This window comes from Plantactinospora solaniradicis, assembly GCF_042658085.1.
GTDB classification, from domain to species: domain Bacteria; phylum Actinomycetota; class Actinomycetes; order Mycobacteriales; family Micromonosporaceae; genus Plantactinospora; species Plantactinospora solaniradicis.
Genome location: NZ_JBHSPR010000001.1, coordinates 876,906 through 992,248 on the forward strand (window position 1 = coordinate 876,906; position 115,343 = coordinate 992,248).

The window sequence follows — 115,343 nt, forward strand, 5'->3', positions numbered from 1 at the left end:
AAGTGGCCGCCCCTTCGTTGTCTTAGATCTGTGTTAAGAAGGGTCCCTTCTTCTACAAAAAGCGATAAGAAGGGGCCCTTCCTTGCTCACAGGCCGATGCGGCCGGTGCCGGCACCGCCGGTCACGATGGACTTGACGTTGCTGGCGTTGTCGAGCTGGTACGAGTACGGGATCCCCGACACGCTTCCGCCGCCGCTCTGAGGTGACCCGGAGCCGACGAAGTAGTTGTTGCGTTGGACGATCGCGCCCGGGTCGGAGCCGGCGTAACCGACCAGGGTCGGCTCGTCGACGTTTTCGAAGTAGTTGCCTTCGACGAGTACGCCGGCGTTCATGGTGGAGGCGACGCCGTACTCGTTGTTGTAGTAGTAGTTGTTGTAGACGTGCACCGGGTTGCCGAACCGGACCCGTGGGTGCCGGGTGCCCGAGCCGTCGAACCAGTTGTGGTGGTACGACACCCGCAGGTGCCCCACGTCCTGGCTGGCGTTGTCGTCGCTGTGCCCGAGCAGCATCGACTTGTCGTGACCGAACACCCGGTTCCAGGAGACGGTCACGAAGTCGGAGCCACGCTTGACGTCGACCGCGCCGTCGTACCCGTCGGTGAAGCTGTTGTGGTCCACCCAGATGTTGGTGGCCCCGGTCTCGACGTTGATCGCGTCGTCGTCCCAGCCACGGAAGTTCAGGTTGCGGATGATGACGTTGCGGTCGCCGTTGACGGTGAAGCCGCAACCCGAGATGGTCGCGTTCGAGCCGACCCCGAGGATGGTCTTGTTGGACCGGACCCGGAGCATGCCGGAGCAGGAGATGGTGCCGGAGACCCTGATCACCGCCGCGCTGCTGGACCCGACCGCGCTGGTCAGCGCCGAGGCGCTGGTCACGGTCGTCGAGCCGGCGCTGCCGCCGCCGGTGGTGCCGCCGTTCTGGGTGGCCCAGCCGACCAGCCCGGTCTGCGGCGGGCTCGGCGGGCCGGTGGTCGTCGGCGGCGGCGTGGTCGGGCCGGGCGGGCCGGTGGTCGAGCCCGGCGGGGTGGTGGGCGGCTGCGAGCCCACGGTGTCCACGCTGACGTCGTCGAAGACCGCGCTCGCGAACACCGTGACCAGGGCGATCCGCCCGGCGCCCTGCGCCGAGTTGCTGCCCGAGCCGACCTGGGTGCCGTTGACGAAGCCCCGGATCGTGCTGCCGTTGGCCTCCAGCCGCAGGGTGTACCAGCTCCCCGTCGAGACCGACACCGACGCGGAGCCGATCACCGTTGTCGCGCTGCCGTTGACCGCCTGCAACTCGGCCCGGTTCGCGTTGAGCAGGGCCAGCCGGTACATCCGGGTCGAACTGTTCGACCGGGCCGCGACCGCGACCAGCCGGTTCGCGCCGTTGAACGACAACGGCTTGACCCTGGCCTGCACCTGGTAGTTGGTCCAGCCGGTGTCCCCGGCGAAGCCGCGGGCGAGTTCGCTGCCCGAGTTGTTCTGCTGGTACGCCGGCGTTCCGTCGGTGACCACCGACCAGTCGCCGCCGGACTTCGACCATCCGTCGGCGTTGCCGTCGTTGAAGTTGTCCGAGTACAGAGTTGCCGCCTGGGCCGGATTGGTCATCACTCCGACGGTGAGCGCGACGGCCAACAGGCCGGCGCCGGTTGCGGCCAACAGGCCGCGGCGGTGGGTCCTGGTGCGCATTTCTGCCTCCAGTTTCCTCTGCGCGCATCGCCTCCGCGATGTGCCGTGGTGGGGCGGCGGTCACCGCTTCGCGGTGTGCCCGACGTCGTGGGTGCCGGCGACCGACCGATGCCGGTCGCCGGCTCCTACCCGCGCGTGATCCGTTGCGAGGTCAGAGCTTGCCCGCGCCCGCACCCGCCGAGACGGATGCCTTGACGGTGCCGACGTTGTCGGCGGTGTAGCCGTACGGGACCGCTGCCACGGAGCCGTTGACCTCACACGGCCCGGAGTTGGTGAGCGAGTTGTTGCGGGCCACCAGCCGTCCGGGATCGGAGTCCGCGTACCCGCTCGCCGACCAGCACGCCTGCTGCACGTTCTCGAAGACGTTCGCTTCGACGAGTACGCCGGCGTTCATGGTGGAGGCGATGGCGTAGGACGCGGTGTCGTTGTTGACGTTGGAGTAGTAGTTGTTGAAGACGTGGACCGTCTCGCCGAAGCGCACCCGGGGGCTGCGTTCGAAGGTCCGGTCGAACCAGTTGTGGTGGTACGTGATCCGCAGGTGACCCACGTCCTCGCCGGAGTTGCCGTCGGAGTGGCCCACCAGTGAGGTCTTCCAGTGGTTGCGGACGACGTTCCACGACACGGTGATGTAGTCACCGGCATGGGTGATGTCGATCATGCCGTCGTAGAAGTCGACGTCGTCCTCGATGGTGCTGGAGAGGGTGTTGTGGTCGATCCAGATGTGGGTGGCGTTCTCGATCTGGATCGCGTCCCCACCGGGTACCCCGCGGATGTTGAGGTTCTGGATGATCACGTTGGCCGGCTGCATGTCCTCGATGTTGAGGGTCGTACCGGAGAAGCCGGAGTTCGCGCCGACGCCCCGGATCGTCTTGTTGGCCGTGACCTCCACGGTGCCCGAGCCGCTGAGCATGCCGTTGACCAGGATGGTCCTGGCTCCGGAGGCCTGGGCCTGCGTCCGGAAGTCGGCGAAGCTGCTCACGGTGACCGTGGAACCGCCGGCCCCGCCGGTGGTGCCACCGGCCTGGGCGGCCCAGCCGACCAGTCCGGTCTGCGGCGGGCCGGTGGTCGGCGGCGGAGTGGTCTGGGTCGGCGGCGGGGTGGTCGGGGTCGGGGTGGTCGGGTTCGGGGTCGGCCCGTTGGGCAGCCCGACCCGGCCGACGCCGGACTGCGCGGTGACCACGGCCTTCATGTCGCAGGCCGTCTGGATGGTGTACGAGTACGACGGGTTGCTGACGCTGCCGCCGGTCTGGCCGGATCCGGAGTTGATCAGGCAGTTGTTCCGGGCCACCAGCCGGCCGTCACCGGAGTCGCCCTCACCGAGGTGGTACGGGTCGTCGACGTTCTCGAAGTAGTTGCCCTCGACGATGACGCCGGCGTTCTCGGTCGACGCGACACCGTAGTTGCCGGTGTTCAGGTAGTAGTTGTTGTAGACGTGCACCTGGTCGCCGAAGCGGATCCGGGGATTGCGCTGGTTGGTGTTGTCGAAGAAGTTGTGGTGGTAGCTGACCTTCAGGTAGCCGACGTCCTGGGCGGCGTTGCCGTCGTCGTGGCCGAGCAGCATGTTCTTGTCGGTGCCGTCGGCGTGGTTGTACGAGACGGTGACGTACGACGACCCGCGCTTGATGTCGACACCGCCGTCGGCGCCGGTCGTCCAGGTGTTGTGGTCGATCCAGATGTGGTGCGAGAACATCTGCACGTTGACCGCGTCGTCGTCCCAGTCGCGGAAGTTGAGGTTCCGCAGGATGACGTTGTGCACGGCGTTCGCGGGCGGCGAGGTGATGTCGTCGTCGATCGCCAGACCGATGTTCAGGCCGCCGCCGGTGAAGCCGGAGTTGGAGCCGATTCCGACGATCGTCTTGTCCGAGCTGACGTCGTGCATCGGGCCGGGCAGGTCGATCATCCCGTTGACCTGGATGATCTTCGCTCCGCTCGAGGCCGCCTCGCTGATGAACTGCGACGCCGAGGTGACCGTGACGGTCGGACCGCCCGCGCCGCCGGTGGTCCCGTTCTGGCCCAGCGCGTTCACCGAGGCCCAGCCGTCGGCCACGTTCGGGCCGGGGTTGCCGGTCGGCGGCGGGGTGGTGGTCGGACCACCGGTCGGTGGCGTGGTCGGCGTCGACACGCTGTCGCTGACCAGTACGTCGTCGAAGTTGGCGGTGGCGTTGAAGGTGGCCACGCCGATCCGGCCGGTGCTGTACTGGCTGTCGGTGCCCTCGGTGAGCAGCGAGCCGTTGACGTACCCGCGCAGCGAGGTGCCCGAGACGTCGAGCCGCAGCGTGTACCAGCTGTTCAGGCTGACCGTCACGCTGGCCGTGTCGAGGGTGGTCGAGGTGCCGCCGGTGAGCCGCTTCAGCTCGACGGTGTTGTTGCTGCGCAGTGCCAGGTAGTAGTAGCTGGTGTTGCTCTGCACCCGGGCCAGCACCGCGACGAACCGGTTCGACCCGTTGAACGCGGTCGGCTTGACCCGCGTCTGTACCGAATAGTTGTTCCAGCTCGTGGTGCCGGCGAGCGCCCGTGCGTCGCTGCTGGTGCCGGCCTGCTGGTAGACCCGGCTTCCGTCGGTGCCGACCGACCAGGTGCCACCGGACGTCGACCAGCCGGTCGAGTTGCCGTCCTCGAAGTCGTCGGAGAAGAGCGTTGCCGCCTGCGCGGCTGCGCCCATCCCGATCGCGAGGGCGACCGCGGTGAGCGCGGCCCCCGTCGCGAGCAGGAGACCGCGGCGATGTCTCCGCCGGGTTTCGGTGATGGTACTCACAAGAACCTCCTCGGTTGTGCGGGTGCCCAGGTCGGGCATTTGCATCGAGAGTTGTCGATCTTTGAACGCCCAGGACTCCCGGGATCGGAAGGACCGGGGGGCTGTGGACGCGGGTCGTACGGCTTCGGGGGGCGGGCGAGGTGGCCGCGCGGGGCGGGAGTCCTCGTCGCGCCCTGGATAGCGCTTTCCTACGAGGGCCGAAAGGGGGCGGGTGCCGCCGGGGCGACGGCGGCACCCGCCGGACTAGAAGGGAAGCTTCCCGGTCCCGCTGCCCGCCATGACCGCCGCCCGGACACCATTCGGATCGGCGACCGTGTACGGGTAGTAGGTGCTCGGCTCGGTCACCGAACCACCGGAGTCACCGGGCTCGCTCGTACCGGCCAGCACGTTGTTGCGGGCGACCAGCCGGCCCCGGGATCCGGCGTAGCTGATCGACCACGGCACCTCGACGTCCTCGAAGTAGTTGCCCTCGACCACACAGCCCGAGTTGAGCTGGCAGGCGACGCCGACGTCGGTGTTGTAGACGAAGTAGTTGTTGAAGACGTGCACCGGGTCGCCGAACCGGACCCGGGGGTTGCGCTGCGGCGTCCGGTCGAACCAGTTGTTGTGGTACGTCACCTTCAGATACCCGGTGTCCTGCGCCGCGTTGCTGTCGTCGTGGCCCAGCAGCATGTTCTTGGTGTGGTGGTGGGTGTGGTTCCACGACACCGTCACGTAGCTGGAGCCGCGCTTGATGTCGATCAGGCCGTCGTAGCCGGTCGACAGGTCGTTGTGGTCGATCCAGATGTGGTGCGAGAACATCTGCACGTTGATCGCGTCGTCCACGGTGTTCCGGAAGTTCAGGTTCCGGACGATCACGTTGTGGACGGCGCCGGCCGGCGGGCTGGTCGCGTCACTGACCGGCAGGCCGATGTTCAGCCCACCGCCGGTGATCCCCGAACTGGCGCCCACTCCGACGATCGTCTTGTCCGACATGACGTCGTGCATCGGGCCGGGCAGCGCGATCATGCCGTTCACCCTGATGTTCAGCGGGCCCGACTGGCTCACCGCGGTGAGGAAGTCGGTGGCGTTGCTGACCGTCACCGTCGGGCCGCCGGCCCCACCGGTGGTGCCGTTCTGGCCGAGCGCGTTCACCGAGGCGAAGCCGATCGGCGGCGCACCGGGGTCGAGCGGCGGCCCGGTCGGCGGCAGCGTCGGCCCGCCGGTCGGCCCACCGGTCGGTGGCGTACCGGTGACGGTCGCGACCTCGATGTCGTCGAACGACCCACTGGCGTACGAGGCGGCCAGACCGACCCGGCCGGACTGCAGGACGGAGTCGGTCGCCTGGACCACGAGGCTGCCGTTGACGTACCCGCGCAGCGAGCTGCCGGTGGCCTCCAGCCGCAGCGTCGCCCAGGTGTTCACCGGCACCGCGCCGGATCCGCTGGCCAGTGCGACCGGCGCCGACCCGTCCCGCTTCACCAGTTGCACCCCGCCGCCGCTGGTCACCACCAGCGCGTAGTAACGGCTGCTGCTCTGCGCCCGGGCAATCACCCCGACGTGCCGGTTGGCGCCGTTGAACCCGGTCGGCTTGACCCGCGCCTGTACCGCGTAGTCGCTCCAGGACGTCGTTCCGGTCAGGGTACGGGCGTCGCTGCTCTGCCCCGACTGCCGGTAGACCCGGCTGCCGTCGGTGGCAACCGACCAGCTTCCGCCGGAGGTCGACCAGCCGGTGGAGTTGCCGTCCTCGAAGTTGTCGGTCAACAGGGTGTCGGCGAAGGCGGCCGGCATCGCGACGGTCAGGGCGCCGGCGGTGAGCATCCCGGCCGCACCCGCGATGGCGAGCAGTCGCCACCGGGGTCGGCTGTGGAGCTGGTTGGCGTGCACAGTGAGCCTCCTTGTGGTGGATGTGTTAAGAAGGGGCCCTTCTTCTACAAAAAGCGATAAGAAGGGGCCCTTCCTTACAGGGGTAGGCGGCCGGCTCCGGCGAGGGTCTGCACCACCAGGGGGACCAGGGGGGCGGGGAGGACCGGTCCGGCGCGCAGGGTCGGGGTCCAGCCGGCGTCCGGAGACAGGTCGGGGTCGTGTTCGGCGTTGTAGGCGGCGAGGAGGTCGACCGGGCGAGGGAGTGAGCGGCCCGCGCGGACCCAGTTGCCGCGTACGGTTATGGCGGTGCCGTCCCAGTCGTAGAGCAGGTCCGCCGCCGTGATGTCGGAGCCGAGCGCGAAGTAGTTGTTCTCGGCGTAGATCGCCGACTGGACGCCGACGCCGAGGGCGTAGCCGAAGCCCGTACCGGAGAGTTGGTAGTGGTTGTTGTAGATGTCGACCTGGCCGAACCGCACTCTCGGCAGGCGTTGCATCGTGCCCTCGAACAGGTTGTGGTGCAGCGTCACGTTCAGCCGGCCGACGTCCGGGCCGACGGTGTTCGACGAACCGATCAGCATCACCTTGTCCCGGGCGACGAACCGGTTGTACGAGGCGGTCACCCGGCTGGCGGTGTGCGTGACGTCGAGTGATCCGTCGTGCACCATGTACGGCCGACCGAAGTGGACCGGCAGCTCGCTGTCCGGGTTGTCGCCGTCGGTGAAGGTGTTGTGGTCGACCCAGACGTTCTCGCTGCGCCGCACCGACACGAGGTCGAACTGCGAGTTCCAGTTGCCGGCGTCGCCGTCGGTCGGCGACCAGGCCGGGAAGCAGTCCCGGGCGTCGGCGAAGTGGAGGTTCCGGACGATCACGTTGTTCGCGGTGTCCACCATCAGGGTCAGTCCGCGCAGCGTTGCCCCGCGCAGCCCGACGATCGTGGTGTTCGGCCCGACGTTGATCTGGGTCTGCCGGGTCTGGTTGGCCACCGACCGTACCCGGGCCTGCTCCAGTGGCCCGGACGGCGCCACCCGGCCCCAGGTCGCCGGGTCGTACGCGGTCAGGTAGGCGTCCAGCGAGTACTCGGGATCGGCGAGGTCGGCGCAGCTCATCAGTCGCCCGTCGGCGTCCTCGTAGCCGTCGACCAGGCCCTTGACGTAGATGATTTTCGGCGTCGCGTTGGCGCGGTTGGTGGCGTTGTCGCCGCCCAGCGCCGCGACCAGCTCGGTCCGGCTCCGGACCACGTGCACCTGTTCCGGCGTCGCCGCCGATCCGCCGGTGGTGCCGGGCCCGGCAGCGGCCCATCCATCGCCCGCCGGCAGCACCTGCCGGCCCAGCAAACGGGCTCCCCAGGACAGTCGGTCGTCGTCTCTACCGGTCGCGCTGGCCGTACCGGGCACCACCAGGGCGGCGCCGGAGACCAGTACGAGAAGACTGCCGACCACGGTGGCGGTCAACCTGCTCGATCGCATCGCACTCTCCGTGTCTGTCTACCGTTTGCCGGATCACGTAACGGGTACGAAATCCTCTTGTTACGAAAGGTAGATAGGAACACTTAAAAGTGTCAATGAGCAGCGTTTGCAGATATGTTGCATAAAATGGGGGCAATGGCGATTACCTCGGCCACCCAATGCCGAGAAGAGGGGTATTCGGTCCGATTTCTAGCTGACAGTTGTCCCCGGGATTTGCAGTCTGTTTTCCGTTGTCGCGCAACGAGCCCGCATGTCACCCATCGCCGTTCTCCCCGTCCACCGCCGCCCGGTGCGGTTTCACCGCCCACGGCACACCCAGCTCCGACAGCAGCGCGCCCTCGGCAGCCGCCCGCCGCAGCACCGCGTTGATCCCCCGGATGGTCAGCACCCGGTCCGGGGCCTCCCCGCTCACCACCACCCGCTCCCCGCCGACCAGCGCCGGTTCGGGAGCGGCCTGGATCACCTGCACCAGGGCGGTGAAGCCCGCGGTACGGGCCAGCGGCACGATCAGCGGCACGGCGGCGGGATCGTCCCGGTGGTCCAGCAGGTTCTCCAGCAGCCCGGTCCGGCCGGACACCTCCCGCGGTCCCGGATCGCCCGGCAGGGTCAACCGGTCCGTCGGGTACTCCAGCACCGCCTGTCCGGCGGTGCCGTGCACGATCACCTCGCCCGCGATGAAGTCCTCACCGGCGAGCGTCACCGCGGCCACGACCGGCAGGCCGCAGCCGAGGGTCACCCGCAGCGACGCGGTGTCGTCCACCTCGATGGGCCGGGTCCGGTACCGCTCCAACTCGGCCTGGACCGGCCAGCCCGGCGCGGCACCGTCGATCCCGTCGTCGACCGGCGCGGCGCCGACCATCGGCGCGGCGACCCCGGCGGTCACCGCCGACTCGGCCACCGCGAGGCACTGCATGACCGCGTGCGCCAGCGGATTGACCAGTACGCCGTCCAGCGCCGGACGCCCGTCCAGGCTGCGCCGACCGGCCCACGGCGAACGGGCGTAGTAGCCGTCGGTGCGTTGCCAGGACGCCACCGTGGAGATCCCGGTGATCCGGCCGAGCCGCCCGTCGACAACCGCCGAGGTCAGTTCGCGCAGCGCCGCCGAGCCGAGCGCCTGGAAGCCGATCTGGGCCACCCGACCGGTCCGGGCCAGCGCGGCGGCCAGGGTGCGGTGCTCGGCCAGCGACAGCACCGGCGGCTTCTCCAGCAGCAGGTCCGCCCCGGCCGCCAGCGCGTCCAGCGCGATCGGCAGGTGGGTGTGCGGCGGCGTACAGATCACCACCACGTCGGGGCGGACCGCTCCGAGCATCTCCCGATGGTCGGTGAAGACCCGCGTTCCGGGCGGGATCGGCGCGTCCGGTGCCGCCTCGACCGGTCGTACGTCGACCAGGGCGACGAGTTCGAGGCGGCCCGCGTCGTGCAGCGGCGCCATCGTCCGGCGGTGCCAGTTCCCGTGCCCGCTCGCGCCGATCAGCGCGACCCTCGGCGGCGCCCCGATCCGGTCCCGTCCGGTCATGCGGCACCTGCCAGGGTCTTCTCCACGCCGTACCGGTCGAGTGCGGTGAGCCACTCGATGACGAGTTCGCGTACCTCGTCGTCGGCGGCGAGTTCGGCCGGGAAGACCTCGGTCAACCCGAACAACGCGTCCACCACGCCGGCCGGGGAGTCCTGGCCGGCGTCCAGCGCCGCCCGGATCCGCGTCGCCAGCGGGTCGTCCAGCGGCAGCGACGTACCGTCGTCGGACCGGCCCATGGTGAAGCGCATCCAGGCCGCGACCACCAGGGCCGCCCACCGGGGCCGGGCGCCGGCCGCGCGCAGGTCCTCGATGGTGTGCAGCACCCGCTGCGGCAGCTTCTGCGATCCGTCCATGGCGATCTGGATGGTGCGGTGCCGGATCACCGGGTTGGCGAACCGCCCCAGCACCTCCTCGCCGTAGTCGACCACCGAGACCCCGTCCGGCGGGGTGAAGCTGGCCGCCACGTCCTCGGCGATCAACCGGCGCATCACGTCCCGCAGGTACGGGATCTCCAGCGCCTCGGCGATGGTCTCCCGGCCGGCCAACGCGCCCAGGTAGGCGATTGCCGAGTGCACCCCGTTCAGGGCCCGCAGCTTCAGCCGTTCCCACGGACCCGCGTCGTCGGTGAGCACCGCACCGGCCTGTTCCCAGGCCGGCCGGCCGCCGGGGAAGTTGTCCTCGATCACCCACTGCCGGTACGGCTCGGCGACCACCGCCGCCAGGTCACTCACCCCGAGCGCCGCCCGCGCGTCCGCCAGGGTCTGCTCCGTGCTCGCCGGAACGATCCGGTCCACCATCGTGCAGGGGAAGCTGACGTTGTCGCGTACCCATTCGGCGGCGTCCGGCGGCACCCGGCGGTCGTCGTACTCCAGGGACTGGGTGACGAGACCGGCCAGCCGGATGCCGTTGGACGGCAGGTTGTCGCAGCTCAGCAGGGTCAGCGGCCCGGCGTCCGCCGCGGCCCGGGCCAGCAGCCCCCGGATCAGCAGGCCGGGCACGGTCAGCGGCGGCCGGTCGGTGGTGAGGTCGGCCACGACCGCCTCGTCCGGACGGAGCCGGCCGGTCGCCGGATCCATCTGGTACGCCTTCTCGGTCACCGTCAGCGTGACCACCCGGATCGTCGGGTCGGCGAGCAGCGCCACTATCGCCGCCGGATCGCTGGCGAAGTGCCGGACCTGTGCGAGCGCCCCGATCACCTGGGTCAGGTTGCCGTCGCCGGAGGTGCTGGTCACGCTGAACAGGCAGTCCTGGGCGGCGAGTTTCGCCACCGTGTCGGTGCTGCGCGGCGCCACCCCCACGATGCCCCAGTCGCCACCGGCCTGCGCGATCGCCGCCTCGGTGTAGACCGCCTGGTGGGCCCGGTGGAACGCGCCCAGCCCGAGATGCACGATCCCGGCCGGTACCGTGCCGGGCCGCACCAGCGGACGACTCGGTTCGGGCAGCCGGCGCAGCGCGCCGAGGCCCAGCCTGGACGCGCCCACCGTCACGCCCATACCGGGCCGTCCGGGAACGAGAACTCGGCGATCGAGGACCGCTTCATCGTCGAGCTGTAGCCGGGCTGGTCGGGCAGCAGGTACCGGCCGCCACGGGTGCGTACCGGGTCGACGAAGTGCTCGTGCAGGTGGTCGACGTACTCGACCATCCGGCCGTCCAGCGAGGCGCCGACCCGCAGGTAGTCGAAGATCGCCAGGTGCTGGACGTACTCGCACAGTCCGACGCCACCGGCGTGCGGGCAGATCGGCACCCCGAACTTGGCCGCCATCAGGATCACCGACAGCACCTCGTTGACCCCGCCGATCCGGCAGGCGTCGATCTGGCAGACGCCGATCGCCTCCGCCTGGAGGAGCTGCTTGAAGATGACCCGGTTCGCCGCCACCTCACCGGTGGCGACCCGACAGCGTCCGCCGGAGAGTCCGGTCACCGCCTCGGCGATCCGGGCGTGCCCGAGGACGTCGTCGGCGTGCGTCGGCTCCTCGATCCAGTACGGGTCGAACTCGACCAGCCGGGACATGTTCCCGATCGCCTCGTCGACGTCCCAGACCTGGTTGGCGTCCATCATCAGCAACGCGTCCGGGCCGATCTCCTCCCGGATGATCCGCGCCCGGCGTACGTCGTCCTCGATCGGCCCGCCGACCTTCATCTTCATCGCCCGCCAGCCCTGGCCGTACGCCTCGCGGGTCAGTGCCCGGACCTTGTCGTCCGGATAGCCGAGCCAGCCGACCGAGGTGGTGTACGACGGAAAGCCGTCCCGTTCCAGTTCGGCCAGCCGGTCCGGCAGGCCGACCTGTCCCTTGTCCAGGATCGCGGCGGCCTCGGCCGGGTTGAGCGCGTCGATGATGTGGTGGAAGTCGACGTTGCGGACCAGTTCCTCGGTCGGCATCTCGGCGAGCAGCCGCCACAACGGCTTGCCCGCCAGCTTGGCCCGCAGGTCCCAGACGGCGTTGACCAGCGCGCCGGTTGCCATGTGGATGACGCCCTTCTCCGGCCCCAGCCAGCGCAGCTGCACGTCCGCGGTGAGCGACCGCCAGAACGTCACCGGCTCCGCGTCGATCTCGTCCATGCTCCGGCCGACGACGTGGTGGGCCAGGGCCCGGACGGCGGCGCAGGTGAGCTCGTTGCCGCGACCGTTGGTGAAGGTGAACCCGGCCCCGAAGGTCCCGTCCGGCGCGTCCGTCCGCAGCTCGACGTAGGTCGCCGAGTAGTCGCCCCGGTTGATCGCGTCCGAGCCGTCCCCGGCGGCGGCCGTCGGAAACCGCACGTCGTGTACGTCGACACCGGTGATGGTGACGGTCACAGGTCTGAACTCCCGATCTTGAAAACCTTCTTGGGCAGGTGGTACGCGAGGTCGACGATCGTCTCCGCCGCCTCGTCCAGTGGCAGCCGGTCCTCGGCCACCAGCCGGGCCAGGAAGCCGGCGTCGATCCGGCGCGAGACGTCGTGCCGGACCGGGATCGAGCAGAAAGCCCGGGTGTCGTCGACGAATCCGGCGGTGTTGTAGAAGCCGGCGGTCTCGGTGACCGCCTCCCGGAACCGGCGCAGCACCTCCGGCGAGTCCAGGAACCACCACGGCGCGCCGAGGTAGAGCGCGGCGTAGCCACCGGCCAGCGGGGCCAGCTCGCGGGTGAAGGTGTACTCGTCCAGGGTGTAGACGACCAGCCGCAACCGGGGATCGTTGCCGTACGCGTCGAGCAGCGGGGTGAGCGCGTGCAGGTACTCGGTGGCCTGCGGGATGTCTCCGCCGACGTCCCGGCCGTGCCGGGCGTACAGCCACCGGTTGTGGTTACGCACCGCGCCGGGGTGCAGCTGCATCACCAGTCCATCCTCGATGGACATCCTGGCGAACTCGACAAGCATGTGTGCCCGGAACGCCTCGGCGTCCTCCGGGGTGGCCTCGCCGCGCAGACCCCGGTCGTACAGGGTCGCCGCCTCGGCCTCGCCCAACCGTAGCGTCAGCGCCGTCGGATGCCCGTGGTCCGTGGAGGTGGCGCCGGCGGCGATGAACGCCTCCCGGCGCTTGCGCAACGCGGCGAGATACCCGGCGTATCGGCCGGTGTCCTCCCCGGTGATCTGGCCGAGCTGCTCGACATTGCCGGCCCAGCCGTCGAACTCCATGTCGACGACGTTGTCCGGCCGGAAGGTGGTGATCACCCGGCCGCCCGGTCCGCCCCAGCCGTCGGCCGCCAGCTTGGCGTGCCGCCCCAGGTCGTCCAGCGGCGACTCGGTGGTGGCCAGCGTCTCGATGTTGAAGCGCTCGAACAGCGCCCGGGGCCGGAACTCGGGCAGCGCGAGCTGTGCCGCGATCGCGTCGTAGATCTCGTCGGCGGTGGCCGGCGACAACCGCGTCCGCACCCCGAACACGTTCGCGAAGGTCTCCTCCAGCCACAGCCGCGACGGCGTGCCCCGGTACAGGTGCCAGTGTGCCGCGAACCGCCGCCAGATGGTCCGCCCGTCGGTCTCCACCGCCGCACCGTCCACCGACGGCACGCCCAGCTCCGCCGGAGGCACGCCCTGGCTGAGCAGCATCCGGGTCAGATAGTGGTCCGGCACGATGATCAGCCGAGCCGGATCCGGAAACGCGACGTCATCCGCGAGCATGCCCGGGTCGACATGCCCGTGCGGCGAGATCAGCGGCCGGTCCCGAACCAGCGCGTACAGCTCGCGGGCGATCGCCCGTTGGCTGGGCTCTGACGGGAAGAGCAAGTCGGGCCGGTCGGACTGGGGAGACACCAGATGCTCCTTGCTGTTCGGAGATGTAAGGAAGGGCCCCTTCTTATCGTTTTCTGTTGTAGCGGGGGCCCTTCCTAACACCCGGGTCAGGGGATGGTGAGCAGGTCGGCTACGCGGACCGACTGGCCGGTCTCGAAGGAACGGTTCGCGGCCAGGCCGGTGAGCAGGGCGAGCGCGCCGTCCCGGGCGGTGGCGGCCCGGTTCATCGGGTCGGTGTGGCCGCCGAGCAGCACCGCGGTCATCCGGGCGTCCGCGCCACCGTGGCCACTGCGGGTGTAGCCGGAGACCGGCACCTCCCGGGGCGGCTCCCAGAACGGCCGTACGGTCAGCTTCGCCCAGCCCTCCTCGACGGCGGCCTGTACGCCGTGCAGCGCGGCGCCCTTCAGCTCGCCGGCGGCCTGTGGGCTGACGAAGTCACTTTCCACCACCTCCAGCTCCAGCCGCCCCCGGCTGCCGTTGAACATCACCCGGTAGCCCTCCCACGGGGCGTACGCGGTGAGGTGGTAACTCATGCTGGCGCCGCTGGAGTACTTGGCCAGCACCGCCATGTCGTCCTCGATGGTCACCCCGGGTCCGAAGACGTTCTGGTCGCGGTGGTAGCCGTCCTCGGCCTCGGCGTCGAGGTATAGCGCCCGCAGTCGCGGATGCTCGGCCAGGTGCAGCGCGAACGGGTCGTCGGTGGCGTCCAGAGCGCCGTGCGCCCGGTCGTAGTCGCGGGCGTAGCCGTGCCGGCGCCCGGTCTCGCCGTAGAAGAAGAGCTGACCGGCGGCGTAGACCTCGACCGGCGTCGCGTCCAGCCACCAGTTGACCAGGTCGAAGTGGTGACTCGCCTTGTGCACCATCAGCCCGCCGGAGTTGGCCTTGTCCCGGTGCCAGCGCCGGAAGTAGTCGGCGCCGTGCCGTACGTCGAGCAGCCACTCGAAGTGGACCGAGCCGATCTCTCCGATGGTGCCCTCGGCGATGACCTCGCGGACCTTCTCATGCAAAGGGTTGTAGCGATAGTTGAAGGCCACCGAAACCTTTCGGCCGGTCTCGGTCACCGCGCGGAGGATCCGCTCGCACCGGGCCGCGTCGGTCGTCATCGGCTTCTCGGTGATCACGTCGCAGCCGGCCCGGAGCGCGGCCACGATGTACTCGTCGTGGGTCCGGTCGACGCTGGTCACCAGGACCACGTCGACGCGCTCCTTCGCCAGCATCTCGCCGAAGTCGGCGGCCGGGTACGTCGACACCGGGTCGAAGCCCAGCTCGGCCAGCCAGTCGTTGTGCGCGTTCATCCGCGCCTGGTTGACGTCGGCGAAGGCGACGAGTTCGGCGGTGTTCGGGTGGTCCAGGACCAGTGCCCGGACGAACATCTCCGCACGCGCGCCCGTACCGACCAGGGCGAAGCGTTGCCTTCCAGGTGATCCCGACATCCCGGCTCGCCTCCGTTGGCTGCAAAGGTTTGCAGGAGAAGTAACCATGTGGGCCAGCCGGCCGTCAACGACTTGTAGCAATCCTGCGGTCTTTATCCGTATTTGTAACTATGGAAGGGCTCCCATGGCTGCGCACCGCAACAAAGCCGTAACCGAGCCCCGTTGACACCTGAGCAACCGTTTGCATTAATTGGCCAACCAAGTGACGGCAGACACACACCGGCGACCACAGAAGGGACTCGCGTGCCAGCCACCATTCGAGACGTCGCGCGAGCCTCCGGTGTGCACATCTCCACTGTGTCTCGTACGTTCTCGGCCCCACACCTGGTCAACCCGGAGACCCGCAACCGCGTACTGGCCTGTGCCGAGCACCTCGGCTACCGACCCAACCGGGCGGCCCGGGCACTCATCACCGGGCGCACCCACAACATCGGTCTGATCATCGCCGACATCGCCAACCCCTTCTTCCCGCCCCTGATCAAGGCAGCGGAGAGCCAGGCCCGGCAACGGGACTACCACATCTTCATCGCCGACACGAACGAGGATCCGGCGGCCGAGGAAGACCTGGTGCACGCCCTGGCCAAGCAGGTCGACGGCGTACTGCTGTGCAGCCCGCGGATGAGCAACAGCCTGATCGAGCAGCTCAGCCGCGAGGTGCCGCTGGTGGTGATCAACCGTCAGGTCACCGGCCTGCCGGCGGTGGTGATGGACGTCGGTCAGGGTGCCCGGCTCGCGGTGGAGCACCTGACCGGGCTCGGGCACCGTGAACTGGCCCTGCTCGGCGGGCCACGCGGCTCCTGGACCAACCGGGAGATCCGCCGGTCGGCGACGGCCGCGGCCCGGACCGCGGACGCGGCGCTTACCGTGCTCGGCCCGAACCCGCCCACCGAGGGCGGCGGCATCGCCATGGCGGAGCAGGTACGCCGAAGTGGCGCCACCGCCGTGCTCGCCTACAACGACCTGATGGCGATCGGCCTGATCGAGGGGCTGGACTCGCTCGGGTTACGGGTGCCCCAGGACATCAGCGTCGTCGGCATCGACGACATCGCGCTGAGCCGACTCACCCGACCCAAATTGACGACGGTGGCCACGCCAACCGCGGCTGCCGGCCGGACGGCCGTCGACATGCTCCTGCAACACGACGGTTCCTTCTCCGCACGCGCCGGACGCGGCGGCGGAAGAACCACCACAGCCGACGACCGTCGTACCACCGCACAGGTAACGCTCCAGACCGAATTGGTCATCCGCGACTCGACGGGCGTCGGTCCGGCGGCTCCGGCCGACCGGCCCGGAACGACGGCAACAGCCGACCGCCCGGGCGCGGCACCCTCCGCTGACCCGGGTTCGCACGGCCATGCGGACCCGGGCGACGCGACCGCGGCCACCCCCGAAGTTGTCGCCTCCTAACGCCAAGGAGTGAGCGCAATGCACCCCGCCACATCCCCGACGGCAAACGCGCCTGCCGCGCGTGGCCACCGTACTCTCCATCGGCGCAGCCTGCTCCGCCGTCTCACCGCCGCAGCGGTGGCCGTCCCCCTCCTGCTCGGCGCCGCGGCCTGCGGCGGCGGCGAGGACGAGGGTGCCGACCCCGACGCCAAGGTCGAACTTTCGATCTTCTGGTGGGGCGGTGAGGCGCGGGCCAAGCTCACCGAGGAGGCCCTCGCCCTCTACACCAGCAAGCACCCCAACGTGACGTTCAAGAAGACCTGGCAGGCCAACCAGGGCTACTTCGACAAGCTCGCCACGTTGACCGCCGGCGGTGACGCGCCGGACATCTTCCAGATCGACGACAACTACCTGACCGAGTACGCGTCCCGGAAGACCACGCTCGACCTGAACGAGTACAAGGACGACGGAAAGCTCGACGTCTCCAAGTTCCCGGAGAGCCTCTGGCAGTACGGCGTGGTCGACGGCAAGCTGTCCGGCGTCGCGTTCGGCGAGAACACCCAGGGTCTGGTCTACAACAAGACGCTGCTGCAGAACAACAAGCTGCCGGAGCCGACCACCGGGATGACCTGGGAGGCGTTCATCGCCTGGGCGGCGAACGTCAGCAAGACCGCCAAGATCCCCGGCACGATGGACCCGAGCGCCGACTACAAGGCGCTCTGGGTCTGGCTGCGCCAGCAGGGCAAGGACCTCTACAAGGGCAAGGAACTCGGCTTCACCGTCGACGACGTGACCAAGTGGTTCGAGCTGTGGAAGGGCGCCCGGGCCCAGGGAGCCACCCCGACCCCGGACGTGATCCACGAGGGCAACGCCACCGACATCACCAAGCAGCTCGTGGTGACCGGCAAGGCGGGCACCTCCTTCGTCTGGGCCAACCAGCTACCGGAGCTGAAGAAGAACACCAAGGACGAACTGGGCGTCATCGCGTACCCCGGTGACCCGAGCGCGCAGTGGGCCCGGGCCTCGATGTACTTCTCGGTCTTCCAGAAGACCAAGCACGCGGACGTCGCGGTGGACGTGATCAACTTCCTGGCCAACGACCCGGAGGCCGGCAAGATCCTCGGTACCGACCGGGGCCTGCCGTCCAACCTGGACGTCCGCAAGGCGGTGAGCGAGTCGGTGACCGACCCGGCGATGAAGCTGTCGATCCAGGTCGAGAACGAGCTCGGGGCCAAGTTCGGCCCGTCCCCGCAGGTGCCGCTCAAGGGGCACAGCAAGATCAGGGCCGAGCTGATCAAGGCGGCCGAGGAGGTCCAGTACGGACGGCAGGACCCGGCCAAGGCCGCGGCCGCCTTCCTGGAGATCTGCAAGTCCGCGATCGCCTAGCTGGTCCGGCCCACACGTTCGGAGAGGAGTTGGCTCGTGGCGTTGACCACGGCGCCGAACCCGACTCCGCCGGCCAAGCCATCCGTCCGGACCCCCGCCAAGTCGCGCGGGTCCGGACGGATGCGGCACGGCGAGGGTCTGGCCGGGTACGTCTTCCTGTCGCCGTGGCTGATCGGCCTGATGGCCATCACGGCGATCCCCATGCTGCTGTCGCTCTACCTCAGCTTCACCAACTACGACATCCTGACCGACCTGTCGGACGTCGAGTGGGTGGGACTGGCGAACTACAAGCGCATGTTCACCGCCGACCCGTCGTACTGGCACTCGGTGCAGGTGACGCTGTCGTTCGCGCTGATCGCCGTACCGCTCAAGCTCGCCGCCGCACTCGGCGTCGCACTGCTGCTCAACCGCGCGTGGCGCGGTGTCGGCCTGTTCCGGGGCCTGTTCTACCTCCCCTCGCTGCTCGGCGGCAGCGTGGCGCTGGCCATCGTCTGGGTCAGCATGTTCAACCGGGACGGGGCGTTCAACTCCTTCCTCTCGCTGTTCGGCGTCGAGGGCAAGCCCTGGGTGAACGACCCGGGCTGGGCGCTGGAAACCCTGATGGTGCTCGCCATCTGGCAGTTCGGCGCGCCCATGGTGATCTTCCTGGCCGGGCTCAAGCAGGTGCCGACCGAGCTGTACGAGGCGGCCTCGGTCGACGGCGCCAGCCGGTTCCGGCAGTTCGTCAGCGTCACCCTGCCGATGCTCTCCCCAGTGATCTTCTTCAACCTGGTGCTGGAGACGATCAACGGATTCCAGGGCTTCACCGCCGCGTTCGTGCTGAGCAACGGCACCGGCGGTCCGGTGGACGCGACGCTGATGTACACGCTGAACCTCTACATCACCGGCTTCACCGAGCTGGAGATGGGCTACGCCTCCGCCATGGCCTGGGTGTTCCTGCTCGCCATCGCCCTGATCACCGCGCTCTTCTTCAGCACCGGCCGGTTCTGGGTGCACTACTCGGACGGAGACGGAAACTGATGGTCGCCCAGACTCCGACCCTTCCCCAGGGCGGCACGGTCACCGGCCGCCGCCGTGGTTCCGGACGACAGCTCGGCCGGCTGCTTCTCCTGATCGCGATCCTCGCGGTGGTCCTCTATCCGCTGTTCTGGATGGTCGGCACCTCGTTCAAGTCGCAGGAAGAGATCGTCAACAACATCGGGCTGCTGCCCCGGGAGTTCACCCCGGGCAACTTCAGCGACGGTTGGGGCAACTTCGACGTCAGCTTCGGCCGGTTCTTCCTGAACAGCGCGGTGGTGAGCCTGCTCACCGTGGTCGGCAACGCCGTCTCCTGCCTGCTCGCCGCGTACGCCTTCGCCCGGCTGCGGTTCCGGCTGCGCGGCTTCTGGTTCGCCATCATGATCGGGACGCTGCTGCTGCCCGGACACGTGCTGATCGTGCCGCAGTACATCCTGTTCCAGAAGACACAGATGGTCGGGGCGGCCTGGCCGTACCTGCCACTGGTGGTGCCGCAGTTCCTCGCCACCGAGGCGTTCTTCGTCTTCCTGATGGTGCAGTTCATGCGGGGCATCCCGCGCGAACTGGACGAGGCGGCCAAGATCGACGGCGCCAGCTCGTACGGTATCTTCCGGCATGTGATCCTGCCGCTGAGCCGACCGGCGCTGGTCACGACGGCCATCTTCTCGTTCATCTGGACCTGGAACGACTTCTTCCGACAGTTGGTCTACCTCTCCGACCTGGAGGACTACACGGTGCCGGTGGCGCTGACCCTGTTCATCGACTCGACCAGCCAGAGCGCGGTCGGTCCGATGTTCGCGATGTCGCTGCTGTCGTTGCTGCCGGTGTTCCTGTTCTTCATCGCCTTCCAGCGGATGCTGGTCGAGGGCATCAACACGAGTGGGCTCAAGGGGTGACCGGACAACCCGCCCCGAACTGGCCGGAGGAGCCGGCCGGTCCGGCCGCGACCCGACCCGACTGGCGGGAGACCCTGCGCAACGCCACCGACCTGGCGCTGCTCGGCATCGTCGTCACCCTCGCCGCGCTGCCGGTGGTCACCGCGGGAGCCGCGGTCGCCACCGGCAGCGCCGCGCTGCACCACTGGATCGAGAACGGAAGCTGGCCCGGCGTACGACCGGCGCTGCGCGACCTGCGTCGCGCACTGCTGCCCGGCGTCGCGGCGACCGTGATCGGCGTCGCCGTCGCCGCCGTACTCACGGTGAACCTGCTGGCGTTGAGTCGGGGCGTCGTACCGGGCGGCACGGTGCTGATCGCGGTCACCGCCGCCCTGACCGCGGCGGCCGGCGGCTTCGCCGGGCTGACCGTCGTCCAGGTCGGCCGGCAGGCGGGGCAGGGCTGGCGTGATGCGGCCCGTGCAGCGTGGCGGATCGTGCTGGCCCGACCCGTCACGCTGCTCGGCACCGCCGGTACGGTCGCGCTGGCGGCCGTGCTCTGCGCGCTCATCCTGCCGCCGCTGACCCCGATCCTGGTCGGGTACACCCTCTTCGGGCTGCACGCGACCACCCGCCGGATCGCCGGCCCGGTGCTGTCCGAGGACTCCCGATAACGACCTCCTGGGACGCGGCGGGCGGCCGGGCTCAGGTGCGGAACGGTCCGGTGACGCAGTACGTGATGCCACCGGAGGAGGAGCCCGAGGTACCGCGTTGGGACGAGAAGTACAGCCGGTTTCCGGCCGGGGTGAATGCGGGACCGCAGATCTCGGACGAGCCCTGCCCGGTGATCCTCAGGAACACGGAGATCTTGTCACCTGGCGTGATCATGCAGATCTCCATGTTGCCGCCGTCCTCGGCGACGTAGAGGTCACCGAACGAGGAACCGGTGATGTTGTCCACGCCGGTCAGCGGCGCCGGGCCCGGGTTGACGAGGTTGTCGTCATAGGCGAGCTCGAAGGTGTTGTCGGCGAGGTTGAGCTGCCAGATGCGGTTGTCGCCCTTGGTGGTGAACCACACCGTGTCGTCGGAGTAATAGCAGCCCTCCCCGCCGTTGAACGATTTGGCACCGGACACCTGCGACCGGGTCACCGTCGGGGAGCCGTCCGGATCGGGCACGGCGGCCCAGCTGAACGAGCCGGACGTGCCGTTGCCGGCGACCAGCACCTGTAGCCGCCCGGCGGACAGGTCGCCCCAGGTGTTCGGAACGAACCGGTAGAACTTTCCGTTGGTCTCGTCTTCGGTGAGGTAGATGACCTGCCGGTCCGGGTCGGCCGCGGCGGCTTCGTGCTTGAACCGGCCCATCGCCGGGCGGACCACGGCGGTGCCGCCGAGCGGGTAGGTTTCCCATACCCGGCCGAGGCTGACCTCCTCGCAGGACAACCAGGTGTTCCACGGTGTCTTGCCACCCGCGCAGTTGTTGTTGGTGCCGGACAGGATCCGGGACGCCCCGGTGATGGCTCCGCTGGAGTTGAACAGGATCCGGGACGCCCCGCCGGCGCTGGTCTCGGAGTTGGACACGTAGACCCAGCCGCTGCCGTTGGCGAACACCGCGCCGCCGTCGGGAGCGTTGTGCCACGTGTACGAGGTGCCGGCCACGACCTGGCCGGAGCGGGCGACGATCTGGCTGGTGAAGCCGGCCGGGAGTTGGATGCCGTGCCCGTTGGCCGGCTGGAGCGGACCGTACGGGCCGACCGCGATCTGCGCCGGTGCCGCGTACGCCGCCGACCAGGTGGTGAACGGCAGGGCTACCGCGCCGGCTCCGAGCACAGTGGCACGCAACATGTCTCGCCGATCCATCTTGGACCTCCTTTGTGGGCAGGTCCGAGGAACGTAAGGATTGGTGATTGCTGAAGGCCGGTACGTAGGTGAACACCCGCCATCGACGGGCGCACGAGCGGGTCCGATCCGACACAAATGGCGTGCCGCTCCGCCAGATGTTCCCCTCGCCCTGTGTCCCGTCGCTCGACGCGTCCGGGCGATCAGGGTCGTTCGGGACCGGGGTACGGCACGGGCGTGAAGCGCACCGGGAGCGCCGCCGGACCACGGGTCCACGCCGAGTCGACGGACGCCACCTCCTCCGCCGGAATCGCCAACCGGACTCCCGGCAGCCGATGCAGGGCGGTCTCGACGGCGGTACGGACGATCAGCCGGGCCGGAAGCCGAGCCGGACAGGAGTGCGGACCGGCGCTCCAGGCGACGTGTGCCCGGTTGCCCACCTCGGTGAACGCCCCACCGCCGGCATGGATCCGAGGATCGGCGTTGGCAGCGGCCAGCCCGAGGATCAGCGCGTCGCCACGCCGGATCGCCTGCCCACCCAGCTCGGTGTCCTTCAGCGCGTACCGGGCCGCCACGTTGCTGAACGGCGGATCCCGCCACAGCACCTCGTCCAGCGCGTCGTCCACCCCGAGCCGGCCGCCGCGAAGGCGCCCGCCGAACCGCGCGTCGGTGAGCATCAGCCGCAGCGTCTGGCTGATCCAGTTGATGGCGTTCTCGTTCGCCCCCACGATCAGCAGCAGGATGGTGTCGTAGATCTCGGCGTCGCTGTGCAGGTTCGGATGGTGGGCGAGGAAACTGGTCAGGTCCTCCGTCGGCGCCGCCCGGCGCGCCGCGACCGCCTCGGCGACGAGCCCCAGGACCCGTTGCCGGGCCGCCTCGGCGTCGCCCTCCCAGGAGTACAACTCCAGCAACCCCAGATAGAGGGCACGCCCCTGGGCGGCGTCCATGCCGAACACCTCCGCCATGGAGAGCACCGGGATGACCGCGGCGTAGTCGGCGACCAGGTCGGCCTCGCCCCGGCCGGCGAACTCGGCGATCACGTCGGTGCACAGGGCCGCCACGGCGCGCCGCAACTGCCGCTGGTCGATCCTGCCGAGCCCACCGTCGATCGGGGCACGCAGCCGCCGGTGCCGCTCGCCGTCGGTGAAGAAGGCGTTGTCGTACGGCGTCATCATCGCGCGGACCTGCGAGTCCGGCGCGAGCCTGTCGTCCTGGTACACCGACCAGTTGACCGGGTCGGCGGCAAAAGTCTCCTCCTGCCGGGCGACCGTCAGGATCTCCTGGTATCCCAGCACGAGCCAGCCGTTGATCCCCGGTTCGAGTTCGACCGGGGCGACCGGCCCGTACTCCTCCCGCAGCTTCTGATAGACGTGTTGCGGCTCCGGACACATCGTCGTCGACACGAGCGGCGTCAGTCCGGTCATGTCGTCGAGGGACGTGGGAGCGCCCGGCTCCCGGCGAAAGGTCGCGGCTGTCACGAGACCACCTCCTGGGGGGCCAAGATATTCTCGGCCGGAGCCGAATCGTCGGCGAGGTCGACGGCGTACTCGACGAGAGTGGCCAACACGTTCAGCGCCGAGGCCCGGTCCCGGGCGTCGCAGTCCACGATCGGCGTCTCCGGCAGCAGGTCCAACGCGGTACGCAGTTCTTCGACGCTGTGCCGGACCGTGTCGGGGAAGTGGTTCACCGCCACGACGAACGGCATCTGGGTGCCGATCTCCAACTGGTCGAACACCTCGAAGCTGCCCTCCAGCCGGCCCGGCCGGGTGTCGACCAGGACCAGCACCCCGGCGGCGCCCTCGGCCAGTCCCTCCCACAGATCCCAGAACCGCCGCTGTCCCGGCGTGCCGAACAGGTACAGCGCCAGACTCTCGTTGAGGGTGATCCGGCCGAAGTCCATCGCGACCGTGGTGGTGCGTTTCTCCGCCACCCCGGTGAGGTCGTCCACGCCCTCGCTGACCTGGGTCACGGTCTCCTCGGTACGCAACGGATCGATCTCGCTCACCGCGCCGATCAACGTGGTCTTGCCGACGCCGAAGCTGCCCACCACGAGGATCTTGACCGACTTGGTGACGGTGCCGGGTAGGTATTGGTCAGAGAGCCCGGAGGCCATTCAGCACCTCTTGCAGTAGTTCCCGGGAAAGCTGCGGAGACTGGGGACTTCCGGCCCGCGCGGTCAGATGGCCGGAGTCGACCAGGTCGCTCGCCAGCACGCGTACGACGCTCACCGGCAACTCCAGCCGGGCGGCCGCCTCGACGAGCGACAGCAACCCTCGGCACATGGCCAGCAGGGCACGCTCCTGACGACCGGCCGAGATCGGCAGCGGCGGCGCCGGATCCGTGGCGATCAGCAACGTGTCGATACTGATCGTGTTGCGTGACGGACGTGCCCGGCCCTTCGTGAGCACGTACGGCCGCAGCGCGGTGTCCCGATAGGTGCGGCCGGGGTCGTCCGGAGAAGTCACACGCGTTCTCCGCTCCGCTCGGTCATCGGCGCTCCTCGGTCGGCTCGGTCATGTCCCGGCACCGTGACGTGCCGTCGTGGCCAGGTTGCGTTCGCCGATCCGGTTCACCTGCGTCTGCATCTGGTGGGCGATCAGCCCGGGATCGACGGCCGGCTCGGTGACCACCGCCAGATGTGAGCCGTCCCCGGCCCGCCGGACGAACAGGTATCCACCGTCGAACTCGATCAACAGATGACGAAGGGACCGGCCACCCGAACCGAACTCCCGGCCCACGCTCCGGCCGAGCGACTGCAATCCGGAGCAGGCTGCGGCGAGCCGGTCGGCGACGTCCGGGGCGGTGTGCTCCGACCGGACCATGGCCAGGCCGTCGGCGGAGAGCACCACGGCGTGCCGGACGTACGGCACCGACACCACCTCGGCCAGCATCCAGTTCTGGTCTTGTTTCGTCGTCATCGTGTTCGTAATCCTTCGGTTGTCGGCGGTCAGCTGGTGCCCGCCGGGTCCGGTTCACCGCCGGTCCGGCCGCCCTCGATGAAGGCGCCCATCCAGGAAGCCGCCTGCTCGGGCGTCGGGCTGGGAGATGCCGGCGCCGACTCGTCCGGGACAGCCGCAGCGGCCTCACCACGCCGGGACCGGCGCTGCGGAAGCGTTGCCCCGGCCGACGGCGAGTCGGAGGAGGCGGTGTCGACGGTGGTCCGCGGCTCGGCCTCGTCGACCGGTTCGGCCTGCCGAACGGCGGGTCGCGCGGCCATGGCCTCTGGAGCTTCCACGGTCTCCACTGCCTTCGCCGGGATCAGGACCACCGCCCGCAACCCACCGTACGGGGACTCGCTCAGATCCGCCCGGAACCCGTGCCGGCGGACGTAGTGCCCGACGACGGCGAGACCGGTCTGCGGGATCTCGCCCAGGTCGCCCAGCCCGGCCCGGCGGCGCCCGGAGACCGTCTCCCGGGCCTGCTCCAGCCGGTGCTCGTCCATTCCGACGCCGCCGTCGTCGATCTCGATAACGGCGCCACGTTGCACCCTTCGCACGGTCACCGGAACGCTCGTCGCGGGCGGTGACGACTGGGTGGCGTTGGCCAGCAGCTCCGCCACCAGGTGGATCACCGGTTCGACCACCTCGGCGGCCACCGCCACGTCCTGGTCGCCGGCGACCTCGATCCGCCGGTAGGCGAGGATCCGCGCGGAGGCGGCCCGGACCACGTCCACCATCGCCAGTGGCTCCTGCCACTGCTGTCCCGGCCACTCCCCGCACAGCACCGCCAGGCTCTGCGCGTGCCGTGCCTGCTGTGCGGCGGCATGGTCGACCCGCATGCTCGACTCCACGACATCCGGGTCGTGCTGGTGCCGGTCGGCCATCAGCGACACCTGCTCCTGGATGGAGTGTGCCGCCGTCTGGACCCGCCGGGACAGGGCCACCACCGCGAGCCGCAACGACTCTTCCCGTTCGTCTGCCCGCTTCAACGCACTCGTCGCCTCCGCGAGCACGCCGTCGACGAGGCTGGCCGCGACCTCGTCCAGCTCGGAGTCGTCGTACGCGGGCGGCACCGGGGAGCCGGCCAACGCCGCGGAGAGGCGTACCCGGAGGAGGTGTTCCAGGGCCTTGTTCACCGCCGCCGATTTCGCCTCGGCACGCCCGGCCCAGGAGGCCTCGCGCCTGGCCCAGGCGGCCTCGCGCCCAGCCCACTCGGCCTCGCGCCCAGCCCACTCGGCCTCGCGCCCAGCCCACTCGGCCTCGCGCCCAGCCCACTCGGTCTCGCGCTCCGCCAACTGGTGCTCGCGCTCCGCCAACTGGTGCTGGTACCCGAGAAGTCGCCGCTCGGCCTCCCGCCCGTGCTGCTCGAACGCGATCCAGGCGCCGCGCTGCCGGCGACGCAACGTCCGCAGCAGCGTCAACAGCAGCACCGCGACCGCCGCCGCCAGCACGCCGACCGACACACCGAGCGGGCTGGCGCTGACCACCGCGCCGACCACCGCCGCCGCTGCGGCGAGGATCGTGATCGTGAAGGTGGCCGACCACAGCAAGCGGCCCTCCGACGATGGACGGCCGGACGAGAGAAGAGGCGTCATAATCACCTTCGAGCGGAAGATCCAGGCAGGACGGAACGACAACCCGCAGTTCAGGCACGTGGTGGATCAGGATGGTACCCGACTACGCCCGGATCGCTGTCCCCCAAAGTGGACAGATATCACTCAGGAAAGCGCCTACGACTACCCGCCGCTGCCAACAAACCGGGCGAAAAGGAACTCGGAATCGGTACCACAGACGATGACCGAGGTGTTCCACGAGCAGCTGGCCGGAATGATCGCCTTGAGCTGACCCAACTCGGTCGCCTTGGCGGAGCCGACGTTCACCCCGGCGACACTGGCGTCGTCGCGGTACGTCGAAAGGCTCGCGTCGAAGGCCAGCAGGTTGCCGCCGTCGACGCGTACCGCCACGCCCTCCCGGGTCAGGGTGTTCCGGCCGTCCGGGTCGAAGAGCCGCAGGGAATCCTCCGACGAGCCGATCGGCACCAGCATGTTCTCGCCGACCGGCACCAGGTACTGCGCCTGCGGCACCTTCTTCCGCCAGGCCGCCTCCTGGTTGTCCGCCCGGTCGTCGGTCCGGACCGCCACCAGCTCGGTGGACTCCTTGTCCGAGCCGGCGCCCTCCAGCAGGCAGACCTGGTGCTCACCGCACGGCGCCAGGGCCTGTGGCCGCCGACTCTTGTCCGGCGCGGTGTAGACGTTCGTCGGCGCCCCGAGGGTCGCCAGGTCGTACCGGGCGAGCCCGTAACCGTCGGTCGGCGAGGCCACGAAGAGCTGACCCTCGTACGCCAGCACGAAGTCGTCGGTGTCGGCCGCCTTCTCGCGGGTCTTGAGCACCCGGCCGTTCGTCACGTCGATGACCCGGATCGAGCCGTCCGCGCCGATCTGCACCAGCCGCGGGTCGTCGCCCCGGTTGGGCATCATCGGATTGCCGTACGGGTTGGCCGCCGCGCCGCCCACCTCCTCGACGGTGTTCATCGGATAGATCGCCGAGGCGCTGTCGTACTGGCCCTTCGGGCTCGGCAGGGTCCACTCCTCGCCGGTCCGGGCGTTGATCCCGATCACCGTTGCGGCGGTCTTGTCGAGCACCACGACGTACCGGTCGAAGTAGTGGATGGTGTCGTCACCATGGACCTGCCGGCTCCACAGTTTCGCGCCGTTGTCCGGGTCGAACGCGATCAGGTCACGCGGGGTGCTGCCGACCACCGCGCCCGCCTTCACCACCAGAACGTCCGGCAGCGCCTCGAGCCCGGCCCACTGCTCCGCGCCGACGTCCGTCGTGATCCAACGCGACACCTTCGCCGTCTCGGCCTGCACGACCGCGATGTCCAGCCGCTGGTCCGGCCGCCGATAGGCGACGTACGCCCGGTCGCCGGCCATCACGGTGAACGGTGTCGTCGGATTCTCCACCCGGGCGGCGACCCGGTCGATCTCCGCGAACGGCGCGAAGTCGATGGCGGGGTAGCGGTCCCGGGTCAGGTACAACGTCGCCGCGCCGACCACTCCGACGAGCGCGAGCAGCGCGCCCGCACCGATCCAGATCGCCCGGCGCGGCAACCGGTCGACCAGCCCGGCCAGCCCAGCCCGGGGCTGGGGTGCGGCCCCGGCCCCGTACGGCGGCGGACTGTCCGGCCGTCCCGGATAACCCGCCGGCACTCCGGCCGGGTGGGGCCCCGGACCCGGCTGGCGCGGCCCGACGCCCTGCTGGTACGGCCCGGAACTCTGCAATGGTGGAGCGGAGACGGCCGAGGCGGCGCCGCCCTGGTAGAGACCGGCCTGCCCGGGCACCAGCGCGGACGTACCGGGCGCGGCGGGGCTGGTCGGCACTCCGGCCGTACCCCGGACCGCCGGCGCCGCGACGGTCGCGAGCGCCGTGGCGGACAGCTCGGCGAGCGCGCCCTCGGCGACCGGCAGTTCCGGCTGTTCGAGCACGGTCGGCGCGATCCCGAGGTCGGCGTGCAGCAGCCGGGCCACCAACGGCACCCGGGACGATCCGCCGACCAGGAACAGCCCGGCGAGCTGGTCGACGCTCAGCCGGCAGTTCGCGAGCACCGAGGCGGCCTCGTAGACCCCCCGGCGCAGCAACGGGGTGACCACGCTCTCCAACTCGTCCCGGGTCAGGTGCAACGCCTGCTCGACGCCCGGCACGGGAATCGGAGCGGTGGTGGCCCGGGACAGCATCTCCTTGGCCCCGCGTACGTCGTCCCAGAATTGCCGGCGGTTACGCCACTGGCTGGCCGTGACCGGTTGGCTGAGCTGCTGCCAGACGACTCCGTGCGCGGTGGCGATGATCCCGCCGAGGTGCTGGACCAGTGCCGCGTCGAGATCGAGTCCGCCGAGGTCGGAGACCCCACCCGAGCCGATCACCACGAATCGGGCCCGGCCGGCGTCGTCGGTGCCCTCGTTGCGGACCACCGCGATGTCCAGAGTGCCGCCGCCGAAATCGAAGACCGCGAGGGCCGAACCGACCGGCACCGGCCGGCGCAGCACGTCGGCGAAGTAGCGGGCGGCGGCGACCGGCTCCGGCACCAGCAGGGTGCCGCTGGCGGGCCGGGACGACGGATCGGTGCCGGTCACCGGGGGCCAGCCGGCCCGGCCGACGGCGGCGGCCAGGGCCTCGCGGCGGCGGGCGCCCCAGGTCGCCGGATAGCTGAGCACCGCCGGTGGCAGGAAGCCGACCGCCTCGACCGCCGCGTTGGCCACCGCGCCCAACACGCTGGCGAGCAGGTCCACGATCGGAATCTCGCGGTCTCCGAGGAGTACGGCGGACTCGTCGATCCGCCGCTTGGGGTTCGGCTCGTAGCGGGCCGGATCGGCCTGGGCCAACCGCTGGGCGTCCCGGCCGACATGCGGTCGCCCGGAGGAGTCGAGGAACACGCCGGACGGCAGGATCGGCTGCCCGTCGAAGAGCAGTGGCCTGGTGCGCCCGTCCGGCCAGCGCAGTACCGCCACGGTATGTGAGGTCCCGAGATCGACGCCGAGCCCGTAGCCTCCGTCCTGCCCTGACATCAACCGACTCCTCCGCAGGCGAGGGGTTGCCCGGCCCTGCATGTTACGGGGCAGTGCCCACCGTCGGACGGGACGGCTGCGTCCCGCTCGGCCCGGGTCGCACGGCGGCGGCGATCCCCATGGCATCAGGTCGAGGACCGACTACACGGCGTTCAAACGCCCGGCCGACCGGCCCGTCGCCGGAGGTGCAGGTGGCCGTCCCGGGGGAACGGCGGGCGGGCGGGCATGATCCGGTCGAACCGGTAGCCGGTCTTCTCCGCCACCCGGCACGACGCGAGGTTGTCCACCTGGTGCAGTAGCGCGATCCGGTCCAGGCCCTCCGGGCCGAAGGCGTCGAAGGCCCAGCCGGTGAGCGCTTCGAGCGCGCGCGGAGCCACCCCCCGACCCCGGGCGTACGCCGCCGTCCAGTAGCCGACCTCGGCGGAGCCGACCGCCGGGTCGAGCGACTTCAGCACCACGTTGCCGAGCAGCCGAGCGGGACCGTTGCCACGATCGTCGGCCAGGACGGCGAAGCTGATCCGCTGCCGGTTCTCCCAGCCGGCCCGCTGAAGCGCGAGCCACCGGTACGCGTCGTCGACGTCCTCCACCGGAACCCTCGTCCAGCGCTTCAACGCCGGGTCGCGATACGCCTCGACCAACGATTCGACATCCTCGTCCTGCCAGGGGCGCAGCAGCAGGGCCGGAGCGGACGGGGTCGGCTCCACCCGAAGGACGACGGTCGTCGCGATGCTTGGCGGAGAGGGTCGGCTGGTCACGGCTCATTCGACCACACCGGCACCACCGCTTCCCGGGTCAGGCGGCCAGGCGGCGCCGGGAGACCTCGGCGAGGGTCACCGCCGCCGCGACGCTGGCGTTCAGCGACTCGACCTCGGAGACCATCGGGATACTCACCCGCAGGTCACAGGTGGCGCCCACCAACCGGGACAGACCGCGTCCCTCGGAACCGACCACGACCACGAGCGGCCCGACCGCCGCCTCCAGGTCGTAGAGGTCGGTTTCGCCGTCGGCGTCCAGGCCGACGACCAGGAACCCCTCCTGCTGGGCGAGCTTGAGCGACCGGGTCAGGTTGGTCACCTGGCTGACCGGGACCCGGGCCGCCGCGCCCGCGCTGGTCCGCCAGGCGGTGGCGGTGATCCCCGCAGCCCGCCGCTCGGGTACGAAGACCCCCTGGGCGCCGAAGGCGGCAGCCGAACGGATCACGGCGCCGAGGTTGCGCGGATCGGTGATCCCGTCCAGCGCCACCAGCAGCGGTGACGGCTGCTCCAGCGCCATCGCGAGCATGTCCTCGAAGGGCTCGTAGGCGAACGGCGGCACCTGCACCCCGATGCCCTGGTGCAGCACCCCACCGGTCATCCGGTCCAGCTCGGCCCGGCTGATCTCCAGGATCGCGATGCCCCGGTCGGCGGCGGTCCGGAGCGCCTCGTTCACCCGGTCGTCAATGTCGATGCCCTGGGCGACGTACAACGCGGTCGCCGGCACCTGCGCGCGCAGCGCCTCGACCACCGGGTTCCGGCCGAGGAGCAGCTCGGCGGCCTCCCGGCCCGGCGTGGAGCGGCGTCCGGGCGCCACCCGTGGCCCGGACCGGGGTGCCGGCTTGCCTCCGCTACGACCCCCGGTGCCCCGCCCGGCAGTGGCCCGCCCGGCGCTGGCGGCGCCCCGGCCGGCGGAGACCGCCGGACGGCCGCCCTTCTTCTTCGCGCTGCCACCACCGGCGCCCCAGGTGGTGTCCTTGGTGCCCGGGGTGCCGATCTTGGGCGCCCGACCCTCCTCGGCGGCGCTGCGACGCTCCTTCTCCTGCTTCCAGGCGGTACGTCGGGGCAGGTCTTCGGTGCCGGAGTAGCCCTTGTGCCACGGGCGCTCGTCGGCGGGCAGGGTCCTGCCCCGGCCCGCGAGGCTGCCCCGGTTCTTGCCGCCGGAGCCGGTCGCGGCGCCCCTCTTCGGGGTGACCCGCCGACCCCGACGCTGCGAGTTTCCGGCCATCAGTCCTGTTCTCCGATCGTCCAACGCGGGCCGTGCGGGGTGTCTTCGACCACCACGCCGGCATGCTTGAGCTGGTCACGCACCGAGTCGGCGGCGGCCCAGTCCTTACGACTGCGGGCCTGCGCCCGCTGCTCCAGGGCCAGCGCCACCAGCGAGTCGACCACGGCCCGCAGGTCACCATCCTGCCCGGCCCCCGCCCAGGTTACGTCGAGGGGGTCGACGCCGAGCACATCGAGCATCGCCCGCGCCCGTCCCAGAGTGGTCAGGGTCACCTCGTCGTCGCCGCCGGCCAGGCCGACCTGCCCGTCCCGGACCGTGTCGTGCAGCACGGCGGTCGCGGCGGAGGTGTTGAGGTCGTCGTCGAGCGCCTCGGCGAAGGCGGCGGGAATCTCGCCGATCGTCCCGGCCCCGACCCGCTCGACGGCCCGGCGCACGAACCCTTCGATCCGCCGGTACGCCACGGCGGCCTCCCGCAACGACTCGTCCGAGTAGTCGATCCGGGACCGGTAGTGCGACGCCACGAGGTAGTAGCGCAGCTCGGCCGGGCGGACGCCGACCGAGGCGACGTGGTCGAGGTCGACCACGTTTCCCAGCGACTTGCTCATCTTGGCCTCGCCGAGGTTGAGCAGGCCGTTGTGCACCCAGTACCGGGCGAACGGCAGGCCGGCGGCCCTCGACTGGGCCAGCTCGTTCTCGTGGTGCGGGAAGGTCAGGTCGAGCCCGCCGCCGTGGATGTCGAACTCCGCGCCGAGGTAGCGCCAGCACATTGCCGAGCATTCGATGTGCCAGCCGGGACGACCCGGCCCCCACGGCGACGGCCAGGTCGCGTCCGCCGGCTCCTCCGGCTTGGCGCCCTTCCAGAGCGCGAAGTCGTGCGGGTCCCGCTTGCCCCGCTCCGCGACCTCGTCGGCGATCTGCGTCTGCGTCGCGTCCGGCCGCTGACCCGACAGCGCGCCGTATTCCGGGTACGACCGGACGTCGAAGTAGACATCGCCGGAGCCGTCGTCGGCCTGGTAGGCGTGCCCGTCCGCGATCAGCTTCTTGATCAGCTCGTGCATATCCGGGATGTGTCCCGTCGCCCGGGGCTCGTACGTCGGCGGCAGCACGTTGAGGCTGCGGTAGGCGGCGCCGAGGATCACCTCGTTGGCGTACGCGATCGACCAGAAGGGGCGCCGCTGGTCGATCGACTTGACGAGGATCTTGTCGTCGACGTCGGTGACGTTGCGGATGAAGGTCACCTCGAACCCGCTCCGCGTCAACCAACGACGCAGCACGTCGTAGTTGACCCCACCGCGAAGGTGGCCGATGTGTGGCGCGGACTGCACGGTGAGACCACACAGGTAGATCCCCACCTTGCCGGCTTCCTTCGGGACAAAGTCCCGTACCGATCGGGTGGCGGTGTCATAGATGCGTAGCGTCACCGTCTAAGGGTACCGACCGCGCCCTGTCCGGGCTCGCCCCGCGACGGCCCCGCCACCGCCGACCGACCCGGCTCGGCGGCCCCGCCCCGGCGACCGGCCGCGGTGCCGCCCGGCCGGGTTCCGGTCGTACGCTCCCTGGTGTGGCGACGACGGCAGGCGGTACGGCCGGCCCGGCGGGCGAAACCGCTGGCCGGGCCGGCGAGACGGCGCAGACCCTGGACCGGGGACTGCGGTTGCTGCAACTCGTCGCGGACGCGAACGGCGGACTCACCGTGACCGAGGCGGCCGCGCGACTGGGCGTCGGCCGGGCGGTGGTATACCGGCTGCTCGGCGCCCTCGTCGAGCACGGCATGGTCCGGCGGGACGGCACCGGCCGGCTGCGCCTCGGCGCCGGGCTGCTGCACCTGGCCAGGCGGGCCCAGCCGCTGCTCGCCGACGGGGCCCTGCCGGCCCTGCGGCGGCTGGCGGAGCAGACCGGCGCGACGGCCCACCTGACCGTGGTCGACGGTGGCGAGGGGGTGGCGCTCGCGGTCGTCGAGCCGAGTTGGACCGCGTTCCACGTCGCGTACCGGACCGGGGCCCGGCATCCGCTGGAGCGGGGCGCCGCCGGACGGGCGATCCTGGCCGGGCGGGCCGGTCGGGCCGACCCGGTCTCGACCAGTGGCGAACTACAGGCCGGCGCGTACGGGGTGGCGGCGCCCGTCCTCGGGGTGCCGGGGTTGGAGGCCAGCGTGGGCGTGGTGGCGCTGGCACCGCTCGACGTCACACTGGCCGGCGCGCAGGTCGCCGCCGCAGCGGCGGAGATCACCGCCGCGCTGGCCTGACACCGGCGGACGCACGCCTAACCGACCGTCGTCCGCCAGCGGTCCAGCACCGACGGCAACTCGGCCAGCGAACGCACCTCCGCGTCGGGGCGCAGGCCGCGTGGACGCGGCAGACCCTGGCGGTTCAGCCACACCGCCCGCAGACCGGCCTCCTGCGCGGCCTGGACGTCCTTGTCGGGCGAGTCGCCGACGTGCACGACCGACGAGGGCGCCGCCCCGGCCGCCGCCAGCACCGCGGCGAAGAAGGCCGGCGAGGGCTTCTTCGGTACTCCGCGGACGTGGGCGTAGATCTCGAAGGAGAACTCGGCGGCGAGCCCGCAGCGCTCCGCCCGGCTGTTGCCGTTGGTGGCGAAGCCGAGCACGTACGACCGGCGCAGGTGGCCGAGTGCCGGCAGCGTGTCGGCGAACGGCCGGGTGAGCGCGAACCGGCGGGCGAAGAACAGCTCCGCCATCCGGTCCAGCTCGTCGGCCAGCCCGGCCCTGGCCAGCGACCGGGCCAGTGCGGCCCGGCGGATCCGGATGACCGGTTCGTCGGCCAGATCGTCGTAGACCGCGTCCCAGTCCCCCTCGACATCCGCGAGCGACACCTCCTGCGCCGCCGGAGTCAGCCGGCGCATCTCAGCCAGTACCGCGACGAGCCCGCCGGTCACCGCTGGGCGCAGGTCGAGCAGCGTCTCGTCCGCGTCGAACACCACCGTGGTAACCATCCGTCGAGGGTATTCGAGCCCGGTCGACGCCCGGGACCGCGCCGGAGGTGGGGGCCGGTCCGGTCAGGGATGGGTCATCCGGAGGACGTCGAGGGCCTCGTCGAGCTGCTGCTCGGTCAGCCGGCCCGCCTCGATGTGCCCCCGGGCGACCACGACCGCCCGGATCGACAACTCCTTGGCCAGCGCCTCCTTGGCGATCGAGGCGGCTTCGTCGTAGCCCAGGTAGCGGTTCAGCGGAGTGACCACCGACGGGGACCCCTCGGCGTACGCCAGGCAGACGTCGACGTTCGCGACCAGGCCGACCACGCAGCGGTCGGCGAAGAGTCGGCTGACCCCGGCCAGCAGCCGGACCGATTCCAGCACGTTGCGGGCCATCACCGGAAGCATCACGTTCAGTTCGAAGTCGCCCTGCGAGCCGGCGAACGCCACGGTGGCGTCGTTGCCGATCACCTGGGCGCAGACCTGTCGGGCCGCCTCGCAGACCACCGGGTTGACCTTGCCGGGCATGATCGACGATCCGGGCTGGAGGTCCGGAATCCGCAGCTCCCGCAGGCCGGCTCGGGGTCCCGAACCCATCCAGCGGATGTCATTGGCGATCTTGTAGAGCCCGACCGCGACCGTACGCAACTGGCCCGACGCCTCGACCAGCGCGTCCCGGGCGCCCTGCGCCTCGAAGTGGTTGCGCGCCTCGGTCAGCGGCAGCCCGGTCATCTCGCGCAGCTTGGCGATCACCGCGGGGGCGAAACCGGTCGGAGTGTTGATCCCGGTGCCGACCGCGGTACCCCCGAGCGGCAGCTCCGCCAGCCGGGGCAGGCAGCTCTCCAGCCGCTCGATGCCGTACTGGATCTGGGTGGCGTAGCCGGAGAACTCCTGCCCCAGCGTCACCGGCGTGGCGTCCATCAGGTGGGTACGCCCCGCCTTCACCACCTCGGCGAACTCGTCCACCTTGGACTCCAGCGCGAACTCCAGGTGCCGCAGCGCCGGCAGCAGGTCGTGCACCACCGCGTGGGTAGCCGCCAGGTGGATCGAGGACGGAAAGACGTCGTTGCTGGACTGGGCGGCGTTCACGTCGTCGTTCGGATGGACCTCGCGACCCAGCTCGCGGGCGGCGAGGGTGGCGATGACCTCGTTCGCGTTCATGTTGGACGAGGTGCCGGAGCCGGTCTGGAAGACGTCGATCGGGAACTGGTCGTCGTACCCGCCGTCGGCCACGTGCGCCGCCGCGGTGGCGATCGCCTCGGCGACGTCCGCGCCGATCACCCCCAGCTCGGCGTTGACCATCGCCGCCGCACCCTTGATCTGGGCCAGCGCCTTGATGTGCGCCGGCTCCAGCCCACGCCCGGAGATCGGGAAGTTCTGCACCGCGCGCTGCGTCTGGGCCCGCCACAGCGCGTCGACGGGCACCTCGACCTCGCCCATGGTGTCGTGCTCGATCCGGTAACCCGTCGCCTCTGATCTGGTCACGCGTACCATCCTGCCCCGAGCCGGCCCGGCCCGCAGATGATCGCCGTCACCCACCGGCCACCGGGTGCGCTCAGTCGAGCTCCCGCAGCCGCTGCCGTACGGCGTGCTGTTCCGGGGTCTCTATCTGGATCATCAAGGCCAGGGCCCGGGTCCAGTACGAACGGGCGGCCGCCTGATCGGTCGGGGCCAGGCAGTTGGCGAGTCCGTCCAGGGCCCGGGCCTGCTCGGCCAGGTGCTGGATCCGGGTCGCCCCGAGCAGGGCCTGCCGGTGCAGCTCCAGCGCGGCCGAGATGTCCCCCAGGTCGAGCAGGGCCCGCGCGAGACGGTTGCGGGCGGCGCACTCGCCGGCCCGGTCCCCGGCGTCCCGCATGGCGGCCAACGCCTCCCGGTGCAGCGACGCCGCCACCTCCGGGCGGCCGCACACCCGCTCGACCACCCCGATCTCGTTCATCAGGTCGGCGGTGGCGTACGGATTGCGCCCGGGGCCCTGTTGCAGGCGAAGCGCCAGGTACATCCGGCGCAGCGCCTGGTCGTACCGGCCCAGCCGGCTGTACACCATGCCGATCGCGCCGAGCGAGTCCGCCACCAGCATGATCTTGCCCCACTGACGGGCCAGGAAGATCCGGCCCCGCAGCACCCGCAACGCCTCCGGATACCGCCCCAACTGAAGGTAGCCGGTAGCCAGATTGACCAGTCCGCTCGGCAGGGTGTGCAACTCCGCCGTCCGGCGGGCCAGCGAGAGCCCGTGCTCCATGTACTCCACCGCCTCACGGGTCCGGCCGAGCATCATCAACGGCAGGCCGAGGTTCACCGTCGCCACCGACTGTCCCGCGATGTCGCCGAGCCGCTCCCACAGCGCGTTGACGACCCGGAGCGCGTCGGCGGACCGCTGGAACTCGCCGAGCCGGAAGTACGCCGACGCCAGGTAGTTCTGCATGGTGGCGACGCCGGAGTCGTCACCGAGCGCCTCCGCGGCGCGCAGCCCGTCGGTGTGCGTCTGGATCAGCTCGTCCAGATGTCCACCGAGGAAGAACTGCCGCCAGTTGGCCCGGGCGAGTTGCCAGGCGTACCGGTACATGCCCTGCTCGGTGGCGAGCCGGACCAGGGCCACCATGTTGCGCCGTTCCGCCTGTAGCCAGTCGCTCCCCTCGCGGGCCGCCGCGTCGACCAGCTCGGGGCGGGCCGGATCACCCGGTACCGCGGTGCGCAGGTTCCCGTTCGCCTCGATGGCCCCGCTGACCGAGGCCGCCGCGTGCAGGTAGAAGTCGAGCAGCGCCTGCATCGCCCGACGCTGCTCCGACTCGCCGCCGACGACGGTGACGAGTTCGGCGGCGTACTCCCGGATCAGGTCGTGGAACCGGAACCGCCCGGCGTCCAACTCGTCCACCAGGTGGGCGTCGACGAGTTCGTCGAGATGTTCCTGCGCCACCGTCAGCGGCAGCTCGGTCAGCGCCGCGACCGCGTACTGGTCGAACTCGTCGCCGGGATGCAGCCCCAGCAGCCGGAAGGTCCGCTGGACCGGCTCCGGCAGCTGCGCGTGGGACAGCGCGAAGGCGTCCACCAGGTTCCGGTGCTCGACGGCGAACTCGGCCAGGACCGGCCGGTCCGCGTCGCCGAGGCGCTGCGCCAGGTCCGCCACCCGCCAGCGCGACCGGTGCGCCAGCCTGGCCCCGGCCAGCCGGATCGCCAACGGAAGGTAGCCGCACCGGTGTACCACCTCGGCCGCGGCCGTCGGCTCGGCCCGGACCCGCTCCGGGCCGACGATCCGGGCCAGCAGGTCGATCGCCTCGGCGGGCTCCAGCACCGTGAGCGACTGTGCCCGGACCCCGTCGAGTCCCATCAGCCGGCGCCGACTCGTCACCACGGTCAGACAGCCGGGAGCCGCCGGCAGCAGCGGGCTCACCTGGGCCGCGCTGGCCGCGTTGTCCAGCACCAGCAGGGCACGTCGGCCGGCCAGTTCCGTACGCCACAGCGCCAGCCGGTCGGCGAGGTCGGGTGGCAACCGCTCTCCCGGTACGCCCAGTTGGCGCAACAGCGCGGCGACGGCGGCGGCCGGAGGCAACGGGCTGCGCAGACTGTGCCCGTGCAGGTCGACGAAGAGATGGGCGTCCGGATACTCGTTGCCCAGCGCCGTGGCCAGATGTACGGCGAGTGCGGTCTTGCCGCTGCCCGGCATGCCGTCGATGACGTACACGGCGGAGAAGTCCGGACCGGCTTCCTCGATCTCCTTCCACAACCGGGTGACCGTCTCGTGCCGTCCGGTGAAGTCCTCGATGGCCCGGGGCAGGCAGCGCACCGGCGGCCTGCTCGACAGCTCCGCGCCCGAGGACTCGACCTCACCGGCGAGCACCCGCCGCTGGATCTCCGTCAGGGCCGCGCTGGGCTCGATCCCCAGCTCCCCGGCCAGGATCTCCCGCCCGGTCCGGAACACCGTGAGGGCCTCGGCCCGCCGGCCGCTGTCGGCCAGTGCCAGCATCAGCTGGCCCCGCAGACGCTCCCGTAGTGGATACCGCTCGACGAGATCGGTCAGCTCCGCGACCACGTCGCCGGCCCGGCCGAGCCGCAGCTCCACCTCGAAGCTGTCCTCCAACGCCAGCATGTGCTGCTCGTCGAGGGAGGCCGCGCCCCGCCGGACCGCCGTACCGGTGATACCCGCGAGTGCCGGGCCACGCCACAGGGCGAGCGCCGCCCGGTACTCCTCCCGCGCCTCGGGCCAGTTCTGCTCGGCCGCGGCGGCCCGGGCCCGGGCGACCAACCGCTCGAACAGTTGGACGTCCAAGTCGTCGGATTCGAGTACGACGCGGTAGCCGGCCGGGCCGGTGACGATGGTCTCGCCGGGCACCCCGGCGGCGGCGAGCAGCCGGCGCAGTCGCGAGACACAGGTCTGCAACTGCCCCCGGGCCGTGGCCGGTGGATCGCTGTCCCAGACGGCGTCGACCAGTTCGTCGACCGGCACCACCCGACGGGCATGCAGCAGTAGAACCGCCAGAACCACCCTGTCCCGGCCGGCCGTCACCGTCGATTCTCCGCCGCTCACCTGGAGCGGTCCAAGGATCCCGAACCGCATGTCAGCTCCTGACCGAGGGTCGCGTCCGGCAGCAGAGTAACCCGACAATCACTCGCAGCAGAAACGGGTTGAGAGCGAGGTGGCAGCGGATCGAGAGCGGCAGGCAACAAACTCTCCGAGGGATGCAACACAGCAGGTGAGACGCATCGACGGGGGCGGTGCGTCCGACGGCTCCCCGAGGGGCGACGGACGCACCGTGTCGGAACAGCGGTTTCGCCGCCTTCCACACCTGAGGAGACGCCAGGAGATGGACGCCTCTAACGCAGCCGAGCGGTCGGGTCCGATACCGAACGCCGGCGACGTGCTGCAGTTCGCCGAATCGGACTACTGCTACGGAATCGGTCCGCTCGTCCTCCGGGTCACCAGGGTCGGCGCCGACCTCGGTAGATACCCACGACTGGAATGGCTGTCGCTGCGCGGCGTGGAGCTGCGCCGGGACGGCAGCGCCGGCCCCGAGCGGCAGGTGCTGGTCCGGACCAGCGCCCTGCCCCGAACCGCCTGACGGTGTTAGGAGGGGGCCCTTCTTCTACAGAAAACGATAAGAAGGGGCCCTTCCTTACAGGTCAACGCCGCCCGACCGTCAGCACCGGCTTGGTCACCTCGGCGAAGAAGTCGTTGCCCTTGTCGTCGACCACGATGAAGGCGGGGAAGTCCTCCACCTCGATCTTCCAGACCGCTTCCATGCCGAGTTCCGGATACTCGAGGACCTCGACGTGCTTGATGCAGTCCTGGGCGAGCCGGGCCGCCGGGCCGCCGATCGAGCCGAGGTAGAAGCCGCCGTGCTCGTGGCAGGACCGGGTCACCTGGCTCGACCGGTTGCCCTTGGCCAGCATCACCTGCGAGCCGCCGGCCGCCTGGAACTTCGCCACGTACGCGTCCATCCGGCCGGCGGTGGTCGGCCCGAACGAGCCGGAGGCGTAGCCCTCGGGGGTCTTCGCCGGTCCGGCGTAGTAGACCGCGTGGTCGCGTAGGTACTGCGGCATCGGTTCGCCCGCGTCCAGCCGCTCGGCGATCTTCGCGTGCGCGATGTCCCGGGCAACCACCAGCGGACCGGTCAGGGACAGCCGGGTCTTCACCGGGTACTTCGACAGCTCGGCCCGGATCTCGGACATCGGCCGGTTCAGGTCGACCCGGACCGCCTCCGCGCCCTCGGAGAGCTGGGCGTCGGTCACGTCGGGCAGGAACCGGGCCGGGTCGGTCTCCAGCCGTTCCAGCCAGACCCCGGACGGAGTGATCTTCCCGACCGCCTGACGGTCGGCCGAGCAGGAGACGGCGATCGCGACCGGGCAGGAGGCGCCGTGCCGGGGCAGCCGGACCACCCGTACGTCGTGGCAGAAGTACCGGCCGCCGAACTGCGCGCCGATGCCGAACTGCCGGGTCAGTTCCAGCACCTCGGCCTCCAGTTCCAGGTCCCGGAAGCCGTGCGCCCGCATCGATCCGCTGGTGGGCAGGTTGTCGAGGTACTTCGCCGAGGCCAGTTTCGCGGTCTTCAGCGCGTACTCGGCGGAGGTGCCGCCGATCACCACGGCGAGATGGTACGGCGGACAGGCGGCGGTGCCGATCAGCCGCAGCTTCTCCTCCAGGAACTGCATCATCCGGGTGGGATTGAGCAGCGCCTTGGTCTCCTGGTAGAGGTACGACTTGTTCGCCGAGCCGCCACCCTTGGCCATGAACAGGAACTTGTACGCGTCGGGGTGCCCGTCCGGGTCCTCCGCGTAGATCTCGACCTGGGCCGGCAGGTTGCTTCCGGTGTTGCGCTCCTCCCACATGGTGAGCGGAGCGAGCTGTGAGTACCGCAGGTTCAGCCGGGTGTACGCCTGGTAGACCCCCCGGGACAGCGCCTCGTCATCGGTCCCGTCGGTCAGCACGTGCCGGCCCCGCTTGCCCATCACGATCGCCGTGCCGGTGTCCTGGCACATCGGCAGTACGCCACCGGCGGCGATGTTGGCGTTGCGCAGCAGGTCGAGCGCGACGAACCGGTCGTTCGGCGACGCCGCCGGATCGTCGATGATGGCCCGCAACTGGGCGAGGTGCGCGGGGCGCAGGTAGTGGGCGATGTCGTGCATCGCCTCGGCGGTCAGGGCGGTCAGCGCCGCGGGTTCCACCGTCAGGAAGCGACGGCCGCCCGGCCCGTGGACCACGTCAACGCCCTCGTCGGTGACCAGGCGATACTCGGTCTGGTCGGCGCCGACGGGCAACAGGGGGGAGTACGAGAACGGGGCGCCACTGCTCATAGCCGGCAAGCCTAGGCCAGCCGGCCGCGCCCGGCCCACCCGCCGGGTCGGCCGTGCGATGCCGCTCTCACCCGACCACTCCCCGCCGGCCGGGCCCGCCACCGGCCGACCGACTCAGCCGGCCTTGCCGTCGGCCGGCGGGCACTCCGGCTGTTTCGGGCCGCCACAGCCCTCGCCCGGTTCCGGATTCTGGCCGCCCGGGCCGGCGGTCGGTCCGGGACCGGGCGGCGCGGCGACGCCGGCGAACCGGACGTACCCGAGGTCGCGGCCCTCGCCGATCACCATGCCGGCGGGCCCGACCGCGAGCACCTCGGCCGAGGACCGGACGTTCGCCAGTTCCCGTCCGCTGCGCGGATCGAGCGCCACGATCCGGTCGGGCCTGCGGTCGATCAGCACGGCGGCGAAGGCGGTGAGGGCGCCACCGCCCTCGGGGTTGACCGGCCGGGTCCACCGCGCGCGTTCGATGGCGAGCTCACTGCCGATGATCGACTTCTTGTCGGCGGACCGGGACAGTGTGTACCGGTCGTCGACGGCGAGCAGTTTCTCGCCTTTGGGCCCGACCCAGAGCAGCCGCCCGTCGTACGCGTCGACCACCGTCTCCCGGGAATCCGGTGCGACGCCGACGAAGACGTTCTCCCCGCCCTGCGGGTCCTCCCGCTGGGCGCAACCGGCACCGTCGGCCGTACGCAGGTTGAGCCCGTCCCGGCGCCACACCTCCTGCCCGGTCGCCGGGTCCCGGGCCACCACCGTGAAGTAGCAGTTGCCGTCCGCGCTGCGGGCCTCGATCCGGAGCATCCGGCCACCGACCACCACGATCCGGTCCTCCTGCCCCGGCTCCAGGTCCTGCATCACCCGGCCGGTGGCGGTGTCCACGATGTGCACCCGACCGTCCACGGGCAGCCCGAGCAGCGGGGGCATCTCGACCGGGCCGGCGGCGTCGTCGTGCACCTGTCGGGTGGTCAGCGCCCGGGTGCCGAGCACGTCGGGGTTGCCGGCGAGTGGCCCGGTCTCCACGCCCGGCAGGTACGCCGTCCAGATCGGATTGGTGCCCCGTGGATCCCGTGCCGTCAGCGTGCAGTCCCGGGGTTCCCGGCAGCGGACGTCGAGCACCGCGTTGCGGTACGTCCAGACGCCGACCGCCGAGGTGTCCTTCCGGCGTACCGCGCCGGTCTCGGGATCGAGCAGTTCGTAGCCCTTGCTGAGCAGCTTGCCGACGGCGACGACGGAATCCCGTTCACCACCGGCGACGGCCGCCCAGTCGGCCTTGCGCTCCCAGAGTCGGACCCCGGTGGCGAGGCTGCGTGCCTCGACCCTGGTCCGGTAGCGGATCACCACGGTGTTGCCGGCGATGTTCACGTTCTGTGGCGTGCCGCCGACCCGTTGCTGCCAGACCACGTCCGGCTCGGAGAGCGGATCGTCGCGGTTGACCCAGTCCCAGACTCCGGGGAAGGGGTTCCAGACGTTGGTCGCGGCGAGGACGATCACCACGATCAGCGCGATGGCCAGGGCGGACTTGGCGCCCAGGCCCCGGGCGCTCCCCTTCGCCATTCGGCTACCGTAGACGACGCGATCTGGCAATTCCGCTAGGACGTTATGTCCGTGTCGCGGATTATTTCCGTGTCGCGGATTATTTCCCTGTCGGGCCGTACCGGCTGCGCCCCTACCGGCTGCGCCCGTACCGGCCGCGCAGCGACCGTCCGCTCCGGCGCACCGCCGTCCGGCGCACCGCCCTCCGGCCGCAACCACCGCCAGAGTAGGACCGTCGCGGACAGCGAGGCCGCCCCGGCGACCGCCATCACCGGCCCGGGATCGAGCGTCTCGCCGAGCGCCCCGGCCAGACCGGCCGCCACCCCCTGGGTGGTCATCAGCCCGGTGGCCAGCAACCCGAACGCCTGGCCGCGACGCTGCTCCGGCACCGCGTCGAGGAACCGTCGGGCCAGCCCGAGGTGGTAGGCGAAGCCGAACGTGGCCAGGGCGAACAGCGCCGCGGCTCCGCCCAGTCCCGGTTCGGCGACGAAGGCCAGCATCGGTGCGCCGAGCAGCAGCGCCAGCCACGGGGCCAGCCGCTCACGTCGGGCCGGCGCGACGAACCGGCCCAGCACCAGGTCCCCGACCAGCATCCCGAGCGCGGAGGCCGCGAACAGCACCCCGGCGTTCGCGCCCGGACCGAGATCACTGACGTACGGCACGATGACGCCCTCGGCGCCGATCAGCAACGATCCGGGCAGCCAGTGGGCCAGCAGCAGCCCCCGGACCCGCCGGTCGCGCAGCAGCAGCCCGTTGACCCGCCAGGTCTGCCGGACCACCCCCTGATTCGCGGCCGAGGCCCGGTGCGGGCGCTCCGTCAGGCCACAGCGGACCAGCAGCGCCGAGACCGCGCAGGTGCCCGCGGTCAGCCAGAGCGCACCGTACGGGCCCACCAGGCCGAGCAGGAGCCCGCCGACGGCGAAGCCGAGCACCTGGGTCGCGCCGGCCGCGACCGTGAACAGGGAACGACCGAGCACGTAACCGTCCCCACCCAGCAGCTCGGGCAGCAGCGCGTTCCGCGCGGCGGTACTCACCGGCGCCAGCAGCCCCACGGCGAAGACCAGCCCGAGCATGCCGGCCGGCGGCAGCACCCCGACCGCGAGCAGCGCGACGACGGCGAGCCGGAGCAGGTCGTAGCCGACCATCAGGGCCCGGGGGCGCCAGCGGTCGGCGAGGGCGAGCAGGAGTACGCCGCCCACCGCGTGCGGCAGGAACCCCACGACGTACGCGAGCGCGGCGAGCAGCGCCGAGCCGGTGCGGTCGTACAGCAGGACGGCGAGGGCGAGCATCTTCACCGTCTCGCCGATCATGAACACGCCGAAGCTGATGAAGAGCACCCGGAACTCGCGTACGCCCAGCACGCTCCGGAACGTGCCCCCCGCCCGTCCGCCCGCTCCCGTAGAGACATTCACCGCGCCAGCCTCCGCACCCACCCCGCCCCGCACTAGCGTTTCGACGGTGAGCGAAAGGTTAAGAAGGGGCCCTTCTTCTACAGAAAACGATAAGAAGGGGCCCTTCCTTGCATCGGATTGAGGTGACTTCGGCGGACATCGCGGCGAGTCGGTTCGCCATCTCGCCGCTCGGCGAGGCGATGTCGGCACTGCGGCTCTGCGCCGGCCAGCACCACTCGGCCGCGCTCGCGCCCTGGCTGGCCCGGGCCCGGGAGGGGTACCTGCGGCTGCGGCGGGCGGAGCCGGCGGTCGGGGCGCTGCTGTCGTTGCTGCGCCGCAACGGCTACAACGCGGACTTCGTCCAGCCGCCGCCGGCGGGCGTCGGGTTGACCTTCGCCGACGAGCTGGCCGCGATCCGGGCCACCCCGTTGGACCAGGCCCGACGGGAACTGGCCCGCAATCTGGCCGGGCACCGGACCCCACCGGCGTACGCGCGACGGATCTTCGAGGCGCCGGACGTGGTGGACCGGATCGCCGACGCGATCGAGGCGGCGTGGACGGTACTGGTGGAACCCGACTGGCCCCGGCTCCGCGCGGTGCTGGAACGGGACCTCGTGCAGCGGGCCGGACAGCTCGTCACGTACGGCTGGGGGGCCGCGCTCACCGATCTCGACCCACGGTTGCGCTGGGTCTCGGACGGGCTACACGGCACCATCGAGGTACGCGGCCAGGGTGATGACCAGTGCGCACTGGCCGGGCGCGGCCTGCTGTTCGTGCCCAGCGCCTTCGGCCCGCTGATCACGTACACGGAGCCGCCCTGGCCGTACGCGATCGTCTACCCGGCCCGGGGCGTCGCCGACCTGCTCGGCCCACCGCCGGCCGGCCGTACCCCGGAAGCCGTCGACCGGCTGATCGGGCCGTCCCGGGCGGCGATCCTCCGGGCGCTGGCCGTCCCCGCCACCACCAGCCAGCTCGTCGCCCAGCTCGGCACGGGTCTGGGCAACGTCGGTGGGCACCTCGCGGTGCTCCGGGACGCCGGCCTGGTCAGCCGGACCCGGCTGGGCCGATCGGTCCGTTACGAGCGGACCTCGCTCGGCGAGGCGTTGGTCGCCGTTCGGGCCAGCGGGAGTACCCGGTAGGGGATCTTCTCGGCCAGCGCGATGATGCTCGACGCGCGGGCGATGCCCTCGTGCGACACGATCCGGTCCAGCACCCGTTGGAGGTCGGCGTTCGACCGGGCGACGATCCGGCAGAGCACGTCGCCGGAGCCGGTGATGGTGTGCGCCTCCAGCACCTCCGGGATGGCCCGCAGGTGGGCCGTCACCGGATCGTGACCGGGCCGCTGATTGATCTCCAGCGTGACGAACGACGTCACCCCGAAACCGATGGCCGCCGGGTCGATCTGCGGCCCGAGCCCCCGGATCACGCCACGCAGGAACAGCTTGTCCAGTCGGGCCTGCACGGTGCCCCGGGCCACCTGGAGTCGGCGCGAGCACTCCAGCACCCCGATCCGGGGCTCGGCGGCGAGCAGGTCGATCAGCTTCACATCGAGTGGATCAAGCTGGGCAACTTGTACAGCGGTCATGGTTGTTGACCGTACTAGATGCACAAGCTGACCAGCATTTCGCGAGTGGGTTGCCCAGGGGTTGCCGGGCCGAGATGCTCACGCAAGACGGCCGCTCCACACCATGGCATCGGCCGACGACGCCAGGGAGGCACGACGATGACCAGCGCGCTCCACCAGTCGCCCGCCGGCTCGGACCTGGACCTCGACGTCGACCGACTCGTCGGCGCCGTCAACCGGGCCAGCACCGACGACCCCTTCCCGGTGCAGGGCATCGACCACATCCAGTTCATGGTCGGCAACGCCAAGCAGACCGCGCACTACTACTCGACCGCGTTCGGGATGACCCTGGTCGCGTACCGCGGTCCCGAGCAGGGGCACCGCGACCACGCCGAGTACGTGCTGACCAGCGGCTCCGCCCGGTTCGTCTTCACCGGCGCGGTCCGCCCGGACGCTCCGGACGCGGGCCACGTGACCCGGCACGGCGACGGCGTACTGGACATCGCGCTGGCGGTGCCGGACGTCGACGCGGCGTACGCGCACGCCATCGCGCAGGGCGCCACCGGGCTCGCCGCCCCGTACGACGTGACCGACTCCCACGGCACCGTCCGGGTCGCCACCATCGCCACGTACGGCGACACCCGGCACTCGCTGGTCGACCGGTCCCGGTACTCCGGTCCGTTCCTGCCCGGCTTCGTCGCCCGGGGCCCGATCGTCGACCGGCGGCCGATGATCGACGCCGGCCTCCAGCCGAAGCGCTTCTTCCAGGCCGTCGACCACGTGGTGGGCAACGTGGAACTGGGCCGGATGGACGAGTGGGTGGAGTTCTACCGCCGCGTCATGGGCTTCACCAACATGGCGGAGTTCATCGGCGACGACATCGCGACCGACTACTCGGCACTGATGTCGAAGGTCGTGGCCAACGGCACCCGCAAGGTCAAGTTCCCGCTCAACGAGCCGGCGGTGGCCCGCCGCAAGTCGCAGATCGACGAGTACCTGGAGTTCTACGGCGGCCCGGGTGCCCAGCACATCGCCCTGGCCACCAACGACATCCTCGGCACCGTCGACGCGATGCGCGCGGCCGGGGTGGAGTTCCTGGACACGCCCGACTCGTACTACGACGACCCGGAGCTGCGGGCCCGGATCGGTCAGGTCCGGGCCCCGATCGAGGAACTCAAGGCCCGGAAGATCCTGGTCGACCGGGACGAGGACGGCTACCTGTTGCAGATCTTCACGAAGCCGGTGCAGGACCGGCCGACGGTGTTCTTCGAACTTATCGAGCGACACGGATCACTCGGCTTCGGCAAGGGGAACTTCAAGGCGCTCTTCGAAGCTATCGAGCGGGAACAAGAGGCCCGGGGAAACCTGTAACACTGTCCTGCGTGACCCAGCAGCCTTCGCCCATGCCGCCGTCCGGGGAGAACCGGCCAGCCGCCGGATCTCCCCCGGGCGGACACGTTCCTCAGCCGCGTCAGCCCGGCTACGGGGCGCCGTCCGGTCAGCCCGGCCAGCCCGGCCAGGGAACGCCGGGATACGCCGCCCCACCGGTCCGGCCCGGTTACGCCCCGCCCGGTTACGCCCCGCCGCCGGCCGCAGCGGTCCCACCCGGGTACTCCCATCCCGGGTACGGGCCGCCGCCCGGCTACCACCTACCGGTGCCACAGCCGACCAGCCCGGCCGGTCTGCCGCTCGCCTCGTTCACGGACCGGCTGCTGGCCGTCCTGATCGACGGCGCGATCCTCGGCGGGACCGTCATGGTGCTCGCGATTCCGGCGTTCGTCATCTTCTTCGCCACCGCCGGTTCGGACCTCTTCACGGTGCCGTCCGCCGGTCCCGACGGCGTCTACCCGGAGCCGGACGTGTTCGGCTTCCTGGTGCCGCTGTTGTTGATCGAGGCCGGCCTGCTCGTGGTCGGCACGATCCTCCAGTACGTCTACCACGTCGAGATGGCGAGGCGCACCGGCCAGACCGTGGGCAAACGGATCATGAAAGTCAAGATCACCCCGCTGGATCCGGCCGGCTCGATCAACCGGGGCTTCCTCGCCCGGCGCTTCCTCGTGCAATGGGCCGGGGGCCTGCTGCCCGGCCTGGTCTACCTCGACGGCCTGTGGCAGCTCTGGGACAAGCCGTACCAGCAGTGCCTCCACGACAAGTTCGCCAAAACCGTGGTGGTTAAGGTTCCAGCGTGAACGTCAGGACTCAACCGAGGTCGTTCCGGTGACGGTGCAGCCGGGCTGGTACGCCGATCCCGCCGAGCCGACCACCCAGCGGTACTGGGACGGTGAGGGCTGGATCGGCGCGCCGCTGCCGGTCGACGCCACGCCGCCATCCGGCCCGCCGCCGGTCGAACCCGAGCCCGAGCCGGCCCCTCCGCCGTCGAGCGGTGCCGTCGCCGGCACCCCGCCGGGCTCGCCCACCCCGCCCGGCTCGCCCGCCGCGCCGGGAACCCCCGGCGCAGCCCCGGCGCCCTGGGGCGGGCCACCGCCCTCCTGGGGTGCGCCGCCGGCCGGCGGCCCTACCCCGAGCGGTCCGCCCGCCGGCGGAGCACCGCCCGGTGCACCACCGGCGAGTGCGCCACCGGCTCCGTACGGGCAGCCGGGGCAGGCCGGGGCAGGCTGGCCGGGCGCCGGGCCACCGACGCCGCCACCCGGGATGCCGCACTACGGGATGCCGCCGTACGGGACGCCGCCGCAGGGTTGGCCGGGGCCGTACTGGGCACCGCCGCCACCGCCTCGGCCGCACGGGCTGGAACTGGCGCCGCTCGGCGCCCGGGTGGTCGCCCGGCTGATCGACATCGGCCTGGTGTTCCTGCTGAACGTGCTGGTCAACGGCTGGTTCGTCTGGCGCTTCGTGGAGGAGATCGAGCCGGTCTCGCGGGAGATCACCCGGCGGCTGCTGGCCGGTGAGTCCAACACCGAGGGGCTACCCCAGGCGAGCGCACAGGCCGACGGGCTCCAGGTGGTCATCCTGCTGATCGCGGTCGCGCTGTGGTTCGCCTACGAGGTGCCGTCGGTGGCGAACACCGGGCAGACCTTCGGCAAGCGGGTGATGGGGATCAAGGTCGTACCGTTGGCCGAGACCGAGCAGTTGGGCTTCGGCCGGTCCTTCCGGCGGTGGAACATGCTCGGGCTGCCGGTGTTCCTCTGGAGCTGCTGCGGTATCGGCTTCCTGATCCAACTGGTCGACTGCGCGCTGCCGTTCTTCGACCGACCGTTGCGGCAGGCACTGCACGACAAGCGGGGCCAGACCGTCGTGGTACGACTGCCCCGGCAGTCCGTCACCCCGGCCGGCACGTCCGACCCGTCCGACACCCCGTCGACCGGCACGTCCGGCCCGTCCGACCCCCCGACCGACCGCACCGGAGGCACCGCGTCATGACCGGCTCCACCAGTTCCACCCCCGGCCCCGACCGGCGCTCGCAGGGACCCCGGCTGACCCGCGCCGACCTCGACGCGCTGCCCAACTACGTGCCCGGCCGCAGCCCGGCCGACCTGGCGCGCGAGCTGGGCCTGCCCGAGGCGATCAAGCTGGCCAGCAACGAGGTGCCGTACGGCCCGCTGCCCGGGGTGGTCGAGGCGGTCGCCGAGGCGGTCGCCGGCGCACACCGGTACCCCGACATGGGGGTGCTGGCACTGCGGGACGCCCTGGCCGAGCGGTACGGGGTGAGCGCGGACCGGATCGCCACCGGTTGCGGTTCGGTGGCGCTGGCCGAGCACCTGGTCCGGGCGACCTGCCTGCCCGGTGACGAGGTGGTGTACTCGTGGCGCTCCTTCGAGGCGTACCCGATCATCGTGGCGACCAGCGGCGCGACCAGCGTGCGGGTGCCCAACGACGCGGGGCACGGGCACGATCTGGCCGCGATGGCGGCGGCGGTCACCGACCGGACCCGGCTGATCCTGGTCTGCAACCCCAACAACCCGACCGGGACCAGCCTGCACCGCGCGGAACTCGACCGGTTCCTCGACGCCGTGCCGGACGACGTGCTGGTGGTGCTGGACGAGGCGTACCGGGAGTTCGTCACCGACGCCGAGGTGCCGGACGGCCTGACGGCGTACGGCGACCGGCCCAACGTGGTGGTGCTGCGCACCCTGTCCAAGGCGTGGGGGCTGGCCGGGCTGCGGATCGGCTTCCTGGTCGGGCACCCGGAGGTGGCCGCCACGGTCCGCAAGGTGGTCACCCCGTTCTCCACCAGCCTGGCCGCCCAGGCCGGAGCGTTGGCCGCGCTCACCCAGGCCGACGAGGTACGTCGACGCTGCGCGCTGGTGGTGGCCGAACGGGACCGGGTGACCGAGGCGCTGCGCAAGCGGTTGCCGGCCGGACAGGTCGGCGGGACCGTTCCGGAGAGCCAGGCCAACTTCGTCTGGCTGCCGCTGCGCGACCGGTCGGTGTCGTTCGCGCAGTCCTGCGAGGCGCGCGGGATCATCGTCCGTCCGTTCGCCGGCGAGGGGGTACGGGTCACCATCGGCACCCCGGCGGAGAACGACGCCTTCCTGGCCGCCGCCGACTCCGCGCTTCACGAATGACCGGTCGGGCCGGCTTCGAACCCCGGCCGGAACGTCGCGCGGGGTTCAGGTGGCGGCCAGGATCACCGGCTGGGCGGCCAGGTAGTAGCGGCTGTCGGCGGCCGTCGGGTCCACCGGCTCGGTGAGCCGTTCCACCGCCACGAATCCGCTGGCCGCGTGGACGAGGCCGGGCGACCAGGTGGTCGAGTCCCGCCCGTACGTGAGCGGGAACCTGGACCGCTCCCGGCCGGTCTCCGAGTCCAGCGTGAGCAGCTCCCCCGCCCCGGTACGCAGGTGCACCCGCCCCGGTTGGGCAGCGAGAATCCGGTCCGCCCCGGTGCCGGTCCACCGCCACAGCTCCGCTCCGGTGCGCACCGACCGGGCCACCAGCCCGGTCCCCTGCGGCGCCACCGCGACCTCGCCGACGAGCACCGATTCCGGGGCGTCCAGGGCCGGGGCCGGCACCGGGGTCGGGCCGTTGACCAGCCAGCCCCGGGTCACGCCCCCGCTGATCGTCCGGATCGCCGTGCACCGGGACCGGCCCGCCGCACAGCCGACCGGAGCGACCTCGATCGCCGCGGTCGCGGCGTCGGGTTGCCATCGGGTGGTCGGGGCGCCGGTCCCCACGTCGTAGAGGCCGACCGCCGGTGCACCGGCGCAGTTGTCCACCACGACGAGCTGACCGGCGGTGGTGGTGAGCCCTTCGGCCTGGTCGACGGCCCGACAGGCCGGGTCGACATCGGCCCGCCACAGTTCCCGGCCCGAGGCCAGGTCGAGGCCCCGACGTTCGGTCGAACCGGTCACCACCAGCACGGAGGTGCCGCCCCGGGACTCCGCCAGGTAGAGGCCATCAGGTGTAAAGACGGTGGCGCCACCGGTACGCCGGCCGAGATATCCGTGCTCCGGTCGGGGTCCGCCGGCCCGCCAGCGCACCAGGCCGGTCCGGGCGTCCAGTGCGACCAGTTGGCCGTCCGACCATCGGGTGACCACCGTGGCGCCGTCCGCCATCAACCCGGCCACCTCGGCCGGCCAGCGCCGGAACGACCAGTACGGGGTGCGCCTGGTCGCGGCGTCGAGCGGCTGGTCGGCGCGGATCTGCCGGGTGGTGGCGTAGACCCGGAGCCGACCGTCGACGATCAGGGGTGCCGCGTTCAGGGTGCCGATCACGCCGGGCTGGACGGTCAGCGGAGCCGGGTATCCGGCCCGAGCCGGCGTCACCACCTCGGCGGGCGCCAGGACCCGGTGCACGATCACGGCGGACGCGACCAGGACCAGCACCGCCACTGCGGCGGCGAGCGCCCTCGGGGGCCGGCGCGGCGACGCCGTCTCGCCGTGCTCCTCGTCGTGACCTCCAGGACCGCGCCAGCCGGTGCCCTCGCTGCGCTCAGACACACCCGTTCGGCGTTGCATGCCCGCACACCTCCGTCGGAGCACCCTACCGAGCAACGCCGGGCCGACGGCTGGCAGGTGTGCGGGCCGGACGTCGTCATTCCGCAGGTGGTGGCCCGGGATCTGGCGTGCTGGTCAGGCGGCGGCGGCCGGATCGATCCGGCGGCGGGGTTCGGTGGCGGCGGCGAGGTCGTCCAGGTCCCGGCGCAACGCGCCCTCGCCCGCCTTCGCGGCCAGTCCGCCGAAGAGCACCGCCAGCAGCCGGCCGTACCGGGCGGTGGGCACGCCCTCGTGGCTGACGGTCACGACCGTTCGGCCACGGTCCGGCCGTCGTGCCTTGATCGGATTGAAGGTGTACGTCGTCCGGTAGTCCACGCCGTCCCCGGACGAGACGACGACGAGGTGCCGTGGCGGCGCCGCCTCCGCCACCGAGAACTCCTCGACCATCCGGCTGCCGCCCGGTCCGGTGCGGCTCTCCTGCCAGACCGTTCCGACGCCGAACCCGGGCACCGCGTCGGCCCCGGCCGGGCTCGGCGGCACGCTCCGGGTCAGCACCTCGACCTCGTCCACCGGGCAGAGCCACCGAGGGCGGGCGGGCAGGTCCGTGAAGACCCGCCACACCTCGTCTGCGGGTGCCTCGATCAGCCGGCTGAACGCCACCGTCGACATGGGCGCCTCCCCCAGGCACCACGGTACGACGCGGAACAGGCTTGGTCACGCCTCCGCCCCCGCAGAGTGACCAGAAAGTGACGGGTCCGGGTAGGTGCGGCGAGAACCGGCGCGGCCCCGGCCGATGCACGGAACCGCGCGGCTCTGGTCGATCAGCTGCGGCCGATCAGCCCTCGAAGCGACCGGTCCTGGTCGCGGCGACGAATGCCGCCCAGCTGGCCGGCGGGAACGCCAGCACCGGGTCCGGGTCCTTCGAGTCGCGTACGCCGACGACTCCGGGCAGGTTGTCGGCGACTTCGACGCACAGGCCCTGGTCGTTGGAGCGACTGCTCTTGCGCCACACGGCAGCATCCGCGTTGAACATCTCTGTACCCTTTCAAGAAGAAACACACCTGATGGCGGGTTCGTCCCCGTCCGGGTAACTCAACGCCTCATGAACCGATCCTGTTACTCCTTCCCGCCCATCGATCGCACAGTCCGTCCGACGACGTACGCTCGAAGATCGCTGGGTACCAGCCAGGAAATTGCTGCGTGTCCGCTGGAAGACCGCTGCATCGGGGCTGTGGCCAGGCTGGGAACGCGGCCCGGGGCTCAGGTCGGTTGGGCGGGAGCGATCGTGCCGGCGACCTCACCGAGCCCGACGGAGGTGCCGTCCGGCCCCGGTGCCGTGGCACCGATCCGCACGGTGTCGCCGTCGAGGAGGAAGGTCCGGGTGGACCCGTCGGACAGCTTGACCGGCTCGGCCCCGCCCCAGGTCAGCTCGAGGAACGAGCCGACCTGGTCGCGTCGGGGCCCGGAGACGGTGCCGGAGGCGTAGAGATCCCCGGTACGCAGTGCCGCCCCGTTCACGGTCAGGTGGGCGAGCTGCTGGGCCGGCGTCCAGTACATCCCGTCGAAGGGCGGCTCGCTGACCCGGTCGCCGTTCCAGTCCACCGTCAGCCGCAGGTCCAGCCCCAGGTGCGGTACGTCGCGGAGGTAGTCGAGCACGGCGGGCTCCTGGGTCGGGGCGGGCACCCAGGCGTCCGCCAGCGCCTCCAGCGGCACCACCCAGCTTGAGACCGACGTGGCGAACGACTTGCCGAGGAACGGCCCGAGCGGCTGGTACTCCCACGCCTGGATGTCCCGGGCCGACCAGTCGTTGAGCAGCACCACCCCGAAGACGTGCGCCGCGAAGTCCTCGACCGCGACCCGCTGGCCGAGCGAGGTCGGTACGCCGACCACGAAGCCGACCTCCGCCTCGATGTCCAGCCGGGTGGACGGCCCGTACACCGGTCCGTCCGGGGTGGAGCGCTGGCCCTGCGGTCGGATGATCGGCGTACCGGAGACCACGACGGTGCCGGCCCGGCCGTGGTAGCCGACCGGCAGGTGCCGCCAGTTCGGCAGCAGCGGCGCCGCTCCGGGCCGGAAGATCTTCCCCACGTTGCCGGCGTGCTGCTCGGAGGAGTAGAAGTCGACGTAGTCGGCCACCTCGAACGGCAGGACGAGGTCGACCCGGTCGAGCGGAATCAGCAGCGGTTCCACGGCCGGCCGGTGCTCCTGCCCGGTCAGCAGTTCGACGATCCGCCGCCGTACCGTCGTCCACTGGGGATGGCCGAGCGCCAGGAACGCGTTCAGCGTCGGCCGGCGCAGCGCACCGCCGGCCAGGAGCAGCCCGGCCGCCTCCGCGCCGTCGAGGTCGAGGACGAGATCTCCGATCCGTACGCCGATCCGGGGCCCCCGGCCCGCCTGCACGAACACCCCGTACGGCAGGTTGTGCACCCCGTACGGCGAGCCCGCCGCACCCTCGACCCAGCTCACGCCGTCTCCTCGCTGTTCTCGCTCGTCCGGTTCACGCTCGTCCGGTTCACGGTTGGTAGCCGCCGTTCACCAGGCCCAGCCGGACCAGGTCGGTCAGCGGTTCCATCACGCTGCACGAGCCGAATCCGGTCCAGAGCGGACGAACCTGGTCCCGCCGGGACCGGGCCGTCTCGACCAGCGGCAACGGGTCGGTGGCGGCCAGCACCTCGGCGACCTCGGCGACCTCGGCACCGGTCTGCGCGACGGCCGCGCCGGCCAGGATGTTCACGAAGCCGTGGTGGGTGAAGCCGGTCTCCGGGTCGATGTGCCGGATCGCGTGGTGCAACCCGGCGGTGAGCTTGAACGGCAGGGCGCGGTCCCGGCAGGCGCCGATCACCGCGGCCAGCTCGACCGGGGTGGGAAACAGCTCGGCGGCCAGTCCACCGGTCCGGAACTTCGCCGCGATCCGCTTGCCGGCGGCCCGCTCCCGGGCCAGCCGGTCGAGGGCTCCGAGCAGTCCCCAGGTCAGGGGAATCTCGGCGTAGACGTCGGCGTCGTCGAGGTGGGCCGGCAGCCCGGCGAGCGCGGCCAGGCCGGGCAGCGGATCCTCGCCCCGTTTGGCCACCGCCGCCTCGACCTGACGGATCCGGATCCGTGGGTCGACCCGGTCCCGCAGCGAGTACAGGTTGGGGATCGGTACGTCTCCGATCACTCCGATCTCGATCCGCTCCTCGGCGCCGAGCAGCGCCGGCAGGTCCGGCAGGACGGAGGCGGGCAACAGCAACGGGCCGACCAGGTTGGCGTACCAGGCGGCCCGGTGCCGGCGGTGCGCGGCTACCGCGTCGGGCAGCGTGGCGCTGCCGGGCGGGAAGACGGCAGCATCGTCGACCAGCCCGTCGAAGAGCCGGGGCACCTGCGTTGACACGAACAGAGAACTTACGGGACGCTACGACTAGCGGACAACACCGTCCGATTATCGGACGTTTCCGGCCGGTGACTGGGACAAAACGGAGGCGATCATGCCGTACTACCGCAGCGTCGGCGAGGTACCCCGCAAGCGCCACACCCAGTTCCGGCAACCCGACGGCAGCCTGTACGCCGAGGAGCTGATGGGGCAGGAGGGATTCTCGTCCGACTCGTCGCTGCTCTACCACCGTTACCTGCCGACCGCGATCGTCGCCGCCGACGAGTACACCCCGCCGGCCTGGTCCCGGACGCCGAACCTGCCGCTCAAGCCCCGTCACCTGCGTACCCACAAGCTGGACGGTGCCGGCGCCGACCCGATTCTCGGCCGGCAGCACCTGCTCGCGAACGACGACGTCCGGATCTCGTACGTCGTCGCCGACCGTCCCAGCCCGCTCTACCGCAACGCGGTCGGGGACGAGTGCCTCTACGTCGAGTCCGGTGCGGCCCGGATCGAGTCCGCCTTCGGCGTGCTCGGGGTGACCGCCGGCGACTACGTGGTCATCCCGACCTCGGTCGTGTACCGGATCGTGCCGGTCGCCCCGGACCCGCTCCGACTGCTCGCCATCGAGGCGTCCGGGCACATCGGCCCGCCCAAGCGCTACCTCTCGGTACGCGGCCAGTTCCTCGAACACTCGCCCTACTGCGAGCGCGACGTACGCGGGCCGGAGGCGCCGCTGCTCGTCGAGGAGACCGACGTCGAGGTGTATGTCCAGCACCGGCGGGGCTGGACCCGCCACGTGTACGCCAACCACCCGTTCGACGTGGTCGGCTGGGACGGCCACCTCTACCCGTGGGCGTTCTCGATCCACGACTTCGAACCGATCACCGGCCGGGTCCACCAGCCACCGCCCGTGCACCAGACCTTCCAGGGCCCGAACTTCGTCATCTGCTCCTTCGTGCCCCGCAAGGTCGACTACCACCCGCTGGCCATCCCGGTGCCGTACAACCACCACAACGTGGACTCCGACGAGATGCTCTTCTACACCGGGGGCAACTACGAGGCACGGCGCGGCTCCGGGATCGAGCAGGGGTCGATATCCCTGCACCCGGCCGGCTTCACCCACGGTCCCCAGCCCGGCGCTCCGGAGCGGGCCATCGGGGCCGAGAGCTTCGACGAGTTGGCGGTGATGGTCGACACCTTCCGGCCACTCGACCTCTGCGCTCCCGCACTGTCCTGCGAGGACACCGGGTACGCCTGGACCTGGGCCGGTCGGACCCGGACCTCCGGTTAGCCGACGAGTCCCGCCCGGTATCGGTCGGCGGCGCACCACGCCGGGCGTCAGCGGTCGGCGACGGGGGCCACCCGGACGCGCCACCACCTGGCATGATGTGCCCCCGCCCACCCTTTTCGGGAGCCGTCGTGCCCGTCCTCATCTCCTCGCTGATCCTGGGGCTCGTGTCGATCCTCGCCGCGCTCTGGCAGGTCCGGCAGGGCCACCAGCTCACCCGGAAACTCAACTCCGGCACCGCCCGTGCCCTCCGGTGCTGGCTGCGCGGGTGGTCGGAGCCGTATCCCGGGGCGCTGCACCCGGGACGACTCGTCGCCGTCGACGGGGAACCCGTGCGGTTCGAGTGCCGGACGGGAACCGTACGCCGGCTCCTGCTTCCGGCCGGCGGTCTCCGCGTCATGCAGGCCCGGGAGGTGACCGACGCGGACCGGCTGATGACGCTGGCCCCGTCCCAGGCCAACCAGTTCACCCTGCTCATCTGCCGGGACGCCACCGGCGTCCGGGTCGACGTGGCGGTCCCGGTCGCCGCCGCGTCGGCGGCCGAGACGTTCCTCCTGGGTACGGCCACCGCGACCGGCCCCGGCTCGGCCACCGTGCCCCGGCCGGTCGGCCCCGTCCGGCGGTACGTCGGCAGGTGGACCGCCGCGGTCCTGCTGATCAGCGTCGTGATGGTCGGCTCCAACATCTGGACGTGGCAGGACGCCGAACGAATCACCGGAACCGTGTCCTCGTCACTGCCGGCAGGCGACCAGGGATACCTGTGTTCCGTGCAGTGGCGCGACCCGTGGACGTCGGAGACGAGATACTCCACGATCGACTGTCCCGCCACCCGCCCGGAGAACGGCGAGCGGATCGAGGCCGTCGCCCGACCGGGACGGGATCTGGCCACGACCGGTGACCCGTACCTGGGGCTGCTCTTCGCCGGCATCGTCGCCTTCATGGCGTTTCCGCAGGTGGTGCGCCGGCTCGCCCTGCACCTACGGGGCCGATCCGTGCTACGCCAGCAGCGGGGTGCGCAGCCGCAGACCTCGGCGTGGCGCTCGTCTCCACGGTTGGAGATCGGTGAACTCGACCCGGAGAGCGTCGGCGAGGCGGTGACCGTACGGGCCCAGCTCGAAGGCTGGCACTACCGGGTCGGTCGATGGCGTGCCCGGCACACCGTACGTTCCGACTCGCCGCGGCCCTGGTGGCGGATCCGGTTCCTCCGCCGAACGGTGCTGACCCCGACGTCCCTCGGCATCATCGCCTTCGTCGGCCTGGCCCTCGGGCTGGTCTTCGGCATACCGCTCTGGCAGAACATGGCGGCGCAGGCCGGCGGCCCGGTCCGGGAGGTCACCGCGACCGTCGAGCCCCGTACCGACTCGACCCGGATACCGCTGCTCCCGGTCGGCGTTTCCGTCTCCTTCACCGGTCCCGACGGCCTGGTGGAGACCACGGTGATGGCCGACGAACCTCTGCCGGCGCACTCCCTGGTCCCGGTCGAATACCTGGTCGGCGATCCGGGCAGGGCGCGGATCGTCGGCGACCACGACCGGCTGACCGAGGCCGGCACGGCGGCGGCGGTGCTCGCTGTGCTGGCCGCGGTGGCCTGGTTCGCCGGCTGGATCCTCGCCGTTCGCCGGGCCCGACGGCTCGGCGCGGCGCTCGCCGACCCCGACCCGGCCCGGATGCGCTACGTGCTGGTCATGGACCCGCGCGGCCGTCTCACCGCCCTGCTCTATCCGGGGTACGGCCGCCCGGAGCAGCCGGTCATGAGCCAACCGCTCGCGGTGGCGCTACCGGACGGGTTGTCCCTCTCCGGGGTCGCGGACCTGTACGACGCCAGCCCCCACGGTCAGCTTCTCGTCGTCGACGACCTGGTGCTCTGGCCCTCCGGTCCCGGCGAGCAGGCAACTCCCGAGGCCACCCTCGACGTGGTCAACGGTCGACGCTGAGCCGCTCGTCCACGACCCGTACCGCCAGCACCCCGCCGATCGCCGGTACGACCAGCACGAGCAGCAGGAGGCCGATCCCGGTGCCGGCGTACGCCAGCAACACCGCCACCGTTACCGCCGCGCTCGCCGGCCCCCACCAGTAGCGTCGCCGGAGCCGCATGGTCGACCACACCAGCGCCCGCACCACACCCGGCGTACGTCTGGCGGTGAAGATCAGCCAGCCGAGCAGCACAACGGCCAGCAGCCCGGCCAGTATCCGGAAGACCGCCGGGTCACCGTCCAGGGTGGTGGCGAGAATCCCGCCCACCACTGTCAAACCCACACCGCAGAGTGCGGCCAGCGCGGTCCGTGCCGTCACGGAACGGACGTACGCCGCGAGGGTGTGCCGCGCCTCCGGCAGCTCCGGATCGAGTGCCGCCGCCGCCGCGATGTCCGACAGCCCCGTCATCGGTCCGGACCGGCGCATCCGCACAACACCCAGGTTGTTCCGGGCCTGGGCGTGATCCGGCGCCAACCCGAGCGCCGACCGGTACGCCTGCTCCGCCGCGTCCAGCCGCCCAGCCGCCAGCGCCACGTCCCCGGCCATGACGTGCGCGTCGGCCTCCTCCGGGGCCAGCGCCACCGCCCGACCGACCGCTGCGGCGGCGTCGTCGAACCGGCCGGCGTGCGCCAGGACCGTGCCGAGCACCGCGTGCCCGAGCCACAGTTGCGGATCGGTTGCCATCGCCGTCTCGGCGTGCTCGATCGCGTCGGCCCGACCGAGCGCGTCGGCGGTCATCGCGTGCAGGCAACGGGCCAACACGTTCTCCGGCTCGATCTCCAGTGCGGCCCGCGTCGCCCGGTCGGCCGCCAGGTTCCGACCGGCGACCAGGTTGGCCCGAGCCAGCAGCACCAGTGTGTCGACCTGGCCGGGCTCCTGGCTCAACAGCCGTTCGACGACCCGGATCGCCTCGACCGGCCGACCGATCTCCAGCAGCATCTCGGCCCGCTCGCGCAGCGGGTGCCCCTGCTGCGGCGGGTGCTCGTCGTGCGCCGGGTACTCGTCGGCCACGGCGTCACTCACGGTCCTGGGACCAGCCGAAGACCACCGCCAGTTCGGCGGCGGTGGTGGTGACGATCGCCAGCACCAGGGGCCAGGGAGAGCCGACGAGCGCGTAGAGCAGGATCAGGCAGGGTCCGGCGGCCACCGCGTACACGGCCAGGCCCAGGGTCCGGTCAGCGCGCATCAGGGCGGGCAGCCGCCCCCGGGCCAGGTTCGGCACCCGACGGCCGAACCGCCACAGCAGCACCCCGCCGGTCACCGCCGCGATACCGGCCCAGAGCCGGGACGACACCGGGTTCATCGCCGCCATGCAGGCGATCAGCACCGACGCCACGATGGTGTAGCCGGCGCCGTACATGACCAGGCGGCGGAGGCCGTCGCCGATCGTCTGACCGCCGTCGCTGCGGGTCGGCGCCATCGCGGCGGCATCGGCGAGGTGTTCCAGGGCCTCCGAGTAGCGCCGCTGCTCCAGCCGGATCACCCCGATGTTGTGCTGCGCCTCGGCCAGCTCGGGGTCCAGCCGCAACGCCTCCCGGTACGCCCGCTCGGCCAGGTCGAACAACTGCATCCTGGCTGCCACCAGACCGAGCACCAGATGTGCCTGCGGCTCCTCCGGCGCCAGCTCGACACCACGCCACGCGGCGTTGATCGCCTGCTGGCCGTTGCGCGACTCGGCGAGGATCGCCGCCGCACTGCGCTGGGCGTACGCGTCGTCCGGGCCGAGCGCCAGGATCTCGTCGGCCACCGCCGCCGCCTCCTTGAAGCGGCGCAGGTCGGCCAGGGCATGTCCCCGGATCACCAGCGGATGGACCAGTGCCGGCGCGGCGGCGACCGCCATGTCGGCGGCGGTCAGTGCCTCCTCCGACTTGCCGCCCGCGAGCTTGACCATGGCCAGCATGACCAGCGCTGGCACATTGTCGGGCTCGAGCGCGATCGCAAATCCGACTTCGGCGGCAGCTTCGTCGTACCGGCCGAGTTCGGCAAGCAGTTCGGCGCGCTGGACGTACCCTTCGGCGGACGAGGACTGGTCGGATTCGGCGTCGCTGGACACGGCCCGAGCCTATCCGGCGCTGTCCCGTCCGATGTTCACGCCCGACCCGGCGAACACCCTCGCCGGCCGGCCAACCGCCGGCTTCCGGCGGGTCGGCGGCGACCCGCCGAATGCCCACTCCCCACGCACGGCAATGCGCGGTACCGTAGACGGGACCAAGCCTGGCGCTCCCCCCGTGGCGTCAGGCTTGGTCCCTAAATTCCCGCTGGTCGCAGGACGGCGTCCGCCCGGCGGACTCTCCGTACCGATTCCCGCCCAGAGCAACGCCCCCACCCCGTGCTGCCACACGGGCGTCGGGGCGGTCTGCGCGCGCCTCTGGTCCAGCTACGAATGACGTTCCAGATCAGTCGGCCGCGACGGCCCGGACGAACGCCCGCCATCCTGCCGGGCCAAAGCTCAACACCGGCCCCTGCCGGTCCTTGCTGTCCCGCACCAGCACCCGGGCCGGAAGGTTGTCCGCGACCTCCACACAGTTGCCCTGGTTGGAACTGCTGCGACTGCTCTTACGCCAGATCGGCTGCTCAGTCATGCTCCTCAACCGCCTTCACGATCAGGTCCCGCGACTGGTCGACCGGCAGAGCCAGCCCGGTCACTATCTCCCAGGCCAACTCTAGCCCGCTCAGGTCCGCCGGATCGGTCACCACTCGACCACGCAACTGGTCGTCCAGATAGCCGGCCCGCGCCCCGCCGGGCAGCGTTGCCAGCACGAACGGAACGGCCAGCCCGGGATGGAATCCAACCGCGCTTGGCACCACCAGCACCTGCACCCGGTCCCGGTGCCCGACGACGATCAGGTGTTCGAGCTGGCCCTTCAGCACGTTCGGCGGGCCGCAGTGCAGCACGTTCTCGCCGAGCACGGCGGTCAGCATCGGCGGCTCGGGCCGGTCCACGGTGGCCGCCTGCCGGTCCTTGCGGACCTGAGTGGTCCGCTCGACCGCCTCCTCGGGCAGCCGGGCACCGCGCAGTACCGCCCTGGTGTATGCCTCGGTTTGAAGCAGCCCGGGGACAACGTTGGGTTGGAACGCCCGGAGCAGCAGGGCCCGGCGTTCGTTCTCGGTCCATGGTCGTAGCCAGGGTGCCTGGGCGTCCTCGCGGGCCGCATCGGCCGCGCGCTGGATCTCGTCGCCGGTCCCAAAGAAGGCATCGAGTCGTTCGGCCGTGTCTGGCTGCGGAACCACTCGACCGCACTCGATCGCCGCGATCAGCGAGCCGCTGACTTTGACTGCCGCGCCGGTCTGGTCCTGGGTCACCTTTTTCGCGTACCCAGGTACGGACGTGTGGCGGAACCGAGCGGGACCGCCCCGTCCGGCATCGGGGCGGTCCCGCATCCAATTTCGATCACGGAAAGGCTGATCGATGTCCAGACGGCACCGCCTTCCGATCCGAGCGTTGACGACCGCGCGGCCCTGATGTACGGCCCACATTCGCGGTTCCGGCCGCACACGCCCGCGCGCCCGTCATTCCGGTGCCGGACCTGTGGCGCACCCTGGCCGTGCCAGCCAGCCCGACTCAGCCTGCTCCGGGCCTACCGGAACAACCGAATCGGGCTGCTGATCTATCTCGCGAGCCAACTCCAACGCGCCCTACAGGACCTACCCACCACCGACCCCCGCGAATTGTCCGCCATGATCGTCTACTGGCTCCCCCGCCGCCGACCCGACCGGCCCCACCAAGATTCTTGTTAATCCAGGGTTAGCAGCGAACCAAAACTCGCCAAGATTCCTAAGAATCTAGGCCGCTGGGGTGGTTAGGGTAAGGCCCTTTTCGACCAGTACTTCGGTGCCGGCGGGTTGTTTGCCGGGAGTGAAGACGAGTTCGGGAATGACGACGGCCTTGGTCACCTCGCCGCCCTTGGTGAACACGGCCAGGGCGCCGGTCACCATCAGCCGGCTGCCGGGCTTGATCACGGTCGTACCCACATCGCCGTTGATCTCGTCGGCGGTCGCGCCCTCGTAGTAGCAGTAGACGGCGTCCCACTCGAACGAGGTCAAGGTGCGCAGCGGTGCGGAACCGCCGCTGTTGCGCAGGTCGGCGAGCTTGGCGTCGAGGTCCTTGTCGGACTGCGGGGTCATCGTCTGGCTCTCCTTCTCACAGGCCGCCACGACGGGCAGCATCAGCAACGCCGCCAGCATCGTCCTTCTGCGCATCACGACCCGGTCTTCTTCTCGGGCTGGGGATGGCCTGGCAGGGTCTGGTCCCCGGGCTTTCCGGTGTCCTCGGTCCTGACCTGGTCGCTGTAGTCGAGTTGGCCGTCGCCACCGATGACTACCGTACGTCCCTGCTGCACGGCCTCCTGCACCTTGTCGGCCAACTCCTGAGGCGAGGTGTCCGGGTTCGCCACCGCCACCGAACGGCCGACCTCGTTGTTGTACAGGTCCATCGCCTCACGCGCGGCCGGGTTGCCCGGGAGGGTCTCGTGCGCCGACGTGAAGCGATTCGTCCAGTCCTCGCCGAACTCCTGGGTCAGGCGTGCGTTCCAGTAGGCGTGGCGGAACGCGTCATTCTGATCGTCGTTGCGGTCCGGGGAGGTGAAACGCGCGTCCGCCACCGCGAACGCCTCGTCGTGGATCTCCTGGAACTTCTTGAGCCCGAGGGCGCCGTGCTGGTCCTGCAATTCCCGCAGGATGGCCGCCTCGGACGCCGTCACCTCGCGCTGCTCCGTGAACCAACTCAGCGGCGCGCCCGGGAACATCTCCTTGTTGGGGTCGTCGGCCACCTGGTACTCGCCCATGATGGTCGCGCCGGGCCGGCGGGCGTTGGGATCCTTGCCTGCCTGGTAGATCTCCTGCCGCAGGGCCGGCACGCCGCCGATGATGGCCTGCGCATGGCTACTGTCGGCCAGGAAATCGGGTAGGCCGTTACGGGCCGACACGAGCGCCGCCACGGTCAGCCCCCGCGCCTCGGTCTCGGCCCTCTTCGCCCGCCCGTAATAGTCGCTCGCCTCGTTGAACAGCCGATCGGCCTCGGCGCGCACCTTCTCGACGTCGTCGCCCGTGCCGATCTCGCCGATCCAGTCGAACGGATTCTGCGTACCGCGCAGGTCTTCCCACTTCTTCATCGGCTCGGAGCCGGGATCTTCGATGTGCCGGATCAGGTTGCCCAACGCGCCCTCGACCCGCACACCCTCGCCGACCAGGCGCTTGGCCTCGGTCTGCGCGGCGACGTAGTCGTCGAGTGCCCCGCCGGCCTTGTCGTACCCGTTGCGGAGTGCCTCCAGGAGCATGTCGGCCTCCTTGAGACGGCGGTCCAACAGGTCCTTGCCCTCGCCGGACCACTCGGTCTTGCCCTTGACCTCCTCCAAGGTTGGCAGAGCCGAGTCGACCAGCCGCACCACTCGCTTGAAATCCTCGGCCGCGACGTCGACCAGGTGCGGCTTCATCTCCTCGATGTACCTGACCTCGTCCCGGTAGGTCATGACGTCACGCCGGCCGGTAGGTCGAATTGGTGAGGAAGGAGTCCAGCTTCTGCTGGGCACCGGCGTCGACTGCGGTGTAGTTGCCCGCCGCCACCTGGAGCTTGGTCGACAGCGCCGTCAGCAGCGCCACCACGTCTTCGTACTGGTCGTGCGCGAACCCGGCGAAGTCCCTGGTCTTGTTGGCCACCTCTTCGTGCGCCGTCGGGCTCGTCACCCGGCCCGAGAGGGTCAGCTCCGGCCGCCCGGCCTGGAGCAGGCCCGCCAGTTCGAGCAGTGTGTTCGCGCTTCCGTCCAGGGATTTCGGCCTCACATCGGTCACGGCACCCACCTCCGGCCTCGGTTAGCCCATCAGAACCGACGATAGTCAGCTACCACAACGGAAGACAGTGCATGATCAGGTGCCGGTCCGACGATGGATCAGGGCGACGGCGATCCCGGCCAGGCCCTCGCCCCGGCCGGTCAGGCCGAGCCCGTCGGTGGTCGTACCGGAGACCGTGACCGGGGCGCCGACCGCCGCCGTCAGCGCCTGCTGCGCCTCCGCGCGGCGCGGGCCGATCTTCGGGCGTACCCCGATCACCTGGATCGAGACGTTGCCGATCTCGAATCCGGCGGCCCGGACCCGGCGGGCGGTTTCGGCCAGCAGGGTCACCCCGGCGGCGCCGGCCCATTCCGGTTCGGCCACTCCGAAGTTGCTGCCGAGGTCACCGAGTGCGGCGGCGGAGAGCAGTGCGTCGCAGGCCGCGTGCGCAGCGACGTCGCCGTCGGAATGACCGGCCAACCCGTCCACCCCGGGCCAGTGCAGCCCAGCTACCCAGCAGGCCCGCCCCGACTCGAAAGCGTGTACGTCGGTGCCGACGCCGACCAGCGGAAGGATCATGTACGAGAGCGTAGGCGATCAGCCGGGCTCGGGAGCCGGGGCGACGTTCAGCGGGTGCTCGGCGTCCCGAGAGCGCGCGGCGTTCAGCAGGTGCTCGGCCAGTGCCAGGTCGAACGGGCGAGTGATCTTCAATGCGTACTCGGAACCGGGAACGCAGGCCACCCGGACGCCCTGCTTCTCGACCAGGCCGGCATCGTCGGTGAGCGGATCGACGGCGGCTGCGTGCGCCGCCGCGAGCACCGAGCGGCGGAAGCCCTGCGGGGTCTGCACCGCCCGCAGCGCGGACCGGTCGACGGTGCCGAGCACGACTCCGTCGGCCGAGACTTCCTTGATCGTGTCAACGACGGGCAGCACCGGGATCACGGCGTCCTCGCCGCCCCGGATGGCCGTGGCCACCGCCTCGACCAGTATCGCCGGGGTCAATGCCCGGGCCGCGTCGTGGACCAGGACGATCTCGGGGCCGGGTGGCACCGCGGCCAGTGCGGCGGCGACCGACTCCTGTCGGGTGGCGCCACCGGCCACCACGATCAACTCGGCGATCGGTGCGAGCAGTGCCCGGACCGCATCGGCATCACCGGGTGGCGCCGCGACGACGATGGTGTGCACCGAGGGGGCCGCCGCGATCCGCCGTACGGCGTGTACCAGCAGCGGTTCGCCGCCGATCTGGCGAAGTGCCTTGGGGCCGCCGGGGCCGAGTCGTACTCCGGCACCCGCAGCCGGAACGAGGACCGCGACGTCACCGCGCGGATTGAGCTGCGCGGTCACGTCGCGGTCCTCGGACTTTCTCCGATACGCAGGCACGGGCGGAACGTGCCAGCTTGGGGGCTATGCCTCGGTGAGCACCTTGTCGAGGAGGGATTCCGCTTCGTCCTTGGTGCTCTTTTCGGCGAGTGCGACCTCACCGACCAGGATGTCGCGGGCCTTGGCGAGCATCCGCTTTTCACCCGCCGACAGGCCCCGCTCCCGCTCCCGGCGCCAGAGGTCGCGAACAACCTCAGCCACCTTGAGTGGGTTACCAGAGGCCAGCTTTTCCAGATTTGCCTTGTAACGCCGCGACCAGTTGGTCGGCTCCTCGGTGTGCGGAGCACGGAGGACATCGAAGACCTTGCCCAGGCCCTCTTCGCCGACCACTTCGCGCACGCCCACGATCTCGGCATTCTCGGCGGGCACCCGGACCGTCAGATCACCCTGAGCGACCCTGAGGACGAGGTACTGCTTAGGCTCGCCCTTGATGACCCGAGTCTCGATTGCCTCGATGAGTGCGGCCCCGTGGTGGGGGTAAACAACGGTCTCGCCGACACTGAAAACCATAGGTTCGAAACCCCTTTCGCTGTGTCTAGGGTAACACGCTCAGGCACCGATGTCCCACCGCAGTCCTGACCGTTAGCGCAGCTCAGAGGCCCTGTGAGAGGTCTTTCTTCGGCTTGACAGGACAGGGATCCATAGATTTCGCCACGCTGCGTGACGCACGGATCACCGGCCGGCAAGTCGGATCGGAAAAATCGGATGTAGGGCGTTGCGGTCCCACCAGCATATCTCTTCGACGCGAAGCCAGCCCGCCACTGGCCATACGACCTCCGGTGGGGGAGGCTTGAGCAGAGCCCGATTCACACCTCAGGTGACCGGCCAGGGGGTGCGCTATGAGCACGTCGGCGGACGGCGAAGGTCGTCCGGACAACGGCCCGTTCGACGGCGTGCCCGACCTGCCGGCCGAGTGGGGCCGGATCGTGATCCCCGACGATCCCGCCGAACTCGCCGACGAGGCCGCGGAGGTACGCCGCGAGCTGCGGCAGCAGGCGCGCCGCGAGGACTGGCGCCGCCGCCTCGGACTGCCCTCGGCCACCACCGGCCCGTCGCCGCTGCGGATCTGCCTGCTCGTCATGTCGATCGCCCTACTGGCGACCCTGACCAGCCTCTTCGCGATCGCCTGGCCCGGCCAGCCCCGGCCAGCCCCCACCGGCCGGACGACCCCGAGCGACCCGCCGGGACGGACCCTGCCCGCCCTGGACCTGGTCGGCGAGGACGGCGGGCTGGTGCCGCTGCGCGGGCTGCTGCCGGCCGTGATCATCCTGATCGACGGCTGCACCTGCGCCGACGAACTGGAGGCCGCCGTCCGGGCCGTACCGCCCGGGGTCACCGTGGTGGCGGTCAGCGGTCGCCGGACCGTACCGAGTCCGCAGACGATGCGGCCACCCGGCGCCGGAGGCACGCCCCGCTACCTGACCGATCCGACCTCGGAGATACGGGGCTCGATCCAACTGGTACCCCGGCCGGGAACGGCCACCGCCATCCTGGTCGGCCGCAGCGGGGAGATCATCCGGACCGTACCGGCGCTGGGCTCGGTCGCGGACTACCAGGTCGACCTGGACCGCCTGACGACCGTCGGCTGATGCCGGTGCCGGTGCTTACGCCGACCCGGCTCAGGAGAGCGCGACCACCTGCAACGCGACCTCGACGTGCCGGTGGTTCAACCGCCTGGCCATGATGGTCAGGTAATCCCCGGACGCGACAACCCGGACGCTGCGGAACGGTCCCGGGCAACTGACCGACTTGGACCAGCTGTCCACCGCACCGCGTACCCGGACGTGCAGCTCCCCCTGGGTGAGGCAGACGTACTGCAAGAGGTAGCGGCCACCGGGCCGGGAGGCCATCGACCAGGTGACGAACCTGCGCTCGCCCAGGGTCGCCGTCTCCCGCCACACGGTGTCGGGGAAGCGCGGCAGGGCCGACAGGGCGATCGCGGCGCCCCGTTCGACGACCGGGTTCGCACCACCGGTCCCGGTCGCGACCTCCGAGGCACCGACCACACCCCGCGCCGGGGCGATCGGCGCGGGTGCCGACCGCGCCCACCACCAGCCGCCGATTCCGACGGCCACCACCGCCGCCATCGTCAACGCCAACCTGCGCACTCGACCGCCTCCCTCGCCGGCCCAGCGGGTGCGTCCTACGGGTACGTCCTAGTAGTCACCCCGCCCAACCTCGTCCGGCACCGGGTCACCCGCCGCCGGCACGACACCGGACCGTAGGTCCAGCAGTGCCGCGTAGAGGGTCAGCCCGGGTCCGAACGCGAGCATTACCACGGTACGGGGTGGAGCGGCGGAACGCCGGAGTCGTTCCAGAATCAGCAGGGATGTGGGAGAAGAACAGTTGCCGTACTCGTCGAGGGTCGCCCGGGACGCGGCCAGAGCCTCCGGCGGCAGGCCGAGTTCCTCCTCCACGACGTTCAGGATCCGGGGTCCACCCGGATGCACCGCCCAGCCGTCCACCTCGGAGATCCGCCGGTCGTGCCGGTCCAGCAGCGAGGTCACCAGACCGGTCACGTGCGCCGCGAGCACCTGCGGCACCTTGGGCGACAGCCCCATCCGGAAGCCGGTGTCGGTCAGCTCCCAGGTCATGTGGTCGGCCGTCGAGGTGTCGGTCACCGCGGTGACCTCCCGGACCGCGTACCCCGGTCGACGGCCGGGCGCGACCACCACGGCGACGGCGGCATCGGAGAAGAGCGCGTGCGAGACGATCTGCTGGGTGTCCACCCGGGCCGAGGACGGCTGGATGTGCAGGCTGGTCAGCTCGGCGCAGAGCAGCAGCGCCGGGCGCCCCCGGGCCGACACGAAGTCGTTCGCGGCCCCCAGGCCGGGCAGCGCGGCATAACATCCCATGTGGCCGACGAACATCCGCTGGGTGTCGGCCGCCATCCCCATGTCCCGGGCCAGCAGGATGTCCAGGCCCGGAGTCGCGTAGCCGGTACACGAGCAGACCACGAACAGGCCGATGTCCCCGGCGCGCAGGCCGGCGTCGGTCAGCGCCCGGTCGACCGCCTCCTTGCCCAGCGGCAGCGCCTCGATCTGGTAGCGGCGCATCCGGCGCTCGGTCGGCCAGTCCGAGACGTCCTCCAGCAGCGGATTGACCGCCGCGTGCCGGCGGGTGACCCCGGAGTTGGCGAAGATCCGCTGGGCGAGCGCCCGGGTGGCGCCGGAGAAGTGCTGCGCGAAGTATCCCTTCCACAGCTCGTCCTGGCTGGCGCCCGGGGGCAGCGCCACGCCCAGGCCGACGATCACACCAGACCCGATCTCCCTACGACCATTCACCTTGCCGCCCTCCGATCGCGACTGCGGACCCGCCCACGCTTGGCTCGCTCACCGAGCCCAACCTCCGAGCGTCGCTCCGGGACTCGCGAACCGGCACCGGGCGCCTCACCATCGCGGGGCCGAACCGTCCCGGTCCGGGTCGCCGCCCAGCGCGGCGATGCCGAGCCAGTCGGCACAGACGTCCGAGGTGGCCGGATGCAGGGATCCGCAGCGGGCATCCCGGTAGAGCCGCTCCAGCGGATGCCCGCGCCGGGTCGCGGAGGTGCCGGCCGCCTCCACCATCGACGCCGCCACCTCGGCCGCGGTCGTCCCGGCCAGCAGCTTGGCCCGCCACACCCAGCGGTTCGTCTCGGCGTCCCCCGGCGCCTCGTCGACCCGGCGCGCCGCCTCGGTCACCGCCAACTGGGCGGCGGCGGTCGCGGCGTCGGCCCGACCCACCCGGGCCCGGACCGCCGGCAGGCCGTCCAGCCCCCGCGCGGTCAGGTGCTCCACCGCGGCGTCGACCGCCGCGCGGGCCACCCCGACGTACACCGCCGCGTAGCTGGCCACCAGCCAGTGCGGCATGAGCTGGGCGACCACCAGGGCCAGCCCCTCCACCCCGCCGAGCAGCCGGTCGGCCGGCACCGTCACGTCCAGGTGCAGGTCGTGCGAGGCGGTGGCCCGCATGCCGAGCGAGTCCCAGGTCGGCTCGACGTGCAGGCCGTCCCGGGCGGCCGGCACCAGGAACTGGGAGACGACCGATCCGTCGGCGGCACTGCGCGCGGCCACCAGGTAGGCGTCGGCGTGGCCCGCCCCGGAGCAGAACGTCTTCGCCCCCTTGATGTGGTACCCGCCGTCCACCGCCTCGTACGTGGTGGTCAGCTTGGACAGCCGGGACCCGGCCCCGCGCTCGCTCATCGCCACGCCGTACCAGGCACCGGCGGCCGCCTCGGCGAGCAGCCGGTCCCGGGCGGCCAGCGCCTCGTCGGGTACGCCCAGCGCCTCGGCCAGTTCCTCGGTCAGCGCACCCAGCGCGCCGGTCACCGAGGCGTGCATGTTGAAGACCAGCGCCGTCGCGCCGTTGCCCCGGGCGAGTTCGCTGGCGACCCCGGCGTACCCGGCGAAGCTGGCACCCAGGCCACCGAGTGCCGGCGGGACCATCAGGCCGAAGAGCCCGGCGGCCCGCAGGTCGGCGAAGTCCTCGACCGGAAAGCTGCCGTCCCGGTCGTGTCCGGCCGCCCGGGCGGCCAGTCTCGGCGCCAACCGACGCGCCGCTGCGAGGGCGTCCACTGTCATCCGTGTCCCTTTCCGCACCGGCCGAGCCGGCGCTGCCGCTCGCGCTACCGCTCCTTGGTCCCCCACCCCTGGTAGAGCACCGCCGCCGACCAGGTCGGCACGATCCGTGGCGTGTACCGTCCGGGCTCCGGCCGGGAGCGCCGGACGGCACGACCGACCAGCCACCGCGCCACCGACCAGCTCCCGGGCCGTACGCCCCTGATCCGCAGGTGGATCCCGTGCCGGGCGCACTCCCGGACCAGGGCCCGCGAGTCGACGAACAGACGCGGATCATGGATCCCCCGGGGCACCCCGGGCAGCCGCTCGGCCACCCGGACCGCCAGCAGCCGGCTCAGCGCGGTGGCGTTGAGGGTGTCCAGCACCAGCGTGCCGCCGGGCCGGAGGACCCGGCCCGCCTCGGCCACCACTGCCGGCCAGTCCGGGACGTGTTCGAGCACCTCGCCGGCGGCCACCACGTCGGCACAGTGGTCCGCCAGCGGCACGGCGGCGGCGTCCGCGTTGATCGGCTGGACGCCGTGCGCGGCTGCCTGCCGGAGCGCGGAGCGGACCAGGTCGACCCCGACGTGCCGATAGCCCTTGCCGGCGACCCGGGGAGCGAGCAGGCCGGCGCCACAGCCGAGATCGACCAGGGTCGCGCCCGGACCGGCGGCCGGCGGCACCAGCGCCGCCCGCGCCTCGGCCAGCCAGTGCAGCATCGCGAAGGCGCCGTCCGGATCCCACCACTCGTCGGCCAGGTCGTCGTACTGGCGTGGATCGTTGCGCGGCAGGGTCCGGACCGGGACCCCGGACGCCCGGCGTCCCGTCCCCTGCCCGGCCTCCTCGTACCGCATGCGGTCGAGCCTGGCACGACCGAGCGGTAACAACCAGACTTCCCATATGTCGCATGTGGTGTTAGGGCTGGTCCGGGCCAGCCACCCGGAGCCGGCGGTCGCGGTGACCACGGTGTCCGCCCTGCTCGCCTGGGGTATCGGGCATCCACCCGCCGGGATCGTGGCGGTGGCCCTCACCGTGCTGGCCAGCCAGCTCGCGATCGGCTGGGTCAACGACTGTCTGGACGCCGACCGGGACACCGCGGTCGGCCGGCGGGACAAGCCGGTGGCGAGCGGCATGATCAGTGGACGCACGGTGGGGCTGGCCGGCGCGGTGGCCGCCGTCCTGACCCCGCTGCCCGCGCTCGCCCTCAATCCGACCGCCGCCGTCTGGGCCACCGTCGCCCTGGTCTCCGCGCTGCTCTACAACTGGCCGCTGAAGTCCACCCCGGTGTCGGTGCTGCCGTACGCCGTGTCGTTCGGGACGCTGCCGGCCTTCGTCGTACTCGCGTTGCCCGGCGCCCCGACCCCACCGGCCTGGCTGGTCGCCGCCGGCGCCCTGCTCGGCGCCGGGGCGCACTTCGCGAACGTGCTGCCGGACCTGGCCGACGACGAACGGACCGGGGTCCGGGGGCTGCCGCACCGGCTGGGACCGACCGGGTCCCGGGTGGCCGCCGCCGGACTGCTCCTGGCGGCCACCGCCACGCTCGTCCTCGGGCCGCCCGGGCCGCCGTCCTGGGCCGGGCTGACCGCGATCGCGGTCGCCGCCGTGGTGCCGCCGGCCGGCTGGTACGCGAGCCGGGCCGCCGCCGCCCGGGGCGACCGCCCGGTGGCCGTCTTCCGGGCCGTCATGCTGGTCGCGCTGATCGACGTCGTGCTGCTGGTGGCGAGCGGTCGGGTGGTCTGACCCGGGCGGTCGGGCGCTCCGGGCGGGGCGGTCGCGTCGTCCGGGCCGGCCGGTCGGGACGGGGTGGGCGGCCGGGACGGGACGGGGGCGGGAACAGGGTTGGAACCGGGCCGGGATACCGGGTCGGCGTACGGGAGGCGATCACCGCCCACTACCCTGGAGCCCGTTGGGCCCGGGTACGACCACCGTGCCCGTTCCGCCGAGCCGGGGATCGCGACGGCGACCGGATTCGCAACGAGGAGGACCAGGTGACGCGCTCGATCAGGGGGGCCCGGCGAGCTGCGGCGATGCTGACCGCTACGGCAGCCGCCACCACCCTGCTGCTGTCCGGATGCGGCGCGGGTCAGATCGCGGAGACCGCCGCGAAGGTGCCCACCAGCGTCGGCGCCAACGCGCAGTCGCCCGACAACACCTTCAAGGTCCGCAACCTGTCGATCGACTACCTGAGCGTCGAGGGCTACCGGGCCGGCGAGAACGCGGCGCTCAATGTCGCCCTCTACAACGACTCCGGCCAGCCCGTGACGGTCACGATCGTCCCCGACGGCGCTCGTGCCGTCGTGCTCACCGGGCCCTCGGCCGCTCCCACGCCGGGCGGTACGGTCTCGCCCAGTCCGTCAGCGGCGACCACCTCCGGTAGTCCGTCCCCCGCGACGACCTCCGGCAGCCCCGAGCCGGGCGGTTCGGCCTCGGCGACGCCGTCCGAGGGGGCGGCGGCCAGCCCGACTCCGACCCCGACCCCGACCCAGGAGGCCGCGGCCGAGATCCGGATTCCTGCCGGCGGGTTCGTCGTCCTGAACAAGACCGTCGGGAGCTGGCTCCAACTGGCCGGGCTGACCGAGGCGCTGCCCCCGGGCGGGTCGGTTCCGCTGACGTTCGACTTCGGCGGCACCAAGGTGCAGGTCAATGCACCCGTCGCGGTGCCGCTGACCCCGGCGCCCACCGGTGCCCCGGTCGTCGAGGAGAACGAAGAGGGCCACGGCGGCTGAGCGACCCCGGAGCGCGGTCGGTTCCCGGACCACAAGGTCGCGCTTTGGCATACCGGCGAGGATGGCGCGCGATCGGTACCGGTTTCGTCATACGAATTGGATAGCGTGCTGAGGTGAACAGCCGAGCCACGCCACGCCCAGCCGCCGGGCGCACCCGGGCCGCGGCCCGCGAGCCCCGGCCCGCCTACGAGTGCGACGCCTGTGGCCACCAGCCGCCCAAGTGGGTCGGGCGCTGTCCGGAGTGCGGCGAGTGGGGTGCCGTCGTCGAGTCGACGCTGACCGGTCCCACCGTCTCCGGCCGGGTGGTGAGTTCCCGGGCACCGGCCGAGCCGGCCCGGCCCATCGCCACGATCAGCGCGGCGCCGGCCCGAGCCGTCCCCACCGGGGTGCCCGAGCTGGACCGGGTGCTCGGCGGCGGACTGGTGCCCGGCGCGGTGGTCCTGCTCGCCGGTGAGCCGGGGGTCGGCAAGTCGACCCTGCTGCTGGACGTGGCCCAGCAGTGGGCGGCCGGAGCCGGCAGCCCGTCGCTGGTGGTCAGCGGCGAGGAGTCGGTGAGCCAGGTCCGGCTCAGGGCCGAGCGGATGGGCACGCTGCACGACCAGCTCTACCTGGCCGCCGAGAACGACCTCGGCGCCGTCCTCGGGCACCTGGACGCGGTCAAGCCGGGCCTGCTGGTGCTGGACTCCGTACAGACGATCTCCACCCCCGGCTCCGAGGGGGTGCCCGGCGGGGTGACCCAGGTCCGGGCGGTCACCGCCGCCCTGGTCTCGATCGCCAAGGAGCGGGGCGTCGCGACCGTGCTGGTCGGGCACGTGACCAAGGACGGCCAGGTAGCCGGCCCGAGGGTGCTGGAGCATCTGGTCGACGTGGTGCTGCACTTCGAGGGCGACAAGCACTCCTCGCTGCGGATGGTCCGGGGCGTCAAGAACCGGTTCGGCACGGCCGACGAGGTCGGCTGCTTCGAGATGCACGAGGGCGGGATCAGCAGCCTGGCCGACCCGTCCGGGCTGTTCCTGACCCGGTCCACCGAGCCGGTCCCGGGGACCTGCGTGACGGTGGCCATGGAGGGCCGGCGGGCACTGGTCACCGAGGTGCAGGCGCTGATCGGCGCCACGGTCGCCGGCTCGCCCCGCCGGACCGTCTCCGGCCTGGACAGCGCCCGCCTGGCGATGGTGCTCGCGGTGCTGCAACGCCGGACCGAGCGGCTGACCCTGCACGACCGGGAGGTCTTCGCCGCCACCGTCGGCGGGATCCGGGTGGTCGAGCCGGCCGCCGATCTCGCGGTCGCGCTCGCCGTCGCGTCCGGCGGCCTGAACCTGGCCATCGCACCGAATCTGGTGGCGATCGGCGAGGTGGGGCTGACCGGTGAGGTACGCCGGGTGGCCGCCGTACCCCGACGGCTGGCCGAGGCGGCCCGACTCGGCTTCCGGTTCGCTCTGGTACCCGCCGGTTGTGGGCCGACGGCGAGCGGGGCGGGTCCGGAGAACATGCGGGTGATGGAAGTCACCGACGTGCGATCGGCGCTACAGTCCGTGGCGCGGATATCGGCTGAGTAACCATACGGTCACGGAGCTGCGGCACGCCGCGCCGTGTCATGCTTACGGCCGTTGCTACCCGGGGTCCGACGGGAACCGCCATGACTGACAAGGCTTGTCATTCAGGTGCAAACTGGACACTTCGCAGCCGGTTCCGAAACGGTACCGACGGCGCATCGATGGGAGGAAACAGGCACAGTGGCACGTCTTAGTAACCGCGGCAGCACCCAACGCAGGGCGGTCCGTAGAATGTCCGAGTGCCGATCGACCGCGAAGCGAACCGAACCGCCAGCGCGGCCTCCCCTGTCCGCACCAGCGCCGCCGGCTCGGCGGCACGCCCTGTCAGCGTCGGAGTGACCGTGACCGGCGGAGGGCTGACCGGGGATCCGTTGCGCGCCAACCTCGCGCTGATGGCGCCGGGTACGGCACTACGTGACGGCCTGGAACGCATCCTGCGTGGCCGTACGGGTGCCCTGATCGTGCTCGGCTACGACAAGGTCGTCGAAGCGCTGTGCACCGGCGGCTTCCCCCTCGACGTCGAGTTCTCCGCGACCCGGGTCCGCGAACTGTGCAAGATGGACGGCGCGGTGGTGCTGTCCAGTGACGGCACCCGGATCGTCCGCGCCGCCGTGCATCTGATGCCCGATCCGTCGATCCCGACCGAGGAGTCCGGCACCCGGCACCGCACCGCCGAGCGGGTGGGCCGGCAGACCGGATTCCCGGTGATCTCGGTCAGCCAGTCGATGCGGATCATCAGCCTCTACGTCAACGGCCAGCGGCACGTACTGGACGACTCCGCGGCGATCCTGTCCCGGGCCAACCAGGCGCTGGCCACCCTGGAGCGTTACAAGCTCCGTCTGGACGAGGTCTCCGGCACGCTGTCCGCGCTGGAGATCGAGGACCTGGTCACGGTTCGCGATGCCGTCGCCGTGGTGCAGCGGCTGGAGATGGTCCGTCGGATCGCCGACGAGATCGCCGGGTACGTCGTGGAGTTGGGCACCGACGGCCGGCTCCTCGCCCTCCAGCTCGACGAGTTGATGGCGGGCGTGGACGCGGACCGGACACTGGTCATCCGGGACTACCTGCCGACCGGACGCAAGGCGCGGACCCTTGACGAGGCCCTGGTCGAGCTGGACCTGCTCACCGCGACCGAGTTGATCGACCTGGTCGCGGTCGCCAAGGCGATCGGCTACCCGGGCGCCTCGGACGCGCTCGACGCCGCGGTCAGCCCACGCGGGTTCCGGCTGCTCGCCAAGGTGCCCCGGCTGCCCGGCCTCGTGGTCGACCGGCTCGTCGGACACTTCGGCAGCCTGCAACGGTTGCTCGGCGCGACGGTTGAGGACCTCCAGGCCGTCGACGGGGTGGGCGACGCCCGGGCGCGGGGCGTACGGGAGGGGCTGTCCCGGCTCGCCGAGGCGTCCATTCTGGAGCGCTACGTCTGAGCCCTCGACTCATCCGGTAAGTCCCCGACTCATCCGGTGATGGTGAGCCGCACCGGATCGCTGTGCTTGTCCCCGAGCCGCCCGAAGAGCTGGTAGGTGCCGGCCGACGGGTAGGGCCCGGCGGCGACCCCGTTGCCGCACTTGGAACTCTCCCTGCCGTTCCAGGGAACCATGTACGTGTTCTCGTGGTTGGGCGGGAACGGCCGTACGTCGTTGGACCGCACGGTGGCACAGCCGTCGGACGACCAGACCTTACGGGCGCCGAGCTTGATGTACAGCTCCTGTAGGTCGGCGCCGACGTCCCGGTTGCAGGTCCGACCCGAGACATTCTTGATCTTGATCCGCAGCTCGATCGTCTCACCGCGCTGTGCGGAGGTCTGGGAGGGCACCGGGATGACCGACATCTCCGCGTCGGTGCACTCGTTCTCCACCGGTGGCGGGGCCGCCGGCACCTGTCCGCCGCCGGCCGGCTCGACCGGAGGATCGTCGCCGCCACCGTCCGGCGCGCCGGACGGGTCAGCGCTCGACGCCGGGTCCACCGGGGCACCCGTCTCCGGCGCATCGGACTGCGAGGCGTCCACCTCCGGCGTGAGCAGCGGAGTCGGCCCGGTCGACTGACCCGAGCCGGCGCCCTTACCGGTGTTGTCTGTCTCGCCGCCCGGCCCGAGACACGAGTACAACAACACGATCAGAAAGAGCAGCCCGGCACCGAGCACGACGGCTCGACGCCGCCAGTACACGGCGGGCGGCAGGGGGCCAACCGTCAAACGCATAATGTCCTCACCGTATCGGCACCCGTGCCACCGAACCTCACGACGCGCCGGGCGCCCGCCGAGGCGTACCCGATCGGTCCGGGCACCGTCGGGCGGACCCGGCGGCGGCGCCGTCTCCGCCGCTCCTCACAGATAGACCTTGCGCTGGTAGACCGCGTGCGCGCCGGCCACCCGGTCGAGGAACAACCGACCCAGACAATGATCGATCTCGTGTTGCAGGGCCCGCGCCTCGAAGCCGTCGGTGACCAGCCGCACCGCCGCACCGGTGCCCGGCAGCAACGCCTGGACCACCACCCGGCTGGCCCGCTTGACGTCACCGGTCAGGTCGGGGACCGACATGCAGCCCTCCCGGCCCAGCCGCCACCGGCTGGCCTCGACCACCTCCGCGTTGCACAGCACGAAGATGCCGTGCGACGTCAGTGTCTTCGGATGACCGGTCACGTCCACGGCGAAGACCCTGGCACCGACCCCGACCTGCGGCGCGGCCAGGCCGACGCAGCCGGGTGACACCCGCATGGTGGCGACCAGGTCGGCGGCGAGCCGGACCACGTCGTCGGCGAGGGGATCGACCTGTTCGCCGGCCCGGCTCAACACCCCGGCCGGGGCGGTGACCACCGACCGCACCTCACCCGGGTCGCCGAGCACCGCCGTCGTCCAGTCACCCAGACCGCAGTCCTGCTCCGCGGTCACAACAGATCCGAGTCGGCTCGGCGCAGGGTGACCTCCACATCCAGTCCGGCGGCCACCTCGGCCAGCCGGCCGGCAAGGCTCTCCGCCGTACCCGGTGGCAGCTCGACCTCGGCGAGGAGGACGTAGAGCGGCCCGGTGAGCCGGGTGGTCAGATCGGTGACGTTGCCGCCGGCCTCGGCCAGCACCCGGGTCAACGCCGAGACGATGCCGAGCCGGTCCGCCCCGTGCACGGCCATCAGGTACGGCTCGCCGAACGGCGCACTCGACGCCTCCGCGCCGACCTGCCGTACCGTCGCCACCAGTGGGCCGTCGGCGACGACCGGAGCCAGCGCGGCCTCCGCCTCCGGCCCGGAGGGACCGACGCAGATCAGTGTCATCGCGAAGTGTCCACGTAGCCGGGTCATGGTCGAGTCGGTCAGGTTCGCCCCGACCTCGGCCAGGGCCTCCGCGACGTCAGCCACGATGCCGGGTCGGTCCGGACCGATGACGGTGATCGCCAGCTCGCTCATCCGGGCAGTCTGCCCGATCCACGCCCGCTCCGAGGCTCGACCCGACGTCCGGCCCAAGCTGCGGGACGGAACCGCCCACCAGGCCACCGACCAGGCCCGGCATCCCACTCCCCGCAGCACCACAGCCCCCTGATGTACGCCAGGGGCCCCTGGGCCGACGGACACCCGAGCCGACAGACGCCCGGGCCGACGGACACCCGGACCGACAGACGTGACAGGATCGACGGCGCGATGTCGAAGACGCAGCTCGCCGCCGCGGCCATCCGGTGGTACGACAAGAACGCCCGCGACCTGCCGTGGCGAGAGCCCGGCGTCGGGGCCTGGCCGATCCTGGTCAGCGAGATCATGTTGCAGCAGACCCCGGTGGTACGGGTGCTGCCGGCCTGGCGGGCATGGCTGACCCGGTGGCCCGTGCCGGCGGCGCTGGCTGCCGACACGCCGGCCGAAGCCATCCGGATGTGGGGACGACTCGGCTACCCACGTCGGGCCCTGCGGCTGCACGAGTGCGCCTCGGCGCTGGTGGAGCGGCACGGCGGCGACGTACCGGCCGATCTGGAGCAGTTGCTGGCGCTGCCCGGCGTCGGGAGCTACACCGCACGGGCGGTGGCAGCCTTCGCGTACGGCCAGCGCCATCCGGTGGTGGATACCAACGTACGACGGCTGGTGGCTCGGGCGGTCGCAGGTGAACCGGACGCCGGCCCGGCGACCCGGCCGGCCGACCTGGTCGCGACCGAGGCACTGCTTCCGGCGCAGCCCGGTACGGCCGCCCGGGCCAGCGCCGCCTTCATGGAGCTGGGTGCGTTGGTCTGTACCGCCCGGTCCCCCCGGTGCGTCGACTGTCCACTGGCCACCCGGTGTGCCTGGCGGGCGTCCGGCAGATCCGCGCCGCCCGGCCCGACCCGGCGCCCCCAGCGGTACGCCGGCACCGACCGGCAGGTCCGGGGCAAGCTCCTGGCCGTACTGCGGGAGACCACCGGGCCGGTACCCCGGGACCGGCTGGACCTGGTCTGGGCCGACGACCTGCAACGGTCCCGCGCCCTGGCCGGTCTCATCGAGGACGGCCTGGTCGAGATGATCGGCGACACCTGCGTGCTGGCCGGCGAGGCTGAGCCGCGGGTGGGTGGTTAAGAAGGGGCCCTTCCTCTACAAAAAGCGATAAGAAGGGGCCCTTCCTTACACGTTAGAAACGGGTCCGGCCCGGCGACTGCGTCGCCGGGCCGGACCCGTTTCTAACGTGCTTACTCGTCCGCGCCAGCGGCGGCGGTGTTGCCAAGGTCGGCCGGCACCGCGTCGGGCACCGCAACCGGCTTGTCCGCACCGCGGAACACCAGCTTGGACTTGTCGATGTCCTCCGGGTCGCCCTCGCAGTCCACGACCACGATCTGGCCCGGGGTCAACTCGTTGAACAGGATCCGCTCCGACAGGTTGTCCTCGATGTCGCGCTGGATCGTCCGACGCAGCGGCCGGGCGCCCAGCACCGGGTCGAAGCCCTTCTTCGCCAGGTACTTCTTGGCGTTGTCGGTGAGCTCGAGCCCCATGTCCTTGTTGCGGAGCTGGGTCTCGATCCGCTGGATCATGATGTCCACGATGTGCAGGATCTCGTTCTGGTTGAGCTGGTGGAACACGATCGTGTCGTCGATCCGGTTGAGGAACTCCGGCCGGAAGTGCTGCTTCAGCTCGTCGTTGACCTTCTGCTTCATCCGCTCGTAGTTCGAGTCGGAATCCTCGGAGGCCTGGAAGCCCATCGACACCGCCTTGGCCACGTCCCTGGTGCCCAGGTTGGTGGTCAGGATGATGACGGTGTTCTTGAAGTCGACGATCCTGCCCTGGCCGTCGGTCAACCGCCCGTCCTCCAGGATCTGGAGCAGGGTGTTGAAGACGTCCGGGTGGGCCTTCTCGATCTCGTCGAAGAGGACCACCGAGAACGGCCGGCGCCGCACCTTCTCGGTGAGCTGGCCACCCTCGTCGTAGCCGACGTAGCCGGGGGGCGCCCCGACCAGCCGCGACACGGTGTACCGGTCGTGGAACTCGGACATGTCGAGCTGGATCAGCGCGTCCTCGCTGCCGAACAGGAACTCCGCCAGCGCCTTGGACAGCTCGGTCTTACCGACACCGGACGGACCGGCGAAGATGAACGAGCCGGACGGACGCTTCGGGTCCTTCAGGCCGGCCCGGGTACGCCGGATCGCCTTCGAGACCGCCTTGACCGCGTCCTCCTGGCCGACGACCCGCTTGTGCAGCTCGTCCTCCATGCGGAGCAGCCGGGACGTCTCCTCCTCGGTGAGCTTGTAGACCGGGATACCCGTCCAGTTCGCCAGGACCTCGGCGATCTGCTCGTCATCGACCTCGGACACCACGTCCAGGTCGCCGGCCTTCCACTCCTTCTCCCGCTGCGCCTTCTGGCCGAGGAGCTGCTTCTCCTTGTCGCGGAGCTGCGCGGCGCGCTCGAAGTCCTGCGCGTCGATCGCGGACTCCTTGTCGCGACGGACCTGAGCGATCCGCTCGTCGAAGTCACGCAGGTCTGGCGGCGCGGTCATCCGACGGATCCGCATCCGCGCGCCGGCCTCGTCGATCAGGTCGATCGCCTTGTCCGGCAGGAAGCGGTCGGAGATGTACCGGTCGGCCAGGGTCGCCGCCGCCACCAGTGCGGCGTCGGTGATGGAGACCCGGTGGTGTGCCTCGTAACGGTCCCGAAGACCCTTCAGGATCTCGATGGTGTGCGCCAGCGACGGCTCACCCACCTGGATCGGCTGGAACCGCCGCTCCAGAGCGGCGTCCTTCTCCAGGTGCTTGCGGTACTCGTCGAGGGTGGTCGCACCGATGGTCTGCAGCTCGCCACGGGCCAGCATCGGCTTGAGGATGCTCGCCGCGTCGATCGCGCCCTCGGCGGCACCCGCACCCACCAGGGTGTGGATCTCGTCGATGAACAGGATGATGTCGCCCCGGGTGCGGATCTCCTTGAGCACCTTCTTGAGGCGCTCCTCGAAGTCACCGCGGTACCGCGAGCCGGCGACGAGGGCACCCAGGTCAAGCGTGTAGAGCTGCTTGTCCTTGAGCGTCTCCGGCACCTCACCCTTGATGATCCGCTGGGAGAGGCCCTCGACGACCGCGGTCTTGCCGACCCCGGGCTCGCCGATCAGGACCGGGTTGTTCTTGGTACGGCGGGAGAGCACCTGCATCACCCGCTCGATTTCCTTCTCCCGGCCGATGACCGGGTCGAGCTTGCCCTCCCGGGCGGCCTGGGTCAGGTTCCGGCCGAACTGGTCCAGCACCAGGCTGGTCGACGGCGCGGCCTCACCCGGCGCGGCACCGGCCGCGGCCGGCTCCTTGCCCTGGTAGCCGGAGAGGAGCTGGATGACCTGCTGGCGGACCCGGTTCAGGTCGGCGCCGAGCTTCACCAGCACCTGGGCGGCGACGCCCTCGCCCTCGCGGATCAGCCCGAGCAGGATGTGCTCCGTGCCGATGTAGTTGTGGCCGAGCTGCAACGCCTCGCGCAGCGACAGCTCCAGCACCTTCTTGGCCCGCGGCGTGAACGGGATGTGCCCGCTCGGCGCCTGCTGACCCTGGCCGATGATCTCTTCGACTTGCTGGCGGACGCCTTCCAGCGAGATGCCCAGACTCTCCAGGGCCTTCGCCGCGACGCCTTCACCCTCGTGGATGAGACCTAGCAGGATGTGTTCCGTACCGATGTAGTTGTGGTTGAGCATCCGGGCTTCTTCTTGAGCCAGGACGACAACCCGCCGCGCTCGGTCGGTGAACCGCTCGAACATGCCCTCGTGCTCCTCACGTGCCGTGCGCACTCGATCTTGATGGCCAAGCATCGTGGCGGGGCCACCACCCGGACGTCCGAGGCGGACGCCCGTGCTCCCTTACTCTATCGCCGCGAGCCGACTCTCCTGAGGTCGTGTGTTGCTGGAATGAGCCACGTACGCGACGTTTTTACCAACTGCCCACGCTCAGCGATGCTTCCCAGACCGCTCGCTGTACGCGCAGAGCGAAATTTCAAGCCCCTACCCTGACGACACGGACCCGCATCGTCCACAGGCTGTGGACAACTCCGTCCACTGGTTGTGGACAACGCCTGGGCCGCCAGGTTGTTCCCGGACCGGTCAGGTTGCCGGGAGCACCTGGCCACACGCTCCGACGCCGGCCCGACACCGACGAGATCCGCCGCCGATGCGTCACAACGGCGAATTCGACCGTTTTGTCGAATAACCAGGGTATCGGGATGAAACGTGCGGGGTGGGCGAACGGCCGGCCGTCCACCCACCCCGCCGGGGCGTCGAGAAGCGCTACGACTAGCGGCCCGCCTTCGCGTGGTACTCATCCACGATCTCCTGGGGGATGCGCCCGCGGTCGGAGATGTCCTTGCCTTCCTTCTTGGCCCACGCCCGGATCGCCTTGTTCTGCTCCCGGTCGGCGGTGGCGCCACCCCGACCGCGTGCGGCACGCCCGCCGACGACCACGCCGCCCCGGCCCACCTTGGAGCCGGCCGCGACGTACGGGGCGAATAGGTCCCGCAATTTGCCGGCGTTCTTGTCCGACAGGTCGATCTCGTACTGAACGCCGTCGAGCGAGAACTTGACGGTCTCGTCCGCGTCTCCGCCGTCCAGGTCATCGACCAGCTTGTGAATGATCTGCTTGGCCACGTGTCGCTATCCTTTCGAGCAGGTTCTCCGCAAACAAGAGCACAATAGCCCGCGAGATGCTTGCTTCGTCAATAGGATGGCGAAACTATGCGACAGGCCGGGGCCGACTACTACTCCGGGCGGACCATCGGGAAGAGGATGGTTTCCCGAATTCCGAGGCCGGTGAGGGCCATCAGGAGCCGGTCGATTCCCATTCCCATGCCCCCGGACGGCGGCATTCCGTACTCCATGGCCCGCAGGAAGTCCTCGTCGAGCCGCATCGCCTCGTCGTCACCCTTGGCCGACCGCTGCGCCTGGACCACCAGACGCTCCCGCTGCACAACCGGGTCCACCAGCTCCGAGTACGCCGTGGCCAGCTCGAATCCGAGCACGTACAGGTCCCATTTCTCGGTGAGCCCCGGCTCGGACCGGTGCCCCCGGACCAGCGGGCTCGTCTCCTCCGGGTAGTCCCGGACGAACGTGGGCTGCCGCAGTGTCGGCACCACCAGTTCCTCGAAAAGCTCCTCGGCGAGCTTGCCCGGCCCCCACTTGGGATCGACCGCCAGCCCCACCTTTTCCGCGTAGCCCAGAAGGTCGGCCATCCCGGTCCGTACCGTCACCTCCTCGCTCAGCGCCTCGGAAAGCGCCCCGTAGAGGGTGGTCGAAGTCCACTGACCGCCGAGGTCGAACTCGGTGCCGTCGGCGTGCGTGACCACGTGCGACCCGCTGGCCGCGAGCGCGGCACGCTGCACCAGCTCACGAGTGAGGGTCGCCATAGTGTCATAGTCACCGTACGCTTCGTATGCCTCCAGCATGGCGAACTCGGGCGAGTGCGAAGAGTCGGTCCCCTCATTCCGGAAGTTACGGTTGATCTCGAAGACCCGGTCGATGCCGCCGACCACCGCCCGCTTGAGAAAAAGCTCGGGGGCGATTCGCAGATACAGATCCGTGTCTAACGCATTGCTGTGCGTTACGAATGGCCGTGCGGTAGCACCACCGGGCAGTGCTTGCAGCATGGGGGTTTCGACTTCGACGAAACTCCGGTCATGCAGCGAATCGCGCAGACTACGCAGCGTCGTCGCCCTCGTGCGTACCATCTCCCGGGCCCGGGGCCGCACGATCAGATCGACATAACGCTGCCGGACCCGCGCCTCCTCGCTAAGCGGCTTGTGCGCCACGGGTAGCGGCCGGAGCGCCTTCGCGGTCAGCGCCCAGGAATCGGCGAGCACCGAAAGCTCACCCCGCCGACTGGTAATCACCTCACCGGTCACTCCGACGTGATCGCCGAGGTCGATCTGCCGCTTCCAGGCATCGAGACGATCCGCGCCGACCCGATCGAGTGAGAGCATCGCCTGCAGTTCGGTGCCGTCGCCGTCCCGGAGGGTGGCGAAGCAGAGCTTGCCGGTGTTACGAACGAAGATCACCCGGCCGGTCACCGACGCGACGTCCCCGCTGGCGGTGTCGGTGGGCAGGTCCGCGTAGCGGGCCCGGATCTCCGCGAGGGTCGCCGTCCGCGGATATCCCAGCGGATACGGTTCAACGCCCTCGGCGAGCATGCGCTCCCGCTTCTCCCGGCGGACCCGCATCTGCTCGGGGACGTCGTCGACGGGATCGGCAGGGCTGGGAATCTCCTGGGTCACGGCATGCTTCCTCGGGAATTGTGTCGGCTGAGTTCGGCCCCGAGCGTACTCAAGTGCCGACCGGGTCCGGCACTGGATAACCTCCAGGCATGGTTGATCAGATGCACGCCCTCTCCTTCGGTGTCGCGGCGACCGCCTACGACCGGTACCGGCCGAGCTATCCGGAACCGGCGGTCGCCTGGGCGGTCGACCGTCCCGCGCCGGCCCGGGTGGTCGACCTCGGCGCCGGCACCGGCATCCTGACCAGGGTGCTGCTGGCCCTCGGCCACCACGTGACACCCGTCGAGCCGGACCCGGGGATGCGGGCCCAGCTCGCCGTCGCCACCCCGGGCGTCGTCGCGTTGGCCGGCACGGCCGAGCAGGTGCCGCTCCCGGACGGCTCGGTGGACACGATCGTCGCCGGGCAGGCGTACCACTGGTTCGACCATCCGGTGGCGCACGCCGAGGGGGCCCGGCTGTTACGCCCGGGCGGGACGTACGCCGCGGTGTTCAACGAGCGGGACGACTCGGTGCCCTGGGTGACCGCGCTGACCGCGCTCACCGTCGAACTCCTCGGCGGGCGGGGAATCCGGGAGGACGGCGCGTGGATGGCCGACCACGGCGAGCACTACGAGCCGGTCGAGCGGGCGGAGTTCCGGCACGCGGTCACGCACACTCCGGAAACCCTCGTCGGGATGATCGGCACCCGCTCGCACTACATCACCGCCACCGAACAGCGGCAGCGGGAGGTCGACGCGGCCATCCGCGAGCTGGCGGCGAACCATCCGGACCTGGCCGGCCGGGAGACGTTCGAGCTGCCGTACCGGACCCTGGTCTTCCGGGCCCGCCGGCGGTGACCATCGGGTCCGGCCCGGACCGGGGGGTTTCGGTCGGGGCCGGAGCCCTACCGGTTGCGGTCGTAGACCATCCGCAACCCGATCAGCGTGATCATCGGCTCGTGGTGCGTGATCGTCCGGCACTCGCCGATCACCAACGGCGCCAGCCCGCCGGTGGCGATCACCGCCCGCACCTCGCCCAGTTCCTCGACCATCCGTTCGACGATCCGGTCGACCTGGCCGGCGAAGCCGAAGTACATCCCCGCCTGGAGGCACTCGACGGTGTTCTTGCCGATCACCGAGCGCGGCACGGTCGGCTCGACCTTGCGGAGTTGGGCCGCCCGGGCGGCGAGGGCGTCGAACGAGATCTCGATGCCGGGCGCGAACGCGCCGCCGAGGAACTCGCCACGACCGCTGATCACGTCGAAGTTGGTGGTGGTGCCGAAGTCGACCACGATCGACGGTCCGCCGTAGAGGGTGAACGCGGCGAGTGTGTTCACCACCCGGTCGGCACCGACCTCCTTCGGGTTGTCGATCGCCAACTGCACGCCGGTCTTCACCCCCGGCTCGACGATCACGTTGGGGAGGTCCGCGTAGTACCGGGACAGCATCGACCGCAGTGACCGCAGCGCCGCCGGCACCGTCGAGCAGGCGGCAACGCCGGTGACCTCGACCGCGTCCCCGGCCAGCAGGCCACGCAGCTTGAGGCCCAGTTCGTCGGCCGTCGACCGGGCGTCGGTCTTGATCCGCCAGGAGTGGATCAGCTTCTCGCCCTCGAAGGTCGCCAGGACCGTGTTTGTGTTACCGATGTCGATACACAGCAGCATTCGTCAGTCCCGGGCCCGAGGTCTTGCCGGTCGGAGGTCCAGTGCGATGTCCAAGATAGGCGAGGAGTGGGTCAGGGCCCCAACCGAGAGGTAGTCGACGCCGGTCGCGGCGTACTCGGCGACCGTGTCGAGAGTCAGGTTGCCGGTCGCCTCGAGTTCGGCCCGGTCGCCCACCGCCGCGACCACCTCGGTCAGCAGCGCCGGTGTCATGTTGTCGCAGAGCAGGAAGTCGGCGCCGACCTCGAGCGCCTCGACCGCCTCGGCGACCGAGGTGACCTCCACCTGGACCGGAACGTCCGGAAACGCCTCCCGGACCCGTCGGTACGCCGGACCGATGCCGCCGGCCGCCAGCTTGTGGTTGTCCTTGATCATGGCGACGTCGAACAGGCCCATGCGCTTGTTGGCGCCGCCGCCGGCCCGGACGGCGTACTTCTCCAGTGCCCGCAGGCCGGGCGTCGTCTTCCGGGTGTCCAGCACCGTCGCCTTCGTACCGGCCAGCGCCTCGACCCAGGCCCGGGTGTGGGTGGCCACCCCCGACATCCGGCTGAGCAGGTTCAGGGCGGTCCGCTCGGCGCTGAGCAGCGACCGGGTCGGCCCGGTCACCGTCGCCAGCACGTCGCCCCGGGCCACCCGGTCGCCGTCGGCGGCCACCGGCAGCACCCGCACCGTACGGGTGGCGGCCAGGTCGAAGACGGCGGCGGCCACGGCCAGCCCGGCCACCACGCCGTCGGCCCGGGCCACCACGTCAGCCGTGTCGACCTGCTCGTCCGGCACGGTGGCCACACTGGTCACGTCGCGTCGCTCCGGTCCCAGGTCCTCGTCCAGCGCCCCCCGCACGATCCGTTCCACCACCGTCGGGTCGAGCCCGGCGGCCTGCAACGCCTGCGTGGTCGAGAGTTTCAGCACAGTGCCTCCCAATCCTGTTCGAGACTGCCCGTCTGACCGATCGAGCTGACCAGGTGCCCGAGCCAATCGTCGCGCGATTCCGTGTGGTCGGACCGCCAATGGCAACCCCGGGTCTCCTGCCGGGCATACGCCGCGCCGACCAGGGCCGAGGCGACGGTGAGCAGGTTGGTCGCCTCCCAGCTCGCCGTTCGGGGCGCACCCCGGGTGGCGCCGAACGGAACCAGCTCGGCCGCTGTCGCCCGCAGCGAGTCGGCCGACCGGAGCACCCCGGCACCCCGGGTCATCGCCCGGGCCAGCCCGGCCCGCACCGCCGGATCCACCACCGCGCCGGCCCCGCCACGCCACGCGCCGCCCGGTGCGGGTTCGGCCTGTGCCGGCAGGTCCCGGGTGATGTCCTGGGCGATCCGCCGGGCGAAGACCAGGCCCTCCAGCAGCGAGTTGCTGGCCAGCCGGTTGGCGCCGTGCACGCCCGTGCAGGCCACCTCGCCGCAGGCGTACAGGCCCGGGATGGAGGTGCGGCCGTGCAGGTCGGTACGGACCCCGCCGGAGGCGTAGTGCGCCGCCGGAGCCACCGGGATCGGCTCGACCGCCGGGTCGACACCGGCCGCCAGGCAGGAGGCGACGATGGTGGGGAAACGCCGGGCCAGGAAGTCCGCGCCGAGGTGCCGGGCGTCCAGGTAGACGTGGTCGGCACCGGTGGCCAGCAGTACCCGGTGGATCCCCTTCGCCACCACGTCCCGGGGGGCGAGTTCGGCCAACTCGTGCTGACCGAGCATGAACCGCTTGCCGTCGGCGTCGACCAGGTGTGCTCCCTCGCCCCGCAACGCCTCGGAGACCAGCGGCTGCTGGGCACCGGTCGTCGCGCCGGCGGGCCGGATCAGCGCGGTCGGGTGGAACTGGACGAACTCCAGGTCGGTCACGGCGGCGCCGGCCCGCAGCGCGAGGGCGACGCCGTCGCCGGTGGAGACCGCCGGGTTGGTGGTGGCGGCGAAGACCTGGCCCATCCCGCCGGTGGCCAGCACCACCGCGCGGGCGAGGATCGCGCCGACCCCGTCCTCGCTGCCCTCGCCGAGCACGTGCAGGGTGATCCCGCAGGCCCGACCCGGGTCCGCCGACCCGGACGCCGGGGTCCGCAGCAGGTCGAGGACGAGGGCGTGCTCGACCAGGCGGATCCAGGGATCCCGGCCGACCGCCGCGTGCAGCGCCCGCTGCACCTCGGCGCCGGTCGCGTCGCCGCCGGCGTGCACGATCCGGTCGGCCCGGTGTCCGCCCTCCCGGGTGAGCATCAGCGAGCCGTCCGCGTTGCGGTCGAACTCGGCACCGGTCCGGATCAGCTCCCGCAGCCGGGTCGGCCCCTCCTCCACGAGCACCCGGACCGCGGCCGGATCGCAGAGCCCGACCCCGGCCACCTCGGTGTCGGAGGCGTGCGCCGCAGGGGTGTCCAACGGATCGAGTACGGCCGCGATGCCGCCCTGCGCCCACCGGGTGGAGCCGTCGTCGATGTTGACCTTGGTCACCACCGTGACGTGCAGTCCCGCCTCGCGCAGGTGCAGCGCGGCGGTGAGCCCCGCGATGCCCGACCCGATCACGATCACATCGGTCGTCTCCACCCAGCCGGGCTCCGGCGCGGCCAGCAGCCGGGGTAGCTCCGGCAGGTCAACGGTCGGAAACTGCATCATTCCAGTCAACCGCGTACCGGTGGCGCCGGTCCGGGCAGGGCCCCCGGAAGTGGCCTGCGACGCTATCCGGTCCGCATGGGCAGGCCACCGGTGCCGGCGCCCTTGAGCGACCTGGTGAATCTGCCGTCCGAGATCCACAGGTAGCACCGCACCCCCCGGTTGCCCGCCTGCCAGTCCTCCGGTCCGCCGGGCAGCGCCATGATGCCGGTACGGAACCGGATGCTGCTCCGCGGCACCTCGACGTACCTCGCGGCGACCTGGTAGCAGCCGTCGTAGAACACCGCCCAGTCGCGCTCGGCGCTCGGATACTTCAGGGCGCCGGGCGCCCGCCACACGCCGGTGAACTCGCTGTTGTGCCGCTGGCCGCAGTCGACCTTCGGCATCCGGTCGATGTTCCCGGTCCGGGTCAGCGTCGCCGCGTAGCAGCCCAGGTGCAGCGGTCCGGGCGCGCGCAGTGTCCCCTTGAGAGTGCCGGTACGGGTGACCGTGTCGCCCTCGTCCTCGACATTGGACAACTCCGTCACGTCACAACGGAACCACCGGGCCCCGCCGGTCCAGCCCTGCGGCGACGGGGTCGCCACGCCCAGCCAGAGCCGGCCGGTCCGCCAGTCCGCGCCGAGGAACTCCCGCGCCTTGCCGTCACACTCCGAATAGGCCCTGCCGAAATCGGGCGAGTCCCGGGCCGGCGGCGCGGCCGCGTTCGCCGCCGCTCCGGTGAAGGCACCCACGTGTACGGTCTCCAGCCGGTGACTGGTCGGACAGTCGACCGGGAGGTACGACGACAGGTAAACGGTCTCGGAGAAGTCCGCCGCATGGCACGCTTCCGCCTTCGGGGAGAAGATCTCCGGCTCGCCGACCCGGGCCCAGTCGTCGGTGAGGTCTCCGTCGGAGCCACCGGGCGCGGCGCAACCGCTCAGGCCGAGACCAACGGCTCCGGCCAGGGCCAGGGCGGTCATCAAACGGCGCATCGCGTCCCTCCCCAGGGCGACCGGCAGTCACAGATGGCTGCACCCTACGTTAACCGGCGCAGGCATCTGTGACGTAGAGATCATCCTGGTGTCGGGGCGGCCATTCGGGTCCGGAGCTGGATCACTCGCTCGCCACCTGGTCGCCCCGGACCAGGTCACCGGCCATCCCTGGCACCGCCTCGGCCGGATCCCCGCCCAGTTCGATGATCCGGTTGGCCGCGTCGACGTGCACGACCCGGGGCCGGTACGACCGGGCGGTGGCATCGTCGAGCTGGGCGTAGGAGATCAGGATGACCAGGTCACCGGGTTGCACCAGGCGGGCGGCGGCACCGTTGATGCCGATCACCCCGCTGCCCCGCTCGCCCGGGATGACGTACGTCTCCAGCCGGGCCCCGTTGGTGATGTCCACGATCGCGACCTGCTCGCCGGGCAGCAGGTCGGCGGCGTCGAGCAGGTCGACGTCGACCGTCACCGAGCCGACGTAGTGCAGGTCCGCCTGGGTCACCGTAGCCCGGTGGATCTTCGACTTGAGCATGGTGCGGAACATCGGACTATTCCTCCGTGGTGCGGGCTGCCGGAGCCAACTCGACCGGCAGGTTGTCGATCAATCGGGTGCCGCCGACCCAGGCGGCGACCAGCATCCGGGCCGGGCCGGACGCCGGGGCGGGTCCCAGGTGCGGGTCGGTCAGCACCAGGTAGTCCAGCTTGGCGCCGGTCGTACCCTCGCCGAAGGCACGGTACGCGGCGGCGAGGGCACCGTCGGCGCCACGGCCGTCCTCGGCGGCGGTCGCGCCGGCCCGCAGCGCCGCCGACAGGCGGAGTGCCGAGGTCCGGTCCTCGGCGGAGAGGTAGCGGTTGCGGCTGGACAACGCCAGCCCGTCCGGCTCCCGGACGGTGGGCACCCCGACGATCTCCACGTCCAGTTCCAGGTCCCGGACCATCCGGCGAACCATGGTGAGCTGCTGGTAGTCCTTCTCCCCGAAGATCGCGACGTCCGGCCGGAGCAGGTTGAGCAGCTTCAACACCACGGTCAGCACGCCGTTGAAGAAACCGGGGCGGCTGGCGCCCTCCAACTCCTCGCCGAGACTTCCCGGGTCGACCCGGACCACTGGCTCGCCGTCCGGGTACAGCTCCTCCCGCGACGGCGCGAAGACGTACTGCACCCCGGCCGCCCGGCAGACCTCCAGGTCGGCGTCCAGCGTCCGGGGATAGCGGTCGAAGTCCTCGTTCGGACCGAACTGGAGCGGGTTCACGAAGATCGTCACCAGCACGAAGTCGGCCCGTTCCCGAGCCGCGCGCAGCAGCGCCTCGTGCCCGGAGTGCAGGGCACCCATCGTCATCACCACCGCCAGCGACCCCGGCAGCGGCGCCAGCGTGGCGGCCAGCTCCGCCCTGGTCCGCAACACCTCGATCATGGTCTCTCCTCGCTACGCCCGTCGTCACCAGGATCCGGCCGACCGATCCGGCCGATCCCACCGCCGTGCCCGGTCATGCGGCGACCTGACGGTCCCGGTTCGCCAGCACACCCAGCAGCGACTCGGCGTCGGACGGCCGGAGCCGACCGGCGGCGATCGCCCGGTCGGCGGTCCGCCGGGCGAGCGCGAGGTAGCTGGGCACCGACTCCGGGGCGGTCGCGGCGAGCCGGTCCAGGTGCCGGGCGATCGTACCGGCGTCGCCCCGGGACACCGGCCCGGTCAGCGCCCCGTCGCCGAGCCGCAGGGCGTTCTCCAGCGCGGCCCGGAGCAGCGGCCCGAGCACCTTCTCCGGCTGCGTCACGCCCGCGTCGCGTAGCCGGTCGGCGGCCTCGTTGACCAGGGTGACGAGATGGTTCGCGCCGTGCGCGAGGGCGGCGTGGTACAGCGGGCGGTCCCGCTCCGCCACCCACTCCGGTACGCCGCCGAGGTCGGCGACCAACCGGACGGCGAACGGCCGCAGCGGCGTCGGGGCGGTCACCCCGTACGAGATTCCGGGCAGCCGGGTCAGGTCGTCGGCCGTGCCGGTGAAGGTCATCGCCGGATGCAGGGCCAGCGGGCGGGCACCCGCCGCGAGGACCGGAGAGAGTACGTCGAGCCCGTGCGCCCCCGACGTGTGTGCGACCACCTGGCCCGGCCGGAGCACACCGGTGGAGGCGAGCCCGGCCACGACCGCACCGAGCGAATCGTCCGGTACGGCGATCAACAGCAGGTCGGTGGCGGCGCTGGCCACCTCGTGGGCCGGTAGTACCTCGGTACCCGGAAGCAGGCTCTCGATCCGGTCCTTGGCGGCGGCCGAGACCCCGGCGGCGGCGACCACCCGATGGCCGGCGCGGGCCAGGGCGGCACCCAGTACGGCTCCCACCCGCCCGGCGCCGATCACGCCGATGGCGAGCTGGCGCGGTGATGCGCTCATAGCAATGATCCAGTCCTCGAAATGTGGTACCGGTCGATCGCAAGTATGCGCCGCCGTGACATGCCTGGAACAAGAGGTTGTGAAAACGTTCACCGCCGGTCGGGAGCCCTCGGCGGTGCCCCGAAAGTGTCCGGCGACGGCCGTTGAACTGCGGGTGAAGCCGGGTGACGGGCGCCGCATAACCTGTGCCGGTGCCCATCTCCTGGCGATCGGCGATGTCCACCGCGCTGTACGGCAGCGCGGGGTTCTTCGTCACCGGAGCCGGGCCCGCCGCGCACTTCCGGACCAGTGCACACGCCGTACCGGTCCTCGGCACCGCGCTGCTGCGGCTGCTGGACGACGTCGACGCCGGGCTCGGACGGCCCGACCCGCTGGACGTGGTCGACGTCGGCGCCGGTCGCGGTGAACTGCTGACCACGCTGGCCCGGCTCGCCCCGCCCGAACTGGCCGCCCGGCTCCGGCTGACCGCGGTGGAACTCGCGCCGCGACCCGACGCCCTGCCCGAGGCGATCGCCTGGCGGCCGGACCTGCCCGATCGGATCGTCGGGCTGCTGGTCGGCACGGAATGGCTGGACAACGTGCCGCTGGACGTGGCGGTGCCCGGACCGGGCGGCTGGCTGCGGATGCTGGTCGACCCCGCCACCGGCACCGAGTCGGTCGGCGGGCCGCTCGACCCGGCCGAGGCGGACTGGCTCGCCCAGTGGTGGCCGGACCAGCCGACCGGGGTCGGGCGGGCCGAGGTCGGACTTGCCCGGGACCTCGCCTGGACCGGGGCGCTCGCCGCCCTGGAGCGCGGCCTCGCCCTCGCCGTCGACTACGGCCACCTGCGGGAACGCCGACCACCGGAGGGCACGCTCACCGGGTTCCGGGCCGGTCGACAGGTGGCACCGGTGCCGGACGGCAGCTGCGACCTGACCGCCCACGTCGCGATCGACTCCGTGGCGGCGGCTGGCGAGAAGGCCACCGGCCTGCCGTACCAGCTGCTCAGTCAACGCACCGCGCTGCACAACCTCGGAATCCACGGTCGCCGCCCGCCCCTCACCCTGGCGTCAACCGACCCCGCCGGATACGTCCGGGCCCTGGCCCGGGCCTCGACAGCCGCCGAGCTGACCGACCCCGCCGGCCTCGGCGGCCACTGGTGGCTACTCCAACCCGTCGGGATGTGAGGAAGGGCCCCTTATTATCGCTTTCTGTTGTACAAGGGCCCCTTCCTAACCGTCTTGGGACCGCGCAGGCTGCGCCTCGGACGGCGGCGGCGTGGCACGATGTCGGTCATGACTGCCGACACCGGCACGCTGCGGGAGCTGACCGTCGGCACCGGGGCGGGCCTCGACACCGCCGACATGGTGCTGAACATCGGACCGCAGCACCCGTCGACCCACGGCGTGCTCCGGCTCAAGCTGGTCCTCGACGGCGAGCGGGTGATCTCCTGCGAGCCGATCGTCGGCTACATGCACCGGGGCGCGGAGAAGCTCTTCGAGGTACGCGACTACCGGCAGATCATCGTGCTGGCCAACCGGCACGACTGGCTCTCCGCCTTCTCCAACGAACTGGGCGTGGTGCTGGCGGTCGAACGGCTGATGGGGATGGAGGTACCCGAGCGGGCGGTCTGGCTACGCACCGCGCTCGCCGAACTCAACCGGGTGCTGAACCACCTGATGTTCCTCGGCTCCTACCCGCTGGAGATCGGCGCCATCACGCCGGTCTTCTACGCCTTCCGGGAACGCGAGACGTTGCAGGCCGTGATGGAGGAGGTCTCCGGCGGCCGGATGCACTACATGTTCAACCGGGTCGGCGGGCTCAAGGAGGAGGTGCCGGCCGGCTGGACCCGGCGCGCCCGGGAGGCGATCGGAGAGGTACGGCGACGCCTGCCGGACCTGGACAACCTGATCCGGCGCAACGAGATCTTCCTCGCCCGTACGGTCGGCGTCGGGGTGCTCTCCGCCGCCGAGGCCGCCGCCTTCGGCGCCTCCGGACCGGTAGCCCGGGCCTCCGGGCTGGACTTCGACCTGCGCCGTGACGAGCCGTACCTGGCGTACGGGTCGCTGGACGTTCCCGTGGTGACCCGGACCGCCGGAGACTGCCACGCCCGCTTCGAGATCCTGCTCGACCAGGTGTACGTCTCCCTCGACCTCGCCGAGCGCTGCCTGGAACAGGTCGACCGGATCAGCGGACCGGTGAACGTCCGACTGCCGAAGGTCGTGAAGGCACCGGAGGGGCACACCTACGCCTGGACCGAGAATCCGCTCGGCATCAACGGCTACTACCTGGTGTCACGGGGTGAGAAGACCCCTTGGCGGATGAAGCTGCGCACCGCCTCGTACGCCAACGTGCAGGCGCTGGCCACGCTCCTGCCCGGCTGCCTGGTGCCGGATCTGATCGCGGTCCTCGGCTCGATGTTCTTCGTGGTCGGCGACATCGACAAGTAGGCGGCGACGGGGCTCAGCGCCAGTTGTCCTCGGCGTAGCCGTAGTCCGACCGCCGGGTGCCACCGGCCCGGGGCACCTCGTCCAGCGGCGGGTAGCCGTACTCCTCGTCCTCGCGTTGCCGCCGGCTCCGCCGGGCCGGCTCGGGCTCCGGCTCCTGCCGGGGCGGGCCCCACAACGCCGCCTGGTCCACGCCACCGACGGGCAGTGCCGGCGCACCGCTGTGCCGATCCCAGCCCTGGCTCTCCCCGGGATCGAGGGCACGAGCACCGCCCCGCCGGTCCGCGCGCCGGACGTCGTCGGTTTCGGCCCAGTCCGCCGACCCTCGCTGGTCACTCCGTCGGCGATCGTCGTCGCGGGGCTCGGACCAGCGCTGTTCGTCGTCGCGGGGGTCCGACCGGCGCCGGTCGGACCGGCGGTCGTCGTCCGGCCTCGGCTCCTCCCGGCGGACCGCCGCCCAGCGGTCCTCGACCCGGAGTTCCGTACCGTTCTCGTCGGCCCGCATCGACGCCCGCCGCTCACCCATCCGGACTTCCTGGCCCCGCTCGTCGTTGCGTACCGAGGTCCACCGGTCACCGGCCCGCAGATCGGCCCAGTACGAGTCGTCAGCGGGGTCGCCGGTCTCCTGCCCCGGATCCGGGTCCGAATCCACGAACCGGGCACGCCATGCACCGATGCCGAACCGCCGGTCATCCCCGGGTCCCTCGTCGGGCTCGTCGGAACGCCCACCCCGGGCAGGGCGCCGGCCCCGATCGTCACGATCCCCGGCACGCTCGTCACGATCCCGCCCGCCGCCGCCATAGGTGCCGCCACCGGCATGGGTGCCGCCGCCGTACGTGTCGGGCTCCCGGTCACCGCCGCCGTACGTACCGGCGTCCCGCTCACCGCCGCCGTACGTGCCGGCGTCCCGGTTGCCGCCGCCGTAGGTGCCGCCGCTCCGGGCGCCGTCGCCGTAGGTGTTGCGGTCCGGGCCGGCACCGCCGCCGTACGTGCCGGCGCTCCGGGCGCCGCCACCCCTGGTGTCGTCGTCCCGGCCGCCCCCATAGGTGCCGCCGCCGTAGCTGCCGCCGCCGACATCGCCGTAGTCGCCGTCCCGGCCACCGCCGTGGTACCCGTCGTCCCCGTAGCCGCCCTCCCGGCCACCGCCGCCGTACACACCACCGCTGTAGCTGCCGCCGCCGTAGGTACCACCGCCGTAGGTGCCGCCCTGGCTCGCACCGCCGTAACCGCCGGTGCCGTAACCGCCGCCGGACCGTGGGTCGTCGCTGTGCGCCCCGACGATGGTCTGTCGGGTGGTCACCTGGACGGTTTCGGTGTGCCGGACCACGCCAGCGCCCAGATGCGGTCCGGGTATCGCCCCGTGCATGCCGGTCGACGAACCGTGCTGCGGGGGGCCGCCGGCGCTCCACCGCTGTCCGCCGGGACGGCCGTACTGTCCCGGGGACGTGTCCGGGTCGCTGTCGGTCCGCCCGTACGCCCGGCCCGAGCGGGCGCGGTCGTCGTCGGGATAGCCGCCCCGGTCGTAGCCGCCAGCGGGCTGAGCCTGGTGGTGGCCGGCTCCGCCGTGTTCGGCACCCCGGGACGGCCCCGGGCCAGCCGCCCGCCGGGGCCCGTCGCCCCGTGGTCCCTCACCCCGGTACCCGTCGCCCCGTGGCCGCTCGCTCCGAGATCCGTCGCCCCGCGACCCGTCGTCGCGTGACCGTGGCCCTACCTCGCCCCGGACCGGGCCGGCGGGGGCCGCCGCGGCCGGAGCCCATCCGGCCGAGGGCGCCTCCTTCGGCGTCCAGCCGGGCTGCCCGGGAGCTTCGTGCTGGCTCCGGCCGGCCGGCACGGTGGCGCCAACCGCCGCACCGCCAACCGCCGCACCGGCTACGACCGAACCCGTGGCGGTCGTCGTTGGTGCGGCAGCCACGGCCCGGGGAGTGTCGACGCTGGCCCGTACCGCGTCAAGCTGGCCACGCAGCGCCTCGACATTGCCCTGCACCAGCTCCAGCTTCTCGCCGAACGCCTTGTGCGTGGCCCGAGCCGCCGTCGCGATGTCGGTACGGAGTTCGCCACGCAGGTCGTCGAGTTCCTCGAGGAGGGTCTCCTCCAGATCCAACTGGGCGCCATCGGCATTGCCACGCAGTGTGATCGACAGTCCAATGAGCACCACCGCCAGTACGGCGAGCACGGCGGCGATCCGCAGCGGCCCGTTCCCCTGTCCCAGCAGGAGTAACAGGGCAGCCAGCGGAGCCAACCCGACGCCGACCCAGAAGAGCACGGTCAGCAGTGGCTTGCGGCGTGACTGCTCGGGAGCCTCGCGAGCTGACATGGCAGTCGAGCCTACCCACAGTTGTCGGCCACCGAAATGCCGGCGCCGTTAATCCGAGCGCGGCCGGCGCCACCCTGGGTGGCGCCGGCCGCGCTGTTCGGTGACCGTCGGCTCTCGTAGACCGGCGAGGCTTACGCGGGTCGATCGGGAAGGGTCAGCCCGCGGCGAGCGCGCCGTCCGAGGAGAACACCAGTCCGACGCTGATCGCGCCGGAGGTCAGGGCCGACTTCGTCTGCGGGCCACCGGCGTCGAGCGAGCTGAACTGACCGGCCTTGAAGTTGTAGACCTGGACCAGCCCGGCCTGGCACTTGGGCCGCTGCGGGCACTCCGGCGGGCCACCGAGCACGGTCGCCGAGCCGGAGCACTTCTCGGCCAGTTCGCTGAGCGTACGAACGTCGTGCTGGTCGGCGAACTCCTTGGTGACCGCGAACGCGTTCTGGTCCTGTGCGGCGGACGGCTTACCGAAGCTGATGCCCACCTTCTCGCCAGCGGCCTTCAGCCCGGTCACCGTCTGGTTGAGGTCGGGCGAGGAGATCGGCGGCGGCGTCGCCGTGCCCGACTTGTTGACCTTGTCGTTCAGGAAGTCCGCCATCGTCGCGGCGTACTCCGGAACGACCTGGATCTCGCCCTTCTCCAGCGCCGGCTCGTACAGCTCGCGGTTGCCGATCTGCTGGACCTTGACCTGGTAGCCGGCGGCGGTGAGGGCGATCCGGTACAGCTCGCCGAGGGTCTGGTTCTCGCTGAAGTTCGCGGCGCCGACGGTGATCGAGCCGGTGCCGCCGGTGGGAATCCCGGCGGTCAGGTTGTTTGCGGAGGCAAACTCCTCGGCGGCCACCTTCGGCGTCTTCCGGTCCACGTCGACGGCCTTGTTCAGGTTGATCAGCTTCGTGGTGTCGAGGCTGTCCGAGACCTTGTCCAGCGCGGCGACCAACTGGGGCTGGGCCGCCTTGCTGTTGATCGCCGGAATGATGTTGTCGGTGTTCTGGAGCTTCTTGTCGTCCTCGAGCACGACCAGCTTCGACCCGGCCACCGGCGCGCAGCCGGCGCCCTGGGCGCCGGTCGCCGGAGCCTCGGTACCGGATGAGCCGGCGCCGCCACAGCCGGCCAGGAAGCCGGCCGCGACGATGGCGCCGGTGGCGCCGATTGCCAGACGTGTACGTGTGCGCATTGAACGCCCGCCTCCTGTGTCCCGGCGCGACCCCGCTGGGCCGGCCGCGTGTCCGACGGGCGACGGACCATGGTGGTCGCCCGCGACCTCCCACGAAACATCTTCTCGCCCGGGGCGACAATCTGAGGCGAGCTTCGTCACCGTATCGTCACGCAAAAGGGCACGAGGCGCGCACGACCGCCTACTCCGGGTGACCTGGCCCGCCGAATGAGGAGCCGATCGTCACAGCCGCAGCCCGCCGGTCACGAGCCGGTGATGGCCGCCGCGGCCCGCTGATCGGCCTGCCGGAATACGCGGCGCCGGGTCCGGCGCAACGGCCGGGGCGTCACGATCCGCTCCACACCGGCGAAGATCACCTCGACCACCAGGGCGAGCAGGGCGACGAGCAACCCGCCGGCCAGGATCTGGCCTCCGCCGACCGAGATGCCCAACCCGAAGCCGGCACTGATGATCTGCCCCAGGCCGCCGCCGTTCACGAACGAGGCGAGCGCGGCGGTGGCCACCACCTGCACCGCGGCGGTACGGAACCCGGCGGCGAGGTACGGCACCGCGAGCGGCAGCTCCACCCGGCGCAGCAGTTGCCCGCCGGAGAGTCCCATCCCACGCGCGGCGTCCCGCACCTCCGGATCGACCTGCCGGATCCCCGTGTAGGCGTTCGCGAGCAGCGGTGGCACCGCGAAGACCGCCAGCGCGATGATCACCGGAGGTTTGCCGAAGCCGAGCGCGGTGAGCGGCAGGATGGTCAGCAGGGCGATGGTCGGGATGGCCAGCGTGATGTTCGAGACGAGTACGACGGCCCCGCCGCCCCGGCCGGTGTGCCCGAGCCAGAGCCCGAGCGGCCAGGCGACCAGGCAGCCCAGCGCGACCGCCGCCGCGGAGATGCCCAGATGCTCGACCAACCGGTCGAGGATGCCGCCGGGATTGGTCCAGTTCAGCGGATCGTTGATCCAGGTGACCGCCTGGTCGATCGGGTTCATCCGGCGCTACCTCCAGTCTCCGGCGTCACCCGGCCGCTCCGCGACGTCGTGCCCACGGGGTGAGCAGCCGACCCAGACCGGCCAGGATCAGATCCAGGACCAGGGCCAGCACCACGCAGAGGATGGTCCCGGTCATGATCTCGGCCTTGAAGAAGTTGTTGCGGAATCCGCCGAGGATGAGCTGACCGAGACCGCCGTGTCCGACCAGCACCCCGACGGTCACCAGCGCCACCGTGGAGACGGTGGCCAGGCGCAGGCCGGTGAAGATGCCGGGCAACGCCAGCGGCAGGTCGATCCGAAGCAGTCGGGCGAACCTGCCGTACCCCATCCCCTGGGCCGCGTCCCGGACCTCCGCCGGCACCTGGTTGAGCCCGGCGAGCGAGTTCCTGATGATCAGCAGCAGGGCGTACAGGACCAGCCCGAGCAGCACGGTCGCGGTGCCGGTACCGAGGTACGGAGCCGCGAAGGCGAAGAGCGCCAGCGACGGGATCGTGTACAGCACGCCGGAGAGTGCGAGAATCGGCCCGGTGAGGGGCCGAAACCAGTACGCCAGCACGGCGAGTGGGATCGCGACCAGGGCGGCGATCAGCACGGCCTGGGCGGTGAGCCAGGCGTGCTCCCGCAGCGCGGCGAGGATCGTGTCCGAATTGCCCTGTACATAATCCCAGGAGAACCACGGATTACCCGGGTCAACCCGGTCGATCACGCGGAAGGACATACGTGGACGTTACCCCGGAGAGCGACTCCGCCGGGCCCGCCAGTGCCGTGGGTGCCGCCGCGATCACCCTCGACCAGGTACGCAAGCAGTATCCCGACGGAACCGTCGCGGTCGGCGAACTGAGCCTGGAGGTCAAGGCCGGCGAGCTGGTCGTGCTGATCGGCCCGTCCGGATGCGGCAAGTCGACAGTGCTTCGCATGATCAACCGACTGATCGAGCCGACCTCCGGGCGGATCCTGCTCGGCGACGAGGACGTCACCCGAGCCGATCCGGTCCAGCTCCGGCGGCGGATCGGCTACGTGATCCAGAATGTCGGCCTCTTCCCCCACCAGACCATCTCGGCGAACGTCGGCACCGTACCCCGGTTGCTCGGCTGGTCCCGGTCCCTGATCCAGGCCCGCGCCGGGGAACTGCTCGACCTGGTCGGTCTCGACCCGGCCACGTTCGGCCCGCGCTATCCGCACGAACTCTCCGGCGGCCAGCGGCAGCGGGTCGGGGTGGCCCGGGCGCTGGCGGCCGATCCGGTCGTACTGCTGATGGACGAGCCGTTCTCCGCGGTCGACCCGATCGCCCGTGGGCGGCTCCAGGAGGAGTTCCTGCGGTTGCAGGCGGAGGTGCGCAAGACGATCGTGCTGGTCACCCACGACCTCGACGAGGCGGTCCGGCTCGGCGACCGGATCGTCGTACTCTCCCAGGGCGGCAGGCTGGAGCAGTACGCCAGCCCGGCCACCCTGCTCGGCGAGCCGGCCTCCGCGTTCGTCCGGGAGTTCGTCGGCACGGACCGGGCGATCCGGCGGCTCGCGGTCACCCCGATCACACCGGACCTGCTGCAACCGCTGCCGCCCGGCGGCGACGCCCCCGCCGGGCTGCCGACCGTGCCGATCGGCTCGTCGCTGTACGACGCGCTGGCGGTGCTGCTCACCACCAACTCCGACGATGCCCGGGTGACGGCGGAGGGCGGCGAGCCGGTCGGGCTGTTGAGCCGGCACCGGATCCTCAGCATCGACTATCCGGCCGACCCGATCGGCGGTTAGTCACGCCGACCGGTTCGGATCGTCCGCCGCCGTCGTTCCCACCTCCGACTCTGTCGATCGGTCAATGCCGTCCTCGCCGGCCGCCGAGGGTGGCGATGCCGATGATCCAGCCGACGAAGAAGCCGTACGCGGCACCGTTGCCGGCAGCCTGGAATGCGCCCAGCAGTGAGGGATTGCTGCCGATCAAGGTGGCGAGCAGCGCCGCGAAGGCACCGGCGAAGACGTACGCCGACCAGCCCGCGAAGAACTGGCTGAGCGTGCCCCTCGCCCTGGCCAGTTGCGAGCCGGGCAGCAGGAAGAGGAAGACCCAGGTGAGCGCCACCACCAGGATGGCCTTGAGATCGGCGGCGATGATGTTCTGGATCGTGTCGTCCGAGTCGAAGCGCCACGCCGGCCAGGCGAGCAGCCGGAGGAACCAGCCGCCCGCCGTGTCCGGGTTGGTTTCGTCTCGGGCCCAGTCGGCGTACCAGGGGCTGCCGAATACCAGGACCAGTACGAGCGCGGCGAGGGTACCCGCACTCGTGGCCGTTCTGTAGCGATTGGTGAGAGCCATGGCGACGTTGTTTCCCAGTCGAATCCGCCCTCGAAACCCCGTGACCGATATCCAGGAATGCGCACCGGTTCATCCATTGCCGCCATCGACGCGCGAATAGCGCAATTTACCGGAATGGTAGTGACCACCGGGCACGCCGCGGGCCGCCAGGAGGGATGTGAACCTCGGGAACCGATCAGTGCTTCTGCAGGTAGTCGATGAAGGCGGCCCGGAGCAGCGGCGCGGTCTCCTCGTACCCGTGACCGGTGAACTCCCGCCAGAGCGCGACCGCCTCGTCCACGGTCGGTCCGGCGGAGTTGGGCGAGCCGTCCAGCGCCGCCGCCTCGTCGGCATTCGGCAGGTGCCGGATCACCGACCAGAAGAAGCCGACGTCGCGCCGTTCCCGAGCCAGGGTGAACGCCCGCTCACGCAACTCCTCGGTGGACAACGCGTCCAACTCGGCAAAGGTGGGGGTGGTACGGGACTCGGCACCAGATTCGGTCATAACGCCGAGCCTAACGGGCTGAACCGCCCTGGCTCCGTCCGGCCGCAAGGTCAGCGGTCCGAGCCGCCCCACCGGTCGCCGCCCCACCGGTCGGCCCGGTTGTCGGTCGGCTGGGTCGGCAGCGAGGAGGTCCACGGCTCCGGTGGCTGGGCCCGGGCCGCCTCCCAACTCGTCGTGCTCACCGGAGCCGGCTCGTCCTCCCACTCCTCGGTCCGGCCGACGACCGGGCGGGGCCGTCCGTACGTCTCGACGAGGCGGGTCACCAGCAGGCCGACCGCCACCACGACGGCGGCGACGGCGGTCGGCGCGATGTCGAGGTTCCGTTCGTCGGCGTACTGGATGAACAGGGTGAGTGCGGTGGCCGCGAGCAGCCCACCCGCGATCCCACCCCGTCGGCCGAAGGCGCTGGCGCCACCGATCAACGCGGCGCCCATGGCCAGACCGGTCCACTCGATCCCGGTCGTCGGCGCCACCGGCCCGCTGGAGCCCGCAGCGAGCAGCATGCCGGCCATGACCGCGAAGACCATCGAGATCACCGTGCTGATCGTGACGATGACACCGGCCGCAGCGCCCCGGCGCAGCGCCGGATCGCCCACCGGCCGGAACCGGCCGACGGTTCGACGCACGGTCTTGAGGGTTCCGAACAGGCCGGCGAGCACGGCCACCGCGGCGAACCCGCCGAAGAGGTAGGTCGCGTGCTGGGTCGGGTCGTACTCGCCCTGCACGTCGACCGGTGCGGTCCGCTGTTCGATGAAGACGACGGCCGCCAGCCCGGCGGCGAGGGTCGCCGCCCAACTCGGCACGTGGAACCCCGCCACCAGCAGGGACACCACCAGCCCGAGCAGCACGGCGGCCACGGTCGCCGGCAGCATCGCCGCGACCACTCCGCGATCGGAGTTCTCCGCGAAGTGCAGCGCGGCGGCGACCGCGACCGGTCCCAGGGCGAGGTTGGGCGCGCCGGTCCGCAGGGTCAGCGCGGCGGCGAGGGTGAGCAGTCCGACCGCCGTACCGAAGACCAGCAGGCTCTCCAGTCGCGCGCCACGGATCAGGTCCGGATAGTCCCGATTGCACAGGAAGACCAGTGCCGCCACCACGACCAGCAGAACTAGTTCCCACAGCAGGTGCACGACCAGCCTGTCCCGCCCGGGCTCGCCGTGTGCCGGATCGTCGAAGACGTTCTCCAACGCCGCCGGCGGGACGGTCCGGCGACGTACCGGCTCGTCGGGCTCGAACTGCGCGGCCGACTCGGCCGGTTCGCCACCCATGAACCGGCCCATGACGTGGCCGGACGACGCACGGGAGTCGGCGTCGTCGTACCCCGGGTCGGCACCGCCGTACCGGGGATCCTCCCGTGCACCGGCACCGACCGGATCCATGCTGCCGGTCTCGCGTCGCCGATAGATCGAATCGTCGTACGCCATCTCGCGCGCCTCCTGATGTCGTCCCCGCGAAGCAGGCCCGGACCCGGGGCGGCCTCCGGGACCGGAGCGGTCGAACGTAGGGGCCGATCCGGCGAGGCGGCTGGATCTGGCCCGGTCGGAGGCACCGTACCCGCGTCTACGCCCGGTCGTCACCCCCGGTGTTGGTCGATGCGGGCTCGGCGGGCCCCTCAGAGATCGTCGCGCCGGCTCCGGTCGTCCTCGTCCGGGTCCCGCTCCGGGCGGTCCGGCACCCGGCAGGACCGCTCCAGCCAGAGCGCCGCGCCGACCAGGGCGAGCGAGGCGGCGAGGCCGGCACTGGCTGCCGGTACGTCGTTCGCGGCGGCCCTGGTCCGCTCGATGAGCAGCCAGGCGTCCAGTCCCGCGTAGAAGCCGGCGAAGATGGACCCGGCCAGCGCCGACGCCTTGGCCAGTACGACGAACCGGGCGACCGCGAGCGGGTCGACCGGATCCCGGCCGGGCTTGCGCGCGATCCGCGCCCGGGTGTTCGCCGCCGCGTACCCCTCCAACACCGCGAGCCCCAACAGGGTCACGATGGGTAACCATGGCAGTGGCGGGATGCGGCTGTAGAAGCTGCTGACCAGCAGCCAGGCCACGGCCGCCGAGGCCAACCCGGCCACCACCAGGGTGGCCGGCCTGGTCGGGCCCATCCGTCCCTGCTCGGGTGCGGGACCGCGCGTCGGAGGTCGCCGGTCGGTCACGATCCCTCTCCGCTCCGCTCGTCGTCGCCGTGACCGAGCCGTCCGATCACGCCGACCGCCTCCTCGATCCGGTTGCTCAACCGGTCCCCCTACGCCTCGTCGGTCAGTCCGACTCTAACCGCAGATCCGGTTGGGGGCGCAGGTCCAGCACGTCGCTGGCGACCGGCTCGGCGGACATCAGGTCGGTCAGCCAGCCGTGACCGGGCAGCCGCCCGTACGGCTGGATGTCGATCCACGGCCGCAGCACGAAGGCCCGCAGGTGGGCCCGGGGATGTGGCAGGGTCAGCTCGGGATCGTCGCTGACCACCGGCTCGCCGTCCTCGTTCCACACCGCCACGACGTCGACGTCGAGGCTGCGCGGACCGAACCGTCGCTCGGGGTCCCGGACCCGGCCGGCGACGGCCTCGACGGCCCGGGCCCGGTCGAGCCAGTCGCGCGGGCCGGCACCCTCGTCCCGGACCAGCACCACCGCGTTGAGGTAGGCGGGCTGGTCCGGGTCGCCCCACGGCGGCGTCTCGTAGACCCCGGACACCACCAGGAGTACGTCCCGCAGCTCCGACACCGCCGTCCGCAGGTGTGCGAACCGGTCACCGAGATTGCTGCCCAGCGAGAGCACGGCCTGGGTCATCGCCTCACCGCCGCCTGGTCAAGGTGACCGCCACGTCGGCGAAGTCGTGCGGGATCGGCGCCTGTGGCTTGTGCACGGTGACCGAGGCCGCCGCCACGCGCGGATCGGCCAGGCACGCGACGGCCAGTCGATCGGCCAGCGTCTCGATCAGATTCACCGGCTCGCCGGTCACGATGTCGACCAGCCGGCCGGCGAGTTCGCCGTAGTGGACGGTGTCGGCGACGTCGTCGGAACGGGCCGCCGGGCGGAGATCCAGTTCCAGCACCACGTCGACGACGAAGTCCTGCCCCTGCGCCCGCTCGAAGTCGAAGACGCCGTGCCTGCCGCGCGCCCGCAGACCGGTCAGGATGATCCGGTCGCCGGTCGGGCCCGTCGCCGCGACATCACCGGAGCCGGTCATCCGAGCGTCTCCGTCGTCGCCAGCCGGGGCCGACCGCTGGCCACCCACACCGCCAGCGCGTCCACGGTCTCCCGTACGTCGTGCACCCGTACCCCGAAGGCGCCGGCCGCGACCGCGAGCACGCTGGTGGCGACCGTCGCGGCGGTCCGCTCGCCGGTCGGCCGGGGGGTACCGTCCGGCGCGGCGAGCAGCGCACCGAGGTACGACTTGCGACTGGCCGCGAAGAGCACCGGATAGCCGAGGCTGAGCAGTTCCGGAAATCGGGCGGTGAGTTGCCAGTTGTCCCCGGCCCGCTTGGCGAACCCGAGCCCCGGGTCGATCACGATGCGGTCGGCGGCGACCCCGGCCGCGAGGGCGTCCGCGATCCGCTGGGCCAGCTCGGCCTTCACGTCCGCGACCACGTCGGTGTACCGGGCCAGTTCCTGCATCCGCTTGGCGTGCCCCCGCCAGTGCATCAGGATCCACGGACAGCCCGCCTCGGCGACCACCTTCGCCATGTCGTGATCGGCGAGCCCGCCGGAGACGTCGTTGACGACCGTCGCGCCGGCCTCCAGCGCGGCGGCCGCGACACTGGCCCGGTACGTGTCGACGCTCATCGGTACGCCCCGGGCGGCGAGTTCCCGGATGACCGGCAGTATCCGGGCCGCCTCGGTCTCCGCGTCCACCCGGTCGGCACCGGGCCGGGTCGACTCGCCGCCCACGTCGATCAGCTGGGCGCCGTCGCGGTGCATCTGTACGCCGTGCCGCACGGCGGCGTCGAGGTCGGCGTACCGGCCGCCGTCGGAGAAGGAGTCCGGCGTGACATTGAGGACGCCGATCACCACCGGCCGGCTCCGGTGGAGCAGGTCGCCGTCTGCCGTGGATCCGCCGCCGAGCGTGGCGGGGTCCTGGACGAACTCGGTCACGGCTAGACGTTACCTACCGACCCTGGTCCGGCCGGGACCACCCGGGCCGGGACGCGGTCCTCGGATCACTACGCACCGGGGCCGATTGGTGGCACTCCACCCCGCTTGTTCGAAACAGGCACGCGCCGTACGCTCGCATCAGCCAGATGCCAGAACTTAAGAGATGGGCCGAATTAGGACAAAGACGCCCACAAACCATCACCGTACGCGGTGACTGCAAGACGCAGGGTCGATCAACACCCCACGACCGGCCTGGTTTACCGGGCTTGACAGCAGTGCGGGGCGCGGGCCACCGCACCGGGGAGGATTCCGATGTTCGCCATGGAGCTGGTGGAGACGGCATGGCCGGCTGCCACGCACGCGCTCCACACTCTCTCGCTCATCCCGCTTGCCGAGCCGGCCCCAAAGGGCAATATCGACACTGATGGCGTCGTCAAGTTCTTCGCCACCAACATCGCGCCCATCCTGCTCGCCGTACTCGGCGTGATCTTCATCGGCCGGGCCAGCAAGGGTGAGGTCTCGAAGGTACTGACCAGCTCGGCTATCGCGCTGCTCGGCCTGGCCTTCATCGCCGGGGCGGCGACGCTGTTCCTCGTTGGCGAGAACCTGATCAACCTGATCTTCGAGTAGACCGCGGAGCACGAGATGCGGCTGCGCACCGACGACGACATCTATCGGGCCCGCCTGGTCTACCTGGGGCCGCCCGGCTACACCCTGCCCGTACACCTGCCGTACGCGCAGTACGGGCTCTTCATGTTGCTGGTGCTGCTCTACATGTTCATCCACTGGCTGTTCACGCTCAGGGTCGAGCTGATCCCCGCCTGGGAGATCGCCCTCGCCATCGTCTCCACCTCATTCATCTTCCGGTACGTCGACCCCGACAGGCCCGCCCGGATGGTCATCCGGACGGCGCTGACCGACTGGCGGCGCACCCGCGAACCGGCGACAGAGCAGCGCGACCCACGACTGGTCGCGACCCGCATCCGGATCCGGGAGCGGTTGACATGACCGAACGCGGCGAGGTGACGGCATGAGCGAGTGGATTGCGGTGCGGACTGTCGGTCCGGGCGAGGCGGAGGCATGACCCGCTCCGCCACGCCGGGCCCCCCGTACCCGGCAGGTCGGCCGACCGACGGCAACGGTAACGGTACGCAGTCCTCCGACTACCTGACATCGGATCCCGCCGAGGACAGCGAGTACGACCCCGCGCTGCTCAGCAACACCGGACACGGTGGAGTCGCCGTGTTCCAGGCACCTCAGCCACCGGCCCGGAACCGGCCATCCCGGCCCACCGCCGGGGCACCCGCCCGCCCGCCCGCCCCGGCGGAACATCCGGACATCGACTCGCCCTTCCTCGACCTCTTCGGCGCCGGTCCGCTCCAGCCGCCACCCGCCGGCCCGGCACCGGCCCGGCCCCCGCGTGCCGCATCGCCGCATCGACCGGGACGGTGGGGCGAGGACCCCGACGCCCCCGTCGGCCTGCCGGCCTGGGAGCCGGACGAGTCGCCAGCGGGCCGGCCGCCCGCCCCCGACCCGGACCCGCAGCACGGTCATCCGGCGTACCCGAGTCCCGGTCCGTCTCCCCGGTTCGCCGCTCCCGCCAGCCCGGCTCCGGGTCCGGTCCCGGAGGCCGCCGGGCCCGCCCTCCGGAACACCCCGGCGCTCGGCCGCCAGGCCGGAGCCGCGTTCGGAGACACCGAGGCGACCCGCTACGGGTCCGGTACGGCGCCCGGTTCCGGCTGGCCCGTCGACCCGCCGGCACCGGCTGTCGGACCGGCCGGCGCCACGGCGCCGGCCGCCGTCGCACCCGAGGTCGTCGGCGGTCGCCCCAGCCCCGCGCCACACCAGCGCGGCGGCGAGCACTCGACCAGCCTGCCGGTGGTCCGCGAGCCCGCCGACCAGGCATCGGCACCCGCACCGGCCCGGCGCTCGACCAGGCGGTCCGATCGTGACCCGGCGCCGGTCCCGCCGAAGCAGCGGCGGACGAAGTCGACGCCGAAGCCGGTCCGGCCGGAACCGGTGGCGGTGACGAAACCCCAGCGGGTACGTGCGCCGAAGGTGCGGTTCGGCGACCGCGACCCCGCCGTCGAGCTGGCGATCACCGAGATCGCCGGTCACCTGACGTTCACTCCGAACACCGTCACCGCCTGGTACTGGCTGCCGGAGGTGCGCTGGGCCTTCCGACCGGACGCCGAGCGGGAGGCGCTGCTCTCGGCGATCTCCGAGCAGTACGCCGGGCTCGCCGGGTTCCGGCTGCACCTGCGCCGCACCACCCGACCGTTCCCGGCCGACGAGTGGGCCCGGACGATCGACTCGCACACCCCCCAGCCGCTGGCCACCGTCACGGGCGCGCCGAGCTGGTCGGACCACCTGGTCGCCGCCCAGCGCCACCTGCTCTCGGTCAACCACGCCGAGGGCCAGACCTACCTCGGCGTCACGTTCGCCCGCCGATCGCTGGGCAACAACCTCGCCGAGCGGGTCCTGCGCGCGTTCGGCCGTGGGGTCGCCGACGGCGAACGGCGCAAGCTCGGGCGCACCGTGGAGCAGTTCGACGAGGTGCTGGGCGCGTTCGGCATGCGCGGACGGCAGGTCACCGCCGAGGAGCTGGAGTGGCTGCTCTACCGCTCCGTCGCGCTCTGCATGGCGCCCCCCGGCACCCTCTCCCCGGTCACGAACGGGCACTGGGAACGCGGTGACCTGCTCGCGCTGACCGAACAGGTCGAGCGCTACCGCACCCCGTACGGGTCGACGGTCAAGCTGGTCAACCGGATGACCGGCGAGGAGCGGCACGTCGCCGTACTGGCGGTCGGCCGGATGGAGCCGCTGGAGATTCCCGAGCGGCACGAGCCCTGGCTGCACTTCCACGAGCGGCTGCCCTGGCCGATGGAGATCTCCACCCGGGTCGACATCCTCGGTCCGGGCGACTCGTTCCGGAACCTGGAGCACCGGCTGCGGATGATCCGGTCCCAGCAGCTCGACTACGCCGAGCACGGCATCGACGCCCCGCCGGAGCTGGAACGGCTGGCCAAGCGGGCTCTGGTGATCGGCGACGAGATGACCACCGGCCTGCCGGTGGAATCCGCCCGCGCGCACGGCTGGCACCGGATCGCGGTCGGTGGGCGTACCCGGGAGGAGTGCCTGGAGCGGGCCCGCCGGCTGATCCAGCTCTACTCGCGGGAGCTGCGCGTCTCGTTGCAGCACCCGAAGAACCAGGACTGGCTGGCCCGCGAGTTCATCCCCGGCGAGCCGATCGCCAACACCGGATACCTGCGCCGGATGCCGGTCAACCTGCTCGCCGCCGCGCTGCCCCAGGCCGCCTCCACGGTCGGCGACCGGCGCGGTGACCTGATCGGCCGGACCGCCGGGACCTGCCGTCGGCCGGTCTTCCTCGACCTGCACTTCCCGATGGAGGTCCGGGAACGCTCCGGGCTCGCCGTCTTCGTCGCCGAGCCGGGCGGTGGCAAGTCGACCCTGCTCGGCGCCCTCGGCTACCTGAACGCCCGGCGCGGGGTCCAGGTGACCCTGCTGGACCCGTCCGGCCCGCTCGCCCGGCTCTGCTCGATGCCGGAACTGCGACCGTATTCGCGCGTGTTGAACCTGACCGGCTCCGAGCACGGCACCCTCGCCCCGTACGCGCTGATTCCCACCCCGCTGCGCACCGAGTTCCCGGCGGGCGCGGGCGGCGACCGGGAGTTCCAGATCGCGGTCTCCAACGCCCGGGCCGAGCGGCGGATGCTGGTCCAGGACATCTGCATGATGCTGGTGCCGCCGCAGGTGGCCCGGGAGGCGTCCACCGCGACGCTGTTCCGGCACGCGGTCCGGCAGGTGCCGGCCGAGGAGACCTCCACCCTGGACGACGTGGTGGCCTGCCTGTCCGGGCTGGAGGACGAGGGCCGGGAACTGGCCAACCTGCTCCTCGACACCGCCGAGATGCCGCTCGCGCTGCTCTTCTTCGGCCGCCCGCCGGAGGGACTGCTCGGTGCCGACGCCACGCTGACCGTGATCACCATGGCCGGGCTGCGGCTGCCCGACCTGAAGATCGAGCGGGAGTACTGGTCCGCCGAGGAGGCCCTCGCGCTGCCGATGCTGCACACCGCACACCGGCTCGCGGTACGCCGCTGCTACGGCGGCTCGATGTCGTCACGCAAGATGGTCGGCCTCGACGAGGCGCACTTCATGGAGGGCTGGCGGTCCGGCCGGTCGTTCCTGGTCCGGCTGGCCCGGGACTCCCGGAAGTGGAACCTCGCGGCACTGGTCTCGTCGCAGAACCCGAAGGACATCCTCGGTCTCGACGTGCAGAACCTCGTATCCACCGTCTTCGTCGGGCGGATCGCCGAGGACGTCGACATCGCCTCGGAGGCGCTGCGGCTGCTCCGGGTGCCGGTGAACGACGGCTACGAGGCGACCCTCGCCTCGCTGTCCGCCGTGGACAGCGCGTCGGCGGACCGGCTCGGCTTCCGCGAGTTCGTGATGCGTGACGTGGACGGCCGGGTGCAGAAGGTCCGGGTGGACGTGTCGTACGTCCAGGGCCTGCTCGACCATCTCGACACCACCCCGGTCACGGCCAAGGCCGTCACGTCGAACCTGCCCTCCCCGATCGCGGACCTGGAGGCTTGACCATGGCGAGGATCGGAGCCCGCGTCGCCGCCCTGCTGCTCGCGATCGGGGTGCTCGCGACCGCCACCCTCGTCTGGCCGGTGCTCGGCAGCGCCGCGCCCGCGTCGGCCGCGCCGATCCCGACCCGGGCCAAGGTCGCCCTCTGCACCACCGCCGAGTGGGAGGCGGACTTCCGCGCCTGCGTCGACCGGCTCGCCGACGTCAGCGAGGCCACCGCCCAGTGCCTGAACCCGCCGACCCCGACCAAGCCGGACTCCGGCCTTGCCGGCTGGTTCGCGTCCCGCCCCGAGGCGAGCAGGCAGCCGGGCGTGAAGGGGCTGTACACCGAGTACGGCAACGCCGGCTACAGCTACGAGACGTACAACGACTCGGGCGGCTGCGCCTCGGACGTGATCGATCCGGGCAGCAAGGTGTTCAACAAGATCGCGGACGGCGAGATCCGGATCGCCACCGCGATCATCGGCGCGTCGAACGCGCTCCGCGAACGGGCCTGGGATCCACGGACCATGTGGGACTGGGCGGACCCGCTGGTCGAGCAGGCCACCAAGGCCGTCTACGAGCGGGTCTTCAGCGTCTTCGGCATCATCACCCTCTGCGTGGTCGGCCTCTACCTGCTCTGGCGGTCCCGGCAGTCCGACATGAGCAACGCGATGACCACCGCCGGCTGGGCGCTGCTGGTGATGGTCGCGGTGACCGCCATCGCCGCCTGGCCGGTCCGGTCCGCCAACCTCGCCGACGGCACGCTGGTCACCACGCTCAACGTGGTGCACGAGGCGGTCGGCCCCCGGGCCAAGGACATCCCGGCCGACAAGTGCGCCTCCCCCACCGGCTCGGCCTGCAAGGACAACCGGCCGCCGGCACTGCGGGCCAGCGACACGTCGACCGAGACGATGCTCTACCGCAACTGGCTGCGGGGCGCGCTCGGCTCCTCCGACAGCGAGACGGCCCGCAAGTACGGCCGCGCACTGTACGACGCCAAGGCGCTCACCTGGGAAGAGGCCGCGAAGATCGACGCCAACCCGGACACCCGGGACGCCACGGTCGAGGCCAAGCAGGAACAGTGGATGAAGGTCGCCGAACAGATCAAGGCCGAGGACAAGGAGGCGTACGAGTACCTGCGTGGCGCCCGCGACTCGGACCGGATCGGCGCCGGGCTGATCGCCATCCTGGCCGCGATCCTGTTCGCGATGTTCGACCTGACCGCCTCGTTACTGGTGCTGCTCGGCTTCCTGCTGTTCCGGTGGGCCGTCATCGCCGCCCCGGTGCTCGGCACGGTGGGCCTGATGCGCCCGGCCAGCGCCGGACTGCGCCGGCTGGGCAACGCCGTGGTGGCGGCCATCTTCAACATCGCCATCTTCGGCACCGGCGCCGCCATCTATTTGTTCGCGGTGGATTTGGTGATGAGCACCTCCACGATCCCGGGCTGGTTGCAGGTGGTGCTGGTCTGGCTGTGCGGTGTGGTGGGTTGGCTGCTGCTGCGCCCGTACCGCCGGATCACCCAGCTCGGCGGCAAGGACAGCACCGAGGTGATCGGCGCGGCCGGCTCGTGGCACCGCCGGTTCTTCCGGGACGTCCGGGCCGCGTCCCGGCTCGATCCGTCGGACGACCGGGCCGGTGACGTACGGGTCAAGAACCGCACCCTCGTGATCCAGCAGACCAACGTCCGACCGGAGAGCCGGCACGAGGATCCGGCGCACGCCGCCGGCGGTCGTGCGGAGAGCGCCACCGAGCGGGCCGACGAACCGGCCACCACGGCGCCGCCGGCACCGGCCGAACGCGGTTCCGGCTCCCGGCCGGCACCGGGTCGGCCGTCCCGACGCCGGCCGGCGGAATGGACCGAGCCCGACGTGCCGGCGGAGAACCCCTCCTTCGTCATCTACCGACCCGACTCGGCGCCGGCACCGGACCCGAAGCCGGCGCCGGCACCCCGGATCCGCTCCGAGGCCAGGTGACTCGCGGATGCGGCGGGCGATCGAGTTCCTCTTCACCCGGGTACTGCGGTCCCGGCTCGGCCTGGCGCTCGGGCTCGCCGTCGTCATCATCGGCATCGTCGGTGCGGCCCGGCTGGTCGCCGGGCCCGGCAGCGACCGGAGCGGCCTGCTCGGCGGGCCGGTCAGTCCGATCAGCACCACCGACCCGGCGGCCGGTGACGACGGGCTGACGGTGACGGAGGAACCGACGCCGTGGACCAGTCCGGGGGCTCCGGCCCCGGTGGCGGTGGCCCGGTCGTTCGCCACGGCCTGGCTCGACCACCGCGACGTGACGGCGGAGCAGTGGCACGAGGGGCTCCGCCCGCTGGCCACGCCCGAACTGGCCGAGAAGCTCAGCGGCGTCGACCCGCTCGGTGTGCCGGCGGACCGGATCACCGGCGAGCCGGTGGTGGTACCCCGCAACGACAGCCTCGTCGAGGTGGTCGTACCGGTGGACTCCGGCGAACTCCGGCTCGGGCTGGTCGCGCCCGAGGGCCGGTGGCAGGTCGACACGGTGGACTGGCAGCGGCGCTGAGGCGGGCGCGGAAGGTGGGGGCGGGATGACTGACCACGGTCCGACGACCCGGCGGCCGGTCCGCCGGGTCGCGTTGGCGGTGGCGCTCACCGCCACCCTCGCCCTGCTCTGCTGTACCGGGGGGACCGGTGCGTTCCTGGTGACCATGTTCGCCAACGAGGAGGAGAACCTGGCGGCGGCCACCCTCGGCTGCGGCTCGGACGACCCGATCAAAATCGACGGCGACCTGCCGCTGGTCGGGCCGTACAAGGCCGCGCAGATGCGCAACGCCGCGGTCATCATCAAGGTCGGCAAGGAGATGGGCATCCCGCCCCGGGGCTGGGTGATCGCCGTCGCCACCGCGATGCAGGAGTCCGGCCTGGCCAACCTGCCACACCTGGGATCGGAGAACGACCACGACTCGGTCGGGCTCTTCCAGCAGCGGCCCAGCCAGGGCTGGGGTACCCCGACCCAGTTGCGGAATCCGGAGTACGCCGCCCGGAAGTTCTACGAGAAGCTGAAGAAGGTACGGAACTGGCAGCGGCGGCCACTCTCCGCCGCCGCCCAGGCGGTGCAGGTCAGCGCCTTCCCGGACGCGTACGCCAAACACGAACCGATCGCGACGGAGATCGTGAACGCGTTGACCGGCGGTGCGGCCCGGTCCGTCGGCACCGACCTCGGGCTCGACTGTGCCGACGGCGCCGAGATCGCCGCGTCCGGCTGGACGGCGCCGATCCCGGGCGGGGTGGGCTCCGGCTTCCGTACCGCCCAGCGGCCGTCGCACAACGGCGTCGACATCGGAGCCGCGAAGTACACCACCCAGATCCGTGCGGCGGCGGACGGCCGGGTACTGGTGTCCCGCTGTGATCCGGACCGGCGGGGCCGGTTGAGCTGTGACGTCGACGGCTATCCGGGCAAGGGCGGCTGCGGCTGGTTCGTCGACATTCTGCACGCGGGCAACGTGATCACCCGGTACTGCCATATGGTCAGCAGACCGATGGTGGCGAAGAACGACATGGTGGAGGTCGGGCAGGTGATCGGCAGGGTCGGTTCGAGCGGCAACTCCTCCGGGCCGCACCTGCACTTCGAGGTGCACCTGCGCGGGGACCGGAGCAAGCACGGCGCGATTAACCCGGTGCCGTTCATGCGGGACCGGGGCGCTCCGCTGACGGATGGCGGATGAACCGGCGGAGCGACCCGTGAGCCACGATCCACTTCCTGATCCCTTCGCCGGGCAGCCCGACTGGGCTCCGGTGCCGCCCCGACCGATCGTCCTCGTCCCCGCCGCGAGCCGGGTCGACCTGCGGGGGCGGCGGGTGCTCGTCGGCCTGCCCGGTCTCGGCTGGCGGGCCGACCTGCGGGCGGACGAGCGGGTGGTACAGGGCAGCCGTACCTACGTGCCGGTGCTGGCCGAACACGAGTGGTACCGGGCCGAAGCCGAACAGATCGAGGTCTTCGCGCCGCTGGTGCCGGCGGACCGGGTCTGGGTGGAGACGCTCGGCGAGACGTCGCCGTGGGAGGGCGGCGGGTCGCCCATTCCCCGTCCCGCCCGGTCCGACGTGATCTCCCGGCTGGTCTCGCTGGACGCCCCCACGCACCGGTCCCCGGTGCCGGTGGTCGAGGCGGACGCGGTCGCCGGCCGCCGGGTGGTGCAGGTCGCCGACGCGGTGGAGCGACGCGACCTGCGGGCCGTCACCGAGGTCTACACCAGCGCGGACGGGGACATCTGCGTACGGGTCACCGCCGAACTGGACTGGTACCGCTGGGCGTGGAGCGGTCGACCGCCGACCACGCTGGAGGTGCCGGTCCACCTGCTCTGGATCGAGTGACCGCACCGACCCGGCGCAGGGGACGGACGGTTCAGCTCGCCGGCGCGGCCTCGCAGACCCGCCAGTCGTCGTCCCGCTCGGTGACGAACCGCCACCGTTGGTGCTCGCTCTGGCTCAGGTTGTCGACCCGGTACGAGATCACGAGTTCCACGAAGACCTCGGCCCGGGACTCCTGGGCCCGTACGCCCAGCGGGCCCCACTTCACCACGAAGGTGACCTGGAACTGCTTCTCCCGGGCCGACAGGTCGGTCCGCAGCCCGGCCAGCTCGGCCAGTCCCGCCGAGGAGTCGGCGCACTCGAACTGCTCGGCCAGTACGTCGTTGCGGTCGACCAGGAAGGCGCGCAGGTAGTTGTCGACGACCACGTCCGGGGAGCTGCGGTCGGGTGCGGTGAAGCGGTCGTAGGCGACGTACGCGATGGCGGCGCCGGCCAGGCAGAGCAGCGCCAGAGCACCGCCGACCACGGCCAGCACGACGGGCAGCCGCCTGCGGCGGGGCGCCGGTGGAGGTGCGACCGGCGGGGCGTCGGCCTGTCCGGGCGGGGTCCGTTGCGTCGGTACGCGGGACACCTGGGAATCGGCCGGGGGGTGCACTGATTCCACACCCCGAGGCTATCGGCTGGCGCTCCCGTACCCAATGGCCGCGAATTCCAGCTTGGTAACCAAACAGGAGCAACCCGTAATTTCTGTCATCCCGCCCCGACCTCCGCCGTCACACGTTCGCCCTGGCCACCGGGGTTGGGCCGAGCGGGTCGCCGGCACCGACCGCCAGTTGTGCCACAAGTTCCTGTCCGACCATCGCCGCAGGTCCGCAAAGATGCCGGTCGGCTGGGATACCGTCTGGAGTCCAGGACGAGGCGACGCGCCCGCGGTGCTCCGTAGCAGGACAGGGAGCCGGGCGCGGGGCGCCGGCCAGGGCCGACAGGCGGAGGAGTTGGTGCGGTGGAGACCTGGAGGGGACCGACCAGCCCGGCCGCCACGCTCCGCTGGCGGGCCGCCGCCGGTACGGCCGCCGCGCTGCACCGCCGGGCCGCCGCGACCACCGCCGCCGCGGCCGCCGTGCTGGACGCGATCCGGCCGGCCCCCGCCGACCAGCGGGAACAGCACGACCTCGCCGAGCGGCTGCGGGCCGCCGCGAGCCTGCTCGCCCCGGGCTGGCTGGGTGCGCCGCTGGACGCCCAGTCCGAGGACGCCCCGCTGGGTGGGCCGGGCGTGCCGGCGTTCGTCCGGATCGGCATCGCCCAGCCGCTCGACGACGCGCGCTTCCCCGCCGTGGTACCGCTGCTCGGCACCGGGCACCTCACCGTCGACGCGGACAGCCGCGATCCACGGGTGGCCGGACTGCTCCGGTCCGTGCTCCTCCGGCTGCTGGCGGCCGCCCCGGCCGGCTCGCTGCTGGTACGCGGGGTCGACTCGGCCACCGCCGGCCAGCTCTTCGCACCCTTCGCGCCGCTCGCCGACGCCGGCCTGATGCCGCCGCCGGTCACCGACCGCACCGGGCTGCGGGCCGTGCTGGCCGAGGCGGAGCAGTGGGTACGGCCGACCCGTCCGGCCACCGCCCGGTACAACCGGCACGACCGCACCCTGCTGGTGGTGGTCGGCTCGCTGCCGGAGTTGACCGAACCGGCCGACCTGGCCCGGATCGGCGCACTGGCCCGGGAGGGCCCCGAGGCGGGTCTGCACCTGCTCGTCGCGGGCTGGCCGCCTCCGCCGCTGACCGCCGAGACCAGCCAGGCACCGCTGTCCCGGAGCACGATGATCGCGCTACGCAACCCGTACGCGCTGGTCGGCGACCCGCCCGGGGCCTCGTTCGGCAGCCCGGGGCCGCACCTGCCCGGCACCGGTCTGAACGCTCCGGTGTTCCTCGACGAGTCCCCGCCGACCCCGCTGC

General features: G+C 71.4%; 101 protein-coding genes and 1 pseudogene (1 of these 102 only partly in view). 32 read left to right on the forward strand and 70 right to left on the reverse strand.

Annotated elements, in window-relative coordinates:
* Window positions 1-86 precede the first annotated feature (86 nt).
* The 9 genes from ACFP2T_RS04070 to ACFP2T_RS04110 all read right to left on the reverse strand — a co-directional run bounded on the left by ACFP2T_RS04070 (window position 87) and on the right by ACFP2T_RS04110 (window position 14,888).
* The gene (locus tag ACFP2T_RS04070) at window positions 87-1,667 is read right to left on the reverse strand and encodes a pectate lyase family protein (RefSeq protein WP_377417355.1); all 1,581 of its coding nucleotides are present in this window, start codon (window positions 1,665-1,667) and stop codon (window positions 87-89) included.
* 151 nt (window positions 1,668-1,818) lie between these two features.
* Complete coding sequence (locus tag ACFP2T_RS04075; protein ID WP_377417357.1) at window positions 1,819-4,422, reverse strand: pectate lyase family protein; 2,604 nt, start codon at window positions 4,420-4,422, stop codon at window positions 1,819-1,821.
* A gap of 243 nt (window positions 4,423-4,665) precedes the next feature.
* Complete coding sequence (locus ACFP2T_RS04080) at window positions 4,666-6,288, reverse strand: pectate lyase family protein (protein ID WP_377417359.1); 1,623 nt, start codon at window positions 6,286-6,288, stop codon at window positions 4,666-4,668.
* 74 nt (window positions 6,289-6,362) lie between these two features.
* Window positions 6,363-7,733, reverse strand: coding sequence for a pectate lyase family protein (locus ACFP2T_RS04085; protein WP_377417361.1), 1,371 nt, complete (start codon window positions 7,731-7,733; stop codon window positions 6,363-6,365).
* 253 nt (window positions 7,734-7,986) lie between these two features.
* Entirely contained in the window at window positions 7,987-9,249 is a 1,263-nt protein-coding gene (locus tag ACFP2T_RS04090) for a Gfo/Idh/MocA family protein (RefSeq protein ID WP_377417363.1), read from the reverse strand.
* A complete protein-coding gene (locus ACFP2T_RS04095; RefSeq protein WP_377417365.1) occupies window positions 9,246-10,742 on the reverse strand; it encodes a mannitol dehydrogenase family protein in 1,497 nt (498 codons plus the stop codon). Before ACFP2T_RS04095 ends, ACFP2T_RS04090 begins: the two co-directional genes overlap by 4 nt.
* The gene (locus ACFP2T_RS04100) at window positions 10,733-12,043 is read right to left on the reverse strand and encodes an enolase C-terminal domain-like protein (RefSeq protein WP_377417367.1); all 1,311 of its coding nucleotides are present in this window, start codon (window positions 12,041-12,043) and stop codon (window positions 10,733-10,735) included. The genes ACFP2T_RS04095 and ACFP2T_RS04100 overlap by 10 nt, the downstream gene beginning before the upstream one ends.
* Window positions 12,040-13,476: a glucuronate isomerase gene (uxaC, locus tag ACFP2T_RS04105; RefSeq protein WP_377417369.1), complete on the reverse strand. Its 1,437-nt coding sequence runs from the start codon at window positions 13,474-13,476 to the stop codon at window positions 12,040-12,042. The genes ACFP2T_RS04100 and uxaC overlap by 4 nt, the downstream gene beginning before the upstream one ends.
* 86 nt (window positions 13,477-13,562) lie before the next feature.
* Window positions 13,563-14,888 carry a Gfo/Idh/MocA family protein gene (locus ACFP2T_RS04110; RefSeq protein ID WP_377417371.1) on the reverse strand — a complete coding sequence of 442 codons (1,326 nt, stop codon included), beginning with the start codon at window positions 14,886-14,888 and terminating at the stop codon, window positions 13,563-13,565.
* 243 nt (window positions 14,889-15,131) lie between these two features.
* On the opposite strand from ACFP2T_RS04110, the gene ACFP2T_RS04115 reads away from it, so the two are divergent.
* From ACFP2T_RS04115 to ACFP2T_RS04135, 5 genes are read left to right on the forward strand one after another with little or no spacing between them, the layout of a single operon-like run.
* On the forward strand, window positions 15,132-16,295 hold the full coding sequence (locus tag ACFP2T_RS04115) for a LacI family DNA-binding transcriptional regulator (RefSeq protein WP_377417373.1): 1,164 nt from the start codon (window positions 15,132-15,134) through the stop codon (window positions 16,293-16,295).
* A gap of 18 nt (window positions 16,296-16,313) precedes the next feature.
* On the forward strand, window positions 16,314-17,660 hold the full coding sequence (locus ACFP2T_RS04120) for an ABC transporter substrate-binding protein (protein ID WP_377417375.1): 1,347 nt from the start codon (window positions 16,314-16,316) through the stop codon (window positions 17,658-17,660).
* A 36-nt stretch (window positions 17,661-17,696) separates the two neighbouring features.
* On the forward strand, window positions 17,697-18,680 hold the full coding sequence (locus tag ACFP2T_RS04125; protein WP_377417377.1) for a carbohydrate ABC transporter permease: 984 nt from the start codon (window positions 17,697-17,699) through the stop codon (window positions 18,678-18,680).
* Window positions 18,680-19,573 (forward strand): carbohydrate ABC transporter permease, encoded by an 894-nt coding sequence (locus tag ACFP2T_RS04130; protein WP_377417379.1) that lies wholly within the window; start codon window positions 18,680-18,682, stop codon window positions 19,571-19,573. Before ACFP2T_RS04125 ends, ACFP2T_RS04130 begins: the two co-directional genes overlap by 1 nt.
* Complete coding sequence (locus ACFP2T_RS04135) at window positions 19,570-20,223, forward strand: hypothetical protein (RefSeq protein ID WP_377417381.1); 654 nt, start codon at window positions 19,570-19,572, stop codon at window positions 20,221-20,223. Before ACFP2T_RS04130 ends, ACFP2T_RS04135 begins: the two co-directional genes overlap by 4 nt.
* A gap of 31 nt (window positions 20,224-20,254) precedes the next feature.
* Here ACFP2T_RS04135 and ACFP2T_RS04140 read toward each other — a convergent pair whose 3' ends face one another.
* The 10 genes from ACFP2T_RS04140 to cysS form a co-directional block, all read right to left on the reverse strand.
* The gene (locus ACFP2T_RS04140) at window positions 20,255-21,406 is read right to left on the reverse strand and encodes an alkaline phosphatase PhoX (protein WP_377417383.1); all 1,152 of its coding nucleotides are present in this window, start codon (window positions 21,404-21,406) and stop codon (window positions 20,255-20,257) included.
* Window positions 21,407-21,588: 182 nt separating this feature from the next.
* Entirely contained in the window at window positions 21,589-22,863 is a 1,275-nt protein-coding gene (locus tag ACFP2T_RS04145; protein WP_377417385.1) for a cytochrome P450 family protein, read from the reverse strand.
* Window positions 22,860-23,498, reverse strand: a complete 639-nt coding sequence (locus ACFP2T_RS04150) for a GTP-binding protein (protein WP_377417387.1) — start codon at window positions 23,496-23,498, stop codon at window positions 22,860-22,862. Before ACFP2T_RS04150 ends, ACFP2T_RS04145 begins: the two co-directional genes overlap by 4 nt.
* A complete protein-coding gene (locus ACFP2T_RS04155; RefSeq protein ID WP_377417389.1) occupies window positions 23,479-23,850 on the reverse strand; it encodes a DUF742 domain-containing protein in 372 nt (123 codons plus the stop codon). Before ACFP2T_RS04155 ends, ACFP2T_RS04150 begins: the two co-directional genes overlap by 20 nt.
* A gap of 48 nt (window positions 23,851-23,898) precedes the next feature.
* Window positions 23,899-24,303 (reverse strand): roadblock/LC7 domain-containing protein, encoded by a 405-nt coding sequence (locus ACFP2T_RS04160; RefSeq protein WP_377417391.1) that lies wholly within the window; start codon window positions 24,301-24,303, stop codon window positions 23,899-23,901.
* Between the two features lie 29 nt (window positions 24,304-24,332).
* Window positions 24,333-25,874, reverse strand: coding sequence for an ATP-binding protein (locus ACFP2T_RS04165; RefSeq protein WP_377417393.1), 1,542 nt, complete (start codon window positions 25,872-25,874; stop codon window positions 24,333-24,335).
* Window positions 25,875-26,060: 186 nt separating this feature from the next.
* Window positions 26,061-28,886 carry an Hsp70 family protein gene (locus ACFP2T_RS04170; protein WP_377417395.1) on the reverse strand — a complete coding sequence of 942 codons (2,826 nt, stop codon included), beginning with the start codon at window positions 28,884-28,886 and terminating at the stop codon, window positions 26,061-26,063.
* Between the two features lie 152 nt (window positions 28,887-29,038).
* Entirely contained in the window at window positions 29,039-29,590 is a 552-nt protein-coding gene (locus tag ACFP2T_RS04175) for a GNAT family N-acetyltransferase (protein WP_377417397.1), read from the reverse strand.
* An 88-nt stretch (window positions 29,591-29,678) separates the two neighbouring features.
* Complete coding sequence (rlmB, locus tag ACFP2T_RS04180) at window positions 29,679-30,866, reverse strand: 23S rRNA (guanosine(2251)-2'-O)-methyltransferase RlmB (protein WP_377417399.1); 1,188 nt, start codon at window positions 30,864-30,866, stop codon at window positions 29,679-29,681.
* Window positions 30,866-32,287 carry a cysteine--tRNA ligase gene (gene cysS, locus ACFP2T_RS04185; RefSeq protein WP_377417401.1) on the reverse strand — a complete coding sequence of 474 codons (1,422 nt, stop codon included), beginning with the start codon at window positions 32,285-32,287 and terminating at the stop codon, window positions 30,866-30,868. Before cysS ends, rlmB begins: the two co-directional genes overlap by 1 nt.
* 140 nt (window positions 32,288-32,427) lie before the next feature.
* Here cysS and ACFP2T_RS04190 point away from each other — a divergent pair, with 140 nt between their 5' ends.
* Window positions 32,428-33,111 carry an IclR family transcriptional regulator gene (locus tag ACFP2T_RS04190; RefSeq protein WP_377417403.1) on the forward strand — a complete coding sequence of 228 codons (684 nt, stop codon included), beginning with the start codon at window positions 32,428-32,430 and terminating at the stop codon, window positions 33,109-33,111.
* Window positions 33,112-33,128: 17 nt separating this feature from the next.
* Here ACFP2T_RS04190 and ACFP2T_RS04195 read toward each other — a convergent pair whose 3' ends face one another.
* The 3 genes from ACFP2T_RS04195 to ACFP2T_RS04205 form a co-directional block, all read right to left on the reverse strand.
* Complete coding sequence (locus tag ACFP2T_RS04195) at window positions 33,129-33,818, reverse strand: HAD family hydrolase (protein WP_377417405.1); 690 nt, start codon at window positions 33,816-33,818, stop codon at window positions 33,129-33,131.
* A 63-nt stretch (window positions 33,819-33,881) separates the two neighbouring features.
* A complete protein-coding gene (locus ACFP2T_RS04200) occupies window positions 33,882-35,291 on the reverse strand; it encodes a class II fumarate hydratase (RefSeq protein WP_377417901.1) in 1,410 nt (469 codons plus the stop codon).
* Between the two features lie 61 nt (window positions 35,292-35,352).
* Window positions 35,353-38,349, reverse strand: coding sequence for an AfsR/SARP family transcriptional regulator (locus ACFP2T_RS04205; RefSeq protein ID WP_377417407.1), 2,997 nt, complete (start codon window positions 38,347-38,349; stop codon window positions 35,353-35,355).
* Window positions 38,350-38,596: 247 nt separating this feature from the next.
* Here ACFP2T_RS04205 and ACFP2T_RS04210 point away from each other — a divergent pair, with 247 nt between their 5' ends.
* Window positions 38,597-38,851, forward strand: a complete 255-nt coding sequence (locus ACFP2T_RS04210; RefSeq protein ID WP_377417409.1) for a hypothetical protein — start codon at window positions 38,597-38,599, stop codon at window positions 38,849-38,851.
* A 61-nt stretch (window positions 38,852-38,912) separates the two neighbouring features.
* On the opposite strand, the gene ACFP2T_RS04215 is transcribed toward ACFP2T_RS04210, so the two are convergent.
* The 3 genes and pseudogenes from ACFP2T_RS04215 to ACFP2T_RS04225 form a co-directional block, all read right to left on the reverse strand.
* Window positions 38,913-40,583 (reverse strand): fumarate hydratase, encoded by a 1,671-nt coding sequence (locus tag ACFP2T_RS04215; protein WP_377417411.1) that lies wholly within the window; start codon window positions 40,581-40,583, stop codon window positions 38,913-38,915.
* 114 nt (window positions 40,584-40,697) lie between these two features.
* Window positions 40,698-42,131: an outer membrane protein assembly factor BamB family protein gene (locus ACFP2T_RS04220; protein WP_377417413.1), complete on the reverse strand. Its 1,434-nt coding sequence runs from the start codon at window positions 42,129-42,131 to the stop codon at window positions 40,698-40,700.
* Between the two features lie 164 nt (window positions 42,132-42,295).
* A pseudogene (locus ACFP2T_RS04225) lies at window positions 42,296-43,522 on the reverse strand (MFS transporter); the annotation flags it as partial.
* A 107-nt stretch (window positions 43,523-43,629) separates the two neighbouring features.
* On the opposite strand from ACFP2T_RS04225, the gene ACFP2T_RS04230 reads away from it, so the two are divergent.
* Window positions 43,630-44,640 carry an ArsR/SmtB family transcription factor gene (locus ACFP2T_RS04230; RefSeq protein ID WP_377417415.1) on the forward strand — a complete coding sequence of 337 codons (1,011 nt, stop codon included), beginning with the start codon at window positions 43,630-43,632 and terminating at the stop codon, window positions 44,638-44,640.
* Here the strand turns inward: ACFP2T_RS04230 and ACFP2T_RS04235 are convergent.
* Window positions 44,577-45,086 (reverse strand): Lrp/AsnC family transcriptional regulator, encoded by a 510-nt coding sequence (locus tag ACFP2T_RS04235; RefSeq protein ID WP_377417417.1) that lies wholly within the window; start codon window positions 45,084-45,086, stop codon window positions 44,577-44,579. The two genes, ACFP2T_RS04230 and ACFP2T_RS04235, sit on opposite strands and share 64 nt — an antisense overlap.
* Before the next feature lie 138 nt (window positions 45,087-45,224).
* Here ACFP2T_RS04235 and hppD point away from each other — a divergent pair, with 138 nt between their 5' ends.
* Genes hppD through hisC form a run of 4 tightly spaced genes read left to right on the forward strand, consistent with a single transcriptional unit; the run spans window position 45,225 to window position 49,588 of the window.
* Window positions 45,225-46,436, forward strand: coding sequence for a 4-hydroxyphenylpyruvate dioxygenase (gene hppD, locus ACFP2T_RS04240; protein WP_377417419.1), 1,212 nt, complete (start codon window positions 45,225-45,227; stop codon window positions 46,434-46,436).
* Between the two features lie 11 nt (window positions 46,437-46,447).
* Complete coding sequence (locus ACFP2T_RS04245; protein ID WP_377417421.1) at window positions 46,448-47,254, forward strand: RDD family protein; 807 nt, start codon at window positions 46,448-46,450, stop codon at window positions 47,252-47,254.
* 28 nt (window positions 47,255-47,282) lie between these two features.
* Entirely contained in the window at window positions 47,283-48,443 is a 1,161-nt protein-coding gene (locus ACFP2T_RS04250) for an RDD family protein (RefSeq protein WP_377417423.1), read from the forward strand.
* Complete coding sequence (gene hisC / locus ACFP2T_RS04255; RefSeq protein ID WP_377417425.1) at window positions 48,440-49,588, forward strand: histidinol-phosphate transaminase; 1,149 nt, start codon at window positions 48,440-48,442, stop codon at window positions 49,586-49,588. The genes ACFP2T_RS04250 and hisC overlap by 4 nt, the downstream gene beginning before the upstream one ends.
* 45 nt (window positions 49,589-49,633) lie before the next feature.
* Here the strand turns inward: hisC and ACFP2T_RS04260 are convergent, their stop codons facing one another.
* The 5 genes from ACFP2T_RS04260 to ACFP2T_RS04280 form a co-directional block, all read right to left on the reverse strand.
* Window positions 49,634-50,977, reverse strand: a complete 1,344-nt coding sequence (locus ACFP2T_RS04260) for an outer membrane protein assembly factor BamB family protein (protein ID WP_377417427.1) — start codon at window positions 50,975-50,977, stop codon at window positions 49,634-49,636.
* A gap of 114 nt (window positions 50,978-51,091) precedes the next feature.
* The gene (locus ACFP2T_RS04265; protein WP_377417429.1) at window positions 51,092-51,625 is read right to left on the reverse strand and encodes an SRPBCC family protein; all 534 of its coding nucleotides are present in this window, start codon (window positions 51,623-51,625) and stop codon (window positions 51,092-51,094) included.
* 166 nt (window positions 51,626-51,791) lie between these two features.
* On the reverse strand, window positions 51,792-51,989 hold the full coding sequence (locus ACFP2T_RS04270; RefSeq protein ID WP_377417431.1) for a DUF397 domain-containing protein: 198 nt from the start codon (window positions 51,987-51,989) through the stop codon (window positions 51,792-51,794).
* A gap of 227 nt (window positions 51,990-52,216) precedes the next feature.
* Window positions 52,217-53,422: a fumarylacetoacetase gene (gene fahA, locus ACFP2T_RS04275; RefSeq protein WP_377417433.1), complete on the reverse strand. Its 1,206-nt coding sequence runs from the start codon at window positions 53,420-53,422 to the stop codon at window positions 52,217-52,219.
* 46 nt (window positions 53,423-53,468) lie between these two features.
* On the reverse strand, window positions 53,469-54,326 hold the full coding sequence (locus tag ACFP2T_RS04280; protein ID WP_377417435.1) for a hypothetical protein: 858 nt from the start codon (window positions 54,324-54,326) through the stop codon (window positions 53,469-53,471).
* A gap of 94 nt (window positions 54,327-54,420) precedes the next feature.
* Here ACFP2T_RS04280 and ACFP2T_RS04285 point away from each other — a divergent pair, with 94 nt between their 5' ends.
* Both ACFP2T_RS04285 and ACFP2T_RS04290 read left to right on the forward strand, forming a co-directional pair.
* Window positions 54,421-55,599 (forward strand): homogentisate 1,2-dioxygenase, encoded by a 1,179-nt coding sequence (locus ACFP2T_RS04285; RefSeq protein ID WP_377417437.1) that lies wholly within the window; start codon window positions 54,421-54,423, stop codon window positions 55,597-55,599.
* 128 nt (window positions 55,600-55,727) lie between these two features.
* Window positions 55,728-57,530 carry a hypothetical protein gene (locus ACFP2T_RS04290; RefSeq protein ID WP_377417439.1) on the forward strand — a complete coding sequence of 601 codons (1,803 nt, stop codon included), beginning with the start codon at window positions 55,728-55,730 and terminating at the stop codon, window positions 57,528-57,530.
* Here ACFP2T_RS04290 and ACFP2T_RS04295 read toward each other — a convergent pair.
* From ACFP2T_RS04295 to ACFP2T_RS04340, 10 genes are all read right to left on the reverse strand, one after another.
* Window positions 57,514-58,593, reverse strand: coding sequence for a tetratricopeptide repeat protein (locus ACFP2T_RS04295; RefSeq protein ID WP_377417441.1), 1,080 nt, complete (start codon window positions 58,591-58,593; stop codon window positions 57,514-57,516). The genes ACFP2T_RS04290 and ACFP2T_RS04295 overlap by 17 nt on opposite strands.
* A complete protein-coding gene (locus ACFP2T_RS04300) occupies window positions 58,586-59,623 on the reverse strand; it encodes a tetratricopeptide repeat protein (protein ID WP_377417443.1) in 1,038 nt (345 codons plus the stop codon). The genes ACFP2T_RS04295 and ACFP2T_RS04300 overlap by 8 nt, the downstream gene beginning before the upstream one ends.
* Before the next feature lie 343 nt (window positions 59,624-59,966).
* Window positions 59,967-60,152, reverse strand: coding sequence for a DUF397 domain-containing protein (locus tag ACFP2T_RS04305; protein ID WP_377417445.1), 186 nt, complete (start codon window positions 60,150-60,152; stop codon window positions 59,967-59,969).
* Window positions 60,145-60,873, reverse strand: a complete 729-nt coding sequence (locus tag ACFP2T_RS04310; protein ID WP_377417447.1) for a helix-turn-helix domain-containing protein — start codon at window positions 60,871-60,873, stop codon at window positions 60,145-60,147. The genes ACFP2T_RS04305 and ACFP2T_RS04310 overlap by 8 nt, the downstream gene beginning before the upstream one ends.
* Window positions 60,874-61,353: 480 nt before the next feature.
* Window positions 61,354-61,770, reverse strand: coding sequence for a hypothetical protein (locus tag ACFP2T_RS04315; protein WP_377417449.1), 417 nt, complete (start codon window positions 61,768-61,770; stop codon window positions 61,354-61,356).
* A complete protein-coding gene (locus ACFP2T_RS04320; protein WP_377417451.1) occupies window positions 61,770-63,038 on the reverse strand; it encodes a DUF6973 domain-containing protein in 1,269 nt (422 codons plus the stop codon). The genes ACFP2T_RS04315 and ACFP2T_RS04320 overlap by 1 nt, the downstream gene beginning before the upstream one ends.
* A 4-nt stretch (window positions 63,039-63,042) precedes the next feature.
* On the reverse strand, window positions 63,043-63,357 hold the full coding sequence (locus ACFP2T_RS04325; protein WP_377417453.1) for a type VII secretion target: 315 nt from the start codon (window positions 63,355-63,357) through the stop codon (window positions 63,043-63,045).
* A gap of 75 nt (window positions 63,358-63,432) precedes the next feature.
* Window positions 63,433-63,915 (reverse strand): 2-C-methyl-D-erythritol 2,4-cyclodiphosphate synthase, encoded by a 483-nt coding sequence (gene ispF, locus ACFP2T_RS04330; RefSeq protein ID WP_377417456.1) that lies wholly within the window; start codon window positions 63,913-63,915, stop codon window positions 63,433-63,435.
* Window positions 63,916-63,933: 18 nt separating this feature from the next.
* Window positions 63,934-64,680 (reverse strand): 2-C-methyl-D-erythritol 4-phosphate cytidylyltransferase, encoded by a 747-nt coding sequence (ispD, locus tag ACFP2T_RS04335; RefSeq protein WP_377417458.1) that lies wholly within the window; start codon window positions 64,678-64,680, stop codon window positions 63,934-63,936.
* 60 nt (window positions 64,681-64,740) lie between these two features.
* Complete coding sequence (locus ACFP2T_RS04340) at window positions 64,741-65,226, reverse strand: CarD family transcriptional regulator (RefSeq protein ID WP_192766555.1); 486 nt, start codon at window positions 65,224-65,226, stop codon at window positions 64,741-64,743.
* 329 nt (window positions 65,227-65,555) lie between these two features.
* Here ACFP2T_RS04340 and ACFP2T_RS04345 point away from each other — a divergent pair, with 329 nt between their 5' ends.
* A complete protein-coding gene (locus ACFP2T_RS04345; RefSeq protein WP_377417460.1) occupies window positions 65,556-66,305 on the forward strand; it encodes a hypothetical protein in 750 nt (249 codons plus the stop codon).
* Window positions 66,306-66,335: 30 nt separating this feature from the next.
* Here the strand turns inward: ACFP2T_RS04345 and ACFP2T_RS04350 are convergent, their stop codons facing one another.
* From ACFP2T_RS04350 to ACFP2T_RS04365, 4 genes are all read right to left on the reverse strand, one after another.
* On the reverse strand, window positions 66,336-66,824 hold the full coding sequence (locus ACFP2T_RS04350; RefSeq protein WP_377417462.1) for a hypothetical protein: 489 nt from the start codon (window positions 66,822-66,824) through the stop codon (window positions 66,336-66,338).
* 48 nt (window positions 66,825-66,872) lie between these two features.
* Complete coding sequence (locus ACFP2T_RS04355; RefSeq protein WP_377417464.1) at window positions 66,873-68,000, reverse strand: type III polyketide synthase; 1,128 nt, start codon at window positions 67,998-68,000, stop codon at window positions 66,873-66,875.
* A 105-nt stretch (window positions 68,001-68,105) separates the two neighbouring features.
* The gene (locus tag ACFP2T_RS04360; RefSeq protein ID WP_377417466.1) at window positions 68,106-69,275 is read right to left on the reverse strand and encodes an acyl-CoA dehydrogenase family protein; all 1,170 of its coding nucleotides are present in this window, start codon (window positions 69,273-69,275) and stop codon (window positions 68,106-68,108) included.
* Window positions 69,276-69,319: 44 nt separating this feature from the next.
* The gene (locus tag ACFP2T_RS04365) at window positions 69,320-70,105 is read right to left on the reverse strand and encodes a methyltransferase domain-containing protein (protein WP_377417468.1); all 786 of its coding nucleotides are present in this window, start codon (window positions 70,103-70,105) and stop codon (window positions 69,320-69,322) included.
* 46 nt (window positions 70,106-70,151) lie between these two features.
* On the opposite strand from ACFP2T_RS04365, the gene ACFP2T_RS04370 reads away from it, so the two are divergent.
* The 4 genes from ACFP2T_RS04370 to disA all read left to right on the forward strand — a co-directional run bounded on the left by ACFP2T_RS04370 (window position 70,152) and on the right by disA (window position 74,954).
* Entirely contained in the window at window positions 70,152-70,991 is an 840-nt protein-coding gene (locus ACFP2T_RS04370; RefSeq protein ID WP_377417470.1) for a UbiA family prenyltransferase, read from the forward strand.
* Between the two features lie 248 nt (window positions 70,992-71,239).
* The gene (locus ACFP2T_RS04375) at window positions 71,240-71,977 is read left to right on the forward strand and encodes a hypothetical protein (protein ID WP_377417472.1); all 738 of its coding nucleotides are present in this window, start codon (window positions 71,240-71,242) and stop codon (window positions 71,975-71,977) included.
* A 113-nt stretch (window positions 71,978-72,090) separates the two neighbouring features.
* Entirely contained in the window at window positions 72,091-73,533 is a 1,443-nt protein-coding gene (radA, locus tag ACFP2T_RS04380) for a DNA repair protein RadA (RefSeq protein WP_377417474.1), read from the forward strand.
* A 236-nt stretch (window positions 73,534-73,769) separates the two neighbouring features.
* Window positions 73,770-74,954 (forward strand): DNA integrity scanning diadenylate cyclase DisA, encoded by a 1,185-nt coding sequence (gene disA / locus ACFP2T_RS04385; RefSeq protein ID WP_377417476.1) that lies wholly within the window; start codon window positions 73,770-73,772, stop codon window positions 74,952-74,954.
* A 29-nt stretch (window positions 74,955-74,983) separates the two neighbouring features.
* Here disA and ACFP2T_RS04390 read toward each other — a convergent pair whose 3' ends face one another.
* From ACFP2T_RS04390 to ACFP2T_RS04400, 3 genes are all read right to left on the reverse strand, one after another.
* Window positions 74,984-75,727, reverse strand: coding sequence for a hypothetical protein (locus tag ACFP2T_RS04390; RefSeq protein ID WP_377417478.1), 744 nt, complete (start codon window positions 75,725-75,727; stop codon window positions 74,984-74,986).
* A gap of 126 nt (window positions 75,728-75,853) precedes the next feature.
* Entirely contained in the window at window positions 75,854-76,417 is a 564-nt protein-coding gene (locus ACFP2T_RS04395; RefSeq protein WP_377417480.1) for a peptide deformylase, read from the reverse strand.
* Complete coding sequence (locus ACFP2T_RS04400; protein WP_377417482.1) at window positions 76,414-76,926, reverse strand: glycine cleavage system transcriptional repressor; 513 nt, start codon at window positions 76,924-76,926, stop codon at window positions 76,414-76,416. The genes ACFP2T_RS04395 and ACFP2T_RS04400 overlap by 4 nt, the downstream gene beginning before the upstream one ends.
* A 231-nt stretch (window positions 76,927-77,157) precedes the next feature.
* Here ACFP2T_RS04400 and ACFP2T_RS04405 point away from each other — a divergent pair, with 231 nt between their 5' ends.
* Window positions 77,158-78,054, forward strand: coding sequence for an HhH-GPD family protein (locus ACFP2T_RS04405; protein ID WP_377417484.1), 897 nt, complete (start codon window positions 77,158-77,160; stop codon window positions 78,052-78,054).
* A 110-nt stretch (window positions 78,055-78,164) separates the two neighbouring features.
* Here the strand turns inward: ACFP2T_RS04405 and ACFP2T_RS04410 are convergent, their stop codons facing one another.
* The 3 genes from ACFP2T_RS04410 to lysS form a co-directional block, all read right to left on the reverse strand.
* On the reverse strand, window positions 78,165-80,696 hold the full coding sequence (locus tag ACFP2T_RS04410) for an ATP-dependent Clp protease ATP-binding subunit (RefSeq protein WP_377417903.1): 2,532 nt from the start codon (window positions 80,694-80,696) through the stop codon (window positions 78,165-78,167).
* Window positions 80,697-81,224: 528 nt separating this feature from the next.
* Complete coding sequence (locus tag ACFP2T_RS04415) at window positions 81,225-81,575, reverse strand: histone-like nucleoid-structuring protein Lsr2 (RefSeq protein ID WP_192766542.1); 351 nt, start codon at window positions 81,573-81,575, stop codon at window positions 81,225-81,227.
* Window positions 81,576-81,685: 110 nt separating this feature from the next.
* Window positions 81,686-83,140 carry a lysine--tRNA ligase gene (lysS, locus tag ACFP2T_RS04420; protein WP_377417905.1) on the reverse strand — a complete coding sequence of 485 codons (1,455 nt, stop codon included), beginning with the start codon at window positions 83,138-83,140 and terminating at the stop codon, window positions 81,686-81,688.
* A 143-nt stretch (window positions 83,141-83,283) separates the two neighbouring features.
* On the opposite strand from lysS, the gene ACFP2T_RS04425 reads away from it, so the two are divergent.
* Complete coding sequence (locus ACFP2T_RS04425) at window positions 83,284-84,030, forward strand: class I SAM-dependent methyltransferase (RefSeq protein WP_377417486.1); 747 nt, start codon at window positions 83,284-83,286, stop codon at window positions 84,028-84,030.
* Between the two features lie 47 nt (window positions 84,031-84,077).
* Here the strand turns inward: ACFP2T_RS04425 and ACFP2T_RS04430 are convergent, their stop codons facing one another.
* The 7 genes from ACFP2T_RS04430 to ACFP2T_RS04460 all read right to left on the reverse strand — a co-directional run bounded on the left by ACFP2T_RS04430 (window position 84,078) and on the right by ACFP2T_RS04460 (window position 90,777).
* On the reverse strand, window positions 84,078-84,836 hold the full coding sequence (locus ACFP2T_RS04430) for a type III pantothenate kinase (RefSeq protein WP_377417488.1): 759 nt from the start codon (window positions 84,834-84,836) through the stop codon (window positions 84,078-84,080).
* Between the two features lie 3 nt (window positions 84,837-84,839).
* A complete protein-coding gene (nadC, locus tag ACFP2T_RS04435) occupies window positions 84,840-85,739 on the reverse strand; it encodes a carboxylating nicotinate-nucleotide diphosphorylase (RefSeq protein ID WP_377417907.1) in 900 nt (299 codons plus the stop codon).
* Complete coding sequence (locus ACFP2T_RS04440; RefSeq protein WP_377417910.1) at window positions 85,736-87,418, reverse strand: L-aspartate oxidase; 1,683 nt, start codon at window positions 87,416-87,418, stop codon at window positions 85,736-85,738. The genes nadC and ACFP2T_RS04440 overlap by 4 nt, the downstream gene beginning before the upstream one ends.
* A 65-nt stretch (window positions 87,419-87,483) precedes the next feature.
* Complete coding sequence (locus ACFP2T_RS04445; RefSeq protein WP_377417490.1) at window positions 87,484-88,389, reverse strand: septum formation family protein; 906 nt, start codon at window positions 88,387-88,389, stop codon at window positions 87,484-87,486.
* A gap of 121 nt (window positions 88,390-88,510) precedes the next feature.
* Entirely contained in the window at window positions 88,511-88,936 is a 426-nt protein-coding gene (panD, locus tag ACFP2T_RS04450; protein WP_377417492.1) for an aspartate 1-decarboxylase, read from the reverse strand.
* A 4-nt stretch (window positions 88,937-88,940) separates the two neighbouring features.
* Window positions 88,941-89,804 (reverse strand): pantoate--beta-alanine ligase, encoded by an 864-nt coding sequence (panC, locus tag ACFP2T_RS04455; protein WP_377417494.1) that lies wholly within the window; start codon window positions 89,802-89,804, stop codon window positions 88,941-88,943.
* 73 nt (window positions 89,805-89,877) lie between these two features.
* A complete protein-coding gene (locus ACFP2T_RS04460; RefSeq protein WP_377417496.1) occupies window positions 89,878-90,777 on the reverse strand; it encodes a Rossmann-like and DUF2520 domain-containing protein in 900 nt (299 codons plus the stop codon).
* 191 nt (window positions 90,778-90,968) lie between these two features.
* On the opposite strand from ACFP2T_RS04460, the gene ACFP2T_RS04465 reads away from it, so the two are divergent.
* Both ACFP2T_RS04465 and ACFP2T_RS04470 read left to right on the forward strand, forming a co-directional pair.
* The gene (locus ACFP2T_RS04465) at window positions 90,969-91,943 is read left to right on the forward strand and encodes an SAM-dependent methyltransferase (protein ID WP_377417498.1); all 975 of its coding nucleotides are present in this window, start codon (window positions 90,969-90,971) and stop codon (window positions 91,941-91,943) included.
* Between the two features lie 99 nt (window positions 91,944-92,042).
* Complete coding sequence (locus tag ACFP2T_RS04470; RefSeq protein WP_377417500.1) at window positions 92,043-93,206, forward strand: NADH-quinone oxidoreductase subunit D; 1,164 nt, start codon at window positions 92,043-92,045, stop codon at window positions 93,204-93,206.
* Window positions 93,207-93,219: 13 nt separating this feature from the next.
* On the opposite strand, the gene ACFP2T_RS04475 is transcribed toward ACFP2T_RS04470, so the two are convergent.
* The 4 genes from ACFP2T_RS04475 to ACFP2T_RS04490 all read right to left on the reverse strand — a co-directional run bounded on the left by ACFP2T_RS04475 (window position 93,220) and on the right by ACFP2T_RS04490 (window position 98,380).
* Complete coding sequence (locus ACFP2T_RS04475; RefSeq protein WP_377417502.1) at window positions 93,220-95,517, reverse strand: hypothetical protein; 2,298 nt, start codon at window positions 95,515-95,517, stop codon at window positions 93,220-93,222.
* A gap of 154 nt (window positions 95,518-95,671) precedes the next feature.
* Window positions 95,672-96,685 carry a glycine betaine ABC transporter substrate-binding protein gene (locus ACFP2T_RS04480; RefSeq protein ID WP_377417504.1) on the reverse strand — a complete coding sequence of 338 codons (1,014 nt, stop codon included), beginning with the start codon at window positions 96,683-96,685 and terminating at the stop codon, window positions 95,672-95,674.
* Between the two features lie 242 nt (window positions 96,686-96,927).
* Window positions 96,928-97,662 (reverse strand): ABC transporter permease, encoded by a 735-nt coding sequence (locus ACFP2T_RS04485; RefSeq protein ID WP_377417506.1) that lies wholly within the window; start codon window positions 97,660-97,662, stop codon window positions 96,928-96,930.
* Window positions 97,663-97,687: 25 nt separating this feature from the next.
* Window positions 97,688-98,380 carry an ABC transporter permease gene (locus ACFP2T_RS04490; protein ID WP_377417508.1) on the reverse strand — a complete coding sequence of 231 codons (693 nt, stop codon included), beginning with the start codon at window positions 98,378-98,380 and terminating at the stop codon, window positions 97,688-97,690.
* A 2-nt stretch (window positions 98,381-98,382) separates the two neighbouring features.
* Here ACFP2T_RS04490 and ACFP2T_RS04495 point away from each other — a divergent pair, with 2 nt between their 5' ends.
* Complete coding sequence (locus ACFP2T_RS04495) at window positions 98,383-99,414, forward strand: ABC transporter ATP-binding protein (protein WP_377417510.1); 1,032 nt, start codon at window positions 98,383-98,385, stop codon at window positions 99,412-99,414.
* A 61-nt stretch (window positions 99,415-99,475) separates the two neighbouring features.
* Here the strand turns inward: ACFP2T_RS04495 and ACFP2T_RS04500 are convergent, their stop codons facing one another.
* The 7 genes from ACFP2T_RS04500 to folP form a co-directional block, all read right to left on the reverse strand.
* Window positions 99,476-99,967 (reverse strand): hypothetical protein, encoded by a 492-nt coding sequence (locus ACFP2T_RS04500; RefSeq protein ID WP_377417512.1) that lies wholly within the window; start codon window positions 99,965-99,967, stop codon window positions 99,476-99,478.
* 175 nt (window positions 99,968-100,142) lie between these two features.
* Window positions 100,143-100,451 (reverse strand): hypothetical protein, encoded by a 309-nt coding sequence (locus ACFP2T_RS04505; RefSeq protein ID WP_377417514.1) that lies wholly within the window; start codon window positions 100,449-100,451, stop codon window positions 100,143-100,145.
* A gap of 50 nt (window positions 100,452-100,501) precedes the next feature.
* Complete coding sequence (locus tag ACFP2T_RS04510; RefSeq protein ID WP_377417516.1) at window positions 100,502-101,872, reverse strand: ABC transporter permease; 1,371 nt, start codon at window positions 101,870-101,872, stop codon at window positions 100,502-100,504.
* A gap of 188 nt (window positions 101,873-102,060) precedes the next feature.
* Window positions 102,061-102,540 (reverse strand): DUF3180 domain-containing protein, encoded by a 480-nt coding sequence (locus ACFP2T_RS04515; RefSeq protein WP_377417518.1) that lies wholly within the window; start codon window positions 102,538-102,540, stop codon window positions 102,061-102,063.
* A gap of 154 nt (window positions 102,541-102,694) precedes the next feature.
* Entirely contained in the window at window positions 102,695-103,219 is a 525-nt protein-coding gene (folK, locus tag ACFP2T_RS04520; RefSeq protein ID WP_377417520.1) for a 2-amino-4-hydroxy-6-hydroxymethyldihydropteridine diphosphokinase, read from the reverse strand.
* A 4-nt stretch (window positions 103,220-103,223) separates the two neighbouring features.
* Entirely contained in the window at window positions 103,224-103,619 is a 396-nt protein-coding gene (gene folB, locus ACFP2T_RS04525; protein WP_377417522.1) for a dihydroneopterin aldolase, read from the reverse strand.
* Window positions 103,616-104,464: a dihydropteroate synthase gene (gene folP, locus ACFP2T_RS04530; protein ID WP_377417912.1), complete on the reverse strand. Its 849-nt coding sequence runs from the start codon at window positions 104,462-104,464 to the stop codon at window positions 103,616-103,618. Before folP ends, folB begins: the two co-directional genes overlap by 4 nt.
* Before the next feature lie 372 nt (window positions 104,465-104,836).
* Here folP and ACFP2T_RS04535 point away from each other — a divergent pair, with 372 nt between their 5' ends.
* From ACFP2T_RS04535 to ACFP2T_RS04565, 7 genes are all read left to right on the forward strand, one after another.
* Window positions 104,837-105,154 carry a hypothetical protein gene (locus tag ACFP2T_RS04535; protein WP_377417524.1) on the forward strand — a complete coding sequence of 106 codons (318 nt, stop codon included), beginning with the start codon at window positions 104,837-104,839 and terminating at the stop codon, window positions 105,152-105,154.
* 15 nt (window positions 105,155-105,169) lie between these two features.
* Window positions 105,170-105,532 (forward strand): hypothetical protein, encoded by a 363-nt coding sequence (locus ACFP2T_RS04540; RefSeq protein ID WP_377417526.1) that lies wholly within the window; start codon window positions 105,170-105,172, stop codon window positions 105,530-105,532.
* 72 nt (window positions 105,533-105,604) lie between these two features.
* Entirely contained in the window at window positions 105,605-109,141 is a 3,537-nt protein-coding gene (locus ACFP2T_RS04545) for an ATP-binding protein (RefSeq protein ID WP_377417528.1), read from the forward strand.
* 2 nt (window positions 109,142-109,143) lie between these two features.
* The gene (locus ACFP2T_RS04550) at window positions 109,144-111,093 is read left to right on the forward strand and encodes an MFS transporter (RefSeq protein WP_377417530.1); all 1,950 of its coding nucleotides are present in this window, start codon (window positions 109,144-109,146) and stop codon (window positions 111,091-111,093) included.
* 7 nt (window positions 111,094-111,100) lie between these two features.
* Window positions 111,101-111,646, forward strand: a complete 546-nt coding sequence (locus tag ACFP2T_RS04555) for a hypothetical protein (RefSeq protein ID WP_377417532.1) — start codon at window positions 111,101-111,103, stop codon at window positions 111,644-111,646.
* A 25-nt stretch (window positions 111,647-111,671) separates the two neighbouring features.
* Window positions 111,672-112,808 carry a peptidoglycan DD-metalloendopeptidase family protein gene (locus ACFP2T_RS04560; RefSeq protein ID WP_377417534.1) on the forward strand — a complete coding sequence of 379 codons (1,137 nt, stop codon included), beginning with the start codon at window positions 111,672-111,674 and terminating at the stop codon, window positions 112,806-112,808.
* Window positions 112,798-113,454, forward strand: coding sequence for a hypothetical protein (locus tag ACFP2T_RS04565; RefSeq protein WP_377417536.1), 657 nt, complete (start codon window positions 112,798-112,800; stop codon window positions 113,452-113,454). The genes ACFP2T_RS04560 and ACFP2T_RS04565 overlap by 11 nt, the downstream gene beginning before the upstream one ends.
* A gap of 31 nt (window positions 113,455-113,485) precedes the next feature.
* Here the strand turns inward: ACFP2T_RS04565 and ACFP2T_RS04570 are convergent, their stop codons facing one another.
* Entirely contained in the window at window positions 113,486-114,046 is a 561-nt protein-coding gene (locus tag ACFP2T_RS04570) for a hypothetical protein (RefSeq protein ID WP_377417914.1), read from the reverse strand.
* Between the two features lie 348 nt (window positions 114,047-114,394).
* Between ACFP2T_RS04570 and ACFP2T_RS04575 the strand changes: the two genes are divergently transcribed.
* On the forward strand, window positions 114,395-115,343 hold the 5' portion of the coding sequence (locus tag ACFP2T_RS04575) for an FtsK/SpoIIIE domain-containing protein (protein WP_377417538.1). The gene runs 1,781 nt beyond the window's last position; the window shows 949 of its 2,730 coding nt (coding positions 1-949); it begins with the start codon at window positions 114,395-114,397; the stop codon falls past the right edge of the window.

Coding starts and splice junctions, on each gene's coding strand:
- ACFP2T_RS04205 (WP_377417407.1), bottom strand. CDS start 38,349: ATGCGGTTCGGGATCCTTGGACCGCTCCAGGTGAGCGGCGGAGAATCG.
- ACFP2T_RS04480 (WP_377417504.1), bottom strand. CDS start 96,685: ATGCGCACACGTACACGTCTGGCAATCGGCGCCACCGGCGCCATCGTC.
- ACFP2T_RS04360 (WP_377417466.1), bottom strand. CDS start 69,275: ATGACAGTGGACGCCCTCGCAGCGGCGCGTCGGTTGGCGCCGAGACTG.
- ACFP2T_RS04400 (WP_377417482.1), bottom strand. CDS start 76,926: ATGAGCGAGCTGGCGATCACCGTCATCGGTCCGGACCGACCCGGCATC.
- ACFP2T_RS04425 (WP_377417486.1), top strand. CDS start 83,284: ATGGTTGATCAGATGCACGCCCTCTCCTTCGGTGTCGCGGCGACCGCC.
- ACFP2T_RS04260 (WP_377417427.1), bottom strand. CDS start 50,977: ATGCAACGCCGAACGGGTGTGTCTGAGCGCAGCGAGGGCACCGGCTGG.
- ACFP2T_RS04430 (WP_377417488.1), bottom strand. CDS start 84,836: ATGCTGCTGTGTATCGACATCGGTAACACAAACACGGTCCTGGCGACC.
- folK (WP_377417520.1), bottom strand. CDS start 103,219: ATGACCCAGGCCGTGCTCTCGCTGGGCAGCAATCTCGGTGACCGGTTC.
- ACFP2T_RS04150 (WP_377417387.1), bottom strand. CDS start 23,498: ATGGCCTCCGGGCTCTCTGACCAATACCTACCCGGCACCGTCACCAAG.
- ACFP2T_RS04475 (WP_377417502.1), bottom strand. CDS start 95,517: ATGTCAGCTCGCGAGGCTCCCGAGCAGTCACGCCGCAAGCCACTGCTG.
- ACFP2T_RS04535 (WP_377417524.1), top strand. CDS start 104,837: ATGTTCGCCATGGAGCTGGTGGAGACGGCATGGCCGGCTGCCACGCAC.
- hppD (WP_377417419.1), top strand. CDS start 45,225: ATGACCAGCGCGCTCCACCAGTCGCCCGCCGGCTCGGACCTGGACCTC.
- ACFP2T_RS04265 (WP_377417429.1), bottom strand. CDS start 51,625: ATGTCGACGGTGGCGTTCAGCCGGCTGATCGAGGCACCCGCAGACGAG.
- ACFP2T_RS04405 (WP_377417484.1), top strand. CDS start 77,158: ATGTCGAAGACGCAGCTCGCCGCCGCGGCCATCCGGTGGTACGACAAG.
- ACFP2T_RS04345 (WP_377417460.1), top strand. CDS start 65,556: ATGAGCACGTCGGCGGACGGCGAAGGTCGTCCGGACAACGGCCCGTTC.
- rlmB (WP_377417399.1), bottom strand. CDS start 30,866: ATGGCCGGAAACTCGCAGCGTCGGGGTCGGCGGGTCACCCCGAAGAGG.
- lysS (WP_377417905.1), bottom strand. CDS start 83,140: ATGCGGGTCCGCCGGGAGAAGCGGGAGCGCATGCTCGCCGAGGGCGTT.
- ispF (WP_377417456.1), bottom strand. CDS start 63,915: ATGATCCTTCCGCTGGTCGGCGTCGGCACCGACGTACACGCTTTCGAG.
- ACFP2T_RS04130 (WP_377417379.1), top strand. CDS start 18,680: ATGGTCGCCCAGACTCCGACCCTTCCCCAGGGCGGCACGGTCACCGGC.
- ACFP2T_RS04285 (WP_377417437.1), top strand. CDS start 54,421: ATGCCGTACTACCGCAGCGTCGGCGAGGTACCCCGCAAGCGCCACACC.
- ACFP2T_RS04070 (WP_377417355.1), bottom strand. CDS start 1,667: ATGCGCACCAGGACCCACCGCCGCGGCCTGTTGGCCGCAACCGGCGCC.
- panD (WP_377417492.1), bottom strand. CDS start 88,936: ATGTTCCGCACCATGCTCAAGTCGAAGATCCACCGGGCTACGGTGACC.
- ACFP2T_RS04515 (WP_377417518.1), bottom strand. CDS start 102,540: ATGGGCCCGACCAGGCCGGCCACCCTGGTGGTGGCCGGGTTGGCCTCG.
- ACFP2T_RS04270 (WP_377417431.1), bottom strand. CDS start 51,989: ATGTTCAACGCGGATGCTGCCGTGTGGCGCAAGAGCAGTCGCTCCAAC.
- ACFP2T_RS04510 (WP_377417516.1), bottom strand. CDS start 101,872: ATGGCGTACGACGATTCGATCTATCGGCGACGCGAGACCGGCAGCATG.
- folB (WP_377417522.1), bottom strand. CDS start 103,619: ATGACCGGCTCCGGTGATGTCGCGGCGACGGGCCCGACCGGCGACCGG.
- ACFP2T_RS04200 (WP_377417901.1), bottom strand. CDS start 35,291: ATGGTACGCGTGACCAGATCAGAGGCGACGGGTTACCGGATCGAGCAC.
- ACFP2T_RS04215 (WP_377417411.1), bottom strand. CDS start 40,583: ATGAGCAGTGGCGCCCCGTTCTCGTACTCCCCCCTGTTGCCCGTCGGC.
- ACFP2T_RS04540 (WP_377417526.1), top strand. CDS start 105,170: ATGCGGCTGCGCACCGACGACGACATCTATCGGGCCCGCCTGGTCTAC.
- ACFP2T_RS04085 (WP_377417361.1), bottom strand. CDS start 7,733: ATGCGATCGAGCAGGTTGACCGCCACCGTGGTCGGCAGTCTTCTCGTA.
- ACFP2T_RS04370 (WP_377417470.1), top strand. CDS start 70,152: ATGTCGCATGTGGTGTTAGGGCTGGTCCGGGCCAGCCACCCGGAGCCG.
- ACFP2T_RS04220 (WP_377417413.1), bottom strand. CDS start 42,131: ATGGCGAAGGGGAGCGCCCGGGGCCTGGGCGCCAAGTCCGCCCTGGCC.
- hisC (WP_377417425.1), top strand. CDS start 48,440: ATGACCGGCTCCACCAGTTCCACCCCCGGCCCCGACCGGCGCTCGCAG.
- ACFP2T_RS04140 (WP_377417383.1), bottom strand. CDS start 21,406: ATGGATCGGCGAGACATGTTGCGTGCCACTGTGCTCGGAGCCGGCGCG.
- ACFP2T_RS04445 (WP_377417490.1), bottom strand. CDS start 88,389: ATGCGCCGTTTGATGACCGCCCTGGCCCTGGCCGGAGCCGTTGGTCTC.
- ACFP2T_RS04410 (WP_377417903.1), bottom strand. CDS start 80,696: ATGTTCGAGCGGTTCACCGACCGAGCGCGGCGGGTTGTCGTCCTGGCT.
- ACFP2T_RS04545 (WP_377417528.1), top strand. CDS start 105,605: ATGACCCGCTCCGCCACGCCGGGCCCCCCGTACCCGGCAGGTCGGCCG.
- ACFP2T_RS04305 (WP_377417445.1), bottom strand. CDS start 60,152: ATGACTGAGCAGCCGATCTGGCGTAAGAGCAGTCGCAGCAGTTCCAAC.
- ACFP2T_RS04340 (WP_192766555.1), bottom strand. CDS start 65,226: ATGGTTTTCAGTGTCGGCGAGACCGTTGTTTACCCCCACCACGGGGCC.
- ACFP2T_RS04485 (WP_377417506.1), bottom strand. CDS start 97,662: ATGAACCCGATCGACCAGGCGGTCACCTGGATCAACGATCCGCTGAAC.
- ACFP2T_RS04090 (WP_377417363.1), bottom strand. CDS start 9,249: ATGACCGGACGGGACCGGATCGGGGCGCCGCCGAGGGTCGCGCTGATC.
- ACFP2T_RS04120 (WP_377417375.1), top strand. CDS start 16,314: ATGCACCCCGCCACATCCCCGACGGCAAACGCGCCTGCCGCGCGTGGC.
- ACFP2T_RS04315 (WP_377417449.1), bottom strand. CDS start 61,770: ATGCGCAGAAGGACGATGCTGGCGGCGTTGCTGATGCTGCCCGTCGTG.
- ACFP2T_RS04195 (WP_377417405.1), bottom strand. CDS start 33,818: ATGGTTACCACGGTGGTGTTCGACGCGGACGAGACGCTGCTCGACCTG.
- ACFP2T_RS04560 (WP_377417534.1), top strand. CDS start 111,672: ATGACTGACCACGGTCCGACGACCCGGCGGCCGGTCCGCCGGGTCGCG.
- ACFP2T_RS04470 (WP_377417500.1), top strand. CDS start 92,043: ATGTCGGTCATGACTGCCGACACCGGCACGCTGCGGGAGCTGACCGTC.
- ACFP2T_RS04110 (WP_377417371.1), bottom strand. CDS start 14,888: ATGTCGGGATCACCTGGAAGGCAACGCTTCGCCCTGGTCGGTACGGGC.
- ACFP2T_RS04550 (WP_377417530.1), top strand. CDS start 109,144: ATGGCGAGGATCGGAGCCCGCGTCGCCGCCCTGCTGCTCGCGATCGGG.
- ACFP2T_RS04320 (WP_377417451.1), bottom strand. CDS start 63,038: ATGACCTACCGGGACGAGGTCAGGTACATCGAGGAGATGAAGCCGCAC.
- ACFP2T_RS04490 (WP_377417508.1), bottom strand. CDS start 98,380: ATGTCCTTCCGCGTGATCGACCGGGTTGACCCGGGTAATCCGTGGTTC.
- ACFP2T_RS04500 (WP_377417512.1), bottom strand. CDS start 99,967: ATGGCTCTCACCAATCGCTACAGAACGGCCACGAGTGCGGGTACCCTC.
- ACFP2T_RS04565 (WP_377417536.1), top strand. CDS start 112,798: ATGGCGGATGAACCGGCGGAGCGACCCGTGAGCCACGATCCACTTCCT.
- panC (WP_377417494.1), bottom strand. CDS start 89,804: ATGATCGAGGTGTTGCGGACCAGGGCGGAGCTGGCCGCCACGCTGGCG.
- ACFP2T_RS04365 (WP_377417468.1), bottom strand. CDS start 70,105: ATGCGGTACGAGGAGGCCGGGCAGGGGACGGGACGCCGGGCGTCCGGG.
- ACFP2T_RS04555 (WP_377417532.1), top strand. CDS start 111,101: ATGCGGCGGGCGATCGAGTTCCTCTTCACCCGGGTACTGCGGTCCCGG.
- ACFP2T_RS04390 (WP_377417478.1), bottom strand. CDS start 75,727: ATGCGTTTGACGGTTGGCCCCCTGCCGCCCGCCGTGTACTGGCGGCGT.
- ACFP2T_RS04235 (WP_377417417.1), bottom strand. CDS start 45,086: ATGACCGCTGTACAAGTTGCCCAGCTTGATCCACTCGATGTGAAGCTG.
- ACFP2T_RS04460 (WP_377417496.1), bottom strand. CDS start 90,777: ATGAGCGCATCACCGCGCCAGCTCGCCATCGGCGTGATCGGCGCCGGG.
- ACFP2T_RS04170 (WP_377417395.1), bottom strand. CDS start 28,886: ATGTCAGGGCAGGACGGAGGCTACGGGCTCGGCGTCGATCTCGGGACC.
- ACFP2T_RS04095 (WP_377417365.1), bottom strand. CDS start 10,742: ATGGGCGTGACGGTGGGCGCGTCCAGGCTGGGCCTCGGCGCGCTGCGC.
- ACFP2T_RS04440 (WP_377417910.1), bottom strand. CDS start 87,418: ATGCAGTTTCCGACCGTTGACCTGCCGGAGCTACCCCGGCTGCTGGCC.
- ACFP2T_RS04505 (WP_377417514.1), bottom strand. CDS start 100,451: ATGACCGAATCTGGTGCCGAGTCCCGTACCACCCCCACCTTTGCCGAG.
- ACFP2T_RS04210 (WP_377417409.1), top strand. CDS start 38,597: ATGGACGCCTCTAACGCAGCCGAGCGGTCGGGTCCGATACCGAACGCC.
- ACFP2T_RS04160 (WP_377417391.1), bottom strand. CDS start 24,303: ATGACGACGAAACAAGACCAGAACTGGATGCTGGCCGAGGTGGTGTCG.